This window comes from Catenulispora subtropica, assembly GCF_039531675.1.
Classification (GTDB): Bacteria; Actinomycetota; Actinomycetes; order Streptomycetales; family Catenulisporaceae; genus Catenulispora; species Catenulispora subtropica.
Window position 1 is genome coordinate 1 of record NZ_BAAAQM010000046.1, and the last position, 85,279, is coordinate 85,279.

73 protein-coding genes and 3 pseudogenes are annotated in these 85,279 nt (G+C 72.6%); 36 read left to right on the top strand and 40 right to left on the bottom strand.

Annotated features, from left to right (window positions below):
• The first annotated feature begins 243 nt into the window (after positions 1-243).
• The 6 genes from ABD466_RS31575 (at position 244) to ABD466_RS31600 (ending at position 5,448) form a co-directional block, all read left to right on the top strand.
• Positions 244-1,512, top strand: coding sequence for an ATP-binding protein (locus ABD466_RS31575; protein ID WP_344660868.1), 1,269 nt, complete (start codon positions 244-246; stop codon positions 1,510-1,512).
• A 2-nt stretch (positions 1,513-1,514) separates the two neighbouring features.
• Positions 1,515-1,925, top strand: a complete 411-nt coding sequence (locus tag ABD466_RS31580; RefSeq protein WP_344660869.1) for a roadblock/LC7 domain-containing protein — start codon at positions 1,515-1,517, stop codon at positions 1,923-1,925.
• Positions 1,922-2,269: a DUF742 domain-containing protein gene (locus tag ABD466_RS31585; RefSeq protein ID WP_344660870.1), complete on the top strand. Its 348-nt coding sequence runs from the start codon at positions 1,922-1,924 to the stop codon at positions 2,267-2,269. Before ABD466_RS31580 ends, ABD466_RS31585 begins: the two co-directional genes overlap by 4 nt.
• Positions 2,247-2,840 carry a GTP-binding protein gene (locus ABD466_RS31590; protein WP_344660871.1) on the top strand — a complete coding sequence of 198 codons (594 nt, stop codon included), beginning with the start codon at positions 2,247-2,249 and terminating at the stop codon, positions 2,838-2,840. The genes ABD466_RS31585 and ABD466_RS31590 overlap by 23 nt, the downstream gene beginning before the upstream one ends.
• A gap of 47 nt (positions 2,841-2,887) precedes the next feature.
• Positions 2,888-4,045, top strand: coding sequence for a cytochrome P450 family protein (locus tag ABD466_RS31595; protein WP_344660936.1), 1,158 nt, complete (start codon positions 2,888-2,890; stop codon positions 4,043-4,045).
• Between the two features lie 158 nt (positions 4,046-4,203).
• A complete protein-coding gene (locus ABD466_RS31600; protein WP_344660872.1) occupies positions 4,204-5,448 on the top strand; it encodes a cytochrome P450 family protein in 1,245 nt (414 codons plus the stop codon).
• Positions 5,449-5,520: 72 nt separating this feature from the next.
• Here ABD466_RS31600 and ABD466_RS31605 read toward each other — a convergent pair whose 3' ends face one another.
• The 3 genes from ABD466_RS31605 to ABD466_RS31615 form a co-directional block, all read right to left on the bottom strand.
• Positions 5,521-6,459, bottom strand: coding sequence for a hypothetical protein (locus ABD466_RS31605; RefSeq protein ID WP_344660873.1), 939 nt, complete (start codon positions 6,457-6,459; stop codon positions 5,521-5,523).
• On the bottom strand, positions 6,452-7,906 hold the full coding sequence (locus ABD466_RS31610) for a phenylacetate--CoA ligase family protein (protein WP_344660874.1): 1,455 nt from the start codon (positions 7,904-7,906) through the stop codon (positions 6,452-6,454). Before ABD466_RS31610 ends, ABD466_RS31605 begins: the two co-directional genes overlap by 8 nt.
• Positions 7,907-8,207: 301 nt before the next feature.
• Positions 8,208-8,600, bottom strand: a complete 393-nt coding sequence (locus tag ABD466_RS31615; protein ID WP_344660875.1) for a cupredoxin domain-containing protein — start codon at positions 8,598-8,600, stop codon at positions 8,208-8,210.
• Between the two features lie 548 nt (positions 8,601-9,148).
• On the opposite strand from ABD466_RS31615, the pseudogene ABD466_RS31620 reads away from it, so the two are divergent.
• Positions 9,149-10,048 (top strand): annotated as a pseudogene (locus ABD466_RS31620) (PAC2 family protein); the annotation flags it as partial.
• A 190-nt stretch (positions 10,049-10,238) separates the two neighbouring features.
• A complete protein-coding gene (locus ABD466_RS31625) occupies positions 10,239-11,165 on the top strand; it encodes a transglutaminase family protein (RefSeq protein WP_344660877.1) in 927 nt (308 codons plus the stop codon).
• Between the two features lie 34 nt (positions 11,166-11,199).
• Here ABD466_RS31625 and ABD466_RS31630 read toward each other — a convergent pair whose 3' ends face one another.
• On the bottom strand, positions 11,200-11,835 hold the full coding sequence (locus ABD466_RS31630) for a nitroreductase family protein (protein ID WP_344660878.1): 636 nt from the start codon (positions 11,833-11,835) through the stop codon (positions 11,200-11,202).
• A gap of 92 nt (positions 11,836-11,927) precedes the next feature.
• Here ABD466_RS31630 and ABD466_RS31635 point away from each other — a divergent pair, with 92 nt between their 5' ends.
• Both ABD466_RS31635 and ABD466_RS31640 read left to right on the top strand, forming a co-directional pair.
• The gene (locus ABD466_RS31635) at positions 11,928-12,185 is read left to right on the top strand and encodes an anti-sigma factor family protein (RefSeq protein WP_344660879.1); all 258 of its coding nucleotides are present in this window, start codon (positions 11,928-11,930) and stop codon (positions 12,183-12,185) included.
• Positions 12,186-12,252: 67 nt separating this feature from the next.
• A complete protein-coding gene (locus ABD466_RS31640; RefSeq protein WP_344660880.1) occupies positions 12,253-13,353 on the top strand; it encodes a lactonase family protein in 1,101 nt (366 codons plus the stop codon).
• Between the two features lie 67 nt (positions 13,354-13,420).
• Here ABD466_RS31640 and ABD466_RS31645 read toward each other — a convergent pair whose 3' ends face one another.
• The 11 genes and pseudogenes from ABD466_RS31645 to ABD466_RS31695 all read right to left on the bottom strand — a co-directional run bounded on the left by ABD466_RS31645 (position 13,421) and on the right by ABD466_RS31695 (position 27,588).
• On the bottom strand, positions 13,421-14,101 hold the full coding sequence (locus ABD466_RS31645) for an RNA polymerase sigma factor (RefSeq protein WP_344660881.1): 681 nt from the start codon (positions 14,099-14,101) through the stop codon (positions 13,421-13,423).
• 165 nt (positions 14,102-14,266) lie between these two features.
• The gene (locus tag ABD466_RS31650; RefSeq protein WP_344660882.1) at positions 14,267-15,250 is read right to left on the bottom strand and encodes a GH25 family lysozyme; all 984 of its coding nucleotides are present in this window, start codon (positions 15,248-15,250) and stop codon (positions 14,267-14,269) included.
• Positions 15,251-15,267: 17 nt separating this feature from the next.
• The gene (locus tag ABD466_RS31655) at positions 15,268-16,017 is read right to left on the bottom strand and encodes a lysozyme (RefSeq protein ID WP_344660883.1); all 750 of its coding nucleotides are present in this window, start codon (positions 16,015-16,017) and stop codon (positions 15,268-15,270) included.
• A 182-nt stretch (positions 16,018-16,199) separates the two neighbouring features.
• Positions 16,200-17,486, bottom strand: coding sequence for an N-acetylglucosamine kinase (locus ABD466_RS31660; RefSeq protein ID WP_344660884.1), 1,287 nt, complete (start codon positions 17,484-17,486; stop codon positions 16,200-16,202).
• 660 nt (positions 17,487-18,146) lie between these two features.
• Complete coding sequence (locus ABD466_RS31665; RefSeq protein WP_344660885.1) at positions 18,147-19,241, bottom strand: N-acetylglucosamine kinase; 1,095 nt, start codon at positions 19,239-19,241, stop codon at positions 18,147-18,149.
• Between the two features lie 167 nt (positions 19,242-19,408).
• A complete protein-coding gene (locus ABD466_RS31670) occupies positions 19,409-21,475 on the bottom strand; it encodes an N-acetylmuramoyl-L-alanine amidase (RefSeq protein WP_344660886.1) in 2,067 nt (688 codons plus the stop codon).
• A 132-nt stretch (positions 21,476-21,607) separates the two neighbouring features.
• Complete coding sequence (locus tag ABD466_RS31675) at positions 21,608-22,720, bottom strand: ABC transporter ATP-binding protein (RefSeq protein WP_425558802.1); 1,113 nt, start codon at positions 22,718-22,720, stop codon at positions 21,608-21,610.
• 83 nt (positions 22,721-22,803) lie between these two features.
• On the bottom strand, positions 22,804-23,787 hold the full coding sequence (locus ABD466_RS31680; RefSeq protein WP_344660887.1) for an ABC transporter ATP-binding protein: 984 nt from the start codon (positions 23,785-23,787) through the stop codon (positions 22,804-22,806).
• Complete coding sequence (locus ABD466_RS31685; protein ID WP_425558803.1) at positions 23,784-24,779, bottom strand: ABC transporter permease; 996 nt, start codon at positions 24,777-24,779, stop codon at positions 23,784-23,786. The genes ABD466_RS31680 and ABD466_RS31685 overlap by 4 nt, the downstream gene beginning before the upstream one ends.
• Positions 24,689-25,549, bottom strand: a pseudogene (locus ABD466_RS31690) (ABC transporter permease); the annotation flags it as partial. The pseudogene ABD466_RS31690 and the gene ABD466_RS31685, both read right to left, overlap by 91 nt.
• Before the next feature lie 140 nt (positions 25,550-25,689).
• Positions 25,690-27,588: an ABC transporter substrate-binding protein gene (locus tag ABD466_RS31695; protein ID WP_344660889.1), complete on the bottom strand. Its 1,899-nt coding sequence runs from the start codon at positions 27,586-27,588 to the stop codon at positions 25,690-25,692.
• Between the two features lie 266 nt (positions 27,589-27,854).
• On the opposite strand from ABD466_RS31695, the gene ABD466_RS31700 reads away from it, so the two are divergent.
• Complete coding sequence (locus tag ABD466_RS31700; protein WP_344660890.1) at positions 27,855-28,661, top strand: DeoR/GlpR family DNA-binding transcription regulator; 807 nt, start codon at positions 27,855-27,857, stop codon at positions 28,659-28,661.
• A 48-nt stretch (positions 28,662-28,709) separates the two neighbouring features.
• Here ABD466_RS31700 and ABD466_RS31705 read toward each other — a convergent pair whose 3' ends face one another.
• The gene (locus ABD466_RS31705; RefSeq protein WP_344660891.1) at positions 28,710-30,044 is read right to left on the bottom strand and encodes a C39 family peptidase; all 1,335 of its coding nucleotides are present in this window, start codon (positions 30,042-30,044) and stop codon (positions 28,710-28,712) included.
• A gap of 147 nt (positions 30,045-30,191) precedes the next feature.
• Here ABD466_RS31705 and ABD466_RS31710 point away from each other — a divergent pair, with 147 nt between their 5' ends.
• Complete coding sequence (locus ABD466_RS31710) at positions 30,192-31,982, top strand: N-acetylmuramoyl-L-alanine amidase (protein ID WP_344660892.1); 1,791 nt, start codon at positions 30,192-30,194, stop codon at positions 31,980-31,982.
• Between the two features lie 105 nt (positions 31,983-32,087).
• On the opposite strand, the gene ABD466_RS31715 is transcribed toward ABD466_RS31710, so the two are convergent.
• Complete coding sequence (locus ABD466_RS31715; RefSeq protein WP_344660893.1) at positions 32,088-32,513, bottom strand: DUF2178 domain-containing protein; 426 nt, start codon at positions 32,511-32,513, stop codon at positions 32,088-32,090.
• On the bottom strand, positions 32,497-32,694 hold the full coding sequence (locus tag ABD466_RS31720) for a helix-turn-helix transcriptional regulator (RefSeq protein ID WP_344660894.1): 198 nt from the start codon (positions 32,692-32,694) through the stop codon (positions 32,497-32,499). The genes ABD466_RS31715 and ABD466_RS31720 overlap by 17 nt, the downstream gene beginning before the upstream one ends.
• A gap of 211 nt (positions 32,695-32,905) precedes the next feature.
• Here ABD466_RS31720 and ABD466_RS31725 point away from each other — a divergent pair, with 211 nt between their 5' ends.
• Both ABD466_RS31725 and metH read left to right on the top strand, forming a co-directional pair.
• On the top strand, positions 32,906-34,591 hold the full coding sequence (locus ABD466_RS31725; RefSeq protein ID WP_344660895.1) for a hypothetical protein: 1,686 nt from the start codon (positions 32,906-32,908) through the stop codon (positions 34,589-34,591).
• 243 nt (positions 34,592-34,834) lie between these two features.
• Complete coding sequence (gene metH, locus ABD466_RS31730; protein WP_344660896.1) at positions 34,835-38,353, top strand: methionine synthase; 3,519 nt, start codon at positions 34,835-34,837, stop codon at positions 38,351-38,353.
• Between the two features lie 49 nt (positions 38,354-38,402).
• Here the strand turns inward: metH and ABD466_RS31735 are convergent, their stop codons facing one another.
• A complete protein-coding gene (locus tag ABD466_RS31735; RefSeq protein ID WP_344660897.1) occupies positions 38,403-39,656 on the bottom strand; it encodes an MFS transporter in 1,254 nt (417 codons plus the stop codon).
• A 151-nt stretch (positions 39,657-39,807) separates the two neighbouring features.
• Here ABD466_RS31735 and ABD466_RS31740 point away from each other — a divergent pair, with 151 nt between their 5' ends.
• Positions 39,808-40,656 carry an SAM-dependent methyltransferase gene (locus ABD466_RS31740; protein WP_344660898.1) on the top strand — a complete coding sequence of 283 codons (849 nt, stop codon included), beginning with the start codon at positions 39,808-39,810 and terminating at the stop codon, positions 40,654-40,656.
• Positions 40,657-40,707: 51 nt separating this feature from the next.
• Here the strand turns inward: ABD466_RS31740 and ABD466_RS31745 are convergent.
• Positions 40,708-40,821: pseudogene (locus ABD466_RS31745) on the bottom strand (phosphotransferase); the annotation flags it as partial.
• Between the two features lie 66 nt (positions 40,822-40,887).
• On the opposite strand from ABD466_RS31745, the gene ABD466_RS31750 reads away from it, so the two are divergent.
• Both ABD466_RS31750 and ABD466_RS31755 read left to right on the top strand, forming a co-directional pair.
• A complete protein-coding gene (locus ABD466_RS31750) occupies positions 40,888-42,279 on the top strand; it encodes a pyridoxal phosphate-dependent decarboxylase family protein (RefSeq protein ID WP_344660899.1) in 1,392 nt (463 codons plus the stop codon).
• An 82-nt stretch (positions 42,280-42,361) separates the two neighbouring features.
• Positions 42,362-43,129: a class I SAM-dependent methyltransferase gene (locus tag ABD466_RS31755; protein WP_344660939.1), complete on the top strand. Its 768-nt coding sequence runs from the start codon at positions 42,362-42,364 to the stop codon at positions 43,127-43,129.
• Positions 43,130-43,194: 65 nt separating this feature from the next.
• Here ABD466_RS31755 and ABD466_RS31760 read toward each other — a convergent pair whose 3' ends face one another.
• From ABD466_RS31760 to ABD466_RS31780, 5 genes are read right to left on the bottom strand one after another with little or no spacing between them, the layout of a single operon-like run.
• Entirely contained in the window at positions 43,195-44,316 is a 1,122-nt protein-coding gene (locus ABD466_RS31760; protein WP_344660900.1) for an acyl-CoA dehydrogenase family protein, read from the bottom strand.
• Positions 44,317-44,339: 23 nt separating this feature from the next.
• Entirely contained in the window at positions 44,340-44,816 is a 477-nt protein-coding gene (locus ABD466_RS31765) for a hotdog family protein (RefSeq protein ID WP_344660901.1), read from the bottom strand.
• Positions 44,813-45,334 (bottom strand): FAS1-like dehydratase domain-containing protein, encoded by a 522-nt coding sequence (locus ABD466_RS31770; RefSeq protein ID WP_344660902.1) that lies wholly within the window; start codon positions 45,332-45,334, stop codon positions 44,813-44,815. The genes ABD466_RS31765 and ABD466_RS31770 overlap by 4 nt, the downstream gene beginning before the upstream one ends.
• Complete coding sequence (locus tag ABD466_RS31775; protein ID WP_344660903.1) at positions 45,331-46,716, bottom strand: CaiB/BaiF CoA transferase family protein; 1,386 nt, start codon at positions 46,714-46,716, stop codon at positions 45,331-45,333. Before ABD466_RS31775 ends, ABD466_RS31770 begins: the two co-directional genes overlap by 4 nt.
• Entirely contained in the window at positions 46,716-47,918 is a 1,203-nt protein-coding gene (locus tag ABD466_RS31780; RefSeq protein WP_344660904.1) for an acyl-CoA dehydrogenase family protein, read from the bottom strand. Before ABD466_RS31780 ends, ABD466_RS31775 begins: the two co-directional genes overlap by 1 nt.
• Before the next feature lie 70 nt (positions 47,919-47,988).
• Between ABD466_RS31780 and ABD466_RS31785 the strand changes: the two genes are divergently transcribed.
• The gene (locus ABD466_RS31785; protein ID WP_344660905.1) at positions 47,989-51,273 is read left to right on the top strand and encodes an AfsR/SARP family transcriptional regulator; all 3,285 of its coding nucleotides are present in this window, start codon (positions 47,989-47,991) and stop codon (positions 51,271-51,273) included.
• Between the two features lie 46 nt (positions 51,274-51,319).
• A complete protein-coding gene (locus ABD466_RS31790; RefSeq protein WP_344660906.1) occupies positions 51,320-51,712 on the top strand; it encodes a MerR family transcriptional regulator in 393 nt (130 codons plus the stop codon).
• Positions 51,713-51,802: 90 nt separating this feature from the next.
• Here ABD466_RS31790 and ABD466_RS31795 read toward each other — a convergent pair whose 3' ends face one another.
• The 6 genes from ABD466_RS31795 to ABD466_RS31820 all read right to left on the bottom strand — a co-directional run bounded on the left by ABD466_RS31795 (position 51,803) and on the right by ABD466_RS31820 (position 59,873).
• Positions 51,803-52,921 (bottom strand): AAA family ATPase, encoded by a 1,119-nt coding sequence (locus ABD466_RS31795; protein ID WP_344660907.1) that lies wholly within the window; start codon positions 52,919-52,921, stop codon positions 51,803-51,805.
• Complete coding sequence (gene pnuC / locus ABD466_RS31800; RefSeq protein WP_344660908.1) at positions 52,918-53,586, bottom strand: nicotinamide riboside transporter PnuC; 669 nt, start codon at positions 53,584-53,586, stop codon at positions 52,918-52,920. The genes ABD466_RS31795 and pnuC overlap by 4 nt, the downstream gene beginning before the upstream one ends.
• Before the next feature lie 93 nt (positions 53,587-53,679).
• Positions 53,680-54,885, bottom strand: coding sequence for an acetyl-CoA acetyltransferase (locus ABD466_RS31805; protein WP_344660909.1), 1,206 nt, complete (start codon positions 54,883-54,885; stop codon positions 53,680-53,682).
• Positions 54,885-56,291 carry an OB-fold domain-containing protein gene (locus ABD466_RS31810; protein ID WP_344660910.1) on the bottom strand — a complete coding sequence of 469 codons (1,407 nt, stop codon included), beginning with the start codon at positions 56,289-56,291 and terminating at the stop codon, positions 54,885-54,887. Before ABD466_RS31810 ends, ABD466_RS31805 begins: the two co-directional genes overlap by 1 nt.
• 41 nt (positions 56,292-56,332) lie before the next feature.
• On the bottom strand, positions 56,333-57,913 hold the full coding sequence (locus ABD466_RS31815; protein ID WP_344660911.1) for a hypothetical protein: 1,581 nt from the start codon (positions 57,911-57,913) through the stop codon (positions 56,333-56,335).
• Between the two features lie 121 nt (positions 57,914-58,034).
• Positions 58,035-59,873: a substrate-binding domain-containing protein gene (locus ABD466_RS31820; protein WP_344660912.1), complete on the bottom strand. Its 1,839-nt coding sequence runs from the start codon at positions 59,871-59,873 to the stop codon at positions 58,035-58,037.
• A 214-nt stretch (positions 59,874-60,087) separates the two neighbouring features.
• Between ABD466_RS31820 and ypfJ the strand changes: the two genes are divergently transcribed.
• The 6 genes from ypfJ (at position 60,088) to metK (ending at position 65,478) form a co-directional block, all read left to right on the top strand.
• Complete coding sequence (gene ypfJ / locus ABD466_RS31825) at positions 60,088-61,038, top strand: KPN_02809 family neutral zinc metallopeptidase (protein ID WP_344660913.1); 951 nt, start codon at positions 60,088-60,090, stop codon at positions 61,036-61,038.
• Between the two features lie 437 nt (positions 61,039-61,475).
• Entirely contained in the window at positions 61,476-61,790 is a 315-nt protein-coding gene (gene mihF, locus ABD466_RS31830; RefSeq protein ID WP_344660914.1) for an integration host factor, actinobacterial type, read from the top strand.
• Positions 61,791-61,889: 99 nt separating this feature from the next.
• The gene (gene gmk / locus ABD466_RS31835) at positions 61,890-62,498 is read left to right on the top strand and encodes a guanylate kinase (protein WP_344660915.1); all 609 of its coding nucleotides are present in this window, start codon (positions 61,890-61,892) and stop codon (positions 62,496-62,498) included.
• A gap of 81 nt (positions 62,499-62,579) precedes the next feature.
• Entirely contained in the window at positions 62,580-62,861 is a 282-nt protein-coding gene (gene rpoZ, locus ABD466_RS31840) for a DNA-directed RNA polymerase subunit omega (RefSeq protein ID WP_344660916.1), read from the top strand.
• A gap of 80 nt (positions 62,862-62,941) precedes the next feature.
• Positions 62,942-64,165, top strand: coding sequence for a bifunctional phosphopantothenoylcysteine decarboxylase/phosphopantothenate--cysteine ligase CoaBC (gene coaBC, locus ABD466_RS31845; protein WP_344660940.1), 1,224 nt, complete (start codon positions 62,942-62,944; stop codon positions 64,163-64,165).
• Between the two features lie 113 nt (positions 64,166-64,278).
• Positions 64,279-65,478 carry a methionine adenosyltransferase gene (gene metK, locus ABD466_RS31850; protein WP_344660917.1) on the top strand — a complete coding sequence of 400 codons (1,200 nt, stop codon included), beginning with the start codon at positions 64,279-64,281 and terminating at the stop codon, positions 65,476-65,478.
• 58 nt (positions 65,479-65,536) lie between these two features.
• Here the strand turns inward: metK and ABD466_RS31855 are convergent, their stop codons facing one another.
• On the bottom strand, positions 65,537-65,767 hold the full coding sequence (locus ABD466_RS31855; RefSeq protein ID WP_344660918.1) for a hypothetical protein: 231 nt from the start codon (positions 65,765-65,767) through the stop codon (positions 65,537-65,539).
• A gap of 1 nt (position 65,768) precedes the next feature.
• Positions 65,769-66,329, bottom strand: a complete 561-nt coding sequence (locus ABD466_RS31860) for a carboxymuconolactone decarboxylase family protein (protein ID WP_344660919.1) — start codon at positions 66,327-66,329, stop codon at positions 65,769-65,771.
• 124 nt (positions 66,330-66,453) lie between these two features.
• Here ABD466_RS31860 and ABD466_RS31865 point away from each other — a divergent pair, with 124 nt between their 5' ends.
• Together ABD466_RS31865 and ABD466_RS31870 are read left to right on the top strand one after the other, a co-directional pair.
• The gene (locus ABD466_RS31865) at positions 66,454-67,077 is read left to right on the top strand and encodes a TetR/AcrR family transcriptional regulator (protein ID WP_344660920.1); all 624 of its coding nucleotides are present in this window, start codon (positions 66,454-66,456) and stop codon (positions 67,075-67,077) included.
• Positions 67,074-67,283, top strand: coding sequence for a hypothetical protein (locus ABD466_RS31870; RefSeq protein WP_344660921.1), 210 nt, complete (start codon positions 67,074-67,076; stop codon positions 67,281-67,283). Before ABD466_RS31865 ends, ABD466_RS31870 begins: the two co-directional genes overlap by 4 nt.
• On the opposite strand, the gene ABD466_RS31875 is transcribed toward ABD466_RS31870, so the two are convergent.
• From ABD466_RS31875 to ABD466_RS31890, 4 genes are read right to left on the bottom strand one after another with little or no spacing between them, the layout of a single operon-like run.
• On the bottom strand, positions 67,278-68,384 hold the full coding sequence (locus ABD466_RS31875; RefSeq protein WP_344660941.1) for a Gfo/Idh/MocA family protein: 1,107 nt from the start codon (positions 68,382-68,384) through the stop codon (positions 67,278-67,280). The genes ABD466_RS31870 and ABD466_RS31875 overlap by 6 nt on opposite strands.
• A gap of 2 nt (positions 68,385-68,386) precedes the next feature.
• Entirely contained in the window at positions 68,387-69,133 is a 747-nt protein-coding gene (locus tag ABD466_RS31880; RefSeq protein ID WP_344660922.1) for a sugar phosphate isomerase/epimerase family protein, read from the bottom strand.
• Between the two features lie 29 nt (positions 69,134-69,162).
• A complete protein-coding gene (locus ABD466_RS31885) occupies positions 69,163-70,083 on the bottom strand; it encodes a sugar phosphate isomerase/epimerase family protein (RefSeq protein ID WP_344660923.1) in 921 nt (306 codons plus the stop codon).
• 1 nt (position 70,084) lies between these two features.
• On the bottom strand, positions 70,085-71,239 hold the full coding sequence (locus tag ABD466_RS31890) for a Gfo/Idh/MocA family protein (protein ID WP_344660924.1): 1,155 nt from the start codon (positions 71,237-71,239) through the stop codon (positions 70,085-70,087).
• 148 nt (positions 71,240-71,387) lie between these two features.
• Here ABD466_RS31890 and ABD466_RS31895 point away from each other — a divergent pair, with 148 nt between their 5' ends.
• Positions 71,388-72,566: an ROK family protein gene (locus tag ABD466_RS31895; protein WP_344660925.1), complete on the top strand. Its 1,179-nt coding sequence runs from the start codon at positions 71,388-71,390 to the stop codon at positions 72,564-72,566.
• 25 nt (positions 72,567-72,591) lie between these two features.
• The gene (locus ABD466_RS31900; protein WP_344660926.1) at positions 72,592-73,434 is read left to right on the top strand and encodes a DUF3626 domain-containing protein; all 843 of its coding nucleotides are present in this window, start codon (positions 72,592-72,594) and stop codon (positions 73,432-73,434) included.
• A gap of 194 nt (positions 73,435-73,628) precedes the next feature.
• On the opposite strand, the gene ABD466_RS31905 is transcribed toward ABD466_RS31900, so the two are convergent.
• Positions 73,629-74,021 carry a VOC family protein gene (locus tag ABD466_RS31905; protein WP_344660927.1) on the bottom strand — a complete coding sequence of 131 codons (393 nt, stop codon included), beginning with the start codon at positions 74,019-74,021 and terminating at the stop codon, positions 73,629-73,631.
• Between the two features lie 180 nt (positions 74,022-74,201).
• On the opposite strand from ABD466_RS31905, the gene ABD466_RS31910 reads away from it, so the two are divergent.
• The 3 genes from ABD466_RS31910 (at position 74,202) to ABD466_RS31920 (ending at position 77,703) form a co-directional block, all read left to right on the top strand.
• On the top strand, positions 74,202-75,323 hold the full coding sequence (locus ABD466_RS31910) for a M24 family metallopeptidase (protein WP_425558800.1): 1,122 nt from the start codon (positions 74,202-74,204) through the stop codon (positions 75,321-75,323).
• On the top strand, positions 75,323-76,486 hold the full coding sequence (locus ABD466_RS31915; RefSeq protein ID WP_344660928.1) for an acyl-CoA dehydrogenase family protein: 1,164 nt from the start codon (positions 75,323-75,325) through the stop codon (positions 76,484-76,486). Before ABD466_RS31910 ends, ABD466_RS31915 begins: the two co-directional genes overlap by 1 nt.
• Positions 76,487-76,689: 203 nt before the next feature.
• Entirely contained in the window at positions 76,690-77,703 is a 1,014-nt protein-coding gene (locus ABD466_RS31920; RefSeq protein WP_344660929.1) for a hypothetical protein, read from the top strand.
• Positions 77,704-77,846: 143 nt separating this feature from the next.
• On the opposite strand, the gene ABD466_RS31925 is transcribed toward ABD466_RS31920, so the two are convergent.
• The gene (locus tag ABD466_RS31925; protein ID WP_344660930.1) at positions 77,847-78,839 is read right to left on the bottom strand and encodes a tyrosine-type recombinase/integrase; all 993 of its coding nucleotides are present in this window, start codon (positions 78,837-78,839) and stop codon (positions 77,847-77,849) included.
• Positions 78,840-79,091: 252 nt separating this feature from the next.
• Here ABD466_RS31925 and ABD466_RS31930 point away from each other — a divergent pair, with 252 nt between their 5' ends.
• The gene (locus ABD466_RS31930) at positions 79,092-79,445 is read left to right on the top strand and encodes a VOC family protein (RefSeq protein WP_344660931.1); all 354 of its coding nucleotides are present in this window, start codon (positions 79,092-79,094) and stop codon (positions 79,443-79,445) included.
• 181 nt (positions 79,446-79,626) lie between these two features.
• Here ABD466_RS31930 and ABD466_RS31935 read toward each other — a convergent pair whose 3' ends face one another.
• Complete coding sequence (locus ABD466_RS31935) at positions 79,627-80,580, bottom strand: MerR family transcriptional regulator (RefSeq protein WP_344660932.1); 954 nt, start codon at positions 80,578-80,580, stop codon at positions 79,627-79,629.
• Between the two features lie 148 nt (positions 80,581-80,728).
• On the opposite strand from ABD466_RS31935, the gene ABD466_RS31940 reads away from it, so the two are divergent.
• The 3 genes from ABD466_RS31940 (at position 80,729) to lnt (ending at position 85,207) form a co-directional block, all read left to right on the top strand.
• Positions 80,729-81,172 (top strand): Lrp/AsnC family transcriptional regulator, encoded by a 444-nt coding sequence (locus ABD466_RS31940; RefSeq protein ID WP_344660933.1) that lies wholly within the window; start codon positions 80,729-80,731, stop codon positions 81,170-81,172.
• Positions 81,173-81,215: 43 nt separating this feature from the next.
• Entirely contained in the window at positions 81,216-82,880 is a 1,665-nt protein-coding gene (locus ABD466_RS31945; RefSeq protein WP_344660934.1) for an amidohydrolase, read from the top strand.
• Between the two features lie 530 nt (positions 82,881-83,410).
• Positions 83,411-85,207: an apolipoprotein N-acyltransferase gene (gene lnt / locus ABD466_RS31950; protein ID WP_344660935.1), complete on the top strand. Its 1,797-nt coding sequence runs from the start codon at positions 83,411-83,413 to the stop codon at positions 85,205-85,207.
• Positions 85,208-85,279: the final 72 nt, after the last annotated feature.

The window sequence follows — 85,279 nt, forward strand, 5'->3', positions numbered from 1 at the left end:
CCGGAGGGCCGCCAGAGGCATCGCGCCCCGCCCTTGGGCGCGAACGCGAAGCCACACCAACAGCAGCCAACTCGCCCGACTTCACTAGATCAAAATATCGAACGTTCCTCCGTCTGTTGTTTTCGCATCTCTGCGGTAGTGTCAGGCGCCGTAGTTCGCTCTCTGTGCGTCGGCGGTCACATCGGCGACAGAGTGCTCGCTGTGCTCCAAATGCTTCCTGCGTAGACCTGATTGAGAAGACGGATGAATCCTGATATAGCCCTGTGGTGCACGGCTGTCGCCCTTGTCGCGGCGATCGCAGTGGTCGGGTATCTGGTCCGCGGCACCCGGCGACTGCGGGTGCGGGTCGCCGGGTTGGAGGAAGCCTGCGCGGCCCGGGACGCCGCGGTGGCGCAGCTGGTGGCGGTCGGCCTTCCGGCGGCGTCCGACACGGTCGGCGACGCGCCCGCGCCGGTTCCGGCTCTCGCCGTGGCGCCGTCGCTCGGGGGGACGCTCTTCGCCCGGAACGTGAACGTTCTTGCGCAGCGTTACACCGCCGGCCTCCGCGGGCTCCAGCTCGAGGCGGCCGAAGCCGTGCGGAAGCGCGTGGAGGGGGAGGCGCATCAGACCACCGAGTCGGCCGTGCGGTCCTTCGCCGAGACCGTCGTCAGCCTCGGCGCGAACCTGAGCAAGGTCGTCACGGAGGGCATGCGGCGCCATCGCGGCGACGAGACCTTCGAGACGCTCACCCTCATCGACCACACCGTCCAGCAGATGATCCGTCAGGCCCAGTCCTACGTCGTCGTGTGCGGCGGTCTGCCCGGGCGGCGGTGGCCGGCCCAGTCGATGACCGACGTGGTGCGCGGCGCGATGGGGCGCATCCAGGACTACCAGCGGATCCGGCCGCGGGAACTCGGCCGGCAGGTGGTCGGCCAGGCCGTCGAGCCCGCCGTGCACGCGGTCGCCACCCTGTTGGACAACGCCGCCCGCTACTCGCCGCCCGGGTCCTTCGTCGACGTCACGTTCCAGGAGGGCCACCACGGCGTGACGATCATCGTCGACGACGCCGGCGTGGGCATGAACAGCGAGCAGCTGGACGCCGCGCGGCGGATCCTGTCCGGCCAGGAGCCGGTCGACCTGCACCGGCTCGGCCCGCATCCGAAGATCGGGTTCCCGACGGTGGCCGCGCTCAGCCGGCGCTACGGATTCCAGGCGTCCGTGGACGGGTCGGGCAGTCCCTTCGGCGGGACACGGGCGGCGCTGTTCATCCCCGAGGCGTTGCTCACCGCGGAGGTCGAGGCCGAGCCCGGCCCGGCGGCCGAGCCCGCGCCCGCCGAACCCGTCGAGGTGACCGGCACCGGCCTGCCGCGCCGCAAGCGCCACAGCGCCACCGCCGACACGCAGCCCCTCCCGCCGGTGTTGAGCACCACGCCCCCGCGGGCCAGCGTCGCGGCGGCGTGGCAGAGCGGTGCCCACAGTGCCGAACGCGCGGCCACGCCCGCCGACCCCGCAGACGCAGAAGGGACCCGATAGCCGTGAGCACCACCGCCCCGCCGGCTGACGCGAACAACAAGCTGACCTGGATGCTCAGCAGCCTGGACATCGAAGGGGTGCGCTACTCCGTCCTCATCTCCGGGGACGGACTGCGCATGGCGCACTCCGAGTCGATCACCCGTGACGAGGCCGACGCGTTCGCCGCCGCCGTCAGCGGGGTCCAGTCGCTGGGCAAGGCCCTGGCCGCGCTGTGCGGAGACGGAGACAACCGGCTGCGCCAGAACCTGATCGAGTACGACCAGGCGCTGGTGCTGGTGACCGCCGCGGGCCAGAACGCGATGCTGGGAGTGTGCGCCGAGCCCACGGCGGACGCGGGGCTGATCGTCCACCGGATGAACGACCTCGCCTCGCGCCTCGGCAACGAGCTCACCAGCGAGACCCGCCGGCCATGAGCCGGCCGCGGCGCGATCCCGGCCTGGTGCGCGCGTACGTCATGACCGGCGGCGTCGTGCGCCCCACCCGGGAGCTGGGGCTGGTGACCCTGCTGGTGGCGCAGGACGCGCCGGCCCAGGGCCTGGCCCCCGAACAGCGCCGGGTGCTGGGCGTGTGCAGCCGCAACGGCGCCCTGTCGGTCGCCGAGATCGCCGCCCACCTGGACCTGCCGCCGTCGGTCGTGATGATCCTGGCGTCCGCGCTGATGGACTCCGGACACCTCGCCGTCCCCGCCCAGAATGCTGACGTCCCCGATATCGACGTGCTGAAAGAGGTGCTCCGTGGGCTCCGCCAACTCGTCTGAGGTCGCCTATCTGCCCGGCACCGTCACCAGATCGGTGAAGCTCCTCGTCGCCGGCCCCTTCGGCGTGGGCAAGACCACCTTCGTCGGCAGCGTCTCGGAGATCAAGCCGCTGCGGACCGAGGAGACGATCACCGAGGCCAGCGTCGGCGTCGACGACCTGGCGGGGCTGCCCGCGAAGACCTCGACGACGGTGGCCATGGACTTCGGGCGCCGGACCTTCGGGGGCGTGGCGCTGTACCTGTTCGGCACCCCGGGCCAGCACCGGTTCCTGCCGATGTGGGACGAGCTGGCGCGCGGCGCGCTGGGCGCGCTGGTGCTCGTCGACACCCGGCGCCTGGACCACTCCGACGAGATCCTCAGCGCGGTCGAGAAGCGGGGGCTGCCCTACACGGTGGCCGTCAACGAGTTCGAAGGCGCGCGCCGCTACCCGCCGGAGGAGATCCGCGAGGCGCTGGACCTCGCCCCGACCACCCCCCTGACCGTCTGCGACGCCCGCGACCAGTCCTCGTCCGCCAAGGCGCTGATCGTGCTCGTCGAACACCTCACCAGCCGAAGGGATCTGCTCGCGTGACCACCGAGGCAGCCGCCGACGCCACCCCCGAGCTCTCGCGCGTCCCCATGTACACCCCGGAGTTCGCCGCCGACCCGCACGGCGCGTACGCGGAGATGCGACGCCGGCACGGATCGCTGGTCCCGGTCCTGCTGCACCCGGACGTGCCCGCCACGCTCGTGATCGGCTACCACACCGCCCTGAGGATCCTGCACGACCAGGAGCGCTTCCCCGCCGACCCCCGCCGGTGGGAGAAGGGCGTCGCCGACACCTGCCCCGTCAAGCCGATGATGGAGTGGCGGCCGAACGCGCTGCGCAGCTCCGGCGTCGAGCACGCCCGCTACCGCAAGGCGAACGTCCACAGTCTCGGCGGCGTCGACCTGCACGGCCTGCGCGCCGTGGTCCAGGACGTCGCGATCGGCCTGATCGACGACCTGTCCCGGGCCGGCGAGGCGGACCTGATCACGCAGTACGCGTACCCGCTCGCGTTCCAGGTCCTCAACACGCTGCTGGGGTGCCCGCCGGAGATCGGGCAGCGGGTCGCGACCGGGATGGCCAAGATCTTCGAGGGCGTCGACGCCGAGGCCGGCAACGCGATGCTCGCCGAGGCGCTGGCCGAACTGGTCCTCCTGAAGAAACAGCACCCTGCGAACGACGTCACCACCCGCCTGCTGCAGCACGAGTCGGAGCTGGACGTCCCGGAGATGGTGCACCAGCTCGCCACGCTCTACGGCGCGGGGATCGAGCCGCAGCAGAACCTGATCGCGAACGCCCTGCTGCTGATCCTCACCGACGAGCGCTTCTCCGGTGACGTCCTGGACGGGAACCTGACCGTGCGGGACGCCCTGGACGAGGTCCTGTATCAGGACCCGCCGATGGCCAACTACGCCATCTCCTATCCGCCGTACCCGGTGCAGATCGACGGGGTCTGGCTGCCCGCGGACCAGCCGGTCGTCATCAGCATGTCGGCGTGCAACAACGATCCGGCGATCGCCTCCGACCAGCGCGCCGGCAACCGGGCCCATCTCGCGTGGAGCGCCGGTCCGCACGCCTGCCCGGCGCAGTCGGCCGCGTACCTGATCGCGCAGGCCGCCGTCGACCAGATCCTCGACGCGCTGCCCGAGATGGAGCTCGCGGTGCCCGCCGACGAGCTGGTCTGGCGGCCCGGGCCGTTCGCCCGGGGACTGGCCGCGCTGCCGGTGATCGTGCCCGGCTCGCCGCGCTGAAGCCGCCGCAGCCGCCGTACCCGCTGAACCCGTTGAACCTGTCGATCACGCTGAACCCGCCGACCGTGCTCCTCGTTGGCAGTAGTTGTCCGCCCTCGTAGTTCGTCCACGTATTTGGTACACGTTCTTAGTACTCGTCCGCGATGGAAGGCTCCCGTATGGACCAGCACGTGCTCACTCTTGATCCGACCGGTGCGAACCGCCACACGGAGAGCGAATACCTGCGCACGCACGGCCCCGCGGCGCGCGTCGACCTGCTGGGCCAGCAGGTGTGGGCGGTCGCCGATCCCGGCGTCCTCAAGGCGCTCCTGATCGACCCGCGCGTGTCCAAGGACGCCGCGCAGCACTGGCCGAAGTTCCCCGACGAGATCGTCGGCAAGTGGCCGCTGGCCCTGTGGGTCGGCGTGAGCAACATGTTCACCGCCTACGGCTCCGACCACCGCAGGCTGCGCCGCCTGGTCAGCCCGGCCTTCGCCGCCCGCCGGGTCGCCGCCCTGGCGCCCCGGATCGAGGAGATGACCGAAGCCCTGCTCGACGCCGTGGCGGCCACCCCGCCCGGCGAGAGCGTCGATCTGCGCGAGCACCTCGCCGTCCCCCTGCCGATCCAGGTCATCAGCTCCCTGATGGGCTTGTCGCCGGCCGCCCAGCAGGACTTCCGCGGCCTGGTGGACGCCGTGTTCGACACCACCCTGTCCCCGGAGGAGGCCGGCGCCAACGCCGTGCGGCTCTACGAGGTCCTGGCCGGCCTCGTCGCCGAGAAGCGCGAGAACCCCGGCGACGACATGACCTCCCTGCTCATCGCCACCCGCGACGACCAGGACGACGAGGGCGACGGGTCGGCCCTCACCGAGCAGGAGCTGCTCGACACCCTGCTGCTGGTCATCTCCGCGGGCTACGAGACCACCGTGAACCTGATCGACCAGGGCGTCACCCTGCTGCTGACCCACCCCGAAGAGCGCGCCAAGCTCGACGAGGGCAAGGCCCAGTGGCTGGACGTCGTCGAGGAGACCCTCCGCTTCGAGTCGCCTGTGGCCCACCTTCCTCTGCGCTACGCGGTCGAGGACATCGAGCTGCCCGGCGGGGTGACCATCCACCAGGGCGACGCCATCCTCGCCTCCTACGCCGCCGTCGGCCGCCACCCCGACCTGCACGGCACGAGCGCCGATGTCTTCGACATCACCCGCTCCCTGAAGGACCACCTCGCCTTCGGCCACGGCGTCCACTTCTGCCTCGGCGCACAGCTCGCGCGGATGGAGGCGGAGACGGTGCTGCGCATGCTGTTCACCCGCTTCCCGGATCTGGCGTTCGCGCCGGAGGCGGAGCTGGTGCCGGTGGAGTCGCTGATCTCCAACGGGCATCAGCGGCTGCCGGTGATTCTGAGGCCCGCGGTGACAGCGAGCTGAGCCGCCTGAACGTCCTTCTCGGCGCTCCGCGGCACCGAGCGCCGAGAAGGACGTTCGTCGTATCCGGCTTCCTCAGTTGTTCACCGGCACCGGCTGACTGTGCGGAAGCCCGCGCACGACCTGCTCGGCGTCCAGGTCCGCCCGGAACTGCGCGGTGGTGCGCTCGGGACCGTAGTGCGCGCGCATCCACCGGTAGAGCAGGAAGGCCGGCGGGCCGAACCACGACTGCACCGGCACCACGATGTTCAGGCTGCCCCGGGTGAACGTGTGCAGGACCAGGGGCGTCAGGCTCGGTGCGGCGGCGCCGAAGACCACCACCAGGGGGAACACCAGGCGCATCGCTCTGGCGCCGTACGCCTTGTAGGCGGCGGCCGCGTACACGGCGAACGCCAGCAGGTCGCCGACCCCGATCGCCGCGTTGAACACGTCCCACCGCATCCCGATCGCGGCGTTGAGCGGGTGGCCCTGGAACCGGTCGGCGAGTTTGGGCGTCAGCGGCAGCACGGTGCTGAACGTGAAGTCGTAGACCGCCAGCGCGAGGGTGAACCAGGCGGCGTGCCGCAGGCGCATGCCGCCCTGGACGTACAGGTTCGACACGCACACCGCGGCGCCGAACACCACCAGGCCGACGCACACCCAGTACAGCTGCCATCCGGTCTGGGTGCCGAGCATCGTGCGCGCCACCCACAGGTTCGCGCCGAGCAGGACGCCGATCACGGTCCACGCGGCGCCGCGCGGCAGCACCGGCCGCAGGCCGATCGACAGCGCGCCGCCGAAGGTCAGGACCAGGAACGGGGTCAGGACCCAGTACGGCAGGCTCAGGTAGAACAGCGGGAGCACGACGATGAACGTCATCAGGATCGTGACGTCCCGGAGGTCGAACGTGCCGATCGCCGGCCGCTCCAGCCGGTAGCGGCGCAGGTAGGCGACCGCGGCGGCGGTGACGCCGAGCGAGGCGCAGATCGTGACGGCGAGCTGCAGCATGCTCTGGCGGACGAGCAGGTCAGACATGGTGCGGCTCCAGAGGGCGGGCCGGCGCCTCCGCGCCGGGGAACGTGGTCTCGGTGAGGTCCGCGCGGACCGCGCGCGGCGTCGCGTCCGGGGCGGCGATCTCGACGGCGCAGTCGATGCCCCGCTCCGCGAACTCCTCGGCCAGTCCGGCCGTGTCGGAGCCGAGGTCGTCGAGGACCGACCGGGGGACGCAGACCCGCAGCCGGCCGTCGTCGCCGGCCCAGGCGCGGAACCGGGCCGGCCAGGGGCGGGTCGGCAGGCCCTCGATCACCTCCAGGACGTCCCGCGTGGTGACCGGGCCGTCGGCGGTGCGGACCAGCAGCGAGGCCTTGCCCTGGATCGCCGACACCCCGGGGATGCCGGCCAGGCTGCACCGCGGGGTGTCCTCGGGCAGGCGCCGCACCAGGTCCCCGGTGTCGTACCGGAGCAGCGGCATGCAGTCCCGGTAGGGGAAGTAGGGCGTGACCACCATGCGCCCGAGCTCGCCGGGGGCGGCCGGGGCGTCCTCGTCCAGCCGCACCACCTCGACCAGGCCGACGTTCAGGTCGGGGTGCAGATGGCCGCGTTCGCAGCTGCGCCCGGACAGCGGCAGCACCTCGGTCATCGCGAAGGTGTCGGTGACCTCGGCGCCGAACGTCTCGCGCGCGCCGTCGGCCACGGCCGCCGACAGCAGCTCGCCGGCCACGTCGATGCGCCGCAGCGTGAAGTCCCGGGCGGACAGGCCCCGGGCCCGGGCCTCGGTGAGCAGTCCGGCCAGGTAGCTGGGATACGTCCCGAGGATGGTGGCGCCCTCCAGCAGCGCGTCCAGGCTCTGGCCGGCCGGCACCAGGCCGAGCACTCGGGTCCGGGCCCCGACGAGGCGGCAGACCTCGATGTCGTGCTGGACCGCGGCGGTCGCGCGGGAGCTGAGGTTCACCTGGAGCAGGTCGTCCGGGCTGATCTCGTGCCGCAGCAGGCCGGCCAGGGCCGCCAGCGCCGGCCACAGCCGCGCCTCGTAGACCGACAGCCAGATCTCGACCGGCTTGCCGGTGGTGCCGGTGGTGCGGGTGGACAGGTGCGGCCGCACGTCGTCGCAGACGAACTCGCGGGCGTACCGCACCAGCTCGTCCTTGGTGGTGACCGGGATCCGGTGCAGGGACGCCGGCTCGAAGCCCTTGATGTCGAGCGCTGAGACCTCGGCCTCGGCCAGGCGCCGCCGGTAGAACGGGGAGTGCCGGTCGAGCCGGCGCAGCGTCCGCCGGACGCCCTGGGTCTGGAAGTGCTCCCGCGCCTCGGGGTCGGCGAACGGGCCCTCCAGCAGTTCCCGGACGTCGTCGCCTGGCGCACCGAACTCGGCGAGCGTCGCGGCGGCGTCGGCGATCAGCTTCTCGATCACCTCCGGCCGGATGCGGCGCCCGGACACCATGGCCATCGCCATGCGGAACTGTCGGATACCGGTCTGGAACACCTGCGGGCCTCTCGATCAAGGAGCAGCGACGGTGGGTGGTGCGGGGCGCCGGGCCGTCAGTGTCCGCCGGCCCGGCGCCCCGCCTCTCCTGACCGCCCGGGCCCGGGTCAGCCGCCCGGGCTCAGGCGGCGCCGATCATCAGGAGCCACCGCCGCAGGCGGCGAAGAGCACGCCCGTGAGCGAGCCCATCGCGTACCGTGCGTGCTTGAAGGAGCACTTGAGGGACTTCATCTGCTGACCTCCTCCCGGTGTCTCGAAGCGGCGGGTCTCCCGGTCCGGCGCGGCCACGCCGGGCCGGGGGTCAGGAAGACGGCAGCACGACCACCGTCAGGTTCATCTCGGGATGCAGCGTGCAGGTCACGTGGTAAGTGCCGGGCGCACCCCAGGTCATGGTCTGGTAGGCGGTGCCGCGCGGCACGCTGACCACGTCCCGTGCCCCGAAGCGCGGCTCGCCGGCCTGGTCGGCGACCCGGGCGTCCCGGCCCGGGGCGACGACGTGCAGGAAGTCGGAGTCGTTGAACAGCTCCAGGGTGTCGCCGACGTGCAGCGTCACGGTGTCCCGGCTGAACGACTCCTGGCGCATCCCCACGAGGTTCGCACGGCCCGCCGGCGCGGCCGCCGGGTGCGCCAGTGCCGGCGCGGCGGCGCCGAGGACCAGCAGGGGGACGGCGAACAGGATTCTCGGGACGGCCACTGGTGCGCTCCTGGATCGGCTCTCGGCACACCGCGTCGTTGCGGTGCGGCACGTACCGGGCGTGGCCGCGCTCCGGATCCGCAGGCGCAGAGTCCTGCGTCGTCTCAACGGCGAGTGTGCGTCAAAGGTTCGAGGTAAGCAAGGAGCCCCTTACGCCGGCGGCCCGTCCGAACCGCGCTCGGCCGCCGTCAGGGCGGTTCCCCGCGGCGAACAGGCGCGGGATATCACCTACCCCGCTCCTCGGGGCGAAAGATATTCGAACCCTTATTCACCCCCGTCGGCGCGCGGCGCCCGGGACCGCCCCCGGGGCCGCCCGGGGCCTCCCCTTCCGGTGCCTGCGCCCTCGACCGACCGCATCTCACGGGCGGGAAGTAGGCTGGGGATGTGCACTGCGATTTCAGAACGGTCCGCGAAGAGCCTGCTTCGGGGTGGGGCTCCGGCTGCCGGGGGAGGGCCATGACCAGATACGACATCAGCCCGGAAGGGGTTCGGGGCGTCGGCGGGGCGGGCGTCCGAGGGGTGTTGGTCGAGGACGAGGGGGCTGGTCTGTGATCGAGCTGGACGGGATCCCGGAGCTCGCCGACCCGGTGATGGTGGCGGCGTTCGAGGGGTGGAACGACGCGGGGGAGGCGGCTTCCAACGCGGTGAAACACCTGGCCGAGGCCTATGCGGGCGGCGGGCGGGTGTTCGCGGCGCTGGACGGTGAGGACTACTACGACTACCAGGTGCACCGGCCGGTGCTGGCCGCGGTGGACGACGTGCGGCAGGTGATCTGGCCGACCACGCGGTTCTCGATCGTGCGGGCGCCCACCCGGCTGCTGCCCGGGGACGCGCACGAGGAGCCCCGGGACCTGGTCCTGGTGCACGGTGTCGAGCCGAACATGCGGTGGCGGTCGTTCTGCGAGGAGATCCTGGGCCTGGCGCGGGACCTGGGCGTGGGGCAGATCGTCACGCTCGGGGCGTATCTGGCCGATGTGCCGCACTCCCGCCCCACGCCGGTGACCGGCACCAGCGCCGACGAGGCGTACCAGGCGCTGTTCGACGTGGAGCCGCCCACCTACGAGGGACCGGTGGGCATCACCGGAGTCTTCCAGGAGGCGTGCCGCTACGCGGGCATCCCGCTGATGTCGTTCTGGGCCGCGGTGCCGCACTACGTGGCGCACCCGCCGGTGCCGAAGGCGACGCTGGCGCTGCTGCGGCGGCTGGAGGACGTGCTGGATCTGTCGGTGCCCACCAAGCGCCTGGCCGAGGAGGCCCAGGCCTGGGAGGCCGGCGTCGACGAGCTGGCCGAGAACGACGCCGAGGTCGGCGAGTACGTGCGCACACTGGAGGAGCAGCGCGACAACGAGGACGCCGCGGACCTGCCCGAGGCCAGTGGAGAGGCGATCGCGAGGGAGTTCGAGCGGTACCTGCGGAGGCAGGAGCGGCGGCGGGGGCCGGACGAGGGCTGAACGATTCGGAGCTGAAACGCGAACCGCCGACCGGCCTCGGGGCCGGTCGGCGGTTCGCGTCGCAGTGGTGTCAGGGTCCTGAAGCAGCCGAAATGTTGATATTCGCCGCCGAATTTTGGCAGCGTGGACGCCGTCGGCCCGGCAGCCCGCCGGCGTCCGGTGCCCATCGTCCACGGGGAGGGTCCGCATGCCCACGTTCCAGCTTTCGCCCGAAGAGTCGGCCTACTACCGCGCCCAGAGCTCGTTCTCCGATCCCGGCGCGCTCGCCGACCGCTACGAAGCCGACCTGTCCGCCGGGCCGGCCGACCCGGCCGCGCTGGCGCGCGCCGTCCGCGGCCTGCTCGTCCACCGTGCCGAGGGCGGCCTGTTCGGGCACGCCATCGCCGAGGACCGCCTCCGCGACGATGCCGAGACCCGGTACGCCGACGACATCCTGCGTCTCATCGTCGGCCGTGACGACGCCCCGCTGACCCGTCCGCGGCGGCCCGGCGACCGCTTCGTCGGCGTCTGCCGCGACTTCTCGCTGCTGCACTGCTCGATGCTGCGCCACGCGGGGATCCCGGCCCGGGTGCGGATCGGCTTCGCCGACTACTTCGGGCCGCTTCACGGCGACCACGTCGTCACCGAGTACTGGGACGCCGAGCGCGGCTGGCTGCTCGCCGACGCGCAGCTCGCCGATCCGGCGGTCGCCGCCGCGCACGGCGTCGACTTCGACCCGATGGACGTGCCCCGGGACCGCTTCCTCGTCGCGGGAGCCGCCTGGCGGGCCATCCGCTCCGGCGGGGCGGACCCGGACGCCTACGGGCACCAGGACAGCGTGCGGCCGCTGGTCGGGGCCTGGTTCGTGGCCGGGAGCGTGCGTCTGGACATGGCGGCGCTCAACAAGGTCGAGACGCTGCTGTGGGACGTCTGGGGCGCCGGGGCCGACAGCGACGAGGACTTCGCCGAGGACACCCGGGCGCTGTTCGACATGCCCGCCGAGCTGACCGCGGGCGAGGTGCCCTTCGACGCGGTGCGCAAGGTCTACGCGGACGACGAAGGACTGCGCGCGCCGAAGACGGTCCTGTCCCTCGCCCCGTTCAACGGCCCGGTCCAGGCCACGCTCCGCGGCTGACCGAAGCCGGTGCCGGACCTCCGATCCCGGCCGCCTACCACCGGTCCCAATGCAAGACCTCTGACACCGGCTGCCGCGGCGCCGGCTTGAAGGTGTCGCCGGTGTAGTAGGCGGTCGGGATCAGCACCGTCTGGAACACGTCGTCGGGCAGGCCCAGGATCGCGGCGACCTCTTCCTCGTAGGCCAGGTGCAGCGTCGTCCAGGCGGTGCCGAGCCCGCGGGCGCGCGCCGCCAGGCAGTAGCTCCACGCCGCCGGCAGGATCGAGCCCCACATCCCCGCCTGGTTCCCGGACGGCAGGCGGCCGGAGGCCACCCGCAGGCAGGGCAGCACCAGCACCGGGACGTCGCCCATCCGGTCGGCGAGGTACGCCACGCTGTCGTGCACCCGCTTCTGCACCCGGTTGCGCTCCGGGTCCTCGGAGAAGAGCCTGCCGGCAGCGCCCTGAGACTCCAGGTACGTCTCGCAGGACTTCCGGTACACCGCGCCGATCGCCGCCCGCTGCTCCGGGTCGGTGACCACGACCCACTGCCAGGCCTGGCGGTTGGAGCCGCTGGGGGCCTGCAGCGCGATCCGGACGCAGTCCTCGATGACCGTGCGCGGCACCTCCCGGTCCAGGTCGAGGCGCTTGCGGACGGTGCGGGTGGTGGTGAGCAGCTCGTCGGGGGTCACGCAAGGATCATGCCCGACGCGCCGGGCGCCCGCCACCGCGGCGCGTTTGTGATCCAATGGACCGTGCCGGAGTGTGAGGGAAGGCGGGAGCCATGGGCTGCGACGAGTTCGTCGAATCGGTCACCGTGTTCCTGGAAGGCGCGCTGCCGCCGGCTGACGAAGCGCGGTTCGTCGCACATCTGACCGAATGCGACGGTTGTGAGACCTATGTGGAGCAGTTCCGCCGCACCGTCGGAACCCTCGGCTCCCTCGGAGCACCCGGCGAACCCTCCGACGCCGTGTTGTCCGGTGAGGCGCGCGCCACGCTGATCGAGGCGTTCCGGACCACACCTCGTTCAGATCGTCTGTAACGCCTGGGCACTTCGCCGACACTGCCCCTCCGTCAAGGACCCGAGCACTTCTTCGGAGGGAATCGCAGTGAACACCAAGAACGCGTTGTCCCGGGCCGCCGTGGCGGCCGGGGCACTGAGCGCGGTGGCCGTGGCGGTACCGGCGCAGGCGGCGGACCACCAGGGGCCGGGCGCGTCGGGCGCGTCCCGCACCACCGTCTATGTGGAGACCAACGCCGCCGCGGGCAACGAGATCGTCGCCTACCACGGCGACGGGGCGCTCGTCGGGCGTTATCCGACCGGCGGCGCGGGCAACGGCGGCGGGCTGGGATCGCAGGGCGCGGTGACCGTCGCCGACGGCGGCCGCACGCTCTACGCCGTCAACGCGGGATCCGACACCGTCTCGGCCTTCTCCGTCGGGCCGTCCGGGGCGCTGCACCTGCTGGGCGCCACCGCCACGGGCAGCACGCCGGTCAGCGTCGCGGCGTCCGGCGACCGCGTCTACGTTCTGGGAGCCGACAGCGTCACCGCGTTCTGGCGGTTCGGCGGCGACCTGTACCGGATCGGCCGGCAGCCGTTGTCGGCGGGCACCGCCGGCGCGGCCGAGGTCGCCGTGACGCCGGACGGCGGCGCGTTGGTGGTGACCGAGAAGGGCTCCAGCACGATCGACGTGTTCGCGCTCGACTACTTCGGTGCGCCGGGTCCGGCGGCGAAGAGCGCGTCGGCCGGCCGGACGCCGTTCGGGTTCGCCTTCGGGCGCGGCGGCACGGCGGTGGTGTCGAACGTGGGCGGCGGGGCCGGCGCCAGCTCGGCCAGTGCCTACCAGGTGCGGCACGGCGCGCTGCGCACCACCACCGCCGCGCTGCCCGACGGGCAGACGGCGGCGTGCTGGGTCGCCGTCGGGGCCGACGGCCGGACCGCCTACGTCGAGAACGCCGGATCAGGCACCGTCTCCACCTACGCCGTCGGCGCCGACGGCGCTCTGCGGCTGCTGGACGCCACCGCCGCGGCCCCGGGCGGCCACGTCGGCGACGCCGCGGTCTCCGGGCGCGCGCTGTGGATCCTGGACAACGCGGGCGGGCGGATCGACGCCGTGGCGCTGGCCGCCGACGGCACGCCCGGCGCCGTGGGCGTCGTGGCGACCGGGCTCCCGGCGAGCTCGGCGGGGATGGCGGCGGTGACGCGGTAGGCGATCGCCGGACAGGACGGCGGCGCGGTGTGGCGGCCCGAGCCCCGCACCGCGCCGCTCTGTCTTCTCAAGCCGGTTGACAGGCCAAAGCCGGACTGCGCTCCGGAAGGGGATCGCCGAAGTACTCTTCCAACCGGGCCCGCACGGCCGCCCGCCCGCGATGCAGGATGACCCGCTGGTTGCCCGCCGAGATGCCCAGCATCGCGCAGACCTCCTCGGAGCTGTAACCCTCGACATCGCGCAGTGTCACCACGATCCGGTGCCGGTCCGGCAGGGCGGCCAGCGCGGCGCCGACGACGCGGCGCGCCTCGGCCCGCAGCATCGCCGTCTCAGGGAGCATCCAGGGCTGCGGCTTCTGCCCGGGATTCCAGTGCCCGGGATATGGGTCCGAGCCGGGCCGGAACCGAGACGGGTCCACCGTGGGGCCTTCGTCCTCCGGTAGCAGGCTGCTGAACGGCAGGGTGCGGCTCTCTTTCGCCCCGCGGTTCCTGGCGGTGTTGACCAAGATGCGGAACACCCAGGTCTTCAGCGACGAACGGCCCTCGAACCGGCCGACCCCCTGGATCACGCCGAGCCACGCCTCCTGCACGACCTCCTCGGCGGAGTGCGCGGTCGCCACGAAGGAGCGCGCCAGCCGGAGCATCGACGGGGACCACGCGTCCAGCACCAGCCGGAACGCGGCCTCGTCGCCGCCTCGCAGCCGGGCGGCGAGTTCGCCGTCGGGAGGCAGGCTGCTGTCATGGCCCACGGCGTCTCCTCATGGTCGTCCTCGGCGGTGCACCCGCTTCTCGAACCGTAGCCGCGCCGGTCGCCGGCGGAGATCGCCGAGCACGCTTCGTAAGGACTTCGTAAACGGCGGCGTCCCCGCCTCCGGGGGGTGGAGGCGGGGACGCGCGGAGGGCCGGTCAGGTGCTCAGCCGCGGGTGGCGAGGACCTGGAGTTGTGTGTAGGGACCGTTGAAGACGTCCTGGTCCCCGGGCTGCGAGCCGTGGTCGGCGTACTGCCAGAAGGTGTAGAAGCTCCAGCCGTTGGGCAGCGGGCCGCCGCCGGAGGCGACGTAGTTCGCGATCCACAGCGGGTCGTAGTTCGCGAAGCCGGGGTCCTCGCTGGTGCAGGTGTTCCACCAGTCGGTGGTCGTGTAGATCACCGGGTAGACGCCCGTGCGGTAGGCGTACTCGTTCACGAAGGACCAGATCCAGCTGGTCATCTGGGAGCGGCTCAGGCCGTAGCACTCCGACCCGTACGGGTTGTACTCGATGTCGAGCATGCCCGGGAGGGTCAGGCCGTCGCTGGACCAGCCGCCGCCGTGGTTGACGAAGTAGTCGGCCTGGGTCGCGCCGCCGGTGTCGTTGGGCGTCGCGAAGTGGTAGGCACCCCGGATCAGGCCCTGGTCGTAGGGCCCGACGTACTGGTTGTAGAAGTCCGGGTTGGTGTAGTAATTGCCCTCGCTCGCCTTCGCGTAGGAGAAGTCGATGTAGGGGGCGATGCTGGCCCAGTCCAAATTGCCCTGGTAGGCGCTGACGTCGATGCCCGGGAGCTGGGGCACCGAGGCCGGGGCCAGGGCCGGCGTGTCGGCGGCCGCCGGTTCGTGCGCCGCGACGGTCGAGCCCATCCAGTCCGACTCCGGGTGCGTCGCGGGCGTCGGGTGCACCGGGGTGGTGTCGTGGCCGGGGGAGACACGGACCAGCTGGCCGGAGACGGTTCGGGCCCAGCCGGGGTGCGGGTTGCCGTGCGCGGCCGCGCTGGCGGCCGGCGCCGCGGTGCCCGTGGGGGCGACCGTCGACGCCGAGCCGTGCGCGGCCGGAAGCAGCACCGCGGACGCGGTCGTGAGCGCCGACGCCAGCACGGCCGCGCGGCGCGACCGGTGCGCGGTCCGGGATCCGGATGCGAGGAGCATCAGGGTTCTCCTTCGCCCTAGCCGAGGGCCAGCGCCGACAGCCGGCTGGCGTCGCCGTTGAAGCGGTCCTGGTCGCCGGCCATGGAGCCGGAGTCGGCGTACTGCCAGAAGGTGTAGAAGCTCCAGCCGGCCGGCAGCGTGCCGGGGGTGCTGGAGTACTTGGCGATCCACAGCGGGTCGTTGCCGGCGAAGCCGCTGTAGTTGCCGGTGCAGGTCGACCACCAGTCGAGGGTGGTGTAGATGACCGCCCAGCGGCCGGTCTTGGCGTGGTACTCGTTGATGAACGAGGCGATCCAGCTGCGCATGCTGGACTGGCTCAGCCCGTAGCACTCGGCGCCGTAGGGGTTGTACTCGATGTCCAGCGCGCCCGGCAGGGTCTTGCCGTCGGCCGACCAGCCGCCGCCGTGGGCGACGAAGTAGTCGGCCTGGGTGGCGCCGCCGGTGGTGTTCGGGGTGGCGAAGTGGTACGCGCCGCGGATCAGGCCGGCGTTGTAGGCGCCGTTGTACTGCTGGGCGAAGTAGGGGTTGGTGTAGTACGTGCCCTCGGTCGCCTTCGAGTACGAGAACGACGCGCCCGCGGACTTGGTGGCGGACCAGTTGACATTGCCCTGGTGGGAGGACACGTCGTCGCCGATCAGGGTGCCGGAGGCCTGCGCCGTGGTGGGCAGCAGGGCCGCGGTGCCGGCGAGGGCGCCGACCGCGAGCGCGGTGATCGCCCGGCGCTTGACGCGGGAAACGCTGTGGCGGGCGGACGTGTTCTTGACCATGGAGCTCTCCTGTGGGGTAGGCCTGAGCGTGATGGTGGAGCCACGACATGGGTGCGGCGACGCCCGAACGCGCCGCGACCCGGTGCCGACGGCGGCCGTTCTTGTCAGGGTCCTGCCTCACCCCGGAAGCCGTCGGCGGCAGGAGTCACAGTAGCTCGAAAACAACAACAGTCAACGACTGTTTATGAGAATTTTGCTGACGGTCCGGGATCGCCGGTGAACGCCGCGTGGATCCGGGCCGCGGCCTGCTCGCCGAGCAGGTCCCGGGCGGCCAGCCAGGTGGCCCCGGCGGCGCCGTCGTGCGCCAGGCTGACCGGCGAGTCCGGCCAGCGCCGGCCCACCGCGGCGGCCACCGCGTCGAACACCGGCGACCGGCTGACCAGCACCGACCCGCCGAGCACCACCGGCTCCCCGGCCACCGGGCCGACCCCGGCCAGGCTGTCCACCAGCACCCGCGCCGCCTCCTCCACGATCCGCCGGGCCGCCGGGTCCCCGAGCTCGTACGCGGCCATCACCAGCGGCGCCAGCCGGGCCAGCGCCACCGTCGGCTGCGCCGTCACGGCGCGCACCAGTTCGGAGGCGCGGCGGCGGCCGCGCAGCGTGAACCCCTCGCCGATGGTGGCCGCCAGGGTGGTGGCGGGGGTGACGGTCCGGGGAACAGGGGCGGGCGGGTGCGTGGCCGATGGGGTGGACGAGGGCTGATGGGCGGGGCTCGGTGCGGGACCGCCGGCCGTGTCCGGGCCGGCGGTATCAGGGGCCGAGGGTGCGGTCGGGGCGGCCTCGGTCGCGGTCGCCGTCGCGCCCCGCCCGCCGAGCCCGGTCTCCGGCCGCGTGCGCCCGCTCGTGACCGATCCGGTCCGCCCGGTGGTCGGCGACGAGTCCGGGCCCGGCTCCGGGTCCAGCAGCGCCGCCAACACCGCTTTAGCGAGCTCGGCCATCGGCGCGCGGCCGTCGACGGCGGCGATGGTGGCCCGCGCGGCCTGGCGGCCGATCCAGAAGCCGGAGCCGTCGTCGCCGAGCAGCCAGCCGTAGCCGTCGCGGAACCGGGCGGGCAGGCGGTCGTGCATCCGGGCCGCCACTGCGCCGGTGCCGGAGACCAGCAGCGTGCCGTCGGCGTGCGGGGTCCCGGCGGCGAAGGAGACGGTCACGTCCGACACGATCCGCACCGGGCACGCCAGCCCGGCGTCGGCCCAGGCCTGCTCCAGCACTCGCGGCGCCTGCGGGTCGGCCATCAGGGTGCTGACACCGGCCAACCCCACCACGCACGCCTCGACCCGCTTCCCGGGCGTCTCCCCGAGCGCCGCCTTCAGCGCGGCCACGATGTTCGCGATCGCCGGCCCGGCCCCGAGCACGGTCGGATTCCCGCCCCCGGCCCGCCCCGACCCCAGTACGCGGCCGCCGGCGGTGGCGAGCACGGCGCGCGAGTGCGTGCCCCCGACGTCGAGCCCCACCACGCAGGCGTCGGCCATGGATGCGCCACCTCCCGGATCGCCCGCGGCGGGCACCCGGTGTGCCGCTGTGGCGTTGTGTGGGATCTTGCCAGAGTGCGCACCACAACTCAACGGCATCGCAGACCTTTGACGACCCCGCCTCGACCCGCGACACCCCCGGTGGGATCGGCACACCGCCGGTGGCGTGCGGGAACCGGCGCCCGCGGCGGTATCGTGCCCGCGATCTGGGTTGGTGTGGATTCTTGCGAACGGAGGTGGCGGGGAGGCGACGCCGGCGTGCGCAGGTCCGGTGCGGTCCGGCCTGGTCTGGGGGGTCTGGCGGGGTCTGGCGGGGTCCGGCGCCGTCCTGCCGAAGAGAACTGACCCGCTTCAGCAGCAGCCGCCGCAGCTGCCGGAGCTCATTCGGAGGGCCGTGGGCTCCGGTCGAGACCCGGCACGGTCAGCGCTTCGTGCCCGCCGAGAAGCGCCGCCGCGCTTCCAGGCGTCCAGCCCAGAGCTTCCTCAAGCGCGTAGCGCGCGCAGTCGCCGCCGCGGAAGCCCGTTCCCGCATCCTTGAAAGCCCTGATAGTCGCTGTGCTCGAACCCGCGGCCCGGGCGAGTCGGGGTCCTGACCAGCCCTTGGCCTCGCGCGCCTCCACCACAGCCTGAGCGAGCCGTGCCTTCGGATCGCTCACGCCGTCACTCGGCGGCCCCGGCGGCCAACCGCGCGTGCACCTTCGCGTCGATCCCCGGGTCCAGGACCCGGGCCGCCAGCCAGGCCGCGCCCACCGCGCCCGGCGCGGCGATCAGCGGTGTCCCGCCGTGGTGTTCGGCCAGGCGGCGCTGGACCTCGGCGCCGATGGGACCGGGGGCGGTGAGCAGGGAGCCGGCCAGGACCAGGGGTTCTTCGGGGCTGTCGCCGGTCAGGGCGGTGGCGGTGGCCATCAGGAGGCTGACCGAGCGGTCGACGATGCGCTGGGCGACGCGGTCGCCGGCGGTGGCGGCGGCGGAGACCAGGGGGGCGAGGGCGGCCAGGGCGATCGGGGGGCCGTCGTAGACGGCGTCGCGGAGGGCCGCTATCTGGTCCTCGGCGGTGTCGGGGACGGCGTCGTCGCCGGTGACGGTGGCCAGGACCGCCTCGGCCAGCAGGGTGGGCTCGCCGCGGCGGTCGAGGGCCGCGAACACGGCGCGCACCGCCTGCCGGCCGATCCAGAAACCGGACCCGTCGTCGCCGACCAGCCAGCCGTTGCCGTCGATGCGCGCGGTGACCTCCTCGCCCTCCACGCGGGCGGCGATGGCGCCGACGCCGGCGATCAGGACCGAGCCGCTGCGGCGCGGGGTGCCCGCGGCGAACGCCGTCACCGCGTCCGCCACCACCAGCACGGGACAGGTCAGGCCGGCGTCGACCCAGGTCTTGGCCAGCGCCTCGGCGCTCGGGCCGCGGGAGTAGCGCAGGATGCCGGCCGCGCCCACCACCACCCCGGCCACCGAGTCCGGGGCGACGTGCCCCAGGGCCTGCCGGACGGCGTCGCCCAGGTGCGCCACGGCGTCCGCGATCGGCAGCGCCGTCGGGTTCGCCAGCGCCGAGCGCCCGCGGCCCACGACCTCGCCGTCGACCGTCGCGACCATCGCCTCGACCAGCGTCGACCCGGCCTCCACGCCCAGCACGACGCCGGTGCGGGCCACCGCCCGCTCCGTGCGGTCGGCGGCGGCGCCGACACCGGCGCGCACGCGGGTCTCCGAGGACGGGGCGGCCGGAGCCGAAGCCGAGGCGGCGGCGGAAGGCGACGGCATGGATCCTCCTAGCGCGGGGCGCTTGAATGCCGGTGGTGGTCGGTGCCTGACATAGCTGTCACAAGGCAGTCTGTCATGGGATGCCGGGCGTGAGAACGGCCCCTGGCCAGCCCTGAGCGGGTGGACCGCTCCAGCGGCCCACCCGCGTCGCGTGCCTCAGCGCCCGGTCAGGACGTCGACGGCACCACGTCCACGTCGTCGGCGTTCACGAACGCCATCCGGTGGTTGTAGGTGATCAGGTAGAACTTCATGCCGCCCTGGAAGTCGGTCTGGTCCATGAACGCCGACCCGTCGATGTTGTACGCGTCGAACCAGTCGCTCGTCAGCGGCTTGCCGTCGGTGACGTACGCCTGCCCGGCGGCCAGCACGTATTTCGTCGCGATCCGCTGCGAGCGCGGGATCCCGCCGTACCAGTCCGTGAACGCCTTCGGATACGCCGCCGCCTCCGGGAACGAGGCGGTGTACACCGGCACCGACGTCTTCCCCGCCTTCGGCGTCACCGTCAGCGCCTTCACCGGCGCCGCGCTCGCCGGCCCGAACTGGTTGTGGAACCAAGCCTTGCGCCCGGCGAACCAGATCGCGATCCAGCCGCCCGGCGCCCGGTCCGCGACCACGAACTCCTGCCCGGCACCGGCCTGGTCGCCCCAGTCCGCGGCCCGCGTCGTCCCCGCCGAGCCGTCGGCGTGGATGTAGGGGTCGGCGATCAGCGGTGCGTCGTCATCGGGCGCGGTGCGCAGCCAGACGAAGTTCGTGGGCTGCTTCGGCATGGTGAGGTAGTAGCCGTCAGGGCACGGCCCGTTCAGATTCGGCCACTCCGCACCGTGGTACGGCCCCGGGAACGGCGTCAGGTCCTGGATGTTCTGGCATCCGGACACCGCCTGCTGGTTCAGCTGGAAGATCGGATTGACGGCCACGACGTTCGACGTCGGCGGCGCGTCCGGATGGATCGGGGCCCCGACCAGCGCCATGAAGTGCGACCAGTCCCAGTACGGTCCCGGATCCCAGTGCTGCGTCGCGATCCGCGCGTTGCTGCTGCCCGGGATGTTGTCGTGGCCGAGGATGTGCTGCCGGTCCAGCGGGATGTCGTACTTCGCCCCGAGGTACTTCACCAGCGCCGCCGTCGAGTGGTACATGGCCTCGCTGTACCAGGTGGCCCCGTCGATCGCGTAACCCTCCTGCTCGATGCCGATCGAGTGCTGGTAGAAGGACTCGTTCGCGCTGTCCCAGGCGATGTCCTTGGTCGGCATCATCTGCGTGACGTGGCCGTCCTCGCTGCGCACCTCGTAGTGCGCCGAGGCCTGATACGACGGGTCGTGGAACAGCCACAGGGTCCCGTCGTTGCTCTCCTCGTTGTCGTGCAGCGTGATGTAGCGGACGTCGGTCGTGGTCGGGTGGCTCGCCGGGTCGTGGTCCCCGTAGTTCGACTTGTCGTTGGGATCCAGCTGGAAGAAGCCGTTGGGGGAGTAGCTGCAGGAGATGTCGGCCGGGCACTCCGGTGCGGTCAGCTGCGACGGGTCGTGCACCGGGTCGGCCGGCGGCACCACGCTCACCAGGCCGAGGCGCTGCGCACCGTCGCCCTGGTCGTGGACCCACGGCTGGGACGGCAGCGACAGGGTCTGGCCGTCCTGGGTGGTGAGGGACTGGCCGCTGCGGATGGTGGCGTAGACGTCGTCGGCGAAGACCTGCGCCACCTTCGTCTCGGAGGCCTCCGAGTAGCGGGCGACCGCGACGGTCCACCCCGGCAGGTCGGCGGCCGGCGGCAGCACTCCGTGGTTGTACTGCTTCTCGTACGAGGCCAGCAGCGCCGCCCCGGCGCGGATGTTCTGCCCGTCGTCGGTCTCGGCGGTGGCGAGGTCCACCCCGGCCAGCGCCGCGGCCTTGGCGGCGGTGTGCAGCGCGGGGGCGTTCAGCAGGTCCGGAGCCCGGAACGGGGAGCCGAAGCCGGCCCGGTTCAGGTCGTCCTGCGTCAGGTTCGTGAGGTTCATCGGGCCGTAGCCGGCCGAGAAGCTGGGCTTGCCGCCGTGGGCCTCCCAGAGCGTCTCGTTGTAGGAGACGGACATCAGGATCGGCAGTGGGACGCCGAACTCGGCCGACGCGGCGGCGAACGCGGCCTGCCGGGTGGTGGGACCGGCGGCCGCCGCGGCGCTGTGGGCGGCGGGGCTGACGGCGGCGGTGGCCGCGACCAGCGCTGAGGCCACCACCGGTATCAGGGCTCTTCGTCGAGGTGAGCGCATCTGGGACTCCTTCGCGGGGTGAGGAGGGTGCGGTGCCGGGGTCGGGGCGGGTCGGCGCCGCGGTCGGGGATCCGGCCGCGGCGTCACGCTGATCAGGTGCCTCCAGCTGGGAGGTCCGGCAGGTACATCGAGTCAGGCGGCCGTGTCGGGCACGGCGACCGCGTGACACGCGGCGTGCCGGCCTTCGGCGGCCGGCGGCGCGGGATCCACCGTCCGGCAGCGGTCGGCGATGCCCAGCCGCTCGGCCTCGCCGGAGGCCAGCAGCGGGCAGCGCGGGTGGAAGCGGCAGCCGGCCGGGATCGCGGCGGAGTCGGGGGTCTCGCCGGACAGGATCACCGGCTCCGTCCCGGACTCGGCGACCACGGACAGCAGGGCCTTGGTGTACGGGTGCTTCGGATCGGTGAGCACCTCCTCGACCGTCCCGGTCTCCACGACGCGGCCCAGGTACATCACCGCGACCCGGTCGGCGATGTTCCACGCCAGCCCCAGATCGTGGGTGACCACCAGGGCTGACAGCCCGGCCGCGTCCCGCAGGTCCAGCAGCAGCTTCAGGATCTCGCCGCGGACCGAGGCGTCCAGGGAGGCCACCGGTTCGTCGGCGACCAGCACCTCCGGGTCCAGGACCAGCGCCCCGGCGATCACCACCCGCTGCCGCTGCCCGCCGGAGAGCTGGTGCGGATGCAGAGCCATGAACCGCTCCGGCGGACGCAGCCCGGCCCGCGACAGCGCGTCGGCGACCTTCGCCCGCTCGTCGCCGAACGCACCGAGCGCCGACTTCCCATGGATCCGCAGCCCCTCGGCCACGGCCTCGTAGACGGTCCGGCGCGGGTTCAGCGCCCCGGTCGGGTCCTGCAGCACCAGCTGCACACCCCGCCGGTAGGCCTTCAACGCCCGCGGCTTGTACGACACCGGCTCCCCGTCGTGCAGCACCTGCCCGGACGTCGGCACGACCAGCCCGGTCAGCGCCCGCGCCAGCGTCGACTTGCCGCATCCGGACTCGCCGACCAGCGCCACGATCTCACCGGGCGCGATGTCCAGGTCCACCCCGTCGACGGCCAGCGCACGCCCCCGGCCGTGCCGGGCCCGGAACGCGACGTGCAGACCGCGCACCGACAGGACCGGCGGCTCGGCGGAGGCGTCCGCGCCGGGCGACGGTTTCTCAGCCGTCGCCGGCTCGCCTCCCGGCGCGGGCCCGCCGTCCGCCGCCGGACCGCCGCCCTCCGGCGACGCCGGCTGCGACGGCACCGCGTCCTCGATGGCTGAATCCGTCCCTGTGACCTGCGCTTCCAAGGTCTCTTCCGTTTCTAGCTCCGGTCCGGAATCACGCGTCACGACGCCCCCCGCAGAGCGTCCATCCGGATGCACGCCGCCATCCGCTCCCCGTCCCCGCCCGCCGCGATCAGCGCCGGCTCCGCCTCCCGGCACGCGTCGACCGCGATCGGGCACCGTGGCGCGAAGGCGCAGCCCTCCGGCAGCTGCGCCGGGTCGGGCGGGTCGCCGGGAAGGCCGCGCGGGCCGCGGCGGGAGGCCGGGTCGCCGATCCGGGGGAAGGCCCCGGCCAGCGCGCGGCCGTACGGGTGCCGGGCGTCGGCGAACACCTGGCCGGCGGGGCCCTCCTCGGCGATGCGGCCGGCGTACATCACCGCCAGGCGGTCGCAGTGCTCGGCGAGGACCGCCAGGTCGTGGCTGATCATCAGCAGGCTGATGCCGTGCTCGGCCACCAGCTCGCCGATCAGGCGCAGGATCTGGGCCTGGATCATCACGTCCAGCGCGGTGGTCGGCTCGTCGGCCACGATCAGGCGCGGTGAGCAGGCCAGGGCCATCGCGATCATCACCCGCTGGCGCTGGCCGCCGGACAGCTCGTGCGGGTACGCCGCGGCGCGCGCGGCCACCAGCCCGACCTGGTCCAGCAGCTTCGCCACCCGGCGGTCGGCCTCGGCGCGCGTGGTCTTCTCGTGCAGCAGGATCGGCTCGGCGATCTGGTCGCCGACCCGGCGCACCGGGTTCAGCGAGTGCATCGCGCCCTGGAAGACGATCGAGGCGCGGGCCCAGCGCACCGCGCGCAGCCGCCCCCACCCCATCTCCTGCACGTCCTCGCCCTCCAGCAGGACGCGCCCGGTGACGGTCGCCGACTTCGGCAGCAGCCGCAGCACCGCGGCCGCCAGCGTCGACTTGCCGCAGCCGGACTCGCCGGCCAGGCCGAGCCGGCCGCCGGCGGGCAGCGCCAGGTCGACGCCGCGCACCGCCGGGACCCGCCCGCCGGCCCGGCGGTAGGAGACGTGCAGGTCTTCCACCCGCAGGACGTCGTTCACATCTGCTCCTGAAGCCGCGGGTTCAGCACCTGTTCCAGCGCCCGGCCGACGAGGGTGAACGCCAGCGCCACCGCCACGATCGCCGCGCCCGGCGGCAGCAGGATCCACCAGTCGTTCGCGCTGACCGCCCCGACCTGCCGGGCCAGCTGCAGCGTGGTGCCCCAGGAGACCTTCGTCGGGTCGCCCAGGCCCAGGAACGCCAGCGTGGCCTCGGCCAGGATCGCGCCGGACACCGTCAGCGTGGCCTGCGCCAGCATCAGGGGCATGACGTTGGGCAGGATGTGCCGGCGCATCACGTGCCAGTGCCCGCCGCCCAACGCCTTGGCCCGCTCGATGTAGGGCCGCGCCTCCACCGACAGCGTCTGCGCCCGCACCACGCGCGCCGTGGTCGGCCAGGACGTCACGCCGATCGCCACCACCACGGTGCCGACGCCCGGTTTCAGCACCGACGCCAGCGCCGTGGCCAGCACCAGCACCGGCAGCACCAGGAACCAGTCGGTGACGCGCATCAGCACCGTGCCCGGCCAGCCGCCGAAGTGCCCGGCCGTGACCCCGACCAGCGCGCCGATCCCGACCGCCAGCAGGGTGGCGAGCAGTCCCACGGTCAGCGAGATCCGCGCGCCCCAGATCGTCACGTCGACCATCGAGCGCCCGTAGCCGTCGGTGCCGAGCAGGAAGTCGCCGGACGGCGCCTGCCGCGGCATGCCCGGCGCGAACACGGCCGACAGGTCGTGCGGGGAGATGAACAGGGGGGCCGTCAGGGCCACCAGCGCGGTCAGCACCAGGAAGGCCAGGCCGGCCATCCCGGCGCGCATGCGGCGGAAGTCGGCGATCACGTGGTCCGCACTCTCGGGTCGAGGATCGGGTAGAGCAGCTCGGCCAGCAGGTTCATCACGATCACCGCCGCCGAGAAGAAGATGAACAGCCCTTCCAGCAGCGGAAGGTCCGGGACGGTCAGCGCCTCGTAGAACAGCGAGCCCAGACCCGGCCAGGAGAAGATGGTCTCGGCCAGGATCGAGCCGGACACCGCCGTCCCCAGGTTCAGGAACACCAGCGTGACGGCCGGCAGCATCGCGTTCGGCACCGCGTGCTTGCGGCGCACGTCGTCGTCGCGCAGCCCCTTCGCCCGCGCGGTGGTGAGGTAGTCGGCGCCGACCTCCTCCAGCAGCGTGGCCCGCATCGTCAGCAGGTACTGCGCGTACACCACGGCGACCAGCGTCAGGCACGGCAGCGCCAGGTGCCGCAGGTGGTCCCAGATCGTGGGGAACAGGCCGTGCACGTTCGCCCCGCTCATCCCGCCGGTCGGGAACATCCCCGGGATCGGCCCGACGCCGACGGCGAACACCACGATCAGGATCAGCCCGAGCCAGAACGTCGGCATCGACCACAGCACCAGCGCCACGCCGGTGTTCACCCGGTCCGAGCGGCTGCCGTGCCGCCACGCCGACCGCACGCCGATCCGCAGCCCCAGCAGCGCGGCGATCAGCGTCGCGGTGCCGACCAGGTACACCGTGGGCCACACGTGGCTGCCGATCAGACCGCTGACCGAGCTCTTGTACTGGTAGGACGTGCCCAGATCGCCGCGGGCCACCCGCGCGGCGTAGTCGGCGAACTGCGCGACCAGCGGCTTGTCGATGCCGAACTGGTGGCGCAGCGCCGCCAGCTGGTCGGCGTCCACTGGCCGGCCGCGGGTCATGGCCCGCACGGGGTCGCCGGGCACGATGCGGAACAGGAAGAAGCCGGTGAACACGACGGCGAGCATGCTCACCGCGGCCCCGCCGACCCGGCCGGCGGCGTACCGCAGCGGGATGGCGGGGCCGCGCCGCCGGACCGCCGCGGCCCCGTCGGGGGGAGGGGGCGCGGCCGCGGCGTCCGGCAGTGCGGAGACGGTGATCGACACTGTTACTCGCGTTCCTCGGCGGTGGCGGTGCGGCGCCGGCGGAGCAGGAACGCGCCGCCGCCGAGGACCACGACCGCCGCGACGACGATCCCCACCACCAGGCCGGTGTTCGAGTCCGACTTCGAGGAGGCGGCGGCCGCCGTCGAGCCCGGCGTGGCCGCGCCGGCCGGCTTGGCCGACCAGAACGCCCAGTACCCGTCCTGGCCCCAGTACGCGCCCTCGGGCTGCGGCTGCTTGTCCCAGCTCCCTATCACGTCGGACCGGTAGGCCTCGAGCGCGTTCGCGTAGTACAGGACATTGATGTAGGCGTCGGAGTACAGCTTCTGTTCCATCTGCTTCACGTCGTCGGCGCGCGCCGCCGGGTCGTACTCCGTGATCTGCTTCTGGTACAGCGCGTCGTAGTCCTTGTCGCAGATGAAGTCGTCGCCGGCGAAGCTCTTGCCGGCGGCCTTCGGACGCTCGTCGCACAGCTGGATGGACAGCACGTAGTCCGGGTCCGGGTTCACGGTCCAGCTGTCGAAAGCCAGGTCGAAGGTGCCGGCGGTCTCGGTGTCGCCGAGCTTGCCCTGGTCCACGATCGAGGTGGTGGCGCCGATCCCGACGGCCTTGAGCCACTCGGTGAGGTAGGCGGCGTTCTGCGTGTCGTCCGGCCGGTTGGTCTCGCCGAGGATGCGCAGCGTCAACGCCTTGCCGTCCGGGCCGGTCCGCATCCCGTCCGAGCCCTTCTTGTACCCGGCGGCGTCCAACAGCTGGTTGGCCTTGTCCGGGTTGTAGGAGTAGGCGCTGGAGGCGTCCGGGTCCCAGTGGTAGGTGCCGAAGATCGGCGGGATGTAGCCGCCGCCGACGGTGCCGTAGCCGCCGAGGGTCTTGGCCACCAGCGTCTTGGTGTCGATCGCGTACATGATGGCCTGGCGGACCTGCTGGTTCTGCAGAGCCGGGTTGCCGTCGCCGAACGCCTGGCCGTCCTTGGTGGTGGCGCCGGGGTTGATGGCCAAGGCGTAGAAACGCTTGCCGGGGGCCTTGTTGGTGGCGATGTCCGACTGCCCCTTCAGGGAGTCGTACTGCGCCGGGGTCAGGCCGTAGACGAAGTCGACCTCACCCTTCTTCAGCGCCTCCACCTCGGCGTCGGCGTCCTTGTAGAACTTGAACACCAGGTGGTCGAAGCCGGGCTTGCCGCGCCAGTAGTTCGGGTTGGCGTCCAGCGTCAGGTACTGGTCCTTCTGGTAGCCGGTCAGGATGAACGGCCCGTCGCTGACCACCGGGAACTGGGTGTCGTTGTTGAACTTGCCGATGTCCTGGACGTGCGAATCCCAGACGTGCTTCGGCACGACCGGTATGTCCAGCGCCAGCATCGTGGACTGGGCCTGCTTCAGGGTGATGACGACGTTGTTCCCGTCGACCGCGACCTTCGAGAAGTTGGCGACGAAGTTGCCGTTCGCGGTGGCCGCGTCGTCGTTCGTCATCATCAGGTTGTAAGTCCAGGCCACGTCGTCGGCGGTCACCGGCTGGCCGTCGGACCACTTCATGCCGTCGCGGATGGTGAAGGTCCACGTGAGCTTGTCCGGCGAGGTCGTCCACTTCGTCGCCAGGGCGTCGATCGCGTGGTCGTCCTTGGTGTCGTAGTTCGTGAGGAAGTCGTACATCAGACGGTGCACCGCGGTCGGCAGCGCGCGCTGGGCCAGGAACGGCGACAGCGAGTCGATGCTGCCGTTGGTGGCCACGGTGAGCGTCTTGCCGTCGCTCGCGCTCGCCGCCTGCTGGACATGAGGGGACTGGACGGCGGCGGGCCGGGCGGCGTCCGCCCGGCCGGCGGCCGCGGCCGCCGGAGCGCTCAGCGCCGCCGCCCCGGCCAGTACCGCGGCCAGGGCGAAAGCACGTCGTCGAGGGGTCGGGGTGGGCATGGCTTCCTCACAAGACGGTCTGGGTGGTGCCTTGAGGTGTTGTGGGTCTTCACGCGTCGTCGTGGCGCCGAGTGTGGCAATTCCCGGAGAAGTCGTCAAGAGTCCACGAGTTGTTCGGCCAAGAAACCACATATTTCCCACTCGATCGCGGGATCGGGCGGCCGGGGCCCGGGCCGGGGGCGCCGCCCCGGTCCGCGCTCCCACTACGCTGGTGGCAGCGCGCGCCCGCGCGCACCCCCCTGCGGCCGGCTGTGGAGTCCCCACCGATGAAGGAAGAACTGCTCGACGCGGTACTCCCCGAGGAGCGCCGCCTGCGGATCGCTGCCCAGCTGCGCCGCGACACCCGGGTGCGCGTGGAGGACCTGGCCGCGCGGTACGGCGTCTCCGGCGAGACCATCCGCCGCGACCTGCAGGTGCTGGAGGAGCGCGGCATCCTGCGCCGGGTCTACGGCGGCGCGGTGGCGCAGGAGGCGCGCGGCTGGGAGCCCGGCGCCGACGAGCGCGCCATAGCGCGGCTGGACCCCAAGCGGGCCATCGCCGCCGCGGCCGCCGCGCTGGTCGAGCCGGGGGAGACCCTGGTGTTCGACGTCGGCACCACGGTCGCCGAGACGGCGCGCGCCCTGCCCGCCACCTTCAGCGGCCGGGCGTTGTGCGTGGCCCTGCCGACCGCCGCGGAGCTGGCCGGGCGCGAGGGCGTGGAGGTGCACCTGGCCGGCGGGCAGGTGCGGCGCGGCGACCTGGCGTGCGTGGGCTCGGGGTCGGAACGGTTCTTCGAGCGCTTCTTCGCCGACCGGGCGTTCGTCGCCGCCTCCGGTGTGCACGCCAAGGCCGGCGTGACCGGTGAGAACCTGGAGGAGATCCCGGTGCGGCAGGCCATCCTGGCCCAGGCCGCCGAGGTGTACGTGCTCGCCGACGCCGCCAAGCTGGGCCGGGTCGCGGTCGGGCGGGTGTGCCCGCTGTCCGCGGTGACCGCGGTCGTCACCGACGCCGGGGCGGAGCTGGAGGCGATCCGGGCGCTGGAGCAGACCGGGGTGCGGGTGATCGTGGCGCCGGTCGGGTCCGAGCTGGACTGACCCCCCGGGAACCAAGAAGCCCCCGGCCGTTCGCCGAGGGCTTCTCGCTTACCAGGTCGGGTTCTGTGGATCCGCGACCGGCGGCAGTGCCATGTCGTGCGGTGTGTAGACATACGCGACACCGCCGGAGCCGTAGCCGGTGCTGCCGTCCGAACGCGTCCAGTAGGTCCGCAGCCAGATGTTCTCCAGCTGGCCGCGCTGGTAGATGTGCCGCACCGCGGTGTCCGACGGGGAGAACGGGTCGTTGACGATGAAGTCGCCGCTCGCGGTGAACCCGACGACGACCATCAGGTGCCCGGCGGTGCCGTAGCCGGAGCCGGTGAGCTCGCCGTTGTCGAAGGCCACGGAGATCGCCACCGGGATCCCGGCTTTGATCAGCGTCTCCAGGTCGTCGACCGACGGCAGCTGCACGACCTCGGCGTCCAGCCCGTAGTGCGAGGCGTAGGCGGCGTTGAAGGGCCAGTTGCCGGTGCCCTTGTAGGCGTAGTCATAGGTGAACCGGGCCGCGTAGTCCACGCTCGGGTCGGCGTACGACGGATCCACCCAGGACATGTCGGCCGCGGTCGGGCCGTCGCCCCAGAACTCGGTGATCATCTCGCTGGAGGTGGGACTGCACCACGCGTCTCCGCCGCCGCCGTACTTGCTGTACTGGCCGACGTGGATCTGCTGCGAGTAGCGCGGAACCGCCAGCTCGATGCCCTCGGCGCCGCCGAGCGGGCTGGGGCTGACACCGGTGCGTGAGGGCACCGCCGACGCGAACGCGCCGAGCTGCCACAGCCGCGGGGAGGCGGTGCTGGTCGTCAGCCGGTACAGCGTCGCGCGCAGCTGGTAGCTCTGCACCGTGTGGCCGCCGGCGGCGTTGAAGGTGTCGGTCGAGACGCCGCCGTAGACGCCGGCCGACGGGCTCAGCGAGGTGCGCGCGACGTCGCCGTCGCCGGAGGCCCAGTTGCCCATGTCCAGCCACCCGGTCTGGTGGCCGTCCTCCATCGTGGCGTTCAGCTCGACCTTCAGCCAGGTGCCGGCCGGGGTCTGCGCGTTCCACGACGAGACCAGCTCCGTGGCGCCGAAGCCCGGCGTGTACGACGGCGAGGTCCAGGTGCTGTAGGCCCAGGTGTTCGTGGTGTGCAGGTACGGGTCCTTGTACCGGTACGTGCCCACGGTGCCGGAGATCGCGATGCCCTGCCGGTCGCCCGCCAGCGCGGTGACCCCGTCGGCGGTCCCGGACTGGAAGTCGGCCTGCGTCGTCCACTTGTGGAAGTTCACACGCTCGCCGGCGGTGGCGGCGTGGGCCGCCGGACCGGCCACGGCGCCCGCGGCCATGACCACCGCGCAGGACAGAGCCCGGACCGTGGCGGATGAGCGGTTCCAGGAAGCGCTTCGCATGGCTCGGAGTGTTGCAGCGCTCTGAGTACCCGTCAAGAATCATCATGGTTTCTTGTTGATTCTGCGTGACAAACGCCCGTCCCGGCCGCACCATGTCCGGTGGCGGATCCGGATCCGGATACTGATGAAGGACGGTGAATGCGACCCATGAGACGACGCGACACGGCTCGGCGAAGAAGGTGGGCCGGTGGCCTGCTGGCCGTGGTCACCCTGCTCACGTGCGGCCTGGCCGGCGCTCCCGCGCAGGCGACGAGCTCCTCCGGCGTCACCGCGGCCTTCGCCCGGGCGGCGCAGAAGTACGGCGTGCCCGAGCAGGTGCTGGAATCGGTCTGCTACTTGGAGGGCCGCCTCAGCGCGCACGGCGGGCAGCCCAGCATGGACGGCGGCTACGGCTGCATGCACCTCGTGAAGGGCCGCAGCACGGACACCCTCGACCAGGCGGCGAAGCTGACCGGCCTCACCGTCACCGCGCTCCAGCACGACACGGCCGCGAACATCATGGGCGGCGCGGCCGTGCTCCGGGCCGAGGCGCTCGCGCTGGCGCCGAAGCTGCCGGCCTCGGTGTCCGGCTGGTACGCGCCGATCGCGGCCTACAGCCACGCCTCCACGCGGTCGGTGGCCGGGATGTACGCCGACGCCGCGTTCAAGCTGCTGGCCACCGGGTTCAGCGGCGTCGCCGACGACGGCGAGACCGTGACCCTGGCGCCGCAGGCCGTGGCCCCGGACACGTCCGGCCTGGCCTCGGTGCCCGTGGCCGCCGCGCTGCCGGCCGGCTGCACGCAGGACTCGAACGTCGACTACCCGGGCGCGGTCGACTGCGTGGTACCGGCAGCCACGTACGACTGCAACGTGACCTCGCCGTGCACCTACCAGAGCTCCAGCCGCCCGTCGAGCTTCGCCATGTACGCCGTGACCATCCACGACATCGAGGGCACCGCGCAGGACGCCCTGAGCACCTTCCAGGATCCGAACAGCGGTGTCAGCGTGCACTACATCGTCGACTCCGACGGCACCGTGTACCAAGCGCTCAGAGAGAAGGACATCGCGTACCACGCGGGGAACTTCTATTACAACGAGCACGCCGTCGGCATCGAGCACGCGGGCATCGACGCCACCGGCTACCAGTGGTACAACGCCACCGAGTACCTGGCCTCGGCCAAGCTGGTCGCGTATCTGCTGAACAAGTACAACATCCCCTTGGACCACGCCCACATCACCGCGCACGGCACGACCCCGGCGCCGACCACCGGCACCTCGCCGAACCACGTCGACCCGGGCAAGTACTGGCTGTGGGACTACTACTTCGGCCTAATCCACGCCCAGGGCGTGCCCTACCCGACCGGGAACACCCCCGCCGCGGGCCTGTTCCGGGTCAACCCGAGCAGCGACCAGGCGCCGCTGGGCGCCAACGGCACTGAGACCACGGCCAACAACAGCTTCTTCACCCTCTACACCGGTCCCAGTACCGCGGACCCGGTCATCCCCGGGGCGTCGGGCACCGACCCCACGGACGAGACCACGAACATCGAGACCCAGATGCCGTACTACTACCTCGCCGAGCAGGCGGACGAGGCCGGCACCGGGATGGAGATGTACCAGATCTGGTACGGGGAGAACGACAGGCTGGGCGGCTCGTCGCCGAGCCAGTACGCCGACGCGAAGCTGGCGTGGGTGGCCGTGCCGGCCGGCTCGGCGGTCCCCGTCCACTCCTACGTGCTGAGCCTGAAGCCGACCACGAAGAACGGCACCATCAAGATCTACGGCCGGCCGACGACCAGCTCCACGTACGTCATCGGCACCGCGCCGACCGGCTCGGAGTGGGCCGCGCCGAAGTCGGTGTTCGAGGACGGCACCAGCAACCTGTGGTTCGCGATCGACTACAACCACCGCGAGGCGTGGGTGCCGAACACGGAGGTCACGGTCGTCGCGTGGTACTGACGGCGCGGGTCACGTCGCAGACTGCTGACTGATCCCGGGGACGCCGCGGCGCTCGGAGCCTGCGCTCCGCGCCGCGGCGTCCCGCGTCCCGGTGCGCGGCGTCCCTCAGCCGCGCCGGGTCAGGACGATCGTCGAGACGATGTAGACGCCTCCGACCACCGCGGAAAGCATCGCCCACGTCGTCGCCCCGGTCCCACGCGCCGCCGAGACGAAGAACCCGACGACCAGCACCGGCGCCAGCACCCGCAGCGTCGTGGCCGCCGCCCGCTCGTCGATGGCGCGGCGGCGTTCGTCACCGGTGTCGCCGCCGAGCAGCGCCGCGGTCTCCCAACGGCCGGAGAACAGCCGGAGGGCGACGACGTAGGCGACCATGACCCCGAGCCCGAACAGGGCCATCGGTACGTCGTGCCGGGCCAGGAAGACCGCGAGATAGACGCAGCCGATCAGCACTCCGGTCACCGGGACGGCCCACCCGCCGCCGCGCCTCCCGCCGTCGCCGGTGCCGGTGCCCTGCTCAGTCCCCGTCGACATGGAACATCTCCTCCACTGTGGTGCCGAAGTACCGGGCGATGCGGATGGCCAGCGGCAGCGACGGGTCGTAGCGGCACTGCTCGATCGCGTTGACCGTCTGCCGCGAGACGCCGAGCGCCTGCCCCAGGTCCTGCTGCGACAGGCCCTTGCCCTGACGCAGAGCCCGCATGTCGTTCCGCATGGATGGAAAGTACGCTTGACACTCGGAGGTGTCAAGCTTGCTTTACAGCGGAGCGCGGGACGGGGACCGGCACGCCCTCCGAAGGCTGAACCTGCGCCGACCGGGTGACCCCGTGACGGGAATCCGACGTCGCAGCGGCGGACCCTCAGCCCGGCAAGCGCTGTAGCCTCGATCGGAACCGCAGATGGGCAGGCTTACGGGGAGGTGGGCGATGGAGGCGCTGACGTCGCCCGTGTGGGTGACGCAGAGTACGGCGGTCCGGGACCCCGCGGCCGCCGATCCGGCGCCCGGCCCGGCCCGCGTGCTGCGGCTGCTCGACGCGGCGCGGCCCGCGGACGTGGCGGGCGTCCTGCGCGCCATGGCACCGGAGGCGCTCGCCGAGGCGGTGGGCGCGATCGCGTTGCCGCTGGCCCCGGCGGTCGTCGCGGCGGTGCTCGGCGAGCGGCCGTCGGTCGCGCGGGAGGTCCTGGCATGCCGGCTGGTCCAGCAGCCCGAGTGCGTGCCGGTACGGACGATGGGCCTGCCGGAGTACCGGCGCGCCCTGGACGACGCGGCCGCCGACGACTACCGCGACGTCACGGTGTCGCGGCTGCGGACCCTGGCGTTGGATGCGCTGCGGTCCGGGACACTGACCGCCGGGCAGGTCGTGGAGCACACGCGTCCGGCGGTGCTGACCGTGACGCTGGGGGTGTGCACGCCGGAGGAGTACGTGCAGCCCGGCGCGCGCCGGGCGACCGGTGACGTCAGGGTTCTCGTCAGGGGGCTGCTGGCCGCGAAGCTGGGGGAGGACCAGGAACGCTGGTCGACGATGCTGGACGCGAGCGGCGGCTTCGGCGGGACGCTGGGGGAGCTGCTCGACGCCTGCGGTGGCCCGGACGGGTCCGCCGGGTCCGCCGGGTCTGCCGGACCCGAAAGGCCTGACCGGCCCGATCCGTCCGGCGCGGACGCCCCGGGTGGCTTCCGCCGCTTCTTCGGCTCGCCGCGCACCGACCACAACCCCCAGAGCCTGCTGCTCGGGCTCGCGCCGCGCGACGTCGCGGGCCGTTACCTGGCAGCCCTCCACGACGTGCCGAAACCCGTTCCACCGGGACCGCCGCAGCTCCGCTGGGGCTGGCTGCTCACCAGCGGACCGCTGACCCGGCCGCTCGTCGACCACGTGCTGGACCGCGGCCTGCCCGCGCAGCGGCGGTGGCTCGCCCGCAACGAGCTGTGCCCGGACTCCGCGCTGGAGCGGGCCGGCGCCGGGAGCGCGCAGGAGCTGCTGCTGCGCCGGGTCGCTCCGCCGCGGTTCCGGCGGGCCGCGTTCCGGGCGTTCGAGCGCGATCCGGCCCAGGTCCGCACCTGGGCCCAGAACCTCGCCGGCGACCGCCTCGACCAGCTGCTGGACCTGGTGTGGGACATGACCGACGACCCCGTGACGCTCCGGCAGGTGGTCCTCGCGGTCAGCGGCCGGGTCACCACGGCGGCGCTGGTGTGCGCGTACGGCGCGCTCGCGTCCGCGGTCGGCCCGGAGCCGGTGTGGGCGCTGGAGCTGCAGCGCACCGGCAGCCTGGAGCAGGCCCTGCCGGCGGTGCGGGCGTCGCAGCTCACCGGCACCGCGGACCCGTTGGTCGACGCCGCCCGGCAGGTGCCGCGCCGGCACTGGCTGGACGCGGTCTCCGACCAGGACCACCGCTACCAGGCGCTGCGCACCGACGCCGAGCTCGACCGCGCCGGCCACTTCCCGCGCGAGGCCCTGGTGGCCGCGCACCTCGACGGCCGTCCGGAGCGCTGGCGGGAGGTGGTCCGGCGGCTGGCGGGCGGGGCGGCGGGGCCGGTGGAGGCGGTGATCCGGGAGGTGGCGGAGGCGGTGCCGGAACGGGGTCAGGTCGTGGAGCTGGCCGCCGCCGGCCGCTGAGCGGGCGTTCGGGCGAGGCGGCGAGCGGGCCGCAGGACCGTCCGCGGGGCACGCGGCGCCGGACGCCGGCGCCAGAGGCGGCGCCGGGCGCTCGCCGTCCAGGGCGTCCGCGCCGGCGCCCCGCAGCTCCAGCTCCATTCCGTGGACACTCCAAGATCCGGTAAGCCCCGCGGACTAGAATCGGTCGGGATTGGTCACAGCAGTGGTCACAGCAAGAGCAGCCGCTCACCCGGAGGAACCATCATGGCCTCGACCGCCTCGTCGTCCGCGCACGCCGGAAACACCAGGTCCGCAGCGTTGCGCGAAGCCCTCCGCACGAGGGTGGTGGTGGCCGACGGGGCCATGGGCACCATGCTCCAGGCGCAGAACCCGACGCTGGACGACTTCCAGGGCCACGAGGGCTGCAACGAGATCCTCAACCTGTCCCGTCCGGACATCGTCCGTTCGGTGCACGAGGAGTACTTCCGGGCCGGCGTGGACTGCGTCGAGACCAACACCTTCGGCGCCAACCACACCAACCTGGGCGACTACGGCATCGCCGACCGGATCCACGAGCTCTCCGAGGCCGGCGCCCGGCTCGCCCGCGAGGTCGCCGACGACTTCAGCACCAAGGACAGGCCGCGCTGGGTGATCGGTTCGATCGGCCCGGGCACCAAGCTCCCCTCGCTCGGCCAGATCTCCTACCGCACGTTGCGGGACGCCTATCAGGCCGAGGCCGCCGGGCTGATCGCCGGCGGCGCGGACGCGCTGCTCGTGGAGACCAGCCAGGACCTGCTGCAGATCAAGGCCGCCGTGCTGGGGTGCAAGGCGGCGATCGCCGCCTCCGGGGTCGACGTCCCGGTGTGGGCGCAGGCCGCGTTCGAGACCACCGGCACGATGCTGCTCGGCACCGAGATCGGCGCGGCGCTGACCGCGCTGGAGCCGCTGGGGATCGAGCGCGTCGGCCTGAACTGCTCGACCGGGCCGGCCGAGATGAGCGAGCACATGCGCTACCTGGCCAAGCACTCCGGGATCGGCCTGTCGTGCATGCCGAACGCGGGCCTGCCCGTCCTCACCTCCGACGGCGCGCACTACCCCCTGGGCCCGACCGAGTTCGCCGACTGGCAGGAGCGCTTCGTCACCGAGTACGGCATGTCGCTGGTCGGCGGGTGCTGCGGCACCACGCCGGAGCACCTGCGGCAGCTGGTCGAGCGGGTCGGCGGGCGCGAGGTGGCGCCGCGGGCGCCGCGGCGCGAGGCCGGGGCGTCGTCGCTGTACCAGCACGTGCCTTTCCGCCAGGACATCAGCTACCTGGCGATCGGCGAGCGGGCGAACACCAACGGCTCCAAGGCGTTCCGCGAGGCGCTGCTGGCGGAGAACTGGGACGCGTGCGTGGAGATCGCGCGCAACCAGATCCGCGACGGCGCGCACATGCTCGACCTCTGCGTCGACTACGTGGGCCGAGACGGTGTGGCGGACATGCGGGAGGTGGCCGGGCGGTTCGCGACGGCCTCCACGCTGCCGATCGTGCTGGACTCCACCGAGCCCGACGTCCTGCGCGCCGGACTGGAGACCCTCGGCGGGCGCGCCGTCATCAACTCCGTGAACTACGAGGACGGCGACGCCCCCGACTCCCGGTTCGCGCGGATCATGGGGCTGGTGTCCGAGCACGGCGCCGGCGTCATCGCGCTGACCATCGACGAGCAGGGCCAGGCCCGCACGGCCGAGCACAAGGTGGCCATCGCCGAGCGGCTGATCGAGGACATCACGGGGAACTGGGGCGTGCCGGAGGACTCGATCCTCGTGGACTGCCTCACCTTCACGATCTGTACCGGGCAGGAGGAGTCGCGGCGCGACGGCCTGGAGACCATCGAGGCCATCCGGGAGCTGAAGCGGCGGCACCCGGACGTGCAGACCACGCTGGGCCTGTCGAACATCTCCTTCGGCCTGAACCCGGCCGCGCGGCAGGTGCTGAACTCGGTGTTCCTGCACGAGTGCGTCGAGGCCGGGCTGGACTCGGCGATCGTGCACGCCTCCAAGATCCTGCCGATCGCCCGGATCCCGGAGGAGCAGCGGAAGGTCGCCCTGGACCTGGTCTACGACCGGCGGGCCGAGGGCTACGACCCGTTGACCCGGCTGCTGGAGCTGTTCGAGGGCGTGGACGCCGCCTCCCAGAAGGCCTCGCGCGCCGACGAGCTGGCCGCGCTGCCGCTGGAGGAGCGCCTGAAGCGGCGCATCATCGACGGCGAGCGCAAGGGCCTGGAAGGCGACCTGGACACCGCCCTGCAGGAGCGGCCCGCGCTGGAGATCGTCAACGAGGTGCTGCTGGACGGGATGAAGACCGTCGGAGAGCTGTTCGGCTCCGGTGAGATGCAGCTGCCGTTCGTGCTGCAGAGCGCCGAGACGATGAAGGCGGCGGTGGCGCACCTGGAGCCGCACATGGAGAAGTCCGACTCCACCGGCAAGGGCACGATCGTGCTGGCCACGGTGAAGGGCGACGTCCACGACATCGGCAAGAACCTGGTCGACATCATCCTGTCCAACAACGGCTACAACGTGGTCAACCTCGGCATCAAGCAGCCGCTGCAGACCATCCTGGACGCCGCCGAGGAGCACGCCGCCGACGCCATCGGCATGTCGGGCCTGCTGGTGAAGTCCACGGTGGTGATGAAGGAGAACCTGGAGGAGATGAACACCCGCGGGGTCGCCTCCCGCTGGCCGGTGCTGCTCGGCGGCGCCGCGCTCACCCGCGCCTACGTCGAGCAGGACCTGGCCGAGCTGTACCAGGGCGAGGTCCGCTACGCCCGCGACGCGTTCGAGGGGCTGCACCTGATGGACGCGGTCGCGGCGGTGAAGGCCGGCGTGCCGGGCGCCTCCCTGCCGGCGCTGCGCCCCCGCCGGGTGAAGGCCACGGGCCCGCTGCGCACCGTCCCCGACGAGCCGATCCCCACCCGCTCCGACGTGGCGATGGACAACGCGATCCCCACCCCGCCGTTCTGGGGCGACCGCCTGGTCAAGGGCATCCGCCTGGCCGAGTACGCCCCCTACCTCGACGAGCGCGCGCTGTTCCTGGGGCAGTGGGGCCTGAAGCCGGGGCGCGGCACCGGCGGCCGCACGTATGAGGAACTGGTCGAGGAGGAGGGCCGCCCGCGCCTGCGGATGTGGCTGGAGCGCCTCCAGACCGAGAACCTGCTCGAAGCCGCGGTGGTCTACGGCTACTTCCCGGCCGTGAGCAAGGGCGACAGCCTGCTGATCCTCGACGACGCAGACGACTCCCGCCAGGAGCGCATGAGCTTCACCTTCCCCCGCCAGCGCCGCGACCGGCACCTGTGCCTGGCCGACTTCTGGCGCCCGGAGGACACCGGCGAGGTCGACGTGGCCCCGTTCCAGCTGGTGACGGTCGGCGCGCGCATCGCCGAGGCCACTGCGGAACTGTTCGCCGCGAACTCCTACCGCGAGTACATGGAGCTGCACGGCCTGTCGGTCCAGCTGGCCGAGGCCCTGGCCGAGTACTGGCACGCCCGCGTCCGCGACGAACTCGGCTTCGCGAACGAGGACCCGGCCTCCGTCGAGGCCCTGTTCAAGGTCGAATACCGCGGCTGCCGCTACTCCTTCGGCTACCCGGCCTGCCCGGACCTGGAGGACCGTGCCAAGATCGTCGAGCTGCTGAAGCCCGAACGCATCGGCGTGCGCCTGTCGGAGGAGTACCAGCTGCACCCGGAGCAGTCGACCGACGCGATCGTGGCGCACCATCCGGAGGCTTCGTACTTCAACGCCGGGTGAGGATGCTGATGGTGCGGCGGCCCGCCGGTTCCGCCGACCGGGCCCCGTCTCACCCTTCGTTGGCCAGCGCCTCCGCCTCGGCGGCGGCCGCCAACCCGACCGCGTCCGCGTGAGCGCTCGCGCCCGCCGCCTCGCCCCCGCCCCCGTGCACCGCCGCCGGCGCGTTCCGTCCCAGCAGCCCGCCGCCGAGCGCGACCAGACCCGCCAGCACCGTGACCGCCGTGAACGCCACGCGCAGCGACGTCAGGTTCGCGATGCCGCCGATCATGCCGGGCGCGGCCATGCCGGCTCCGTAGGCGATGGTCGCGACGCCTGCCACGCCCAGCGTCGGGTTCGGTCCGGCGTGGCCGGCGGCGGCGAAGGCGAGCGGGACCACCACGCTGACGCCGACGCCGATCAGCATGAAGCCGACGACGGCCGGGAGGGGGGACCTGGCGACGACGACCAGGAGGCCGCCGAGCGCGCCGACGACGCCGCAGGCGCGGACGGTGGCGGCGGCGCCGAGACGGCCGACCACGGCGTCGCCGGAGAGGCGGCCGGCGGCCATGGTGAAGGCGAACATGCCGGTGGTGAAGGCGGCCTCGGCCTCGTCGCCGTGCAGGGTGCGGTGCATGTAGACCGAGGACCAGTCCTGGGCGGCGACCTCGGCGTAGATGCCGCAGAAACCGACTAGGCCGATCAGCAGGATCACGCCGCGCGGCACCACGAACAGCGGCACGTCCTCGGACTTCTCCTCGGCCAGGCCGACGTCGGCCGCCGTGGTGCGGAAGGCGTGGGTGGCCGCCACCGCGACCGCGGCGATCACCGCCGCCGCGATCGCGAAGTGCACGCGGGCGCTGACATGCTGGTGCGCGGCCAGGGAACCGGCCAGGGCGGCGACCAGGACGCCGGTGCTCCAGCTGCCGTGCAATCCGGACATGATGGAGCGGCCCATCCGCTTCTCGACCAGGATGCCCTGCGCGTTCATCGCCATGTCCGAGGTGCCGCCGACGGCGCCCAGCACGGTCGTGGCGGCGGCGAGCGCCGGCAGGCTCGGCATCCACGAGGCGGCCAGGACCACCAGGGCGAACGCGCAGATCAACACGCGGGCCACGATCTTCGTACCCAGACGGGCCACCAGCCGGCCGGCGAACGGCATCGCGCAGATCGCGCCGATCGACGTCATCAGCAGGGCTATCCCCAGCTTGCCGGCCGACAGGTGCAGGTGATCCGACAGCCATGGCAGGCGCGAGGCGAAAGTGCCGGAGCCCGCCCCGTGCGCCCCGAACACGGCCGCCACCGAGCGTCGTTCCTTGTCCCGCATGGGCGACCGCCGCTCCTAGCCGTTCCCGCTCCTGACCGGCATAGATCATATCGTCACCTGAAGTGCTCTAGACCAGAGACGGAGTTTGGTTATCCTGGGGCCTTCGAGCGCTGACGAAACCGGCCCCGGGCCCGGCCCGCCAGGAGGGTGCATGGCCGATCACGACGGACTGGACCCGCTGCCCCCGCTCCTCGACGACGCCGCAGGCTGGCAGCCGCTCACCGTCGACACCGAAGCCCCCCATGTCGCCCGCGTCTACGACTTCCTGCTCGGCGGCAAGGACCACTTCCGCGCCGACCGCCAAGCCGCCGAACTGATCCAGCGCGCCAACCCGCACATCCGCGACACCTGCCGCCAGCAGCGCGACTTCCTCCGCCGCGCCGTCCGCCACCTGGCCGCCGCCGGGCTGCGCCAGTTCGTCGACATCGGCACCGGCCTGCCCAGCACCCCCACCACGCACCAGATGGCGCGCGCCGTCGACCCCGCGGCCCGGGTCGCGTACGTGGACAACGACCCGATCGTGCTGTCGCACGCCCGCGTGCTGCTCGCCGACGGCGGCGACGGCACGGCGTTCGTCGAGGGCGACTTGCGCACTCCGGGGGCGCTGCTCCAGGACCCGGTCCTGACCGCGCTCATCGATCTCGGGCAACCGGTCGCGATCCTGGTGACGGGGCTGCTTCACTTCCTGCCGGATCACGAGTCCCCGGCGCACCATCTGAGGACGCTGATGGACGCGTGCCCGTCCGGCAGCCACCTGGTGCTCACCCACGGCACCGCCGACCTGGCCGCGGACCTGGCCCGGGCCACCGCGGCGGCGTATCGGCAGTCCTCGATCGCGTGCCGGCTGCGCGATGCCCGCGAGGTGTTGGAGCTGGTGGGGGACTGGGAGCCGATCGCACCGGGGCTGGTGCCCATGGCGGAGTGGCGGCCGGAGGGTGCGGTGGCGCGGGCGGTGCGGGAGCGGCAGATCGCTTACGGGGTGGTGGCGCGGAAGGGGTAGGCGACCAGGAGGCTGATGCGCGCGGACAGGTTCTTGCCTACTCGCCGCCGCTCAGCCGGCGAGCGTCTCCTGGATCTGCCGCGTGGTCGCCGCCTTCACCCACGGGTCCACGGCCGCGTTGGCGGCATAAGCGTTCAGCCCCGCTGTCAGCGCCCAGCCCCGGCCGCAGGACTCCACCTCTTCCGAATTGGCCCGCGCGCGATGATCACCGCTGACGTTAGGGTCGGGCGCATGCATCGCCTTCTCGCGGATGACCTCGCACAGCTGCCGGACCTCCTGGACCTGGCCCGCGACCGGGCCGCCGCGGTCCTGGCCGGTCTGGACTCCCGCCCCGTCGTCGCCGCGGGCGTACGAGGCGGGGCACGAGTCCCCGACGCGGTGCCGCTGCCGGCGGACGGCGTCGGCGCGGCGGCTGCTCTGGCCGAGTTCACCGAGCTCTGGGAACCGCACATGTCGGCCAGCGCCGGGCCGCGCTACTTCGGCTTCGTCACCGGCGGCACCACACCTGCCGCGCTGGCCGGCGACTGGCTGACGGCGGCCCTGGACCAGAACGCGAACTCGTCGTTCGAGTACGGCGGCCAAGGGCTGGAGCGCCAGACCGTCGCCTGGCTCCGCGAGCTCTTCGGCCTCGGTCCGGCGCACTCCGGAACCTTCGTCAGCGGCGCCACCATGTCCAACTTCGTCGGCCTGGCCATCGCCCGTGAGTGGCTCGGGACCCGGCTCGGGGTCTCAGTGGCCGCAAACGGCGCCGCCGCTCTCGGGCGAGTGCGCGTGCTGTCCGGGACGGCGCACTCCAGCATCGCGAAGGCGCTGTCGATGCTCGGCCTCGGCAGGAGCGCGTTGGTGCCGGTCCCCGTGCTGCACAACCGCGAAGCCGTCGACGTCGCCGCTTTGGAACGCGAACTGGAGGCGGCCGAGGGCCCCTGCGTCGTGGTCGCCAACGCCGGCACGGTGAACACCGTCGACTTCGACGACCTCCGTGCCATCGCGGCCCTGCGTGCCCGCCACGACTTCTGGCTGCACGTCGACGCGGCCTTCGGGGGCTTCGCGGCGCTGTCCCCGCGCCACGCGCACCACGTCGCCGGCCTGGACGAGGCCGACTCGATCTGCATCGACCTCCACAAGTGGCTCAACGTCCCCTACGACAGCGCGATCCAGTTCACCCGCCGCCGTGACCTGCAGACCTCGGTGTTCCAGAATTCGGCGGCATACCTGGGCCCGCTCGGCGAGGAGCCGGACCTGGTCCACCTGACCCCAGAGAACTCCCACCGCCTGCGCGCCCTGGCCGCGTGGTTCACCCTGCGCGCCTACGGCCGTGAAGGCCACCGTGAGATCGTGGAACACTGCGCCGAGTCGGCGCTGGCGTTCCACGCCGCGGTGGAAGCCACCCCCGGACTCGTGCCCCTGGCGCCCCTTCGGCTGAACGTCGTCTGCTTCACCCTCGCCGACGACCCGACTGCCGACCGGATCCAGGCCCTGATCCGCGCCGTCTCGGAGGAGGCCTTCTTCACGCCGACGGTCTACCAGGGCGTCCCGGCGATTCGGGCCGCCTTCAGCAACTGGCGCACGACGGCGGACGACGTCGAACGCTCGGTGCGGGCCCTCCGGGCGGCACTTGGCTGACCCCGTTTCTGCGAACCGCGGGGGCGCCGGCGGGGCGGCGGACTGGGCCGGGCCCCTAAGCTTTCCCGTTGTGACGGACAACATTGATCCCGTGGCCTATAACCGCGCCGCCTGGGACCGCGAGGTGGAGAACAGCAACGAATGGACCCAGCCGGTCGGGCCGGAGGTCATCGCCCGGGCCCGGGCCGGCGATTGGTCCGTCGTCCTGATCGGCCACGAGCCGGTTCCGCGCGGCTGGTTCCCGGCTGAACTGGCCGGCGCCGAGGTGCTGTGCCTGGCTTCCGGCGGAGGGCAGCAGGGGCCGGTGCTCTCGGCAGCGGGCGCGGTCGTGACGGTCCTGGACAACTCGCCGCGGCAACTGGACCGCGACCGGGAGGTCGCCACCCGCGAGAGCCTGGCCGTCCGTACCGTGCTCGGCGACATGCGCGACCTGAGCGTGTTTCCCGATGCCGGCTTCGATGTCGTCTTCAATCCGGTGTCCAACGTGTTCTGCCCCGATCTCGCACCGGTCTGGCGGGAGGCCTTCCGGGTTCTCCGCCCGGGCGGAATCCTGATGGCCGGGTTCCTGAACCCCGACATCTTCATTTTCGACGTCACGGCGTTGGACGAGCGGGGTGAGCTCATAGTGCGCCACAAGCTCCCGTTCAGCAGCCTTGATCTCCCAGACGCCGAGCGGCAGCGCTCGTACGGGACCGGGCCGATCGAATACAGCCACTCACTCACCGGGCAGATCGGCGGCCAGCTCGCGGCAGGCTTCATCCTGACCCACTTGGACGAAGCCCCGCACCACGCGGATGCCACCGCCCGGTACATGCCCGGTTACTTCGCCACGCGGGCCGTCAAGCCGTAACCGCCGCGCGTCCGGAGAACGCGAGTCGGCGGATCTCAGGTGCCGTCCTTGACCCCGGCTTCCCCCTACGCGGCGTCCAGCACCTGCGCCGCGATCAGCTCCTCCAGATACCGCGCGTCCCACCACGCCATCTGCCACTGCTTCGCCCGCCGGAAGTACAGCTGCGTGTCGAACTCCACCGTGAACCCGTTCCCGCCGAAGATCTGCTGCGCGGTCGCCGTCACGTCCCGGAACGTGTCGCCCGCGAACAGCTTCGCCATCGGCGCGAGCTTCGCCGTGGACCGTCCCGCGTCCCGGGCCCACGCCGCCTCCCAGACCAGCGTCTCCGCGCCGTCGATCGCGGTCACGGCGTCGGCGAGGTAGTGCGCGATGGCCTGGAACGCTCCCAGCGGCTTGTCGAACTGGTGCCGGGTCAGCGCGTACTCGACCGTGAACTCCAGTGTGCGCCGGGCCGCGCCGACCATCTGGGCCGCCGCCAGCACGATGGCGTCGTGCATCACCGCGTCCCAGACCGGCCAGCCGCCGCGCACGACGCCGTCCTCGGGCACGAAGACGTCCTCGAAGTCGATCCGGTACTGGGTGTCCGAGGCGACGGTCAGCTGCTGCGTGAGCCGCACGCCCTCGGCCGCCGGATCCACCAGCGGGAACACCACCTCGCCCGTGGCCTCGTCCCGGGCCAGGACCATCACCCGCTCCGAGCTCCGGGCGTAGGGGACGTGCCGCTTGACCCCGGTCAGCCGGTAGCCGCCGCCCTCGGCCGGCACCGCCTTCGCCCGCACGCCCTTCGGCCCGCAGCCGCGATCGGGTTCGAGCCACGCCACGGTGAACACCCCGGCGCCCGACGCGATCCGCGGCAGCCACCGCTCCCGCTGCTCGGCGCTGCCCGCGGCGTCGAGCACCCGGCCGGCCAGGACGGTGCCCGCGAAATGCGGCGAGGGCACCAGCGCGCGCCCGAACTCGGCGTAGACCAGGGCCGCGTCCAGCAGCGTCATGGCGGTGCCGCCGTGCTCCTCCGGCAGCCGCATCCCGTGCAGGCCGAGCTGTCCGGCCTGCTTCCAGAAGTCCTCCGGGTAGCGCTCCGGGTCGTTCTCCAGGGCGCGCACCGTGTCCAACGGCACGTGCTTCGCGCACAGGTCCCGCACCGTGTCCCGCAGCAGCAGCTGCTCGTCGCTGAGGTCGAGGTCCATTTTGTCGGGGCTTCCCTGTCTCGCTAGGGGCGCCAGCGCTCGCCGCGCCGGGCCCACGGGTTGTCGTCGGGGGAGACCGGGACGGCGATCCGTGCCGAGCACCCGGTCTTGGACGCGCCGTCGACGGTCAGGTCGAGCTCGACGGAGGCCCAGCCGCAGCCGGCGTCGTCGACCGCCACGCCGGACACGGTGCCGGCGATCCGCATCAGGTCGCCGGGGAACACCGAGTCCTTCATCCGGAAGCGCATGCGGCCCGGCCGGCCGTGCGGGCCGGTCCAGTCGGTGAGATAGCGCTCGAACCACGCGGCCTGGTTCGGGGTGTTCAGGAAGATGTCCTTCACACCGTTCCTGGAGACGGCGAAGTGGTGATCGTGGTGCATGGGACGCCAGTCCCGCGTGGCCAGAGCGCCGAGAACGACCGTCGTCGCAGACACCGGGTATCGCAAAACCGGCAGGAGGTCCCCGACGGCGATCTGGTCCAGGGTCAGCTGCGGCTTCATGCGGCCTGCTCCTCACGCCGGTAGCCGAAACCGGTGTACGACTCCACACCGCACAGGTCGCCGCGGGCGTTCCGGTATTCGACGTCGATGGTCCAGAAGCGTCCGCGGCCCAGCTTCGTGGTCTTCACCGGGCTGATCGACCGCAGGCGCTGGCAGGTGGTGAGGACGTTGCCGGGGCGCACCGGCTCGTGGAACACCGTGGTGAACTCCGAGATGATCGCCTCCGGAAGGTTCAGCTGCGCCTTGAGGTCGAAGTGGATCTGCAACGGCAGCTTCGGTGTGTCCTGTCCCGGGGACCAGTGGTGGGGGCGGAACCACGTCGACAGCATCGACGGCGGCGCGATCGGGCCGCCGGTGATCTCGGCGGCCGCGGTCTCGTCCCAGTACAGCGGGTTGCCGTTCTCGACGGAGGCGCAGGAGGTCCAGACGTAGCCGCGTTCGACCGGGAAGTCGGCGGTCTCCTCATAGCGGGTCTGGTCGATCAGGGCCGTGACGTCGGCCGGGAGGTCGTCGGTCATGCCACAGAGCCTTCCTCCAGGAGTTCCTTGATCTCGGCCTCGGTGAACCCGGACTCCAGCAGCAGCTCCGCGCTGTGAGTGCCGTCCGGGAGCCGGTACGGGAGTTCGGAACGGACCATGCCGGCCAGCAGAGGCGCGGTCTGGCGCAGAGCGCCGTGCTCGGGGTGGACCGCCTCCACGAATGCGTTCCTGGACCCGTAGTGGGGGTCCTCGGCCAGCTCGGGCACGGTGAGAACGGGTGCGACACACGTGTCGGACCCGGACAGGAGCCCCACCCAGGCGTCGCGGTCCCTGGCCGAGAGCGCCACGGTGATGTCCGCGCGGATCTGGTCCTGGACGGCGTCATCGGTCTGGTGCGCGGCCCACTTCTCCAGGCCGAGCAAGCGGCAGAAGTTCGCCCAGAACTTCGGTTCGATCGCCGCCACGGCGAGCCACCGGCCGTCGGCCGCCGGGTAGGTGGCGTAGCAGGCGTAGCGGCCGGATGTCATCGAGCGCTGATGGCCGGGCTCGTACCCGGTGGCCAGGTACTCGTCGACGGCCAGCGACATCAGCGACAGGACGCCGTCGGCCACCGACACGTCCAGGTACGCGCCCTCGCCCTTGACCAGCGCGGCGAGGATGGCGATGACCGCGTGCATGCCGCCGCCCGCGCTGTCGGCCAGCGTCGCGCCGGGCAGGGCCGGGTTGCCGTGGACGCCGGGCTCGCCGACGGCGAGGTAGCCGCCGACCGCGAGGTAGTCCAGGTCGTGGCCGGCCCATTGCGCGTAGGGGCCCACCTGGCCGAAGCCGGTGGTCGAACAGTAGACGATCTTCGGGTTGCGCGCCCGCACCGCCGCGTACCCGACCCCGAGCCGGTCGGTCACGCCGGGCCGGAACGACTCGATCACCACGTCCGCGCGCTCGGCCATGCGCAGAAAGGTCTCGCGCCCGCGCTCGGCCTTGAGGTCCAGCAGGATGCGGCGCATGCCGCGATGGCCGCTGTAGGCGTGGAAGACCGGCGTGATCTGGACGGCGCCGCGAGCCGGCACCGCGCCGACGTTCACGACCTCGGCGCCGTAGTCGGCCAGCCAGCGGCCGGCGCGCGCGGCGGGGCCGACGCTGGCGAGGTTCAGGACTTTGACGCCGGACAGGAGCGCGCCGGCGGCGATCTCGGTTTCGCTTGACGCGGCGATCGCCGAGGCGCCTGCCGATGCCGAACCCGCAGCGATGGTCGCCTCGCCGATCTCGCCTATCTCGCCGATCTCGCCGGCCGGGCTGGCCTCGCTGGCCTCGCTGGTCGGGCTGGGAGCGCTGGCCGTGCTGGCCGTGCTCGCGGTGCCGGCCGTGCCGATCGCACTCGCCGTGCCGACCGCCTCGTCGGCGGCGTCGTGGACTCCCGCCATCAGAAGTTCTTCGGCAGGCCCAGGCGCCGCCGCGCGATGATGTTCTTCTGCACCTCCGACGTGCCGCCGCCGATGGTGTCCAGCACCGTGTACCGGTACGTCGACTCGGCGCGGCCGGCCATCGGGGCCTCCTCGGTCCCCACGCGGAGCTGGGAGCCGGGGGCGGCGAGGTCCATGGCGGCGTCGGCGACGCGCTGGGACAGCTCGGTCGCGTACAGCTTGTACTCGCTGGCCTCGGTGGTCGGGGGCGGTCCCGGTCTGCAGGACGCCGCGACCACGCGCAGCCCCAGCAGCCGGGCCACCTCGGCCTCGGTGGCCAGGCGGGCGACGCGGCGGCGGGCGACCGGGTCGGCGCGGACCGGCTCGTCGTCCACCTCGGCGGCGCGGAGCCAGTCGACCAGGAGCTGGAAGCGGGCGGCGATGGGGGAGTAGGTGAACATCGTGAAGCGTTCGAGGTCCAGCGCTTCGGAGATGTACTGGAAGCCCTTGTTCAGTTCGCCGACGCGGTGGTCGTCGGGGACGAAGACGTTGTCGAAGAAGACCGAGTTGGTGCGTTCGTCGCCCATCGTCCAGATGCCCTGCACGGTGATGCCGGGATGGTCCAGCGGCACCAGGAACAGGGTGATGCCGAAGTGCTTGGGCGCGTTCGGGTCGGTGCGGGCCCCGACCCAGTACCACTCGGCGAAGTGCGCGGAGGTGGTCCAGGTCTTCTGGCCGTTGAGGATCCAGCCCTCGACGCCGTCGCGGGTGGTGCGTTCGGCCTTGAGCTTCATGGACGCCGCGTCGGAGCCGGAGTCCGGTTCGCTGTAGCCGACGGCGAACTCCACCTCGTTGCGGAGGATCTTGGGCAGGAACTTCTCGCGGAGGAAGGGCGAGCCGTGGGCCAGGATGGTCTTGCCGATGATGCCGACGCCCTTGCCGATCTGCGGGCCGCCGCGGCGGGCCAGGGCCTCGTTCAGCAGGTACTCGTAGACGCCGTCGCCCTCGGACCCGCCCCACTCCTTGGGCCAGGTGATGCCGAGCCAGCCGCGCTCGCCGATCCTTCTCATGAAGGCGCGCCGCGCCGGGGTGTCGACGATCTGCGCCATGTTCTCGCGCGTGACGTCGAAGACGCTGGCGTCTCCGGGCGTCTGCTCGGCGTCGAGGAAGGCCTCGACGTCGGCCGCGAACGCCTGCTGCTCGGGCGTGAAATCGAAGTCCATAGTGCGGCACACCGTACATCTGACGGTGTGTCAGATCAAGACGCGCCGGGGTGCCGCGTATCTTGGTCGGGTGGCAGACGGCACGTGGCGGTTCAGCGTCCTGGGTCCCGTGCGCGGCTGGGGCCCGGACGGCGAACTCGATCTGGGCTCGCCGCAGCAGCGTGAGCTGCTGGCGCTGCTGGTGCTGCGCCCCGGCCGCGCCGCCACCGCCGAGGAGCTCATCGACGCGCTGTGGGGCGAGGACGCGCCGAAGGGCGCGCTGAGCACGATCCGCACCTACGCCTCCCGCCTGCGGCGCGCGCTGGGCGGTCCGGCCGCGGCGGCCGGGTCCGCCGCGGTGAACGCTCCGGCCGGCCCGATCATCTCGGTGGCCGGCGGCTATGCGCTGCGCGTCGACCGGTCGGCGGTGGACGCGCTCCGCTTCGAGGCCTGGCAGTCCGAAGCGGCCCGGCTCCGGGCCGCCGGCGATGTCGCCGCGGCGGCGCACAGACTGCACGAGGCGCTGCGGCTGTGGCAGGGCGAGCCGCTCGCCGGGCTGTCGGGCCCGTTCGCGGCGGCGCAGCGGGCGCAGCTGGCCGAACGCCGGCTCGGCGCGCTGGAGACCCGGATCGCCCTGGACCTGGAGCTCGGCCGGCACGTCGCGGTGACCGCCGAGCTGGCGGCGCTGGCCGCCGAGTTCCCGCTGCGCGAGCGCTTCCGCGAGCTGCAGATGCTGGCGCTGTACCGCTGCGGGCGCAAGGCGGAGGCGCTGGGCGTCTACGAGGAGACGCGGCGGACGCTGGCCGGGGAGCTCGGCGTGGATCCGGGGCCTGATCTGCGGGCTCTGCGTCAGCGGGTGCTGGCCGGGGACCCGGGTCTGGAGCCGGATCCGTCGCGCGAGCCGGAGGTGCCGGAAGCCGGCGGGGCTCTCGTCGCCGACGGCGTGATGGTGCCCACTGCAAACGGTTCCGGGTCGTTCGGGATCACGCGTGACGTCGCCGAGGAAGGGGCCGGGCCCGGCCTGGGCCTCAGCCGGACCGCGGGGGCCGGCGTCGCTCCCGTCCCCAGCTCCGTCGTCGGCTCCGTTCCCAGCTCCGTTTCTGGTTCCGTCTCCGGCTCCGTCTCCAGCTCCGTCTCCAGCCCCGTCTCCCCGGCGCAGCTCCCCGCCGACGTCGCCGACTTCACCGGTCGCGAAGCCTGGTCGCGTCTGCTGGTCGGCCTGCTGCAGCCGTCCGACGCGGTGCGGGTCGTGGTGCTGTCCGGGATCGGCGGCACGGGCAAGTCCACGCTCGCCGTGCACGCCGCCCACCTGGCCGCCGCCGGCTTCCCCGACGGCCAGCTGTTCGCGAGCCTGCGCGGCACCGACCGCGACGCGGCCGAGCCCGGCGGCGTGCTCGGCGGCTTCCTCAGGGCTCTGGGAACCGACCCCGGGGCGGTGCCGGACACCCTCGCCGAGCGGGCGGCGATGTTCCGGACCGCGCTGGCCGGGAGACGGGTGCTGGTCGTGCTCGACGACGTCCGCGACGCCGGGCAGATCCGGCCGCTGCTGCCCGGCGCGTCCGGGTGCGCGGTGCTGGCGACCAGCCGGTCGCGGCTCACCGGGGTGCCGGGGGCGCGGCTGCTGGAGCTCGGCGCGTTCGATCCCGACGAGGCGCTCGCGCTGTTCCGCGCGGTCGCGGGGCCGGAGCGGGTCGCGGGCGCGGACGAGGCGGTGCGGCGCGTGGTCGCCGAGTGCGGGCATCTGCCGCTGGCGGTGCGCATCCTGGCGTCGCGGCTGGCCGCGCGGCCCCGCTGGACCGCCGAGACGCTGGCCGGGCGGCTGCGGGACGAGACCCGGCGGCTGGACGAGCTGCGGGCCGGGGACCTCGCGGTGGAGGCCACGTTCCGGCTCGGGTACGAGCAGCTGGCGCCGGAGCAGGCGCGCGCGTTCCGGCTGCTGGCCGTGCCCGATGGTCCGGACATCGGCGTCGAGGCGGCCGCCGCGCTGCTGGACCGGGACGAGGAGGTGACCGAGGAACTCGCCGAGGAACTGGTCGACCTGTGCCTGGTCGAGTCGCCGAGCCCGGGCCGCTATCGGCTGCACGCGCTGCTGAGGATGTTCGCCCGGCGCCTGGGCGCCGACGTCGACGGGCCCGCTGCCGCGCGCGCCGCACTGGACCGCTTGATCGAACACTATCTCGGCGTCGCGGCCGGGGCGGCGAAGGTGGTCAACCGGTGCGGCGCCAGTCTCGTGGGGCTGATAGCGGCTCCGGCGTCGAAGGCGGTGCCCGCGGATCCGGCCGGGTGCATGGCGTGGGGCGAACGCGAGCGCGAGGCCGTGTGCGCGGCGGCGGCGCAGGCGCTGGCGAGCCGGCGGGACGGGGCCGGGGCGGCGCGGGCCGGCGTCGTCGACGCCTGCGGTGACCTGCTGTATTGGATGGGCATCCTGTGCCAGTCCGGGCAGGGCGACCAGGACCTGGCGCGGCTGGCGGCGGTGGTGATCGACGAGGCGGACCGGGACGGGAACCGCCGCGCCGAGGTGATCGCCCGCTCGCAGCTCGCCCAGTCGCTGTCGCAGGCCTGGTACTTGGACGAGGCGCTGGTGCAGGCCACGGCGGCCGTCGCGGTGGCGCGCGGGCTGCCGGAGCCGGGGTACCTGCTGGAGGCGCTGTCGGTGCTGTCCGGCAACCACTGGCGGGCCGGGCGGGACGAGGAGTCGGTCGAGGTCTCCGCCGAGGCGTTGCAGCTGCTGCGGACCGTCGGCGCGGGGTGGGAGGAGCTGTCGGAAGCGCAGCTCAACCTGGCGCAGTGCCTGTGCCGGGTGGGCCGGCCGCAGGAGGCGCGGGAGCTGGCCGAGCGCGGGCTCGGGCTGCGGCGGCTGCACGGCGATGTCAGCGCCCTGGCCGACAGCCTGCACGCGTCGGGCATGGTGCTGCGGGCCGCCGGCGCGCCCGAGCGCGCCGTCGAGTGCCATCGGGAGGCGGCGGACATCCACCGCGCGATCGGGCAGCACCGGCGCCTGGGGTGGTCGTTCCTGCGGATGGCGGAGGCGCTGTTCGATCAGGGTTCCCACGGCGAGGCGCTGGAGGCGGCGCAGGAGGCGGGGGAGATCCTGACCGAGCTCGGTGACCGTCCCGGGCTCGGTCTGGCCCTGGTGCTGGTCGGGCGGGTGCGGGACAGGCTCGGCGACGGCGGCGGGGCACGCACGGCGTGGCAGGAGGCTTATACGGTGTTCGAAGGGACGTCTTCGCCGGTCACGGCGGAGCTGCGGGCGTTGCTGGGTGTGGACGGCGGCGCGGAACGTGAGCCGGCGGCCGGCGGGCCCGACGAGGCCGCCCCCCTCATCGGGCGCTGGCCGACGTGGCTCCCCCGGCATCCGGTGCCGCCACGGAGCTGAGGAAAATCCTTGAGCGTGCTCCAGGTCGAGCTTCTACGATGGCCGGATGACCGAGACCTATTCCCCGGCCCAGACGGTCGAGATGTCCGGATTCAGCCTGGACACCCTGCGCTACTACGAGCGCATCGGGCTGATCGAGCCGGTCCGCAGGGCCGCCGGGGGTCACCGCCGCTACAGCGATGACGACCTCGGCTGGCTCGACATGCTCCGCTGCCTGCGCGGCACCGGCATGCCGATCGCGCAGATGCAGAGCTTCGCCGCCCTGGCCCGCGAGGGCGACGACACCGTCGCCGACCGGTTGGCCCTGCTGGAGGAGCACGACGCCGCGGTCGGGGCCGAGCTGGCCCGCTTGCTGGAGCAGCGGGGCAAGATCCGGGCGAAGATCGACTACTACCGGTCCTCCTTGGCGCAGCAGCCGGCGGTGTGCGAGCCGCAGTAGAGCACAGGCGGGTGGGCCGGCGCGCTCGCCGGCCTCCCCGCCCGGCGGGGCCGATGCGCCTGCCGCGGCGGAACGCAGCCGGGTGGGCCTTCACCCCAGCGGATCCGCCAACCTCCAGCCGTCCGCCAGCATTCCGTCGACCGCCTCCAGCGCCGTCCGCAGCCGCTTGTCGCGGTCCCCGCTCACCTCGATCCACGGCACGTCGCCGGCCGTGAGCACCTCGCGGAAGCGCTCTGTCATCCAGCCGCGCAGGTGCTCGCCGTCGCGCAGGCCGTCGTCGTCGAAGGGGACGTCGGCGTCGCCGGTGAGGACGTAGAGGGCGCGTGGCGGGAGTTCGGCGGCGAGTTGGGCCACGTCCTCGGTGGTGCGGCCCATGTAGCGTTCCTGCCAGACGGTGGTGGCGAGCGCGTCGGTGTCGCAGACCAGGATCGGGCCGCCGAGGCGGGCCCAGCGGTCCTCGTCGGCGGTTTGGCGGACGGCCACGTCGACGAAGTCCTCGTCCGTCCACTCCAGGTCGAACACGGTGGGTTCCGGGTCGCCGGCGTGGGTGGCGCGGGCTCGGGCGGCGGCCAGTTTGGCGGCGGTGAGTTCGCGGCCGTACTCGCCGACCCAGCCGGTCACGGAGTGCAGGCCGCCGCGGGCCCGGAGGGCGGTGGCGAGGCCCCGGGACAGGGTCGTCGTGCCGGTCGACTCGGCGCCGACCACGACCACCCGCTTGGCGAACCAGGCTCGGACGCCCGCGTCCAGGTCCAGCCAGTGCGCCGGCGGGTCGCGGCGGACGGCGGTGCCGGATACCGGGAACATGCCGCGGGCGCCGTCCAGGCGGACGTCGGCGGCGTGGAAACGGCGGGCCAGCTCCCGCCCGTAGCTCTCGGAGCCGAACACCGCGTCGACGGCCACATCGAAGTTCTGACCCGCGGCGATGCCTTCGCGCATGAGGGCCACATGCCCATCCCACACGTCGGCGTCCCCGTAGTCGACCGGGAGGTTGTCGACGACGCCGGTGACGCACACGTGCGGCTGGTCCGCGTACGCCTCGCGCAGCCACGCCACGCGCGCGGACAGCGGGATGGACTCGACGTCGGCGGCCATCGCCACGACTGTCACCCGCCGGCAGGAACCGGCCGCGGAGCGGATCAGGAAGTGGTGGCCGGCGTGCGGCGGGTAGAACTTGCCGATCACCAGTCCGTGCTCGAACAGGCCGCTCACAGCGCACCCGCCGGGGCCGCCTCGGCCACCGCGGTGCGCGGTGGTGACGTCTCCTGCCGTCGCCAGGCCCGGATGCCCAGGACGCACAGTCCGAGGAAGACCACGTACACGATCCCCGTCAGGTACAGCGACTTCACGAAGTACAGCGGGATGTAGACCACGTCGGCGGCCATCCAGAAGTACCAGTTCTCGAACAGTTTCAGGTTCAGCAGCCACTGCGCGCCCAGCGACAGGGCGGTGGTGAGCGCGTCCCAGAACGGGGCGATGTCGTCGGCGTGCCGCAGCACCACCGTCAGCGCCCAGGTGGCCGGCACGATGAAGATCAGCACGCCGATCAGCATGCCACGGCCGGCGTGGGCCGCCGTCCGGCGGCTCCGGCGCGCGCCGCCGTGCAGCCACTGCCACCAGCCGTGGGCGCCGAGGGCGAAGTAGACGATCTGCAGGACCGCGTCGGCGTAGAGCTTGGCGGTCCAGAACAGCACGAAGAAGAACACGTTGTTGGCCAGGCCCACCGGGAAGTTCCAGATCCGGGCCCGGACCGTCAGCCACACGCCCAGCGCTCCGGTGACGAAACCGAGCAGTTCGGCCCAGCTGACCTCGTCGCTTCCGAACGTGAACAGCACCGTGTCCAGCGGCGCCACCAGCTGTTGCAGGAAGTGGTTCACGGAAAGCCCCCGATCACACCGATTATCGTCGAGGTGACGATAATCGGTGTGATCGGGATCTGTCCAGCCTCCGCCGGCTTCCGGGCGCGCAGCTCAGGCGGTTTCGCCGGGGCGGGTGCCGAGGATCGACACGAACCCCACCATTTCCCCGGGGTAGCCGCCGAGGTTGTGGGTCAGCGCCAGTTCCCGCTCGCCGTAGGTGCCGATGCGGCGGTCGTCCGGCGCCTCGCCGCGCAGTTGGAGCCACGCCTCGTAGATCATGCGCAGCCCGGAGGCCCCGACCGGGTGGCCGAAGGACTTCAGGCCGCCGTCGGGGTTCACGGGCAGGTCGCCGTCCCGGTCGAAGGCGCCGGACAGGACGTCCTGCCAGGCCTTGCCGCGTTCGCAGAAGCCCAGGTCCTCCATCAGCACCAGCTCGGTCGGGGTGAAACAGTCGTGCACCTCGGCCATCGCCAGCTCGCGGCGCGGGTCCGTGACGCCGGCCTGGCGGTAGGCGTCCTCGGCGGCGGCGACGATCTCGGGGAACGTGGTGTAGTCGTACCCGGGGTCGCCGAGGGGCAGGCCGTTGCCCGCGACGAGCGACAGGGCTTTGATGTACAGCGGCTTGTCGGTGTAGCGGTGGGCGTCCTCGGCGCGCACGACGATCGCCGCCGCGGCCCCGTCCGCGACGCCCGCACAGTCGAACACCGACAGCTCGCCGGCCACCCTCGGCATCGCGACCAGCTGCTCCACCGACCACTCCCTGCGGAACTGGGCCTTGGGGTTGCGGGCGCCGTTGGCGTGGTTCTTGGCGGCGATGCGGGCCAGGACCGTGCGCATGTCCTCCGGCGAGACCCCGTATTTGGCTCCGTAGGCGGGGACCACCATCGAGAACATCGCGGCGGCGGTGACGGTGCGGGCGGTGCCGTCGCCGGGGATCGGGAAGGCGTTCAGGCCCTGGTGGCCGGAGTCCTTCACCTTCTCGACGCCGACGGCCATCGCGACGTCGTAGGCGCCGGACGCGACAGCGTAGGCGGCCTGGCGCAGCGCCTCCGATCCGGTCGCGCAGTAGTTCTCGACCCGGGTCACCGGCTTGCCGGCCAGTTCCAGCGGGCGGGCCAGGGTGATGCCGCTCATGCCGGACTGCGCGGTGCCGAGCCAGTACGCGTCGATCCGCTCCTTGGCCAGACCGGCCCCGGCGAACGCCTCGCCGGTCGCGGAGAGCAGGAGCTCGTCGGCGCCGCTGTCCCAGTGCTCGGCGAAGCGGGTGCAGCCCATGCCGACGATGGCGACGCGGTCCTTGATGCCGTGCGAGGCCATCAGTTGTTCCCCCCTCGGATCGGACGGGCCTTCCAGAAGTAGTTGTGCACACCGTCGGCGCTGCTCAGCCGGCGGAAGGTGGCCTGGACGCGCAGGCCGATCGCGACCTCGGCGGGGTCCACGTCGGTGAGCTCGATCGGCAGGCGGCCGCCGCCGTCGAAGTCGACGACCGCGAACACCACCGGCGGGCTGGGGGAGTAGGCGAGCCGGTCCACCGTGAAGGTGACGATCGTGCCCTCGGCCGACGCGGCGGGATGCGGGGCGTCGTCGAAGGCCGAGGGCGGGAGGTGCACGCTGCCGTCGGCGCGTTCGGACCCGACGAGCGCGAACTTCCAGTCGACGGCCCGCGCCGCCGCCGAGGCCGAGGTGCGGGCCGGTTCGGGACGCCGTGGCGGCTCGACCGGGAGGAAGCCGCGCCAGGCCAGGTAGCGGCCGTAGGAGACGAGGCCGCCCTGGGCGATCTGGCCGGCGACGGTCGGGCGTTCCCGCACCGCCCGGTGAGCGGCCAGCGCGTCCGTGGTGCGCCAGAGGAACGCGTCGGCACCGTCGGCCAGGACCAGCAGCGCGAGGGTCTGGCCGGGCCGGGCGTTCTCGAGCGCCGACGCCAGCAGGAGGCCCGGCTGAGCCGCGCCGGCGTTGCCCACCGTGGTGCGGAACGGGTCGTGGAGGCGATCGGCGGGGACGCCGGTCTTCTTCAGCGCCGACGTGGCGGCGCGCTCGTGGGTGCCGGCGATGAGAAGCAGGTCGACCGCGTCGGCGGTGTGGCCGGTGGCGGCGAGCAGCGCGTTCCACGCCTCGGTGGCGAGGGTGGTGTAGCGGGTCTCGCCGAAGCGGTCCTCCCACGTCTTCGAGCTCTGGTCGCCCGGGGTGCGCCAGCGGTCGAGGAACTCCTCGGTGGCGCTGGTGTGGCCGAGGAGTCCGGCCAGGACCGGCGCTTCGCCGGTGCCCTCGCCGATGAGCAGCGCCGCCGCCCCGTCGCCGCCGGCGGCCTCGTCGGCGCCGCCGGGGCGGCCGGTGCGCAGGTCGGAGGCGACGACGAGGTGCGTGCCCGTGCCGGTCAGGGCCGCGTCGAGGCAGCCGACCGCGGAGCGGACCGCGCCGGCCGCGTCGTACGCGGCGGCGGTGCGGGGCAGCCGGAGCGCGGCGTGCACTGCGGTGGCGTTGGTGCGGTCCTGATAGGCCGGGGCGGTCGTGGAGAACCACAGGGTTCTGACGTCCGCGGCGTTCGGGCCCCTCGTGCCCAACGCGGCGCGCGCGGCCGCCACGCCCATCGTCGTCGTGTCCTCGTCGTAGGACGCCACGCTGCGCGTCCCCTTGCCTCCGCCGCCTCCGGCCACCGCCGCGACGGCGGACAGGTCCAGCCTCCGGTACGGCAGGTGGACGCCCCACCCCAGGATTCCTCGCATGGCGGCATGGTAGCCGAAATCTGATGGGGCGTCAGATTGCCTTACGGGACTTCGCCGGCCAGTTCCTCCAGCCCCAGGCGGATCAGCTCGCTGGAGACGTCGCGGTCCAGGTCGCGGTGGCACGCGCAGCGGCGCACGGGGATGTTCAGCGCCACGCAGATCGCCGCGCCGTAGAGGCGGACCGTGCGGGCGCGGTTGGCGTCCGAGGCGCCCACCGGATGCGAGATCGCCGCCGCCACCTGGTCGGCGAGGTCCTCGCGCTCCCGGTTCACGCCGAGCCAGCGCATCGAGGCGCCGGCGGTGGAGCGCAGCGCCGCCGCCGCGGAGGGCGCGAGGCCGTCGACGGAGCGCGCCAGCCGGGCCAGCGAGATGCAGTGCGCCGGACTCCACTCGGCGTAGCAGCGCTGCCACAAGTCCGGGCCGAGCACCGTCGACAGCACGGTGCGCAGTGGCGGCTTCGGCGCGGGCCGGCTGAAGCCGGGCACGACGAAGTCGGGGACGGAGAGGTCGTCGGGGAGGCCGACGAGGGTCGGCGGGTCGGCGGCCGGGGCGGGAGCGGGGGTGAGGACGGGAGCGGGGGCGGGAGCGGTGTCAGCGTTCTCCAAGCCGTATCCGGGTCCGGGGCGGGCGACGGATTCGGAGCCGGTGGCGGAGTCGAGACCGGTGTCGGGGACCGCGTCTTCAGGCGTGGCGCCGGGCGCGGATCCCGGCACCGGGCCGGGCTGGGGCTGCCGGGCGCTCAACACGACGCTGCGCATCGGTGCGATGCGGGGCGGGCGCGGGCGCCGGGGCAGCGGCTCGGGCTCGGGTCCGGGCTCGGGTCCGGGCTCAGGTTCGGGCTGCGACGCGTCCTCGGCGGACCCGGACTCGACCCGCGGCTGGATCACCGTCGGCGCCTCGTCACGGAACAAGGGACGGACGCCGAGCCAAGCCTGCTCGGCCGCCGATTCCGGCTCCGGCTTCGATCCCCGCTCCGGCTCCGGCTCCACCTCGTCGCGGAACAGCGGCCGAGGGCGCGGGCGCACGGGCTCGGGCTCGTCGTCGTCCTCCGCGTCCCAGAAGTGGGGATACGGAGGCTCATCCTGGTCGTGCTTGCGCAGGTAGTCCTCGATGATCCGGGCCTCGCGCCGATCCGGGCGCGCGGGCTCGTTGGGCGCGTCCCCGCGCTCGGGCCGGGGGTGCTGCCGGCGGGGCAGCCCGTCGTCGGCCGGTTCCGGGCGGCGGCTCAGCTCGTTGAGCTTCGCGTCGCGCTCCGGCACCCCGGGACGCTCCTCGTCCTCCTCGCCGAACAGGATCCGCGACGGGCGCGAATGCGGCGGTTCGGGCACCCAGAACGGCTCGTCCGGGTCGTCGGGCTCCGGAGGGTCCTGATCGCCCTTGTCCACGTCCTCGCCCCACTTCTCGGCATGGGCCGCCGCGATCTCGTCGCGCGCCGACATCCAGCCCGCCGGACCGGCCGGCAGGGCCGGGTCCTCCAGCGTGAGCGTGCGCATCGCCAGGCGCGGCGCCGGCAAGGCCGCGCCGCCCAGATCGCGGTGCTGATGGCAGCGCATGCCCTGCTCGCGCACGTGCCGTTCGCACGCGCTCCCGTCGCGAGTCGGAGCCCCGCAGTGATACGCCATGCAGGCATGTTCTCGGCTCCGGCGCGGATCTGTCATCCGGTTCGCAGGGTTCGTCCACGTCGGATTCCCACGAAGCCGTCGTCAACGCCTCGCGAACCGCTCACAGTGGCCTGATCTGCCCCTATTGCGTGGTCGTGCTCCCCAGGACGGCCGCGGTCATCTGCCCCATGTCGCCGAAGTGGACCGCCGCCCCGCCGGTGACCGCGGTGATCTTGTTCAGCAGGGTGAGGTCCACGTCGGTGCCGAGGGCGACCACGAAGACCCGCACCGGCTTCGCCGGGTCGCCGGCCGCCTTCAGCTTGGCGATGAGCTGGTCGGAGCTCATGCTGTTCAGGCTGTCGTCCTTGCCGTCGGTGAACACCACCACCGTGTTCACCCGCGCCGGGTCCCAGCCCTTCAGCACCTCCTGGTACGCCGCCAGCAGCGCGTCGTAGAGGCCGTTGCGCGAGCCCGGCTTGTCCGTCAGGGCCCCGTACGCCGCCACCATGTGCTGCCCGTGCGTCCCGCCGCCGGCGTCGGCCGAGCCCAGCTCCGCGATCGGCAGCAGGGTGTCGATCTCGGTGCTGCCGGGGGTGCCGCGCGCCGTGGTGAACGTCCACAGCCCCATCGCGGCACGGGTGCCGAACAGCGCCATCGCCTTCTCGCACGCCGCCGCGGTCATCTGCAGCCGGGTCTGGCCGCCGGTTCCGGGCACGGTCTGCGCCATCGAGCCGGACACGTCCACCACCGCCAGCATCCGCAGCTGCTTGTTCAGCGTGTCCCACAGCGCCAGCGCGTGGACGGCCGCGCCGCCGTCGGCCCGCGCCGACGGCTCGAGCAGGTTCCCGCGCAGCTCCGGATCGGCGGCCAGCACCTGCGTCGCGGTGCCGTCCGGCGAGCGGAAGCCGTGCCGGTGCAACGTGTCCTGCGCCGTGGCCAGCAGGTAGGTCCGCAGCCTGTCGGCGGCCACGGCGTGGGCGTCGTCGGCGCCGTTGAGCACGGCCAGCGGGTAGTCCAGCGAGGCCGACCCGTCCGACGGGTACAGCGCGGCCAGCGGCACCTTCGGCTTGGCGCTGTTGTACTGCCAGACCTTCTGCTCCGAGGCCGGGAACGCGACGACGCCCGCACCGGTCGTCCCGGTGGCGCCGGTCTGCGGCAGCTTGGCCAGCAGCTCCGGAAGCGACGGCGTCACGTTGTCCGCCATGCCCTTGACGAACCCGGTGATCCCGACCTTCAGCTGCGGGTCGTTCACCGCCTGCCCGAGCATGTGGTCCAGCACGATCAGCGCGGCCAGCCCGGAACCGTCGTGCGCCGGGTCGGCGATCGCGACCAGCGGCCCGCCCTGGGCGGCGGTGCCGGCCGAGCCCTGTGCCTGCGCCTGGGACAGCGCGAGCTTCACCAGCTGCTCCCAGCTGAACGCGCCCTGGGCGCCCTGGCCGTCCGCTCCGCCCTGGGCGCCCTGGGCACCTTGACCGCCCGGCCCGCCGAGCAGGTCGGCGACCGGCTTGGGCGCCGCCACCACGGTGGGGGAGTCGGCGACCGAGCTGCCGTTCTGCGGCACCGCCGCCCTGCCCCGGTCGGTGGTGCGCGCCACGTCCAGCCACAGCGAGGAGTCCGGGATCCAGACGTCGGGCTTGGCCGTCAGGTTCGAGGCGGTGGCGGTTCCGGCCAGGAAGTGCGCCATGTCCGCCGAGTCGGTCTGGGTCAGCACCACCCGCACGCACGGCACCGGATCCGGCGCCAGCAGCGGCGTCAGCACACCGGCCAGGTCCGGGGCGGCGGCCACGGACAGCACCGTGGGCCCGGCGGCGCACGCGGCCGGGCCGGACGCGGCGGCCGGGGCCGACCGGTGGTTGAGCGCGTACCAGCTCGCGCCGCCGCCGGCCGCGCCGAGGACCACCACGACCGTGACGGCGATCGGCACGGACACGCGGGCGCCGTGGCGCGGGGAGGTGGAGCGGTGGCTGTGCCGTTGCGCCATGGCGCGTCCCTTCCGTGTGACCCCTGACACTCGCGGAACGCGCGCAGGCTAGTGGGTCAGGGTACGGATTTCCAGAGTCCCGGCGCCCGGCGGGCATTACCGCCGCACCCGCGTGTCGTGGCCGGCCGGGGCGCTTGGTCCGGGAAAATGCGGGTACGCCCGTGGTCCAGGCGCCGCGAGGGCGCCGGCTGACGAGTGAGGAGCCCCCGACGCCATGCAGTTCGACGACGACGCCCAGCTGGACTCCAGCCAGGTCAGTGACGAGCGCGGTTCCGGTCCCGCGGGCGGCGGCTTCGGCGGCGGCTTCGGACTCCCCGGCGGCAGAGGCGGTCTGCTCGGCCTGATCGTGGCGGTCGTCGCGGGCCTGATCGGCGTCCCGCTGGCGCTCACCGACGGCGGCTCCAACGCCGGCACCACGCCCTCGAACGCGGTGTCGGCCACCGGGAGCGGCCCCGCAAGCGCGGTGGACACCGGCACGCTGGCGAGCAAGTGCCGGACCGGGGCCGACGCCAACGCCGCCGACGACTGCCGGGTGGTGGCCGTGGTGAACTCCGTGCAGAACTACTGGTCGGGCTTCTTCGCCCGCAACGGCCGGAAGTATCCGCAGGCGCAGACCGTCCTCTACAGCGGCGCCACCCGCACCGGCTGCGGCGACGCCACCTCGGCGGTCGGCCCGTTCTACTGCCCGGCCGACCGGACCGCGTACCTGGACCTGGGCTTCTGGCAGGAGCTGCGCACCAAGTTCGGAGCCCGGGGCGGCCCCTTCGCGCAGGCGTATGTCATCGCCCACGAGTACGGCCACCACATCCAGAACCTCACCGGCTCGATCCGCAACAGCCAGGGCTCGCAGCAGGGCGCGAACAGCGGCGCGGTGCGGGTGGAGCTGCAGGCGGACTGTTACGCGGGGCTGTGGGCGCACTACGCGACCACGACGAAGGACGCCTCCGGCAGGGTGCTGATCAAAGACCTCACGAAGCAGGACGTCGCCGACGGCCTGGACGCGGCCGCGGCCGTGGGCGACGACCGGATCCAGAAGGAGTTCCAGGGACGGGTGACCCCGGAGACGTGGACCCACGGGTCGGCGGCGCAGCGGCAGAAGTGGTTCCTCACCGGGTACCAGACGGGGGATTTCAACGCCTGTGACACCTTCCGGGGAGCGGTCTGAGCCCTCGGCGCCGAACCGTCGCGAAACACGTTCCTCCGTTGTCGGGTCGTTACGCGGGCGGCGGACCCGTCATGGGCTCCGCACCCCCGTGCCCGATACCGCGGCGCGCGCAAAAGGCGGTTCGGGCAAAGCGATCTGACGCGATATCAGGGGCATGACGATGTGCTGCCAGGCCGCCGATCCGCATCGAATCGTGTCCGTTTGGCACCCCTATCGCAGAGTATGCACACCCGGTACCGCGACGAGAAGCGGCGATCCCCTCTCCTTGCCCCCGACTACGGGTGTACGCTGCGGATTCGTTCCACCAGTTGCACCCGTGGGATCCGTCCGCCAGGTGTGGTCCCGCATGTTCCGGGGATGTTCGAGGTATGCCATAGGGCCTCGGGCGATCCGGGACAAGTCCACCGACAGTACTCGAAGTCCAGAGGTGAACAGGCGTGGCTCTTCCGCCCCTCACTCCAGAACAGCGTGCGGCCGCTCTCCAGAAAGCTGCCGAAGCCCGGCGTGAGCGCGCCGCCTTGAAGGCCCGCCTCAAGGCGGGTGGCGTGACGCTCTCCGACGTCGTGCGCGAAGGCCAGAAGAACGAGATCGTCGGCAAGATGAAGGTCTCGGCGTTGCTGGAGTCGATGCCCGGCATCGGCAAGGTCCGGGCCAAGCAGATCATGGAGCGTCTCGACATCTCCGAGACGCGCCGGATCCGCGGCCTGGGCGCCAACCAGATCGCTTCGCTGGAGCGTGAATTCGGCGCGTGACGCCTGCCACGCCCGGGCGCCACGCCATGGCGTCGGGCTAGGCGACGCGTGAAAGATCCGTCGGAATCGCGGTCGGTCGGACCGGTACGATCTTCTCTTATGAACGATCGCGCCGGGACGGACGGCCACGGTTCCGACACCCTTTCCCCCGCACTGCTCACAGTGCTCTCCGGGCCCTCCGGTGTCGGCAAGACGACACTGGCCGCCCAGGTGCGCGAGGCGCACCCCGAGGTGTGGCTGTCGGTCTCGGCCACCACCCGCACGCCCCGCCCCGGCGAGATCGACGGCGTGCACTACTTCTTCTACGACCGCCCCATGTTCGAGGACCTGATCGCCAAGGGCGAGTTCCTGGAGCACGCCGAGTACGCCGGCAACCTGTACGGCACCCCCCGCCAGCCGGTCGAGGAACGCCTGGACTCCGGCCAGCCGGTGCTGCTGGAGATCGAGCTGCAGGGCGCCCGCCAGATCCGCACCACCATGCCCGAGGCGCGCCTGGTCTTCCTGGCCCCGCCGTCGTGGGAGGTGCTGGAGCAGCGGCTGCGCGGGCGCGGCACCGAGCCCGAGGACGTCATCGCCAAGCGCCTGGCCACCGGCCGGACCGAGCTGGCCGCGGAGTCGGAGTTCGACGTGACGATCGTGAACACCACGGTCGAGGAGGCGGCGGCCGAGCTGGTGCGGCTGGTGACGGAGCCCGCATCGCGCGCTTGAGGCGCCTCCCGAGCTGTTATCCTTGTACGTCCGGATTCTTCGGTTCCGGTAACTGATCTTGATCTAGAGGAGTCCTCACGCGTGTCCGCCACTGAGCCCGAAGGCATCATCAACCCGCCGATCGACGAGCTGCTGGACGCCGCCGGCTCCAAGTACAGCCTGGTGATCTACGCGGCCAAGCGCGCCCGGCAGATCAACGCCTACTACTCGCAGCTCTCCGAGGGTCTGCTGGAGTACGTCGGCCCGCTCGTGGACACGCACGTCCACGAGAAGCCGCTGTCGATCGCGCTGCGCGAGATCAACGCCGGTCTGCTCACCGCCGAGCCGATCGAGGCCGGCGCCCCCGGTTCGGTCGTGCAGTAGCTCGCACGGAACCGGCCGACCCCAGGTCGGCTGTCACGCCGTGACCGCATTAGGGTCATACCGTGACTGAATCTTCCTCGATGCCGTCTCCCCGCGTCGTTCTCGGCGTGGGAGGCGGCATCGCCGCGTACAAGGCCTGCGAGCTGCTGCGGCTGTTCACGGAGTCCGGGCACGCCGTCACCGTCGTGCCCACCGCCTCGGCGCTGCGCTTCGTCGGGGAGCCGACCTGGGCCGCGCTGTCCGGGCGGCCGGCCGCCACCGAGGTGTGGGAGGACGTGCACGAGGTGCCGCACGTGCGCATCGGCCGGCACGCCGACCTGGTCGTCGTCGCCCCGGCCACGGCCGACCTGCTGGCCAGGGCCGCGCACGGCCTGGCCGACGACCTGCTCACCAACACGCTGCTCACCGCGACCTGCCCGGTGGTGTTCGCGCCCGCGATGCACACCGAGATGTGGGAGAACGCGGCCACCCGGGAGAACGTCGCCACCCTGCGCCGCCGCGGCCTGTACGTCATCGAGCCGGCCGTCGGGCGGCTCACCGGCGCCGACACCGGCAAGGGCCGGCTCCCGGACCCCTCGGCGATCTTCGAGTACTGCCGTTCGCTGCTGGGACGCGGCAGCGCCGAGCCGGATCTGGCCGGGCTGCGCGTCGTGGTCTCGGCCGGCGGCACCCGCGAGCCCATCGACCCGGTCCGCTTCATCGGCAACCGTTCCTCGGGCAAGCAGGGCTACGCGCTGGCCTCCACCGCGGCGGCCCGCGGTGCCCGGGTGACCCTGGTCGCCGCCAACACCGCGCTGCCCGATCCGGCCGGGGTCGACGTCGTCAGGGTGTCGACAACGGCCGAACTCCGGGACGCCGTGCGCGCCGCCGCGCGCGAGGCCGACGTGGTCGTGATGGCCGCCGCCGTGGCGGATTTCCGGCCCGCCGAACCCGCCGAGGCGAAGATTAAGAAGAGCGACGACGCCTCGGCCCCGGAGATCCGCCTGGTGCAGAACCCGCACGTGCTGCGTGAGCTCGGTCACTCCCGGATGCGGGAGGGGCAGACGGTGGTGGGGTTCGCCGCCGAGACGGGTGACACGCACGGGACGTGGCTCGAACACGGCCGCGCCAAACTTGCCAAGTACGGCGTCGACCTGCTGGTCGTCAACGAGGTCGGGACCGACCTCACCTTCGGCGCGGACCACAGCGCGGCCGTCGTGATCGGCGCGGACGGCTCCGAGGAGGCGGTTCCGGACGGTCCGAAGGGGCGGCTCGCCGATGTCATCTGGGATCGTGTCCTTAAGGTGCGCAGTCCTACCGACTAGACTGTCACCGCGGTCGTTTCGATCTTGTCTGGGTGTCGTGCGTGTCCGGCACCGTGGGAACGGGGCGTCGCGTCGACCTGTAGTCAGCAGCCGCTGCGAACTGAGGAGTACCCATGCCCGGTACCGTCCGCCGCCTGTTCACCTCCGAATCGGTGACCGAGGGGCACCCCGACAAGATCGCCGACCAGATCAGCGACGCGATCCTCGACTCCCTGCTCAAGGACGACCCGAAGTCCCGGGTCGCGGTCGAGACCCTGATCACCACCGGCCAGGTGCACATCGCCGGCGAGGTCACCACCAGCGCCTACGCCGACATCCCGCGCCTGGTCCGCGAGACGATCCTGAACATCGGGTACGACTCGTCGAAGAAGGGCTTCGACGGGGCCTCCTGCGGCGTGTCGGTCTCCATCGGCTCGCAGTCCCCGGACATCGCGCAGGGCGTCGACGACGCCTACGAGTCGCGCGTCGAGGGCGACCAGGACGAGCTCGACCGCCAGGGCGCCGGCGACCAGGGCCTGATGTTCGGCTACGCGTGCACCGACACGCCCGAGCTGATGCCGCTGCCGATCGCGCTGGCCCACCGCCTGTCGCGCCGGCTGTCCGCGGTCCGCAAGGACGGCACGGTGCCCTACCTGCGCCCGGACGGCAAGACCCAGGTGACCATCGAGTACGACGGCGCCAAGGCCGTGCGCCTGGACACCGTGGTGCTGTCGACCCAGCACGCCTCGGACATCGACCTGGAGAACCTGCTCACCCCGGACATCCGGGAGCAGGTCGTGGCGCCCGAGGTGGCGGCGCTGGAGCTGGACACCTCGGGCTACCGGCTGCTGGTGAACCCGACCGGCCGCTTCGAGATCGGCGGCCCGATGGGCGACGCCGGCCTGACCGGCCGCAAGATCATCGTCGACACCTACGGCGGCATGGCCCGGCACGGCGGCGGCGCGTTCTCCGGCAAGGACCCGTCGAAGGTGGACCGCTCGGCGGCCTACGCCATGCGCTGGGTGGCCAAGAACGTGGTGGCCGCCGGCCTGGCCGAGCGGTGCGAGGTGCAGGTCGCGTACGCGATCGGCAAGGCCGAGCCGGTCGGCGTGTTCGTCGAGAGCTTCGGCACCGGCGTGGTCGAGGACGTGAAGATCCAGCAGGCCGTGCTCCAGGTGTTCGACCTGCGCCCGGCGGCGATCATCCGCGACCTGGACCTGCTGCGCCCGATCTACTCGCAGACCGCGGCCTACGGGCACTTCGGCCGGGACCTGCCGGACTTCACCTGGGAGCGCACCGACCGGGCCGAGGAGCTGAAGCGGGCCATCGGCTGAGCGAGCGTCGAAGAACCCCGGCTCCCTGTGGGGGGCCGGGGTTCCCTTGTGTCCTCCGCTACGCGGCCGTGCCCTGGCAGTCGGCCGGCGCCGGGTAGACGACCCGGCGGACACCGGGCGCCGAGACGATCTGGACCCGGTCGCCGCCGCGGTGGGCCAGGTGCAAGTAGCCGCCCTGGACGGCGATGCGGACGTCTTTCAGCACACTGGTCGCGACCCCGTTCGCGTCGTCGGCGGTGTACCCGCTGACGAGCTCCACCAGGTCGGCGTCCCGCCATTTCATCTCCATGTCACCGGGCTCCTTCCAGCGCCGGGGCGGCCGGGAAGTCGAGGTCCGGCTTCGCGAGGTGGTTGAAGTAGTTCGACAGGACGTTGAGGGCCACGTGCGCCACCACCTCGGCGAGCTCGGCGTCGGTGACGCCGGCGGCGCGCGCCTCCTCCAGCTGCTGGTCGCCGACCTGCCCGCGGGTCTCGATGAGGGCGGCCGCCAGGCGCAGGATCGCGTCGGTGTGCGGGTCGGCGTCGTGCGCGTGCCGGGTCGCCTGCAGCTCCTCGGGCGTCATCTTCAGCAGCCGCTCGCCGCGCATGCTGTGGGCGGCGACGCAGTAGTCGCAGTCGTTCTCCTGGGCGGTGAGCAGGGCCAGCTGCTCGCGGTGGCGCTCGGTCAGGGCGCCGGTCAGCAGGCTGTCGCGCAGGGCCAGGTAGCCGCGCAGGGCCGCGGGGCTCTGCACGAGGGTGGCGTAGAGGTTGGGGACGCGGCCGAGCTGCCGCTTGGTGGCGTCGAGGAGGTCGTGCTGCTCGGCGTTCGCCGACTCCGGGGTGACCTTCGTGATCCTTGGCTGAGTGTTCACAGCAAAGATGGTACCGACCGGTACCGTTTGACGCCAAGGGGTCGGCGGAAGTTCGGTACCGATCGGTTCCTTTTCCCGGCTCAAGGGTGGCGAAATAACGGCACCAACCGGTACCATCCGGGGTATGGCAGTGAGAGCCCGGGAACGTCTGCTGACAACGGCGGAAGAACTCTTCTACGCCGAGGGGATCCGCGCGGTCGGCGTGGAGCGCATCCTGTCCGAGTCCGGCGTCGGCCGGGCCTCGTTCTACCGGCACTTCACCGGCAAGGACGACCTCGTGGTGGAGGTGCTCTCCGGCCGCGACGAGCGCTGGCGGGAGTGGCTGCGCACCGCGGTCGACGGCTACGACCTGCCGCCGGCCGACCGCCCGCTGGCCGTCTTCGACGCGCTGAGCGAGCGCTTCGCCCGCGACGACTTCCGCGGCTGCGCCTTCATCAACACCATGGTCGAGGCCGCCGACCGCGACAGCGCCGCCCACCAGGTCGCCGCCGAGCACAAGAGCTCGGTCACCGAGTACCTGGACACCCTGCTCGCCGACGCCGGTCGCGACGACCACGCCGAACTGGCCCCGGAGCTGATGCTGCTGGTCGACGGCGCCATCGTCACCGCCCTGCGCGAGGGCACCCCGGAGGCCGCGGTGCGGGCCAAGCGGATCGCCGCGGCGCTGCTGGCCCGGCAGCCGGATCCGGCCGATCCGCGGGAGGCGGTGCGGCGCCGGCTGCGGGTGGTCACCGGCGGGATCCGGTGACGGGCGAAGAGGGCTGGATCAGCCTCGGGGTGTACGAGCTCGAACCCCCGGCCGAGGCGATGACGATCGCGCGGACGTGGTGCGGCGACCGAGGGGGGCTCGGCGCCGACGATGTCATGGTCCAGCCGCTGTGCGGCCGGGACCATGACGGTCGCTGGTCGCGGGAAGCCCGGATCTTCGTCCGGGCCACCGCGGCCGGGCTATAGCGTCGCCGCGAACGGATCCCACTCCTCCGGCAGCGGCTCCAGCTTCTCGGCCCACTCCGCCACGCTCTCGAACGCCGCGCCCCGCGCCGAGGCGGCGATCGCCGCCATCACCTCGAGCACGTGCAGCGCCAGCCCGCCGGACGCGCGGTGCGCCGTCCCGGCCCGCAGCGCCCGGGCCATGTCCAGCACGCCGATGCCGCGGCCGACGGCCGTGCCGGTGGTGTCGATGGTCTCGGACTCCTCGGCGCCGGCGCGCCGGATCCGGAGCCTGCCGTTGAAGTGGTTCGGGTCCGGGACCAGCAGCGTGGCCTCGGTGCCGGTGATCTCGATGCTCTGGCGCACCGCGGGGGAGTCGAAGCTGAAGGTGGTGGCCGCGCCGGTCCCGCCGGCGAACTCCAGCAGGGCCGTGACGTGCGTCGGGACCTCGACCGGGAACTCCGTGCCGGCCTTGGGGCCGGAGCCGATGACCCGGGTGGCGCGCGCCCGGTGGCCGGTGGCCGCGACCGAGGCGACCGGGCCGAGCAGCGCCACCAGCGCCGTCAGGTAGTACGGGCCCATGTCGAACAGCGGCCCGGCGCCGTGCGCGAACAGGAACTCCGGACTCGGGTGCCAGCTTTCCGGGCCGGGGCTCTGGAACCACGCGGCGGCCGCCACCGGGGTGCCTATCCCGCCGGAGGCCACCACGCGCAGCGCCGACTGGAGTCCGGCGCCCAGGAACGTGTCCGGGGCGTTGCCGACCCGCAGCCCGCGCCCGGCGGCCTCGGCCAGGACCGCCCGGGCCGAGGCCGGGTCCAGCGCCAGCGGCTTCTCGCCGTAGACGTGCTTGCCGGCGGCCAGCGCCGCCAGCGCGACCTCGGCGTGCGCGGCCGGGATGGTCAGGTTGACCACCAGCTCGACCTCCGGCAGCGCCAGCACCTCGGTGAGCGAGCCGCCGGCCGGTATGCCGTACTCGGCGGCCGCCGCGGCGGCGCGGGCCTGGTCCAGGTCGGCTATACCCACGACCCGCAGGTCGGGGAAGCGCGTGAGGTTCTGCAGATACTGCGTGCTGATATTGCCGGCGCCGACGACCGCGACGCCGACCGGTCCGCCCCCGCTGCCCATGGTCACGCCCCCTCCAGGCCGTTCAGGTACTCCAGGCTCCGCCCGACCGCGTCGAAGATGTCGGTCGCGCACGCGTCCAGCTCCACGACCCGCCAGGCGTCGGCCGGCGCCGCGGCCAGGATCGCCGGCACCGGCATCGCGCCGTCGCCGACGGCCACGTGCGGCTCGCCCTTGACCTTTGGCCCGTCCTTCACATGCAGGGCCACCACGCGGTCGCCGAGGCGCTCCAGCACCGCGGCCGGGTCCGCGCCGCCGACGGCCGCCCAGTAGGTGTCGATCTCGAACACCACCTCCGGGGCGGTGAGGTCGGCGAGGGCCTCCAGCGCGTGCCGGCCGTCGAGCACGGGCTCGAACTCCCACCAGTGGTTGTGGTAGCCCAACCGCAGACCGTGCTCCCCGGCGCGCGCGGACAGCGTGTTCAGCAGGTCGGCGGCACGTTCCAGGCCGTCGCGGGTGGTGAAGTCCTCCTCCGGGATGCCGGCCGGCAGGATCGCCAGGTCGGTGCCGAGGACGGCGACGGCCTCGAACACCGGCGCCGGGTCCGGCTCGTGCAGCATCGCCATGGCGTGCGCGCCGGAGACGGCCAGGCCGAGGTCGTCGGCCAGGGCCCGGAAGCCCTTCGGGTCGGCCGTCGGGTCGAAGGGCTCGACGGCGGTGTAGCCGAGCCGGGCCAGACGCGTGAGCGTGGCTTCGCGGTCGGCCATGTGGTCGCGGACGGTGTAGAGCTGGACGCTCGGCTTGCGGGTCATGGACGTAGCCTTCGTTCTCGAATTCTCGGTCAGCCGACGATGAGCGGGGACAGCGTGCGGTGGGCGATCCGCAGGCCCTGCTTGACCTTCTCCTCGGTGCCGCCCCACACCGGGTCCTCGTGCTCCACGCTCAGCACGCCGGTGAACCCGCCCTCGTACAGCGCGTCCACCACACCGCTCCAGTCCACCTGGCCCAGGCCCGGGATGCGGTAGCGCCACCAGCCCTCGTCCCAGGGGTGCTCGCGGCTCAGGGTCTTGCCGAAGAACCCGTAGCGGTTGCGCGCGGCCGGATCCAGCTGTGTGTCCTTGGCCTGCGCGTGCGGGATCCGGTCGACGTAGGGCTTCAGCGCGGTGACCGGGTCGATGCCCAGCCACAGCAGGTGCGAGGGGTCGTAGTTCAGGTAGAGCCCGAGGGAGAACATCCACTCCCACAGCTCGGGGGAGTAGGCGAGGTTGCCGGGGTAGCCGTCGGGGTGCCAGCCCTCCATCACGCAGTTCTCGATGATGATCTTCACGCCGCGCTCGCCCGCGTGGTCGACCAGCCGCGGCAGCGTCCGCTCGGCCAGCGCGACGTTCTCCTTCACGCTCAGCCCCGGGTGGCGGCCGATGAAGGTGCCGACGGTCTCGACGCCGAGCAGCGCCGCGGCGTCGATCGCGTGCAGGACGTGCGCGGCGATCTCCTCGCGGCGCGTGGCGTCGGGGTGCAGGTTGTTCTCGTAGTACGCCAGCGACGACAAGGTCAGGCCGTGCTCGGCGAACAGCTCGGTGACCTCGCCGGCCTGGTCGGCGTCGAAGCGCGCGACGTCGATGTGCGAGGCCTCGAACTCGCGGCCGCCGACCTTCGGCCAGACCGCGACCTCCAGCGCTTCATAGCCGTGCTCGGCGGCCCACGCCGCGACGGCGGGCAGCGGGACCTGGGGCAGGCAGGCGGTCAGGAAGCCGAGCTTCATGTCAGGACACCTCGATCCAGGAACGGTGCGCGGCCGAGGTCAGGACCGCGTCGGTGATGTGGGCGGTGCGAGCGGCGTCGGCGAAGGCCGGGTAGGCGGGCGTGCCCGCGCGCAGGTCCGGGTCCGCGACGGCGGCGTAGACGTCGGCGGTGAAGGCGGCGAAGCAGTCGCGGTAGCCCCAGGGGTGGCCGGCGGGGACGGCGTTGATCCGGGCGGCGGCGGGGGAGAGGGCGTCGCGGCGCAGGATCTCGGTGCGGTCGCGGCCGCCGAACAGCAGCGACTCGGGGTCCTCGCCGTCGAAGCTGACGCTGCGGTCGGCGCCGTCGATCTCGAACCAGAGGCGGTTCTTGCGGCCGGGGGAGACCTGCGAGACGACCAGGGCGCCGGTGGCGCCGCGGTCGGTGCGGAACAGGACTTGGACGGCGTCCTCGGTGGTGACGGCGACATCGTCCGCGGCGTCCGCGGCACCGTCCGCGCCGCTGGCGGGTCCGCCGGCGGTGAAGGTCTCCCGCCCGGCCGCCGACCGCTGCGGCAGCACGGTCTGCGTCGCGGCGATCAGCTCGCTGATCCGGTGCCCGCTGACCCACTCCACCAGGTCGCACCAGTGCGAGCCGATGTCCGCGAAGGCCCGGGAGGCCCCGCCGACCGCCGGGTCCACGCGCCAGTTGTTGTCCTCCGGGCGCGCGAGCCAGTCCTGCAGGTAGTGACCGTGGATGAGCCGGACCGCGCCGAGCTCCCCGGCCCGGACCCGCGCCCGCGCCTCGACGGTCATCGGGTGGTAGCGGTAGACCAGCGGCACGGCGGCCACCAGTCCGGAGCGTTCGGCCAGCGCTGTGAGCTCGTCGGAGTCCGCGCCGCCCAGCGACAGCGGCTTCTCGCAGACCACGTGCTTGCCGGCCGCGAGCGCCGCGCGGACCAGCGGGCCGTGCAGCGCGTTCGGGGTGCAGACGTGGACCACGTCGACGTCGTCCGCGGTCGCGAGCTCCTCGGCGGTGGCGAAGGCGCGTCCGGCGTTCAACCGCTGAGTCGCCGCCTTCGAACGCTCCGGCGTCGAGGCCGCGACCCCGACCACGGCGCCCCCGGCGCGGCGGATCGCGTCGGCGTGCACCGCCGCGACCATCCCCGCCCCGGCGATGCCGGCCCGAATCGTCGTCATCCGTGAATCCCTTCCGACTGGTCGGCTTCTGCGGTCGACGATATTGCCGCTCTTTACGACTGACAAGCATCTTCATTAGGCTGACTTCTGTCATAAAGACGCGGCGCATCGTCCGGTGGCGACGCGCGAACCGGCGGGAGGGGCCCGAATGAACAGTGCGGCCAGACGGCGCCTGGCGTCGCTCAGCGAGCTGGCCGGCCTGGTCGCCGACGGCGCGGCCACCACCCGCTCGGCCATCGCCGGCGCCACGGGGCTGTCCCGCGCGGCGATAGCGCAGCGCGTGGACCTGCTCATCGAGCGCGGGCTGCTGGTCGAGACGGACCCGGCGGCCACCGACCGCGGCCGCCCGCCGCTCACCCTGGACCTGTCCGACGCCGAGATCGTGGTCGCCGGCTGCGATCTGGGCGCCACCCACAGCCGGGTCGCGGTCGCCACCCTGTCCGGCCGGGTCCTGGCCGAGCGGGCCCGCGCCATCGACATCAACACCGGGCCGGACGCGGTCCTCGCCGGCGTCCGCACCGACCTGGAGGAACTGCTCGCCGCGGCCGGGCGCCCGGGCACGCACCTGCGCGCCGTCGGCATCGGCGTCCCCGGCCCGGTGGAGTTCGCCAGCGGCACCGTGGTCCGCCCGCCGATCATGGCCGGCTGGGACGGCTGCCGCGTCCCGTCCTTCTTCGAGGGCCGCTACGACGCCCCGGTCCTGGTCGACAACGACGTCAACACCATGGCGCTGGGGGAGTACACGCACCGCCGGGACAGCCGCCACCTGCTCTACGTCAAGGTCGGCACCGGCATCGGCTGCGGTGTCGTCTCCGGCGGCGTGCTCCACCGCGGCGCCTCCGGCGCGGCCGGCGACATCGGCCACATCCAGCTGCCCGGCCACGAGGACGTGCTCTGCCACTGTGGCAACACCGGCTGCGTGGAGGCCGTCGCCTCCGGCTCGGCGATAGCGGCCGCCCTGCGGGAGCAGGGGATCGAGGCGGTGGGCGCCGGAGACGTGGTCCGGCTGGTCTCCGAGGGACAGCCTGCGGCGCGGCGCCAGGTGCGCCTGGCCGGACAGCGGATCGGCGAGGTCCTGGCCTCGCTCGTGTCCTTCCACAACCCCGACACCATCGTCATCGGCGGCATCCTGGCCCAGCTGCACGAGGACCTGCTCGCCGACGTGCGGGCCGTGATCTACCGGCGCGCGCTGCCGCTGGCGACCCGCAGCCTGGCGATCGAGACGTCGGTGCTCGGCGAACGCGCCGGGGTGCTGGGCGCGGTCCGGCTCGCGGCGCGGCATCTGCTGTCCGCGGAGGGGATGGCGGGGATCATCGGCGAGGTCTGAGGCGCGCCTGCGGGATACTGCCGCCATGACGGACGCCACGCTTCCGGAAAGAGCCCGACGCGCCCTGGACCACGTCGCCGCGCGCTCATCGGGGCCGCCGGTCGATCCGGAGCTGCGCGTCACACTGAACTTCCATCCCGACCGCGACGATCCGCCGATCCTGGCGGCGCTCGCGACCGCCGGACGCTACCGGTCGCAGTTCGCCACCGGGACCGGCAACGGCGGCCTGACCGCCCGTCCCGGCGGCGACCGCTGGCGCTGGGAGAGCCGCATCTTCGGCGGCGCCTACGACGACGCCGACCCGGAAGACCGGCCCGTCTACGGCGCGCTGAACTTCCGGCACAACCCGGCCGGCGCCGCCCCGCGCTTCGGCTCGGCGCACTTCGTGCTGGCGGCCGAGGCCGTGGGCCGCGCGACGTTCTGCTACCCGGACAGCCACCTGGACCCCGAAGACTTCGGCGTGGCCGGAGCGCTGGACCTGATCGCGACGGCGCTCGCCGACACGGAGGCCGACGCCCTCGACGACTACATCGAAGCCCAGGTCCACGGCCCGGTCGGACTGGCCACCGACATCGAGGCACTGGTGCTCGACCCCTGCTACCGGGGCACGCCGGTCGAGGAACTCGCCCACGCGCTGCCCTGCCCGGTGCGATGGCACGGCGGTTTCCGCCTCACGGTGGACGAAATGGCTCGCCATCCCGACTACCGCGGTCCCGAGTTCGTCCTTCTGGCGCGGGAGATCGCTCCGGACGGCCTGCTGACACCGCGAGTCATCGGCGAGGCCGCCCGGACCGGGAAGTACGATCCGCAGGCGTTGAAGCGCGTGTGGCACTACGTGGCGCGCTTCGGTGCGTACCAGGCTCTTTAAGCGGTCGAAAGGTTCGCCTCCCAGCCGACGAATGTGCGCGTCAGCTTCGACGGCGGCCGGTCCTGGAGCGGCATGGGGGCGTTGCCGCTGCCCGCCGGGACGGTGAGCGCGGACGACGTCACGGTCGCGTTCACCCCGGACGGCCGTGGGTTGGGTGCCCGCGCTCGTATCCAGCTGGTTAACCCGAATAGCCACTAACTCAACAAAGCGAAAAGATCGACCCCACTACCATCCGGATCGATCACCGACGCATACCGCTGCCCCCACGGCGCATCCCACGGTCCCCGCAGACCGTGATATCCCGCGTCCATCAATTCCGCGAATTTCGCGTCGACGTCCGCCGGGTCGTCGAACTGAAAGGCGATGGTGGTGCGCGGGCTTCCGAAAGGCCGGGTCCAGGCGGACGTGAAGCTCTGGATCGAGGCTTCGCTGTCCAGCATCAGCCGCAATCCGTTCCCCAGATCGGCTTCGACATGACCGTCGGACGCGTCGGCCTCCGTGAAGGCGAGACCGAAATGCTCATAGAAGGCGATGGACACGGACAGGTCTGCGACGACGATGCCGATCGCGGCGACTTTCGTGCTCATGCGCCTGACCCTAGCCGTGCCCTCCGGCGCTGTCTTGTCAGACGGGCCTTCGCCCCTACACCCGGTCCTGAGGGGCCGTGGAGCCCCGCACCGCCCCCGCTACATGCTCGGCGGCCCCGCCACAAATCTCCCGATTCCGCCACATCGTGATAGGCCCCCGCTCCCACTATCCTGACCCTCGTGACACACCACACACATGATCTGACCGACCGCCTCGCGCGGGCCCAAAAGGCCGCCGTCGAGGCCGGTATGGACGCCCTGTTGATCAGCCCCGGCGCCGACCTGCGCTACCTGACCGGGTACGAAGCCCTCCCGCTCGAGCGCCTGACCTGCCTCGTCCTCCCGGCGAACGGCGACCCCCTGATGGTCGTCCCCACCCTGGAGAAGCCCGCCGCGGAAGCCTCCCCGCTGGGTGCGCTCGATCTCGAGATCCTCCCCTGGAACGAGACCGACGACCCGTACGCGCTCATCGCCTCGCGTCTGCCGGGTGCGGCCGCGGGGACCATCGGCCTCGACAACCACATGTGGGCCGAGAAGGTCCTGAACTTCCGGCGGGTCCTGCCCGACGCCGCCCAGACCCTCGCCGGCGCGGTCCTCAGCGACCTCCGGATGCGCAAGACGCCCGCCGAGGTCGCGTCCCTGCGCGCCGCCGCGGCCGCGATCGACGCCGTCCACCGTCGCGTCCCCGAGTGGCTGCGCCCCGGCCGCACCGAGCGGGAGGTCGGCAAGGACATCGCGGACGCGATCCTGGCCGCCGGCCACTCCACCGTCGACTTCGTCATCGTCGGCTCCGGCCCGAACGGCGCCTCGCCGCACCACGAGCTCTCCGACCGCGTGATCCAGGCCGGGGACCAGGTCGTCGTCGACATCGGCGGCACCATGCCCGACGGCTACTGCTCCGATTCGACGCGCAACTACAGCCTCGGCGCGCCCGGGGCCGAGTACGCCGAGTACTTCGCCGTCCTCCTCGCCGCGCAGCGGGCCCAGTGCGACGCGGTCCGTCCCGGCATCACCGCCGAGGAGCTCGACGCGGTCGGCCGCGACCTGATCACCGAGGCCGGCTACGGCGACAAGTTCATCCACCGCACCGGCCACGGCATCGGCCTGGAGACCCACGAGGAGCCCTACATCGTCTCCGGCTCCGCGCGCCCGCTGGAGCCCGGTATGGCCTTCTCCGTCGAGCCGGGCATCTACCTGGCCGGCCGGCACGGGGCCCGGATCGAGGACATCGCCGTCTGCACCGCCGACGGCGGCGAGCGCCTGAACCTGACCACCCGCGAGCTCGTGGTGGTGGACGCCTGATGGTCGCCGTGGAGCGGTCGCTGCCGAGCGACGAAGGCCGTGCCCTGTTCGATCTCGTCGAGGACCTCTGCGCCAAGGAGCTCGCGCCGCGTGCGGCCGAGTACGAGGCCGAGGAGCGCTTCCCCCGCGAGGTGTTCCGGACCCTGGGCCGTGCCGGCCTTCTAGGGTTGCCATACGACGAGAAGTACGGCGGCGGCGGCCAGCCGTACGAGGTGTATCTCCAGGTCGTCGAGGAGCTGGCCCGCAACTGGCTCACCGTCGGCCTCGGCGTGTCGGTGCACTCCCTGTCCTGCTACGGCCTCGCGACGTTCGGGTCCGAGGAGCAGAAGCAGCGGTGGCTGCCGGACATGCTGGGCGGCGAGCAGCTGGGTGCGTACTGCCTGTCCGAGCCGCAGTCCGGCTCCGACGCGGCCGCGCTCACCACGCGGGCGACCCGGGTCGGTGGCGGCGACGAGCCCGACGCGTACACCGTGACGGGCACCAAGGCCTGGATCACCCATGCCGGCCAGGCTGATTTCTACACCCTGATGGTCCGGACCTCCGACGACGGCCCCAAGGGCATCAGCGCCCTGCTGGCCGAGGCCGGCACGCCCGGCATGACGTTCGGCAAGCCCGAGAACAAGATGGGCATGCGCGGCTCGGTGACGGCCCAGGTGCTGCTCGACGGCGCGCGCGTTCCCGCCGACCGTCTGCTCGGCGCCGAAGGTCAGGGCTTCACCATCGCCCTGTCGGCGCTGGAGGCCGGACGTCTCGGGATCGCGGCGTGCGCCGTGGGCGTGGCCCAGGCCGCCCTCGACGCCGCGGTGGAGTACGCGAAGACCCGCCAGCAGTTCGGCAAGTCGATCGCCGACTTCCAGGGTCTCGGCTTCCTGCTCGCCGACATGGCGACCGGCGTGGCGACGGGCCGTGCGGCATACCTGGCGGCGGCTCGGCGCCGGGACGAGGGACTGGCGTACGGCACCGAGGCTGCGATGGCGAAGCTGTACTGCACTGACATGGCGATGCGCGTGACGACCGACGCTGTGCAGGTCTTCGGCGGTTACGGTTACACCGCGGACTTCCCGGTCGAGCGCTACATGCGCGAGGCGAAGGTGCTGCAGATCGTCGAGGGAACCAATCAGGTCCAGCGACTCGTTATCAGTAGGGCGCTGACGCGCGCTTGATTCTCCGCCATCTGACAGTCTCTGTACGTCATCTGACAGTTTCCGTACAGCCGCGTGAGCGGCCACGCGTATAACCGCATACGTAAAACGACGGGCCCCGAGGGGACCGCTCCCCACAGTGGGTCGGGACAAATCGGGGCCTATCGGCCTCTGGTTGTGGATCGTCTTATCAGCGATACTGCAGACCATGTAGCGTGCTGCCCATGACGCAGCAGCCGAATCAGAACTACCCCCAGCCCGGGGGTTGGGGACAGCAGCAGCCCGCGCAACAGGGTTGGGGACAGCAGCAGCCCGCTCAGCAGCAGGGCCAGCAGCAGTGGGGGGCGGCTCAGCCCTCTTACGGGCAGGCGCAGCCTGCCCAGCAGCAGTACGGTGGCGCCTCCTACGGTGGTGGCGCTTCCGCTTCGGGGGGCGGGGACACCTGGGGCAAGTTCTGGGGCTTCTACGCCGCCGCCGGTGCGGCCGCGATCGCCGCGATCCTGACGTTCGCGATGCCGTGGGCCTCGATCAAGATCGGTGACGGCGACCAGGCCACCACGATCGACTTCACCGCGCTGGGCAGCGTGTCGTCGAAGGGCCACAGCGGCAGCGCCGACGGGTACCCGAAGATCTGGGGCATCCTGCTCATCGTCGCGGCGGTCATCGCGATCGCCGGCGTGGTCGTGGCCTACCTGCAGAAGAAGGCGGTGATGGGCTGGATCGCCGTCGGCGGCACCGGCCTGGCGCTGATCTTCGCCGTGCTGGCCGGCCTGCTCGGCCACAACAAGGTCAAGGACGAGCTCACCGGCTCCGACGGCCTTCCGACAGGTACGCACTACAGCCTCCAGCTCTTCGGCCTCGGTGCCTGGATCGGCATCGTGGTCCTGCTCGCCGGCACGGTCCTGGCGGTCCTGGCCCAGCTGTCGGTGACCGCCGGCGGCGCCTCGGCGTCCAGCGGCTCCGCCCAGAGCTGGAACCAGCAGCAGGGTGCCGGCTACGGCCAGCAGAACTACGGCCAGGCGGGCAACTCCCCGGCCTACGGCCAGCAGGGCGGCCAGCAGCAGTGGGCCGGCCAGCAGGGTCAGGGGCAGCAGGGGCAGCAGCAGTGGGGCAACCCGCAGCCGCCGCAGCAGGGCGGCCAGTGGGGCGGGCAGTACGACCCGGCGGCGAACCAGCCGACCCAGGCCGTCCAGCCCGGCTACATGCCGCCGCAGCAGCCGCCTCAGCAGCCGCGGTAAGGAACGGCGGCGTCAGCGCACGGGGTATTTTCAGCAGCGGCTGCTGAATCCTGCGTTTCGCGTGTAGTTACGGCGGCGGCCCGTGGAGAATCTCCACGGGCCGCCGCCTTTCGCCGTTTCCAAGTGCCGCGTCCACGGCGCCGCTACGCCGTCTCGGCGCCTTCCGCGGCGGCCTGCTCGTCCTCCCGCTTGCGCCGGTCCGTGACCGCCCGCCGCAGCTGCTCGAAGCGCGACGGCAGCGGGATCCAGCCCGGCGACCCGGCCAGCGCCATGTTGGCCTCCACCACGGCGCGCGTGTAGGCGCGCTGCATGCCGCGCGGCATCAGCGGCATCCCCGGCGGGCGCCGCACGGCTTCACCCTCGACGTTCAGGCGCCCGGCGTGGTTCGGGCTGACCGAGACCCACAGGGCCTTGGCGGTGCCGTGCAGCGGCTGCACCAAGGTTTCCCGCACCTCCAGCCAGGCCTTCAGGGCGGCGCGGGTGCCGTCGGACAGGGCGACCTTCTCCTCGACCGCCTCGCTGACCGTGCGGGCCTGGGGCCGGCGCACGATACGCACCGCGCTCAGATCGTCCTCCAGATCGGCCAGCGTCAGCGCGGCCAGCTCGCCGACCCGGGCACCGGTGTCGAGCTCCACCCCGATCAGCGCGAACAACCGCACCCGCCCGGCCGGCGCCCCGACGATCTCGGCACGCTTGGCGAGGTACTCGCGCAGCTGCGACCGCGACGGACCGTCGACCGTCTCCCGCAGCTCGGGCAGCCCGGGCCGGTCGGCGACGGCCACCAGGATGCCCGCGTGCTCCCCGAGGATCTTCAGGCAGTCGGCCCGGATCCGCATGGAGGCGGTGGTGGCCCGGGCGTCACCGGCCTTGGCCCGCCGCCGCAGCTCCCCGCGGGCGGCCAGGTCGAGATAGGCGCTTATCGCGCCGGGCTGGAGCAGCTCGGCGGCGGTGGCGGCGTCCCGGAAGGGGAAGTCCTCATGGTTGCGGACCAGCGCCAGCTCCCCGGCCACCCAGCGCAGCTGCCGCGCCCGCGCCTGGCTGACCTCCCGCTCGGCGATGACCCGCTCGGTCCAGGCCTCGATCGAGACGCTCGCCGCGGGCGGGGTGGCGGCGCCTGGGGCCGACGATGGCGGCACTTCGGTTCCTCTCCGGTAGTCGCTCCGGATAACAGGCCTCTAGCTTGTCACAAGTGGGCGGCCGTTGGCTTGCACGACACGAAGAGACCGCGGAGAAGACCAAGGACCGTGATGCACGGTAGGCGAAGGTACTGACAGGGTGAGTCCGGGTGCTTATCACCGGTGGTGCCTGGATGCCGCCGCTCGCCGTTCTTGCTTGACAAAGATCACCGAAGCCCGAGGGATCGGCCCTCGACGAAAGAAGGTCATGCCATGTACAGCGTCATCAAGTCGGTCTCGTTCGACGCGACCGACGCCCTGGTCCTGGCCCGGTTCTGGGCCTCCGCGCTGGGCTCGGACGTGGACGAGGACTCGACTGCGGACAAGGCGTTCGTCGAGGCGTCCGGTTGGGGCGCGCCGAACATCTGGTTCACACGGGTCCCGGAACCCAAGGCCGCGAAGAACCGGGTGCATTTCGACTTGCGGGCCCCCGGCCTGATGGCGGACGAGGTGGCTCGTCTGGAAGCACTCGGAGCCACCGTCCTCCAGCGCTTCGACCACCTGGTATCGATGCGTGATCCCGAAGGCAACGAGTTCTGCGTGGAACCCGGCCCGACTGAGATATGAACGATCATGTCGAAGAACGCCCTACCGTGGACATCATGACCCCGCGGGTGCCGCGGCCCACGCGGGGATTGACCGGTGCGGACTTCGCTGCGGTGGGGCGGTGGTTGCGGGGCGGTGGCTGCGGGGGCGGGGGCGATGAAGCGGCGCCCGCGCCCCCCAACTGAACCATGGAGCCTGCCGGCTACCCCTGTGCCTGAGCCTGTCCCATCCGCGGTCGCAGGGCTCGCAGGAACCAGTCGAACACCGGTCCCAGCGTCTCGGGTTCGGGCCAGCGGTTGATCGCGGCCAGGAGGCGCCAGTAGCGCTCGACGCGGGGGTCGCAGGCCACTTCGAGGCGGTGCCAGAGCCAGGCGCGCAGCGCCTCGTCGTCGGGCTTGGAGAAGGTGGTCGCGTAGCGGGCGGCCAGGTGGGCGATGATCGGGGCGGCGGCGGGGGATTCGGGGTCGACGCCGTCGGCGATGGCCTGGGTGATGAGGGTGCGGACCTGGTCGGTCAGTTCGTGGTGGAGGCCGGTGGTGTCGCCGGCGGCGCGTTCCGCGGCCTGGTACTCGGCCATGCGGCGCACGCTGGTGCGGAAGGCGGGGTCCTGGGTCAGTTCGGCGAGTTCGATCCAGGCCTCGACTTGGTCCGGGGTGGCGTCGTCGGGGAGGTCGGGGGTGGCGGCGCGGACGAGTTCCACGAGTTCCGGGTTGGCGTCCAGGCCGCCGAAGACCGTGTCGGCGAAGTCGTCGATCATGCGCTTGCGTTCGGTGTCCGACAGGCGGGCCATCTTGTGCATGAAGTCCATCTCCTGATGTGTGGCACCCCTCGCCGCCACCGCGCCCAGCACCGCGCGCCGGAGGCGGAGCGTGCGGATCTGCACGTCCAGGGCCTCGGCGTGCGCCGCGGCGACCTCCGCCAGCGTCGCCTCGCGCGCCAGCACGCGGCGGACGGTCGGCAGGTCGACGCCGAGGTCGCGGAGGGTCCGGACCAGGTCCAGGCGGGCGACGGCGGCGAGGTCGTAGACGCGGTAGCCGGCCGGGGTGCGGCCGGTTTCCGGGACGATGCCCTCGTCGGCGTAGAACCGGATCGTCTTCACCGGCAGGCCGGTGCGGCGGGCCAGGTCGCCGATGGTGTAGCGGGCGTCGTCCGTCATGGGTCCCACCTTCCGGCCTCCAGCGGGTGGAGACTCAAGCCCTGCTGAGGATCAGGCGTCTTCGAGGAGCACCGGCCCGGCTGCCGCCGCACGAGCGGCAGGGTATGCCGTGTAGGCGGGGGACCGCCGCAGGATCTACGGTTGGCGCGTGGACGATATCGACAGGCACATCGTGGCGGCCCTGGTCGCCGACGGCCGGATGAGCTACACCGACCTCGGGAAGCTGATCGGGCTGTCGACTTCGGCGGTGCACCAGCGGGTGCAGAAGCTGGAGGAGCGTGGGGTGCTGAGGGGGTTCCGGGCGGTGGTGGACCCGGAGGCGCTGGGCCTGGGGCTGACGGCGTTCATCTCGGTGAAGCCGATAGACCCGGCGGCGCCGGACGACGTGCCGGACCGGCTGAAGGACCTCGCCGAGGTCGAGGACTGCTACAGCGTGGCGGGGGACGAGAACTACATCCTGAAGGTGCGGGTCGGGACCGCGGGGGAGCTGGAGTCGCTGCTGGGGCGGATCCGCACCGCCGCCGAGGTGTCGACCCGGACCACGGTGGTGCTCTCGACGCCGTTCGAGGACCGGATGCGCGGCATGGGCTGAGGTCGGCGCGGGGGCCGGTAAGCCGTGCGAGACACTGGTCCCCATGACGAACACCGCCGCCGCCGATCCCGAGCGCCCGATCCCGTCCCGCGTCCTGCTGCGCGGCGGGACGATCCACTCGCCGGAGGAGCCGTTCGCGACCGCGATGCTGGTCGAGGACGGCCGGGTGGCGTGGCTGGGCTCGGACAGCGCCGCCGACGTGGCGCACGCGGACGCGGTCGACGAGATCGTCGAGCTGCGCGGCGCGCTGGTGACCCCGGCGTTCGTGGACGCCCACGTCCACCTCACCTCCACCGGCCTGTCCCTGGTCGGCCTGGACCTGCACGACGCGGCCTCCCTGGCCGACGCCCTGCACCACATCGCCTCTTTCTCCGGGAGCCTCCCGGAGGGCGCGACCGTGATCGGCCAGGGCTGGGACGAGTCCCGGTGGCCGGAGCGGCGCGCGCCCTCCCAGGCCGAGCTCGACCGGGCGGTCGGTGACCGGCCGGCGTACCTGTCGCGGGCCGACGTGCACAGCGCCCTGGTGTCCTCGGCGCTGGTGGCGGCGGTCCCCGAGGTCCGGGGCGCGGCCGGGTTCGACGCCGAGGCGGGCATCGCGCGGCAGGACGCGCACCACCTCGTCCGCAAGGCCGCCTACAGCATGCTGAGCCCCGGCGCGCGCGGCGCGCTGCAGGCCGAGGCCCTGCGGCGGGCGGCCGAGCTGGGCATCGGCGCCGTCCACGAGTGCGGCGGTCCGGACATCAGCGGCGAGGCCGACTTCCTGCAGGTGCTGGCCGCCGGGCGCGAGCTGGCCGGCCCCGAGGTGTTCGGGTACTGGGGCGAGTTCGGCGCGGCGGCGAAGGCGCTGGAGCTGGGCGCGGTCGGCGCCGGCGGCGACCTGTTCCTGGACGGATCGATCGGCTCCCACACCGCGTGCCTGGCGCACGCCTACGCCGACCGGGACACCCTCGGCGCCTCCTACGCCACCGCCGAGCAGGTCGCCGAGCACGTCGTGCAGTGCACCGAGGCCGGCGTGCAGGCGGGCTTCCACGTGATCGGCGACGGCGCCATGGCGGCGCTGCTGGACGGCTTCGACGCGGCCGCCGCGCGAGTGGGGCGCGATGCCCTCCACCGGATCGGGCACCGGGTCGAGCACGCGGAGATGCTCCCGGCCGGCGGCGTCGAGCGGCTGCTGGCGTTCGGGATCGTGGCCAGCGTCCAGCCGGCTTTCGACGCGGCGTGGGGCGGTGAGGCCGGTATGTACGCCGAGCGCCTCGGTGCCGAGCGGGCGCGGGCGATGAACCCGTTCGCCGCGCTGCAGAAGGCAGGGGTGCCGCTGGCCTTCGGGTCGGACGCGCCGGTGACCGCCCTGGATCCCTGGGGCACGGTGCGCGCGGCGGCCTTCCACCGGACGCCCGAGCACCGGATCTCGGTGCGCGCGGCCTTCGCGGCCCACACCCGCGGCGGGTGGCGCGCGCTGGGCTCGCGCGCGACCGCGTCGGGGATGCTGGTGCTGGGCGAGCCGGCCACCTACGCGGTGTGGGACGTGGATCCGGAGGACGTGATCGTGCAGGCCGCCGACGAGCGGCTGTCGGCGTGGTCGACCGACCCGCGCTCCGGCGTGCCGGGGCTGCCGGACCTCACGCCGGGCCGGCCGCTGCCGACCGCCGCCCGCACCGTGGTGCGCGGGCGCACCGTGTTCGATTCGGGACGGTTGGGGCAGGTCTGAGCGGCCCGGTTCGCCGTGATTCGTTCCCACATGTGTTCCGCGCCTTTCCGAGTGATCGTCCCGGGCCGCGGGCCCGTCCGGGTCGGGCGCCGTGACCTGCGGCTTCTCTCCTCCCGCCCAGGCCACGACTGGTCGGATCACTGGTTGACAGGCGCCACAGGAGTCCGGGTACCGTCGGTGCCTACGTCCACCGGCCGAACGCCGTCGCACGGTGGTCCTGTCTCGCTCGGGGCGATCCGGCGCCGAGCGACACGACGGGGGCACCGCGGCGGTGGCGGCGAACCACGGGTGGGTCTTCACCGGGAACCCGGCGGATCCAGTAGACAACGGTGTGCGGGACTCGCGGCCAGCGGGTCCGCGGCCGGTCCGAAGGGTGCCGCCGGGTTTTCGCGTGCTCCGGGGGCGTTTCCCGTTCATTCCGCATTTTCCGTGCTGTTCCAGTGTCTTCCGTGTGCCGTCCCGTCTTGAGATCCTGCTCCGGTAGGGTGCGCAGAAGGTGTCCGCAGATCTTTCTAGGGTGGGTCGCGCTGGTGAGTGAGCAAGAGGCCGGCGGCCCGGGGCGCCGGCGCTGGTTCCGGCGCCGGCCGAGCCGCGAGGCGGTGCGGCTGGCGGCCCTGGCGCTGCTGGCCGGCGCCGCGCTGAACCTGGCCTTCGCGCCGGTGGGCTGGTGGCCGGTGGCGCCGCTGGCGGTGGCCGCGGCCTCGGCGCTGTTCAGCGTTGCCGCGGGTAGCCCCTCCATGGGGCGTGGCGGTCGGGCGACGGGCGGGAGCGCGGGCCGGCGCGGCATGGTCGTCGGCTTCTGGTTCGGGACCGGCTTCTGCTGGGTGGCGTTCCAGTTCCTGCGGGTCTTCGGGCCGGGCGCCCAGGAGGCCGTCGGCGTCATCGAGTCCCTCTACTTCATCCCGTTCGGCTGGGCGATGGCGAGGGTGTCGCGCACCCGGTTCGCGCCGCTGTGGCAGGCGTGCCTGTGGGTCGGCGAGGAGTTCGTGCGCTCGCGCTGGCCGTTCGGCGGGTTCTCCTGGGGCCGGCTGGCGTTCTCGCAGCCGGACTCCCCGTTCACGCCGCTGGCCGCGGTCGGCGGGGCGCCGCTGGTGACGTTCGCGGTCGCGCTGACCGGGACGCTGCTGTGGCGCGCGGTCGTCGTGCTGCGCCGCGAACAGCAGGCCGGCCGCGAGGCCGGGGCGCGGTTCGCCGCGGGGCGCTTCTCCGGCGTCCAGTGGGCCGCGGTGCTGCTCGTCGCCGCCCTCGCGGCCCCGATGGCCGGGTTCGCCGTGCCGCTGCGCTCCCCGGACGCCGGGACGCCGCTGCGCATCGCGCTGATCCAGGGCAACGTGCCGCGCCTGGGCTTCGGCCGCGAGGAGCAGCAGGCGGCGGTGCTGGACAACCACGTGAAGGAGACCGAGGCGCTCGCCGCCGACATCCGCGCGGGCAAGGCGGTCAAGCCGGACGTTGTGGTGTGGCCGGAGAACGGCTCGGACATGGATCCCTACACCGACCCCGGCGTGAAGGACGAGATCCAGCGGGCCGTGGACGCGGTCGGGGTGCCGGTGCTGGTCGGTGCCGTGATCAACGCCAACCCCGAGGGCACGAACGTGCTGAACCGGCTCATCGTGTGGACGCCGGGCGCCGACGGCGGCATGGGCGCCACCTACGACAAGACCCACCTGGTGCCGTTCGGCGAATATCTGCCGTTCCGCGACATCCTCACCAAGATGATCAAGCGGTTCAACATGATCCCGCGGGACTTCGTCCCCGGCCACGGCCGCGGCGACCTGACCCTCGGCGGCGTGCCGGTGGCCGCGGTGATCTGTTTCGAAGTCGCCTACGACGACGTGGTCCGCAACGCCGTCAACGGCGGCGGCCAGGTGCTGCTGGTGCCCAGCAACAACGCCTCCTACATGGGCACCGGCCAGACCTACCAGCAGCTGGCGATCGCCCGGCTGCGCGCCGTGGAACACGGCCGCTGGACCCTGGAGGCGGCGACGTCCGGGGTGTCGGCGGTGATCGACCCCCGGGGCAAGGTGCTCGCCCGGACCGGCGAGTACCAGGCGCGGTACCTGGACATGGAGGTCCGGCGCGGCACCGAGCGGACGTTCGCCGACAAGGTCGGCGCGTGGCCCGAGTACCTGTTCGCGCTCGCGGGGCTGGTGGCCGCGATCGGACTGGCCGGCGCGCGGACGACACTGCGACGCGTCCGGGCCCTGATTCCCGGAATCAGAGGCCGAGCCGATACCCTGCCCGATGCGGCGCCTGAGGAGAACACAGTGACGAGCCCCGAGCGGGACGCCGCCTCGCTCACCGCCGCCGCGAAAGGCCGAACACGTTGACCGACCTGCCCACCCCGAGCGTCCTGGTGATCATCCCGACGTACAACGAGTCGGAGAACCTGGAGAAGATCG

Excerpts from the sequence above, each read along its gene's own strand:
- ABD466_RS31930 (WP_344660931.1), top strand. The coding sequence starts at position 79,092 with ATGTACAGCGTCATCAAGTCGGTCTCGTTCGACGCGACCGACGCCCTG.
- ABD466_RS31905 (WP_344660927.1), bottom strand. The coding sequence starts at position 74,021 with ATGAGCACGAAAGTCGCCGCGATCGGCATCGTCGTCGCAGACCTGTCC.
- ABD466_RS31665 (WP_344660885.1), bottom strand. The coding sequence starts at position 19,241 with ATGCCGTCGCCTTCCGCCGCCGCCTCGGCTTCGGCTCCGGCCGCCCCG.
- ABD466_RS31900 (WP_344660926.1), top strand. The coding sequence starts at position 72,592 with ATGACGGACGCCACGCTTCCGGAAAGAGCCCGACGCGCCCTGGACCAC.
- ABD466_RS31575 (WP_344660868.1), top strand. The coding sequence starts at position 244 with ATGAATCCTGATATAGCCCTGTGGTGCACGGCTGTCGCCCTTGTCGCG.
- ABD466_RS31875 (WP_344660941.1), bottom strand. The coding sequence starts at position 68,384 with ATGGGCAGCGGGGGCGGACCGGTCGGCGTCGCGGTCGTCGGCGCCGGC.
- ABD466_RS31635 (WP_344660879.1), top strand. The coding sequence starts at position 11,928 with ATGGGCTGCGACGAGTTCGTCGAATCGGTCACCGTGTTCCTGGAAGGC.
- ABD466_RS31760 (WP_344660900.1), bottom strand. The coding sequence starts at position 44,316 with ATGGACCTCGACCTCAGCGACGAGCAGCTGCTGCTGCGGGACACGGTG.
- ABD466_RS31765 (WP_344660901.1), bottom strand. The coding sequence starts at position 44,816 with ATGAAGCCGCAGCTGACCCTGGACCAGATCGCCGTCGGGGACCTCCTG.
- ABD466_RS31725 (WP_344660895.1), top strand. The coding sequence starts at position 32,906 with ATGGAGGCGCTGACGTCGCCCGTGTGGGTGACGCAGAGTACGGCGGTC.
- ypfJ (WP_344660913.1), top strand. The coding sequence starts at position 60,088 with ATGCAGTTCGACGACGACGCCCAGCTGGACTCCAGCCAGGTCAGTGAC.
- ABD466_RS31700 (WP_344660890.1), top strand. The coding sequence starts at position 27,855 with ATGAAGGAAGAACTGCTCGACGCGGTACTCCCCGAGGAGCGCCGCCTG.
- ABD466_RS31710 (WP_344660892.1), top strand. The coding sequence starts at position 30,192 with ATGAGACGACGCGACACGGCTCGGCGAAGAAGGTGGGCCGGTGGCCTG.
- ABD466_RS31600 (WP_344660872.1), top strand. The coding sequence starts at position 4,204 with ATGGACCAGCACGTGCTCACTCTTGATCCGACCGGTGCGAACCGCCAC.
- ABD466_RS31740 (WP_344660898.1), top strand. The coding sequence starts at position 39,808 with ATGGCCGATCACGACGGACTGGACCCGCTGCCCCCGCTCCTCGACGAC.
- ABD466_RS31585 (WP_344660870.1), top strand. The coding sequence starts at position 1,922 with ATGAGCCGGCCGCGGCGCGATCCCGGCCTGGTGCGCGCGTACGTCATG.
- gmk (WP_344660915.1), top strand. The coding sequence starts at position 61,890 with ATGAACGATCGCGCCGGGACGGACGGCCACGGTTCCGACACCCTTTCC.
- ABD466_RS31775 (WP_344660903.1), bottom strand. The coding sequence starts at position 46,716 with ATGGCGGGAGTCCACGACGCCGCCGACGAGGCGGTCGGCACGGCGAGT.
- ABD466_RS31670 (WP_344660886.1), bottom strand. The coding sequence starts at position 21,475 with ATGCGCTCACCTCGACGAAGAGCCCTGATACCGGTGGTGGCCTCAGCG.
- ABD466_RS31855 (WP_344660918.1), bottom strand. The coding sequence starts at position 65,767 with ATGGAGATGAAATGGCGGGACGCCGACCTGGTGGAGCTCGTCAGCGGG.
- ABD466_RS31695 (WP_344660889.1), bottom strand. The coding sequence starts at position 27,588 with ATGCCCACCCCGACCCCTCGACGACGTGCTTTCGCCCTGGCCGCGGTA.
- ABD466_RS31945 (WP_344660934.1), top strand. The coding sequence starts at position 81,216 with ATGACGAACACCGCCGCCGCCGATCCCGAGCGCCCGATCCCGTCCCGC.
- ABD466_RS31715 (WP_344660893.1), bottom strand. The coding sequence starts at position 32,513 with ATGTCGACGGGGACTGAGCAGGGCACCGGCACCGGCGACGGCGGGAGG.
- ABD466_RS31720 (WP_344660894.1), bottom strand. The coding sequence starts at position 32,694 with ATGCGGAACGACATGCGGGCTCTGCGTCAGGGCAAGGGCCTGTCGCAG.
- ABD466_RS31805 (WP_344660909.1), bottom strand. The coding sequence starts at position 54,885 with ATGGCCTCGCACGGCATCAAGGACCGCGTCGCCATCGTCGGCATGGGC.
- coaBC (WP_344660940.1), top strand. The coding sequence starts at position 62,942 with ATGCCGTCTCCCCGCGTCGTTCTCGGCGTGGGAGGCGGCATCGCCGCG.
- ABD466_RS31750 (WP_344660899.1), top strand. The coding sequence starts at position 40,888 with ATGCATCGCCTTCTCGCGGATGACCTCGCACAGCTGCCGGACCTCCTG.
- ABD466_RS31705 (WP_344660891.1), bottom strand. The coding sequence starts at position 30,044 with ATGCGAAGCGCTTCCTGGAACCGCTCATCCGCCACGGTCCGGGCTCTG.
- ABD466_RS31865 (WP_344660920.1), top strand. The coding sequence starts at position 66,454 with ATGGCAGTGAGAGCCCGGGAACGTCTGCTGACAACGGCGGAAGAACTC.
- ABD466_RS31595 (WP_344660936.1), top strand. The coding sequence starts at position 2,888 with ATGTACACCCCGGAGTTCGCCGCCGACCCGCACGGCGCGTACGCGGAG.
- ABD466_RS31915 (WP_344660928.1), top strand. The coding sequence starts at position 75,323 with ATGGTCGCCGTGGAGCGGTCGCTGCCGAGCGACGAAGGCCGTGCCCTG.
- ABD466_RS31935 (WP_344660932.1), bottom strand. The coding sequence starts at position 80,580 with ATGACGGACGACGCCCGCTACACCATCGGCGACCTGGCCCGCCGCACC.
- ABD466_RS31820 (WP_344660912.1), bottom strand. The coding sequence starts at position 59,873 with ATGGCGCAACGGCACAGCCACCGCTCCACCTCCCCGCGCCACGGCGCC.
- metK (WP_344660917.1), top strand. The coding sequence starts at position 64,279 with ATGCCCGGTACCGTCCGCCGCCTGTTCACCTCCGAATCGGTGACCGAG.
- ABD466_RS31895 (WP_344660925.1), top strand. The coding sequence starts at position 71,388 with ATGAACAGTGCGGCCAGACGGCGCCTGGCGTCGCTCAGCGAGCTGGCC.
- ABD466_RS31920 (WP_344660929.1), top strand. The coding sequence starts at position 76,690 with ATGACGCAGCAGCCGAATCAGAACTACCCCCAGCCCGGGGGTTGGGGA.
- ABD466_RS31770 (WP_344660902.1), bottom strand. The coding sequence starts at position 45,334 with ATGACCGACGACCTCCCGGCCGACGTCACGGCCCTGATCGACCAGACC.
- ABD466_RS31880 (WP_344660922.1), bottom strand. The coding sequence starts at position 69,133 with ATGACCCGCAAGCCGAGCGTCCAGCTCTACACCGTCCGCGACCACATG.
- ABD466_RS31815 (WP_344660911.1), bottom strand. The coding sequence starts at position 57,913 with ATGGCGTATCACTGCGGGGCTCCGACTCGCGACGGGAGCGCGTGCGAA.
- ABD466_RS31625 (WP_344660877.1), top strand. The coding sequence starts at position 10,239 with ATGCCCACGTTCCAGCTTTCGCCCGAAGAGTCGGCCTACTACCGCGCC.
- ABD466_RS31655 (WP_344660883.1), bottom strand. The coding sequence starts at position 16,017 with ATGGTCAAGAACACGTCCGCCCGCCACAGCGTTTCCCGCGTCAAGCGC.
- ABD466_RS31810 (WP_344660910.1), bottom strand. The coding sequence starts at position 56,291 with ATGCGAGGAATCCTGGGGTGGGGCGTCCACCTGCCGTACCGGAGGCTG.
- ABD466_RS31650 (WP_344660882.1), bottom strand. The coding sequence starts at position 15,250 with ATGCTCCTCGCATCCGGATCCCGGACCGCGCACCGGTCGCGCCGCGCG.
- ABD466_RS31890 (WP_344660924.1), bottom strand. The coding sequence starts at position 71,239 with ATGACGACGATTCGGGCCGGCATCGCCGGGGCGGGGATGGTCGCGGCG.
- metH (WP_344660896.1), top strand. The coding sequence starts at position 34,835 with ATGGCCTCGACCGCCTCGTCGTCCGCGCACGCCGGAAACACCAGGTCC.
- ABD466_RS31790 (WP_344660906.1), top strand. The coding sequence starts at position 51,320 with ATGACCGAGACCTATTCCCCGGCCCAGACGGTCGAGATGTCCGGATTC.
- ABD466_RS31605 (WP_344660873.1), bottom strand. The coding sequence starts at position 6,459 with ATGTCTGACCTGCTCGTCCGCCAGAGCATGCTGCAGCTCGCCGTCACG.
- ABD466_RS31780 (WP_344660904.1), bottom strand. The coding sequence starts at position 47,918 with ATGGACTTCGATTTCACGCCCGAGCAGCAGGCGTTCGCGGCCGACGTC.
- ABD466_RS31735 (WP_344660897.1), bottom strand. The coding sequence starts at position 39,656 with ATGCGGGACAAGGAACGACGCTCGGTGGCGGCCGTGTTCGGGGCGCAC.
- ABD466_RS31660 (WP_344660884.1), bottom strand. The coding sequence starts at position 17,486 with ATGGCCGACGCCTGCGTGGTGGGGCTCGACGTCGGGGGCACGCACTCG.
- ABD466_RS31885 (WP_344660923.1), bottom strand. The coding sequence starts at position 70,083 with ATGAAGCTCGGCTTCCTGACCGCCTGCCTGCCCCAGGTCCCGCTGCCC.